100 protein-coding genes, 11 tRNA genes, 1 other RNA gene and 1 riboswitch (2 of these 113 running past the window's edge) are annotated in these 113,701 nt (G+C 70.3%); of the genes, 55 read left to right on the top strand and 57 right to left on the bottom strand.

Going from position 1 to position 113,701, the window contains the following annotated elements:
* Both ACWFRJ_RS36135 and ACWFRJ_RS36130 read right to left on the bottom strand, forming a co-directional pair.
* Positions 1-69: the start of a BTAD domain-containing putative transcriptional regulator gene (locus ACWFRJ_RS36135; RefSeq protein WP_453540869.1), read on the bottom strand. The gene continues 3,225 nt to the left of window position 1, outside the view; only the first 69 of its 3,294 coding nucleotides appear in the window; it begins with the start codon at positions 67-69; its stop codon lies off the left edge, out of view.
* Between the two features lie 79 nt (positions 70-148).
* Positions 149-2,245: an asparagine synthase-related protein gene (locus ACWFRJ_RS36130; RefSeq protein WP_453540866.1), complete on the bottom strand. Its 2,097-nt coding sequence runs from the start codon at positions 2,243-2,245 to the stop codon at positions 149-151.
* A gap of 700 nt (positions 2,246-2,945) precedes the next feature.
* On the opposite strand from ACWFRJ_RS36130, the gene ACWFRJ_RS36125 reads away from it, so the two are divergent.
* The 4 genes from ACWFRJ_RS36125 (at position 2,946) to ACWFRJ_RS36110 (ending at position 8,156) form a co-directional block, all read left to right on the top strand.
* The gene (locus ACWFRJ_RS36125) at positions 2,946-4,412 is read left to right on the top strand and encodes an MFS transporter (protein ID WP_453540863.1); all 1,467 of its coding nucleotides are present in this window, start codon (positions 2,946-2,948) and stop codon (positions 4,410-4,412) included.
* A gap of 174 nt (positions 4,413-4,586) precedes the next feature.
* Entirely contained in the window at positions 4,587-5,789 is a 1,203-nt protein-coding gene (lhgO, locus tag ACWFRJ_RS36120; protein WP_453540860.1) for an L-2-hydroxyglutarate oxidase, read from the top strand.
* A gap of 140 nt (positions 5,790-5,929) precedes the next feature.
* Complete coding sequence (gene trmB, locus ACWFRJ_RS36115; RefSeq protein WP_453540857.1) at positions 5,930-6,715, top strand: tRNA (guanosine(46)-N7)-methyltransferase TrmB; 786 nt, start codon at positions 5,930-5,932, stop codon at positions 6,713-6,715.
* 79 nt (positions 6,716-6,794) lie between these two features.
* The gene (locus tag ACWFRJ_RS36110; RefSeq protein WP_453540855.1) at positions 6,795-8,156 is read left to right on the top strand and encodes a PrsW family intramembrane metalloprotease; all 1,362 of its coding nucleotides are present in this window, start codon (positions 6,795-6,797) and stop codon (positions 8,154-8,156) included.
* On the opposite strand, the gene ACWFRJ_RS36105 is transcribed toward ACWFRJ_RS36110, so the two are convergent.
* The 8 genes from ACWFRJ_RS36105 to ACWFRJ_RS36070 all read right to left on the bottom strand — a co-directional run bounded on the left by ACWFRJ_RS36105 (position 8,153) and on the right by ACWFRJ_RS36070 (position 16,545).
* Positions 8,153-9,097 carry an aldo/keto reductase gene (locus tag ACWFRJ_RS36105; RefSeq protein WP_453540852.1) on the bottom strand — a complete coding sequence of 315 codons (945 nt, stop codon included), beginning with the start codon at positions 9,095-9,097 and terminating at the stop codon, positions 8,153-8,155. The two genes, ACWFRJ_RS36110 and ACWFRJ_RS36105, sit on opposite strands and share 4 nt — an antisense overlap.
* 159 nt (positions 9,098-9,256) lie before the next feature.
* A complete protein-coding gene (locus tag ACWFRJ_RS36100; protein ID WP_453540850.1) occupies positions 9,257-10,348 on the bottom strand; it encodes a M23 family metallopeptidase in 1,092 nt (363 codons plus the stop codon).
* An 11-nt stretch (positions 10,349-10,359) separates the two neighbouring features.
* Positions 10,360-10,506, bottom strand: a riboswitch (cyclic di-AMP (ydaO/yuaA leader).
* A gap of 221 nt (positions 10,507-10,727) precedes the next feature.
* Complete coding sequence (locus tag ACWFRJ_RS36095) at positions 10,728-12,035, bottom strand: PP2C family protein-serine/threonine phosphatase (RefSeq protein ID WP_453540847.1); 1,308 nt, start codon at positions 12,033-12,035, stop codon at positions 10,728-10,730.
* A 172-nt stretch (positions 12,036-12,207) separates the two neighbouring features.
* Positions 12,208-13,452, bottom strand: coding sequence for an MFS transporter (locus ACWFRJ_RS36090; protein WP_453540844.1), 1,245 nt, complete (start codon positions 13,450-13,452; stop codon positions 12,208-12,210).
* The gene (locus ACWFRJ_RS36085) at positions 13,449-14,612 is read right to left on the bottom strand and encodes a PLP-dependent cysteine synthase family protein (protein WP_453540841.1); all 1,164 of its coding nucleotides are present in this window, start codon (positions 14,610-14,612) and stop codon (positions 13,449-13,451) included. The genes ACWFRJ_RS36090 and ACWFRJ_RS36085 overlap by 4 nt, the downstream gene beginning before the upstream one ends.
* A 63-nt stretch (positions 14,613-14,675) precedes the next feature.
* A complete protein-coding gene (locus ACWFRJ_RS36080; RefSeq protein WP_453540838.1) occupies positions 14,676-15,044 on the bottom strand; it encodes a hypothetical protein in 369 nt (122 codons plus the stop codon).
* Positions 15,045-15,135: 91 nt separating this feature from the next.
* Positions 15,136-15,209, bottom strand: a tRNA-Met gene (locus ACWFRJ_RS36075).
* Positions 15,210-15,321: 112 nt separating this feature from the next.
* A complete protein-coding gene (locus tag ACWFRJ_RS36070) occupies positions 15,322-16,545 on the bottom strand; it encodes an alginate lyase family protein (protein ID WP_453540835.1) in 1,224 nt (407 codons plus the stop codon).
* A gap of 362 nt (positions 16,546-16,907) precedes the next feature.
* On the opposite strand from ACWFRJ_RS36070, the gene ACWFRJ_RS36065 reads away from it, so the two are divergent.
* Positions 16,908-17,582 (top strand): hypothetical protein, encoded by a 675-nt coding sequence (locus tag ACWFRJ_RS36065; protein ID WP_453540832.1) that lies wholly within the window; start codon positions 16,908-16,910, stop codon positions 17,580-17,582.
* Positions 17,583-17,672: 90 nt separating this feature from the next.
* Here ACWFRJ_RS36065 and ACWFRJ_RS36060 read toward each other — a convergent pair.
* The 5 genes from ACWFRJ_RS36060 to ACWFRJ_RS36040 form a co-directional block, all read right to left on the bottom strand.
* Positions 17,673-17,745 (bottom strand) — tRNA-Lys (locus tag ACWFRJ_RS36060).
* A 110-nt stretch (positions 17,746-17,855) separates the two neighbouring features.
* Entirely contained in the window at positions 17,856-19,418 is a 1,563-nt protein-coding gene (locus tag ACWFRJ_RS36055; RefSeq protein ID WP_453540829.1) for an amino acid permease, read from the bottom strand.
* Positions 19,419-19,533: 115 nt separating this feature from the next.
* Positions 19,534-21,891, bottom strand: coding sequence for a DEAD/DEAH box helicase (locus ACWFRJ_RS36050; protein ID WP_453540826.1), 2,358 nt, complete (start codon positions 21,889-21,891; stop codon positions 19,534-19,536).
* A 309-nt stretch (positions 21,892-22,200) separates the two neighbouring features.
* Positions 22,201-22,785, bottom strand: a complete 585-nt coding sequence (locus ACWFRJ_RS36045) for a hypothetical protein (RefSeq protein WP_453540823.1) — start codon at positions 22,783-22,785, stop codon at positions 22,201-22,203.
* 89 nt (positions 22,786-22,874) lie between these two features.
* Entirely contained in the window at positions 22,875-23,225 is a 351-nt protein-coding gene (locus ACWFRJ_RS36040) for a metallopeptidase family protein (RefSeq protein ID WP_361828642.1), read from the bottom strand.
* A gap of 59 nt (positions 23,226-23,284) precedes the next feature.
* Here ACWFRJ_RS36040 and ACWFRJ_RS36035 point away from each other — a divergent pair, with 59 nt between their 5' ends.
* The 4 genes from ACWFRJ_RS36035 (at position 23,285) to ACWFRJ_RS36020 (ending at position 25,197) form a co-directional block, all read left to right on the top strand.
* Complete coding sequence (locus ACWFRJ_RS36035) at positions 23,285-24,835, top strand: metallophosphoesterase family protein (protein WP_453540820.1); 1,551 nt, start codon at positions 23,285-23,287, stop codon at positions 24,833-24,835.
* Positions 24,836-24,914: 79 nt separating this feature from the next.
* Positions 24,915-24,987: transfer RNA gene (locus ACWFRJ_RS36030), tRNA-Glu, on the top strand.
* A 39-nt stretch (positions 24,988-25,026) separates the two neighbouring features.
* Positions 25,027-25,101: transfer RNA gene (locus ACWFRJ_RS36025), tRNA-Asp, on the top strand.
* A gap of 22 nt (positions 25,102-25,123) precedes the next feature.
* Positions 25,124-25,197 (top strand) — tRNA-Phe (locus ACWFRJ_RS36020).
* A 527-nt stretch (positions 25,198-25,724) separates the two neighbouring features.
* Here ACWFRJ_RS36020 and ACWFRJ_RS36015 read toward each other — a convergent pair.
* From ACWFRJ_RS36015 to ACWFRJ_RS36000, 4 genes are all read right to left on the bottom strand, one after another.
* Entirely contained in the window at positions 25,725-26,846 is a 1,122-nt protein-coding gene (locus tag ACWFRJ_RS36015) for an ABC transporter permease (RefSeq protein WP_453540817.1), read from the bottom strand.
* 79 nt (positions 26,847-26,925) lie between these two features.
* Complete coding sequence (locus tag ACWFRJ_RS36010) at positions 26,926-27,774, bottom strand: cytochrome c biogenesis CcdA family protein (protein WP_453540814.1); 849 nt, start codon at positions 27,772-27,774, stop codon at positions 26,926-26,928.
* Positions 27,771-28,556 carry a DsbA family protein gene (locus ACWFRJ_RS36005; protein ID WP_453540811.1) on the bottom strand — a complete coding sequence of 262 codons (786 nt, stop codon included), beginning with the start codon at positions 28,554-28,556 and terminating at the stop codon, positions 27,771-27,773. The genes ACWFRJ_RS36010 and ACWFRJ_RS36005 overlap by 4 nt, the downstream gene beginning before the upstream one ends.
* 62 nt (positions 28,557-28,618) lie before the next feature.
* Positions 28,619-28,993, bottom strand: a complete 375-nt coding sequence (locus tag ACWFRJ_RS36000; protein WP_453540808.1) for a hypothetical protein — start codon at positions 28,991-28,993, stop codon at positions 28,619-28,621.
* An 83-nt stretch (positions 28,994-29,076) separates the two neighbouring features.
* Between ACWFRJ_RS36000 and hrpA the strand changes: the two genes are divergently transcribed.
* From hrpA to ACWFRJ_RS35985, 3 genes are all read left to right on the top strand, one after another.
* Entirely contained in the window at positions 29,077-33,054 is a 3,978-nt protein-coding gene (gene hrpA / locus ACWFRJ_RS35995) for an ATP-dependent RNA helicase HrpA (protein ID WP_453540805.1), read from the top strand.
* A gap of 95 nt (positions 33,055-33,149) precedes the next feature.
* Positions 33,150-33,224, top strand: a tRNA-Asp gene (locus ACWFRJ_RS35990).
* Between the two features lie 300 nt (positions 33,225-33,524).
* Entirely contained in the window at positions 33,525-33,734 is a 210-nt protein-coding gene (locus tag ACWFRJ_RS35985) for a DUF6274 family protein (RefSeq protein WP_453540802.1), read from the top strand.
* Positions 33,735-34,292: 558 nt separating this feature from the next.
* Here ACWFRJ_RS35985 and bldC read toward each other — a convergent pair.
* Together bldC and ACWFRJ_RS35975 are read right to left on the bottom strand one after the other, a co-directional pair.
* Positions 34,293-34,499, bottom strand: a complete 207-nt coding sequence (gene bldC / locus ACWFRJ_RS35980; RefSeq protein WP_003949541.1) for a developmental transcriptional regulator BldC — start codon at positions 34,497-34,499, stop codon at positions 34,293-34,295.
* A 510-nt stretch (positions 34,500-35,009) separates the two neighbouring features.
* Entirely contained in the window at positions 35,010-35,888 is an 879-nt protein-coding gene (locus tag ACWFRJ_RS35975; protein WP_453540799.1) for a hypothetical protein, read from the bottom strand.
* Between the two features lie 208 nt (positions 35,889-36,096).
* Between ACWFRJ_RS35975 and ACWFRJ_RS35970 the strand changes: the two genes are divergently transcribed.
* Together ACWFRJ_RS35970 and ACWFRJ_RS35965 are read left to right on the top strand one after the other, a co-directional pair.
* Entirely contained in the window at positions 36,097-37,179 is a 1,083-nt protein-coding gene (locus tag ACWFRJ_RS35970; RefSeq protein ID WP_453540796.1) for a Leu/Phe/Val dehydrogenase, read from the top strand.
* Between the two features lie 290 nt (positions 37,180-37,469).
* Positions 37,470-37,730, top strand: coding sequence for a DUF3073 domain-containing protein (locus ACWFRJ_RS35965; protein WP_249589047.1), 261 nt, complete (start codon positions 37,470-37,472; stop codon positions 37,728-37,730).
* 111 nt (positions 37,731-37,841) lie between these two features.
* On the opposite strand, the gene purM is transcribed toward ACWFRJ_RS35965, so the two are convergent.
* Together purM and purF are read right to left on the bottom strand one after the other, a co-directional pair.
* Complete coding sequence (gene purM / locus ACWFRJ_RS35960; RefSeq protein ID WP_453540793.1) at positions 37,842-38,909, bottom strand: phosphoribosylformylglycinamidine cyclo-ligase; 1,068 nt, start codon at positions 38,907-38,909, stop codon at positions 37,842-37,844.
* 37 nt (positions 38,910-38,946) lie between these two features.
* Positions 38,947-40,473, bottom strand: coding sequence for an amidophosphoribosyltransferase (gene purF, locus ACWFRJ_RS35955; RefSeq protein WP_453540791.1), 1,527 nt, complete (start codon positions 40,471-40,473; stop codon positions 38,947-38,949).
* A gap of 163 nt (positions 40,474-40,636) precedes the next feature.
* On the opposite strand from purF, the gene ACWFRJ_RS35950 reads away from it, so the two are divergent.
* The 3 genes from ACWFRJ_RS35950 to ACWFRJ_RS35940 all read left to right on the top strand — a co-directional run bounded on the left by ACWFRJ_RS35950 (position 40,637) and on the right by ACWFRJ_RS35940 (position 43,712).
* Positions 40,637-40,738 (top strand): putative leader peptide, encoded by a 102-nt coding sequence (locus ACWFRJ_RS35950; protein ID WP_453540788.1) that lies wholly within the window; start codon positions 40,637-40,639, stop codon positions 40,736-40,738.
* Between the two features lie 78 nt (positions 40,739-40,816).
* On the top strand, positions 40,817-42,238 hold the full coding sequence (locus ACWFRJ_RS35945) for a sulfatase family protein (RefSeq protein WP_453540785.1): 1,422 nt from the start codon (positions 40,817-40,819) through the stop codon (positions 42,236-42,238).
* 145 nt (positions 42,239-42,383) lie between these two features.
* The gene (locus ACWFRJ_RS35940; protein ID WP_453540782.1) at positions 42,384-43,712 is read left to right on the top strand and encodes a hypothetical protein; all 1,329 of its coding nucleotides are present in this window, start codon (positions 42,384-42,386) and stop codon (positions 43,710-43,712) included.
* Here ACWFRJ_RS35940 and ACWFRJ_RS35935 read toward each other — a convergent pair.
* The 8 genes from ACWFRJ_RS35935 to purS form a co-directional block, all read right to left on the bottom strand.
* Positions 43,672-44,496 (bottom strand): META domain-containing protein, encoded by an 825-nt coding sequence (locus tag ACWFRJ_RS35935; protein ID WP_453540779.1) that lies wholly within the window; start codon positions 44,494-44,496, stop codon positions 43,672-43,674. The genes ACWFRJ_RS35940 and ACWFRJ_RS35935 overlap by 41 nt on opposite strands.
* A gap of 60 nt (positions 44,497-44,556) precedes the next feature.
* Entirely contained in the window at positions 44,557-45,351 is a 795-nt protein-coding gene (locus ACWFRJ_RS35930) for a sterol carrier family protein (RefSeq protein ID WP_453540776.1), read from the bottom strand.
* 9 nt (positions 45,352-45,360) lie between these two features.
* Complete coding sequence (locus tag ACWFRJ_RS35925; protein WP_453540773.1) at positions 45,361-45,999, bottom strand: TetR/AcrR family transcriptional regulator; 639 nt, start codon at positions 45,997-45,999, stop codon at positions 45,361-45,363.
* Positions 46,000-46,004: 5 nt separating this feature from the next.
* Entirely contained in the window at positions 46,005-46,841 is an 837-nt protein-coding gene (locus tag ACWFRJ_RS35920) for a M23 family metallopeptidase (RefSeq protein WP_453540770.1), read from the bottom strand.
* 43 nt (positions 46,842-46,884) lie between these two features.
* The gene (locus ACWFRJ_RS35915; RefSeq protein WP_453540767.1) at positions 46,885-47,388 is read right to left on the bottom strand and encodes an ArsR/SmtB family transcription factor; all 504 of its coding nucleotides are present in this window, start codon (positions 47,386-47,388) and stop codon (positions 46,885-46,887) included.
* A 104-nt stretch (positions 47,389-47,492) separates the two neighbouring features.
* Positions 47,493-49,742 (bottom strand): phosphoribosylformylglycinamidine synthase subunit PurL, encoded by a 2,250-nt coding sequence (gene purL, locus ACWFRJ_RS35910; protein WP_453540764.1) that lies wholly within the window; start codon positions 49,740-49,742, stop codon positions 47,493-47,495.
* Complete coding sequence (purQ, locus tag ACWFRJ_RS35905; RefSeq protein ID WP_453540761.1) at positions 49,742-50,422, bottom strand: phosphoribosylformylglycinamidine synthase subunit PurQ; 681 nt, start codon at positions 50,420-50,422, stop codon at positions 49,742-49,744. The genes purL and purQ overlap by 1 nt, the downstream gene beginning before the upstream one ends.
* A complete protein-coding gene (gene purS / locus ACWFRJ_RS35900; protein WP_135332092.1) occupies positions 50,419-50,670 on the bottom strand; it encodes a phosphoribosylformylglycinamidine synthase subunit PurS in 252 nt (83 codons plus the stop codon). Before purS ends, purQ begins: the two co-directional genes overlap by 4 nt.
* A gap of 345 nt (positions 50,671-51,015) precedes the next feature.
* On the opposite strand from purS, the gene ACWFRJ_RS35895 reads away from it, so the two are divergent.
* The 8 genes from ACWFRJ_RS35895 (at position 51,016) to ACWFRJ_RS35860 (ending at position 55,648) form a co-directional block, all read left to right on the top strand.
* Complete coding sequence (locus tag ACWFRJ_RS35895; protein WP_453540758.1) at positions 51,016-51,333, top strand: histone-like nucleoid-structuring protein Lsr2; 318 nt, start codon at positions 51,016-51,018, stop codon at positions 51,331-51,333.
* A 124-nt stretch (positions 51,334-51,457) separates the two neighbouring features.
* Positions 51,458-51,529, top strand: a tRNA-Gly gene (locus ACWFRJ_RS35890).
* A gap of 79 nt (positions 51,530-51,608) precedes the next feature.
* Positions 51,609-51,684: transfer RNA gene (locus ACWFRJ_RS35885), tRNA-Gly, on the top strand.
* A 139-nt stretch (positions 51,685-51,823) separates the two neighbouring features.
* The gene (locus ACWFRJ_RS35880) at positions 51,824-52,795 is read left to right on the top strand and encodes an ABC transporter ATP-binding protein (RefSeq protein WP_453540755.1); all 972 of its coding nucleotides are present in this window, start codon (positions 51,824-51,826) and stop codon (positions 52,793-52,795) included.
* Positions 52,792-53,586 (top strand): ABC transporter permease, encoded by a 795-nt coding sequence (locus ACWFRJ_RS35875; protein ID WP_453540752.1) that lies wholly within the window; start codon positions 52,792-52,794, stop codon positions 53,584-53,586. Before ACWFRJ_RS35880 ends, ACWFRJ_RS35875 begins: the two co-directional genes overlap by 4 nt.
* A 23-nt stretch (positions 53,587-53,609) precedes the next feature.
* Positions 53,610-54,944, top strand: a complete 1,335-nt coding sequence (locus tag ACWFRJ_RS35870) for a sensor histidine kinase (protein ID WP_453540749.1) — start codon at positions 53,610-53,612, stop codon at positions 54,942-54,944.
* The gene (locus ACWFRJ_RS35865; protein ID WP_249589031.1) at positions 54,941-55,549 is read left to right on the top strand and encodes a response regulator transcription factor; all 609 of its coding nucleotides are present in this window, start codon (positions 54,941-54,943) and stop codon (positions 55,547-55,549) included. The genes ACWFRJ_RS35870 and ACWFRJ_RS35865 overlap by 4 nt, the downstream gene beginning before the upstream one ends.
* Positions 55,550-55,572: 23 nt before the next feature.
* A tRNA-Gly gene (locus ACWFRJ_RS35860) sits at positions 55,573-55,648 on the top strand.
* Positions 55,649-55,719: 71 nt separating this feature from the next.
* Here ACWFRJ_RS35860 and ACWFRJ_RS35855 read toward each other — a convergent pair.
* The 6 genes from ACWFRJ_RS35855 to ffs all read right to left on the bottom strand — a co-directional run bounded on the left by ACWFRJ_RS35855 (position 55,720) and on the right by ffs (position 64,612).
* Positions 55,720-56,616 carry a phosphoribosylaminoimidazolesuccinocarboxamide synthase gene (locus ACWFRJ_RS35855; protein ID WP_453540746.1) on the bottom strand — a complete coding sequence of 299 codons (897 nt, stop codon included), beginning with the start codon at positions 56,614-56,616 and terminating at the stop codon, positions 55,720-55,722.
* Positions 56,617-56,734: 118 nt separating this feature from the next.
* On the bottom strand, positions 56,735-58,228 hold the full coding sequence (locus ACWFRJ_RS35850) for a N,N-dimethylformamidase beta subunit family domain-containing protein (RefSeq protein WP_453540743.1): 1,494 nt from the start codon (positions 58,226-58,228) through the stop codon (positions 56,735-56,737).
* Positions 58,229-58,523: 295 nt separating this feature from the next.
* Positions 58,524-60,446, bottom strand: coding sequence for a hypothetical protein (locus ACWFRJ_RS35845; RefSeq protein ID WP_453540740.1), 1,923 nt, complete (start codon positions 60,444-60,446; stop codon positions 58,524-58,526).
* A 371-nt stretch (positions 60,447-60,817) separates the two neighbouring features.
* Positions 60,818-62,071 (bottom strand): phosphoribosylamine--glycine ligase, encoded by a 1,254-nt coding sequence (gene purD / locus ACWFRJ_RS35840; protein WP_453540737.1) that lies wholly within the window; start codon positions 62,069-62,071, stop codon positions 60,818-60,820.
* 102 nt (positions 62,072-62,173) lie between these two features.
* Positions 62,174-64,471 (bottom strand): DNA polymerase III subunit gamma and tau, encoded by a 2,298-nt coding sequence (locus tag ACWFRJ_RS35835; RefSeq protein WP_453540734.1) that lies wholly within the window; start codon positions 64,469-64,471, stop codon positions 62,174-62,176.
* A 42-nt stretch (positions 64,472-64,513) separates the two neighbouring features.
* Positions 64,514-64,612, bottom strand: an RNA gene (gene ffs, locus ACWFRJ_RS35830) — signal recognition particle sRNA small type.
* 163 nt (positions 64,613-64,775) lie between these two features.
* Between ffs and ACWFRJ_RS35825 the strand changes: the two genes are divergently transcribed.
* Positions 64,776-64,863, top strand: a tRNA-Ser gene (locus tag ACWFRJ_RS35825).
* A 253-nt stretch (positions 64,864-65,116) separates the two neighbouring features.
* On the opposite strand, the gene ACWFRJ_RS35820 is transcribed toward ACWFRJ_RS35825, so the two are convergent.
* Complete coding sequence (locus ACWFRJ_RS35820; RefSeq protein WP_453540731.1) at positions 65,117-65,500, bottom strand: ATP-binding protein; 384 nt, start codon at positions 65,498-65,500, stop codon at positions 65,117-65,119.
* A gap of 671 nt (positions 65,501-66,171) precedes the next feature.
* Positions 66,172-68,277, bottom strand: coding sequence for an ATP-binding protein (locus ACWFRJ_RS35815; RefSeq protein ID WP_453540728.1), 2,106 nt, complete (start codon positions 68,275-68,277; stop codon positions 66,172-66,174).
* 860 nt (positions 68,278-69,137) lie between these two features.
* Here ACWFRJ_RS35815 and ACWFRJ_RS35810 point away from each other — a divergent pair.
* The 3 genes from ACWFRJ_RS35810 (at position 69,138) to ACWFRJ_RS35800 (ending at position 71,141) form a co-directional block, all read left to right on the top strand.
* A complete protein-coding gene (locus ACWFRJ_RS35810) occupies positions 69,138-69,353 on the top strand; it encodes a type II toxin-antitoxin system VapB family antitoxin (RefSeq protein WP_453540725.1) in 216 nt (71 codons plus the stop codon).
* Positions 69,350-69,772: a PIN domain-containing protein gene (locus ACWFRJ_RS35805; protein ID WP_453540722.1), complete on the top strand. Its 423-nt coding sequence runs from the start codon at positions 69,350-69,352 to the stop codon at positions 69,770-69,772. Before ACWFRJ_RS35810 ends, ACWFRJ_RS35805 begins: the two co-directional genes overlap by 4 nt.
* Positions 69,773-69,839: 67 nt before the next feature.
* Positions 69,840-71,141 (top strand): sensor histidine kinase, encoded by a 1,302-nt coding sequence (locus tag ACWFRJ_RS35800; RefSeq protein WP_453540719.1) that lies wholly within the window; start codon positions 69,840-69,842, stop codon positions 71,139-71,141.
* 19 nt (positions 71,142-71,160) lie between these two features.
* Here the strand turns inward: ACWFRJ_RS35800 and ACWFRJ_RS35795 are convergent, their stop codons facing one another.
* A complete protein-coding gene (locus tag ACWFRJ_RS35795; RefSeq protein ID WP_453540716.1) occupies positions 71,161-71,817 on the bottom strand; it encodes a response regulator in 657 nt (218 codons plus the stop codon).
* A gap of 271 nt (positions 71,818-72,088) precedes the next feature.
* Here ACWFRJ_RS35795 and ACWFRJ_RS35790 point away from each other — a divergent pair, with 271 nt between their 5' ends.
* Positions 72,089-72,847: a S1 family peptidase gene (locus tag ACWFRJ_RS35790; protein ID WP_453540713.1), complete on the top strand. Its 759-nt coding sequence runs from the start codon at positions 72,089-72,091 to the stop codon at positions 72,845-72,847.
* Positions 72,848-72,910: 63 nt separating this feature from the next.
* Here ACWFRJ_RS35790 and ACWFRJ_RS35785 read toward each other — a convergent pair whose 3' ends face one another.
* On the bottom strand, positions 72,911-74,137 hold the full coding sequence (locus tag ACWFRJ_RS35785; protein ID WP_453540710.1) for a PucR family transcriptional regulator: 1,227 nt from the start codon (positions 74,135-74,137) through the stop codon (positions 72,911-72,913).
* Positions 74,138-74,262: 125 nt separating this feature from the next.
* Here ACWFRJ_RS35785 and ACWFRJ_RS35780 point away from each other — a divergent pair, with 125 nt between their 5' ends.
* From ACWFRJ_RS35780 to ACWFRJ_RS35770, 3 genes are all read left to right on the top strand, one after another.
* Entirely contained in the window at positions 74,263-75,123 is an 861-nt protein-coding gene (locus tag ACWFRJ_RS35780; RefSeq protein WP_453540707.1) for an SGNH/GDSL hydrolase family protein, read from the top strand.
* 149 nt (positions 75,124-75,272) lie between these two features.
* Positions 75,273-76,220, top strand: a complete 948-nt coding sequence (locus ACWFRJ_RS35775) for an ATP-binding cassette domain-containing protein (RefSeq protein ID WP_453540704.1) — start codon at positions 75,273-75,275, stop codon at positions 76,218-76,220.
* Positions 76,221-76,340: 120 nt separating this feature from the next.
* Positions 76,341-77,126 (top strand): ABC transporter permease, encoded by a 786-nt coding sequence (locus ACWFRJ_RS35770; RefSeq protein WP_453540701.1) that lies wholly within the window; start codon positions 76,341-76,343, stop codon positions 77,124-77,126.
* A gap of 33 nt (positions 77,127-77,159) precedes the next feature.
* Here the strand turns inward: ACWFRJ_RS35770 and ACWFRJ_RS35765 are convergent, their stop codons facing one another.
* The gene (locus ACWFRJ_RS35765; protein ID WP_453540698.1) at positions 77,160-80,423 is read right to left on the bottom strand and encodes a BTAD domain-containing putative transcriptional regulator; all 3,264 of its coding nucleotides are present in this window, start codon (positions 80,421-80,423) and stop codon (positions 77,160-77,162) included.
* Positions 80,424-80,505: 82 nt separating this feature from the next.
* Here ACWFRJ_RS35765 and ACWFRJ_RS35760 point away from each other — a divergent pair, with 82 nt between their 5' ends.
* Positions 80,506-81,426, top strand: coding sequence for a LysR family transcriptional regulator (locus tag ACWFRJ_RS35760; RefSeq protein ID WP_453540695.1), 921 nt, complete (start codon positions 80,506-80,508; stop codon positions 81,424-81,426).
* Here ACWFRJ_RS35760 and ACWFRJ_RS35755 read toward each other — a convergent pair.
* Positions 81,393-81,935: a GNAT family N-acetyltransferase gene (locus ACWFRJ_RS35755; RefSeq protein WP_453540692.1), complete on the bottom strand. Its 543-nt coding sequence runs from the start codon at positions 81,933-81,935 to the stop codon at positions 81,393-81,395. The genes ACWFRJ_RS35760 and ACWFRJ_RS35755 overlap by 34 nt on opposite strands.
* A 157-nt stretch (positions 81,936-82,092) precedes the next feature.
* Between ACWFRJ_RS35755 and ACWFRJ_RS35750 the strand changes: the two genes are divergently transcribed.
* The 6 genes from ACWFRJ_RS35750 (at position 82,093) to ACWFRJ_RS35725 (ending at position 86,740) form a co-directional block, all read left to right on the top strand.
* Positions 82,093-82,356 (top strand): hypothetical protein, encoded by a 264-nt coding sequence (locus ACWFRJ_RS35750; protein WP_453540689.1) that lies wholly within the window; start codon positions 82,093-82,095, stop codon positions 82,354-82,356.
* Positions 82,357-82,367: 11 nt separating this feature from the next.
* Complete coding sequence (locus ACWFRJ_RS35745) at positions 82,368-83,588, top strand: flotillin family protein (protein WP_453540686.1); 1,221 nt, start codon at positions 82,368-82,370, stop codon at positions 83,586-83,588.
* A gap of 99 nt (positions 83,589-83,687) precedes the next feature.
* Positions 83,688-84,884: a cation:proton antiporter gene (locus ACWFRJ_RS35740; protein WP_453540683.1), complete on the top strand. Its 1,197-nt coding sequence runs from the start codon at positions 83,688-83,690 to the stop codon at positions 84,882-84,884.
* An 8-nt stretch (positions 84,885-84,892) separates the two neighbouring features.
* Positions 84,893-85,474, top strand: a complete 582-nt coding sequence (locus ACWFRJ_RS35735) for an HhH-GPD-type base excision DNA repair protein (RefSeq protein WP_453540680.1) — start codon at positions 84,893-84,895, stop codon at positions 85,472-85,474.
* Positions 85,475-86,179: 705 nt separating this feature from the next.
* Complete coding sequence (locus ACWFRJ_RS35730; protein WP_453540677.1) at positions 86,180-86,494, top strand: hypothetical protein; 315 nt, start codon at positions 86,180-86,182, stop codon at positions 86,492-86,494.
* A gap of 87 nt (positions 86,495-86,581) precedes the next feature.
* Positions 86,582-86,740 carry a hypothetical protein gene (locus ACWFRJ_RS35725; protein WP_453540674.1) on the top strand — a complete coding sequence of 53 codons (159 nt, stop codon included), beginning with the start codon at positions 86,582-86,584 and terminating at the stop codon, positions 86,738-86,740.
* A 66-nt stretch (positions 86,741-86,806) separates the two neighbouring features.
* Here ACWFRJ_RS35725 and ACWFRJ_RS35720 read toward each other — a convergent pair whose 3' ends face one another.
* Positions 86,807-88,330, bottom strand: a complete 1,524-nt coding sequence (locus ACWFRJ_RS35720) for a helicase HerA-like domain-containing protein (protein WP_453540672.1) — start codon at positions 88,328-88,330, stop codon at positions 86,807-86,809.
* A 345-nt stretch (positions 88,331-88,675) separates the two neighbouring features.
* Here ACWFRJ_RS35720 and ACWFRJ_RS35715 point away from each other — a divergent pair, with 345 nt between their 5' ends.
* Positions 88,676-88,972, top strand: coding sequence for a type II toxin-antitoxin system VapB family antitoxin (locus ACWFRJ_RS35715; protein WP_014155093.1), 297 nt, complete (start codon positions 88,676-88,678; stop codon positions 88,970-88,972).
* 162 nt (positions 88,973-89,134) lie between these two features.
* Positions 89,135-89,821, top strand: a complete 687-nt coding sequence (locus ACWFRJ_RS35710; RefSeq protein ID WP_453540668.1) for a LytR C-terminal domain-containing protein — start codon at positions 89,135-89,137, stop codon at positions 89,819-89,821.
* A gap of 36 nt (positions 89,822-89,857) precedes the next feature.
* Here ACWFRJ_RS35710 and upp read toward each other — a convergent pair whose 3' ends face one another.
* A complete protein-coding gene (upp, locus tag ACWFRJ_RS35705; protein WP_135331553.1) occupies positions 89,858-90,493 on the bottom strand; it encodes a uracil phosphoribosyltransferase in 636 nt (211 codons plus the stop codon).
* Between the two features lie 149 nt (positions 90,494-90,642).
* Between upp and ACWFRJ_RS35700 the strand changes: the two genes are divergently transcribed.
* From ACWFRJ_RS35700 to ACWFRJ_RS35660, 9 genes are all read left to right on the top strand, one after another.
* Complete coding sequence (locus tag ACWFRJ_RS35700; RefSeq protein ID WP_160505980.1) at positions 90,643-90,828, top strand: hypothetical protein; 186 nt, start codon at positions 90,643-90,645, stop codon at positions 90,826-90,828.
* Between the two features lie 217 nt (positions 90,829-91,045).
* A complete protein-coding gene (locus tag ACWFRJ_RS35695; protein ID WP_453540919.1) occupies positions 91,046-91,618 on the top strand; it encodes a tRNA adenosine deaminase-associated protein in 573 nt (190 codons plus the stop codon).
* A gap of 102 nt (positions 91,619-91,720) precedes the next feature.
* Positions 91,721-92,152: a tRNA adenosine(34) deaminase TadA gene (tadA, locus tag ACWFRJ_RS35690; protein ID WP_453540916.1), complete on the top strand. Its 432-nt coding sequence runs from the start codon at positions 91,721-91,723 to the stop codon at positions 92,150-92,152.
* Between the two features lie 80 nt (positions 92,153-92,232).
* Positions 92,233-92,317 (top strand) — tRNA-Ser (locus tag ACWFRJ_RS35685).
* Positions 92,318-92,770: 453 nt separating this feature from the next.
* Positions 92,771-92,950, top strand: a complete 180-nt coding sequence (locus tag ACWFRJ_RS35680; RefSeq protein WP_453540665.1) for a hypothetical protein — start codon at positions 92,771-92,773, stop codon at positions 92,948-92,950.
* A 67-nt stretch (positions 92,951-93,017) separates the two neighbouring features.
* The gene (locus ACWFRJ_RS35675; protein WP_393482300.1) at positions 93,018-93,311 is read left to right on the top strand and encodes a Dabb family protein; all 294 of its coding nucleotides are present in this window, start codon (positions 93,018-93,020) and stop codon (positions 93,309-93,311) included.
* A 232-nt stretch (positions 93,312-93,543) separates the two neighbouring features.
* Positions 93,544-94,515 carry an RNA polymerase sigma factor SigF gene (locus ACWFRJ_RS35670; RefSeq protein ID WP_453540662.1) on the top strand — a complete coding sequence of 324 codons (972 nt, stop codon included), beginning with the start codon at positions 93,544-93,546 and terminating at the stop codon, positions 94,513-94,515.
* Between the two features lie 243 nt (positions 94,516-94,758).
* Positions 94,759-95,619, top strand: coding sequence for an RNA polymerase sigma factor SigF (locus ACWFRJ_RS35665; RefSeq protein WP_383268388.1), 861 nt, complete (start codon positions 94,759-94,761; stop codon positions 95,617-95,619).
* Between the two features lie 90 nt (positions 95,620-95,709).
* Complete coding sequence (locus ACWFRJ_RS35660; RefSeq protein WP_453540658.1) at positions 95,710-96,471, top strand: hypothetical protein; 762 nt, start codon at positions 95,710-95,712, stop codon at positions 96,469-96,471.
* Between the two features lie 64 nt (positions 96,472-96,535).
* Here the strand turns inward: ACWFRJ_RS35660 and ACWFRJ_RS35655 are convergent, their stop codons facing one another.
* Positions 96,536-96,742, bottom strand: coding sequence for a hypothetical protein (locus ACWFRJ_RS35655; RefSeq protein ID WP_383268383.1), 207 nt, complete (start codon positions 96,740-96,742; stop codon positions 96,536-96,538).
* A 172-nt stretch (positions 96,743-96,914) separates the two neighbouring features.
* Between ACWFRJ_RS35655 and ACWFRJ_RS35650 the strand changes: the two genes are divergently transcribed.
* The 4 genes from ACWFRJ_RS35650 to ACWFRJ_RS35635 all read left to right on the top strand — a co-directional run bounded on the left by ACWFRJ_RS35650 (position 96,915) and on the right by ACWFRJ_RS35635 (position 101,489).
* Positions 96,915-97,394 carry a MarR family winged helix-turn-helix transcriptional regulator gene (locus ACWFRJ_RS35650; RefSeq protein ID WP_453540655.1) on the top strand — a complete coding sequence of 160 codons (480 nt, stop codon included), beginning with the start codon at positions 96,915-96,917 and terminating at the stop codon, positions 97,392-97,394.
* 19 nt (positions 97,395-97,413) lie between these two features.
* The gene (locus ACWFRJ_RS35645) at positions 97,414-99,951 is read left to right on the top strand and encodes an MFS transporter (protein WP_453540652.1); all 2,538 of its coding nucleotides are present in this window, start codon (positions 97,414-97,416) and stop codon (positions 99,949-99,951) included.
* 194 nt (positions 99,952-100,145) lie between these two features.
* Positions 100,146-100,964 (top strand): YceI family protein, encoded by an 819-nt coding sequence (locus ACWFRJ_RS35640; protein WP_453540650.1) that lies wholly within the window; start codon positions 100,146-100,148, stop codon positions 100,962-100,964.
* Positions 100,965-101,027: 63 nt separating this feature from the next.
* On the top strand, positions 101,028-101,489 hold the full coding sequence (locus ACWFRJ_RS35635; RefSeq protein WP_453540647.1) for a PPOX class F420-dependent oxidoreductase: 462 nt from the start codon (positions 101,028-101,030) through the stop codon (positions 101,487-101,489).
* A gap of 25 nt (positions 101,490-101,514) precedes the next feature.
* Here ACWFRJ_RS35635 and ACWFRJ_RS35630 read toward each other — a convergent pair whose 3' ends face one another.
* The 11 genes from ACWFRJ_RS35630 to ACWFRJ_RS35580 form a co-directional block, all read right to left on the bottom strand.
* Positions 101,515-102,297 carry a TetR/AcrR family transcriptional regulator gene (locus tag ACWFRJ_RS35630; RefSeq protein ID WP_453540644.1) on the bottom strand — a complete coding sequence of 261 codons (783 nt, stop codon included), beginning with the start codon at positions 102,295-102,297 and terminating at the stop codon, positions 101,515-101,517.
* 97 nt (positions 102,298-102,394) lie between these two features.
* Positions 102,395-103,912, bottom strand: coding sequence for an MFS transporter (locus tag ACWFRJ_RS35625; RefSeq protein WP_453540641.1), 1,518 nt, complete (start codon positions 103,910-103,912; stop codon positions 102,395-102,397).
* A 180-nt stretch (positions 103,913-104,092) separates the two neighbouring features.
* Entirely contained in the window at positions 104,093-106,276 is a 2,184-nt protein-coding gene (locus ACWFRJ_RS35620; protein ID WP_453540638.1) for an ArnT family glycosyltransferase, read from the bottom strand.
* On the bottom strand, positions 106,273-107,616 hold the full coding sequence (locus ACWFRJ_RS35615; protein ID WP_453540635.1) for a glycosyltransferase: 1,344 nt from the start codon (positions 107,614-107,616) through the stop codon (positions 106,273-106,275). Before ACWFRJ_RS35615 ends, ACWFRJ_RS35620 begins: the two co-directional genes overlap by 4 nt.
* A 26-nt stretch (positions 107,617-107,642) precedes the next feature.
* A complete protein-coding gene (locus ACWFRJ_RS35610; protein WP_453540632.1) occupies positions 107,643-109,235 on the bottom strand; it encodes a sensor histidine kinase in 1,593 nt (530 codons plus the stop codon).
* Entirely contained in the window at positions 109,232-109,993 is a 762-nt protein-coding gene (locus tag ACWFRJ_RS35605) for a response regulator transcription factor (RefSeq protein WP_453540629.1), read from the bottom strand. Before ACWFRJ_RS35605 ends, ACWFRJ_RS35610 begins: the two co-directional genes overlap by 4 nt.
* Before the next feature lie 79 nt (positions 109,994-110,072).
* Positions 110,073-110,993 carry an amidohydrolase family protein gene (locus ACWFRJ_RS35600; RefSeq protein WP_453540913.1) on the bottom strand — a complete coding sequence of 307 codons (921 nt, stop codon included), beginning with the start codon at positions 110,991-110,993 and terminating at the stop codon, positions 110,073-110,075.
* 38 nt (positions 110,994-111,031) lie between these two features.
* Positions 111,032-111,163 (bottom strand): hypothetical protein, encoded by a 132-nt coding sequence (locus tag ACWFRJ_RS35595; protein WP_453540626.1) that lies wholly within the window; start codon positions 111,161-111,163, stop codon positions 111,032-111,034.
* Between the two features lie 124 nt (positions 111,164-111,287).
* A complete protein-coding gene (locus ACWFRJ_RS35590; protein WP_453540624.1) occupies positions 111,288-112,166 on the bottom strand; it encodes a DUF2797 domain-containing protein in 879 nt (292 codons plus the stop codon).
* Positions 112,167-112,219: 53 nt separating this feature from the next.
* Entirely contained in the window at positions 112,220-112,798 is a 579-nt protein-coding gene (locus tag ACWFRJ_RS35585; RefSeq protein WP_453540621.1) for a hypothetical protein, read from the bottom strand.
* A gap of 86 nt (positions 112,799-112,884) precedes the next feature.
* On the bottom strand, positions 112,885-113,701 hold the 3' portion of the coding sequence (locus tag ACWFRJ_RS35580; RefSeq protein WP_453540618.1) for a DUF7224 domain-containing protein. It continues 494 nt past the right edge of the window; only the last 817 of its 1,311 coding nucleotides appear in the window; its start codon lies off the right edge, out of view; its stop codon occupies positions 112,885-112,887.

Below are 113,701 nucleotides of genomic sequence, written 5' to 3'. Positions count from 1 at the left end.
GCCGCCTATGGGCAGGGGTGCCCCGTGTTCGTCGTACGCCTCGGTGGCGCCCAGGATTCTGTACCGCACGGGTTCATTCTCGCCGGTCGAGTGAGCTGGGGCGCGAGGGTTTCTTCTCCTCGGGCGCGCCAGCCCTCCCCTGCGCCCGCTACCGCCCCGCCCCCAACGCGCCCCTCTCCGGCACCACACTCCCCGTAGGGACGGCCCGCTGCCGTGCGGGTGTGCCCGTCCAGCACGTTCCCCGGCGGGAGAGCAGGCGGCGCAGCCACAGCTCCGTGGAGACCAGGTCCGCCAGGCCGTCCAGGGGCAGTGGTTCGCCTTCCGCCGCCGCGCGCAGCGCCTTGCGGACCACGCGGGCCTCCACCAGGCCCGCCTGCGCGAGCAAGGGCGTGTCGAACAGGGAAAGGAGGTCGTCGAGCGCCACCCGCAGGCCCGTCCGCGCCGCAGCGGCGGACGACGCGTGGGACGGTGCGCCCCAGCCGGGCGGCAGTTCGGCCACTCCGGCGCCTTCCAGGACCGTACGCAGGATGGCCGCGCGCGCCCCTGGCTGGACGCGCAGGGCGACAGGGAGAGCGCGGCAGGCCCGGACCACCTGGTTGTCCAGGAACGGCGCGTGCAGGCGCTGGAAGCGGACCTCGGCCGCCTGTTCCAGGACGCGCAGGTCCGCCGCGTGCCGGGCGAGCGCCGCGCGTGCGCGGAATTCGCCGGGGCGCTGGCCGGGTCCCGCGCCGGGGCGCCCGGTCGTGTCCTGGAGACGAACCGATACTTCAGCGAGGGCCTCGCCCGTCAGCCAGCGCGCGGCGGGCCCCGGCCTTGCCCACGCGAGGGCGGCCATCGACGCCCCCACCGCGCCGCCCGGTTCGTCGAAGCGGCGCTGGAGAAGACGGTCGGCGAGCGACTCGACGCCCGCGCGGTACGGCATCCGGGAGAGCTTGCGCGCCGCGCCGTACACGCGCGCGGGGACCATGACGGAGCCCGGAGAGCCGTCCGCCTTCGCCAACGCCGCTACCGGGCGCACCAGATGGCGCCGCCTGCGGTCCATCAGGAGGTCGGCGAGGCGGGCCGGGTGGGCGTCGAGCACCTGCCGGGCGCCGTACCCCGTGAAGTGGTCCGCGCTGCCCGAGGTGAGCCGCGCGCGGTGGCGCTGGGCCGTGACGAGGGCGGAGCTCGGTTCGTCCGTCAGAGGCCCCTCCAAGTCCGCGTAGGGGAGAGCCTCTTCGCCCGCGGCCACCACTACGTGGTGCAGGCGCGGGTTGGCCGCGATGGCGCCCGCACGCTCCAGCTCGGCCTCGCGGCCGTTGCTCGCCAGGTCGTTGAAGGTGACGGCGAGGAGCCGCTCCCCCGCGCCCGTGCCATGGCCGAGGACGGTTCCCGGCATCCCGGGGAGGCCGGCGGCGAGCAGCGCGAGGGTGGCGGACGCGGGCCCTCCGGAGAGGTCGGCGCCGATGCCGGGCACCGGCATCCCGCGTGCGGCCCTGCGTTCGGCGGGCCCCATGCCGGGCACGGGACCTGGGTCGACCTCCGCTCCGGGGACGTGCCGCGGGGCGCCGAGCCGGGTGCGTACCGCCTCCACCAGGGCGTCGCGGACGCCGTCCACCGCGGCGGTCGCGTCGGCGGCGGGCGCGGCGACCGCGAGGGACGCCACGTGTTCGTACCCCGCGATCTCCCGTGCGCCCGCGCGCAGGATCAGGGCGTGCCCCGGTGGCACGCGCCGCACGCCCTGGTAGGGCGTCGAGTCGTGCAGCGCCTCCGGCACGTCGGGCGCGGCGAGCAGCGCGGCGAGGTGGCCGATGTCCAGGTGGGCCTCGATGAGGTCGGCAAGGGGCAGCGCGGCCGTCGCGAAGGCCGTGCCGGAGGCCCAGGGGGTGTAGAAGACGGGGCGCGCGCCCGCGAGGTCACCGGCGATCATGACGCGGCGCCCGACCTGCACGACCGCGGTGTAGCTGCCGGACCACGCGGTCAGATGCCGCAGGGCGCCGCCGCGGGCCGCGAACAGACCGACCCTGAGCTCCTCGTCGCTCGCACCGCAGGTGCCGAGGACCGCGATGCGGGTCTGCTCGTCGGCCTTGAACGTGCGCACCTCGTCGGAGCGCCAGTCACCCACCGCCCAGAGCGGATCCGGGTCGCCCCAAAGGAGTTGGGAGCCCACGGGATGAACGGTCTCGCCGTTCTCACCGGTGGCCCCGGCCGAGCCCACCACCGAAGGTTTCGCGGCAGTGCTGCTCCACCCCACCAACCACCGCATTGTTGCCTCCACAGGCTGTGGACAACCAGCGCATCGAAGAACTGGGGTCCCATGCTGCCACGAAGGAGGCGCGCGGGAGGGCCTATGGAGGTGCTCGCGCTCCCCTTAATCTGCCCCGGGGGAGCGGTACTTGAAGGGCGCGACCACGCCCTTTCACTTGTTCAGGGGTGCGATACCCCTGCCTCCGGAGAGGCGATTTTCAGCCAAATCATCGGATGGAGCTCACGTGACGGAACCGCAACTGGCAACACACAGTCCGGGAGGCGTTCGTTCGCCCCCCGGACTGGTCCGCCGCCCGCGGGGATGGAGGCGGCGGTGTCCCCCAGCCCGCTGACTCCAGCGCAGCGGGCCGACCCACGCACCATCAATGGAAGCGCTCCCCTTATGGCCGGAGAAGAGCGCACGCGTAGGCGCACGGCCACACACCCGGAGCACACCCCTGAACTCCCGTGCTTCGCTACCGGCAACAATCTCGCCATCCGGATCTGCGCCTCTTAACGCTTGGGATTCGGCGAACTACGCTGTGTGTGCTGATGTTTTCGCGGAGGCATATACCTGGGGGCTCGGCCAAATGCTCTTGCGGCCGATGTTCCCAGCCACGGCGGTCGTAGTCGCGGACGCCGCTGTCCCTGGGGGAACGCAGCACGAATGCCGCGCGGTCAAGCCACCGCACGGCAGCCGTCTGTGTCGAGGGGTGGCCATGTCCAGGGAGCAACGCGGGCCGAACGAAAAGCTCGGCACCGTTCTCGCCCTCGCGGGAATCAGCAATGCGGGACTCGCGCGCAGGGTCAACGACCTCGGCGCCCAACGCGGGTTGACGCTTCGTTACGACAAGACGTCGGTGGCCCGGTGGGTGTCCAAGGGCATGGTGCCGCAGGGCGCCGCCCCGCATCTCATCGCCGCGGCCATCGGGCAGAAGCTCGGCCGCCCCGTGCCGCTGCACGAGATCGGGCTCGCGGACGCCGATCCCGCGCCTGAGGTGGGCCTGGCCTTCCCGCGCGACGTGGGCGCCGCGGTCAAGTCGGCCACCGAGCTCTACCGCCTCGATCTGGCGGGCAGGCGCGCGGGCAGCGGCGGCATCTGGCAGTCCCTCGCGGGCTCCTTCGCGGTGAGCGCGTACGCGACGCCTGCCTCACGCTGGCTGATAACCCCGGCCGACAGCTCGGTCGCCCGTGACGCCACCCTGGACGAGCCCCACGACGCGGGCCTCACCGATGACGGCACGAGCAGCGCGAACAGCACACAGTCGATCAAGGTCGGCCACAGCGACGTACTGAAACTGCGGGAGGCCGCCGAGGACGCCCGTCGCTGGGACTCCAAGTACGGCGGCGGGGACTGGCGTTCGTCGATGGTCCCGGAGTGCCTGCGGGTCGAGGCGGCGCCCCTGCTGCTCGGTTCGTACTCGGACGAGGTGGGCCGCTCGCTCTTCGGGGCGTCGGCCGAGCTGACGCGCCTGGCCGGCTGGATGGCGTTCGACACCGGCCAGCAGGAAGCGGCCCAGCGCTACTACATCCAGGCCCTGCGCCTGGCCCGCGCCGCCGCCGACGTGCCCTTAGGCGGGTACGTCCTCGCCTCCATGTCCCTCCAGGCGACCTACCGCGGCTTCGGCGACGAGGGCGTCGACCTCGCGCAGGCGGCCCTGGAGCGCAACCGCGGTCTTGCCACCGCACGCACGATGAGCTTCTTCCGCCTCGTCGAGGCACGCGCGCACGCACGCGCCAATGACGCACAGGCCGCGGGGGCGGCGCTGCGGGCGGCCGAGGGATGGCTGGAGCGGGCCAGGGACGGTGACAACGACCCGTCGTGGCTCGGGTTCTACGGATACGACCGCTTCGCGGCGGACGCAGCCGAGTGCTACCGCGACCTGAAGGCCCCCCGCCAGGTGCGGCGCTTCACGGAGCAGGCGCTTTCGCGGCCGACGGAGGAGTTCGTGCGCTCGCACGGGCTGCGGCTCGTGGTCTCGGCGGTCGCCGAACTGGAGTCGGGGAATCTGGACGCGGCCTGCGAGCAGGGCACGCGCGCGCTTGAGGTCGCGGGGCGCATCTCGTCCGCGCGGACCACGGAGTACGTGAAGGACCTGCTGCACCGCCTGGAGCCGTACGGGGACGAGCCGAGGGTGGTGGAGCTGCGGGAGCGGGCTCGGCCGCTCCTCATGGCTCCCGCGTAGGAGTTCAGGTCATGATCGAGGGCCGCCCGAGATGTCCCGCATGCACCCACATAGACCGCCATGCGCCGCCGAAACGGCAACAGCATTTCCGCGCCCTGTAACCCTGCGGTCCTCGCCGGGTTTGGGGGCGTTGTCAGTGGCGCAGTGCACTATCGGGGTGGGAGGTGATGCGGGATGGTCCGGGCCGTGACGTACGACTGTGATGTGCTGGTGATCGGCGGCGGGATCGTCGGTCTGTCGACGGCGTATGCCATCACGCGCGCCGCGCCGGGGACACGGGTCACCGTCCTGGAGAAGGAGGCGGGCCCCGCCCGGCACCAGACGGGACGCAACAGCGGGGTGATCCACAGCGGGATCTATTACCGCCCCGGCTCCCTGAAGGCGCGGTACGCGGTGCGTGGCGCCGCCGAAATGGTCAAGTTCTGCGCGGAGTACGGCATCGCGCACGAGGTCACCGGCAAGCTGATCGTCGCCACGGAGCGCTCCGAGCTGCCCCGCCTGCACGGACTCGTCCAGCGCGGCAGGGAGAACGGCATTCCGGTGCGGGAGCTCGGCCCCGCGCAGATCTCGGAGTACGAACCCGAGGTGCGGGGGCTCGCCGCCATCCAGGTCGGTTCGACGGGGATCTGTGACTACGGCTCGGTGGCCCAGGTGCTCGCGGACGCCTCGGGGGCGGATGTCCGGTACGGGGCGGACGTCGTCCGCATCGACCGGCGCGAGACGCTCGGTGTCGCCGTTCGCACGGCCGACGGCTCGGTGGTGCGGGGGAAGGTCCTCGTCAACTGCGCTGGCCTGCACTGCGACCGCGTGGCGATGCTCGCCGGTGACGACCCCGGGATGCGGATCGTGCCCTTCCGGGGGGAGTACTTCGATCTGGCAAGGCCCGAGCTGGTGCGGGGCCTGGTGTATCCGGTGCCGGACCCGGCCTTCCCCTTCCTGGGGGTGCATCTGACGCGGGGCATCGGGGGCGGGGTCCACGTCGGGCCCAACGCGGTCCCGGCGCTGGCCCGCGAGGGGTACGACTGGGGTGTGGTGCGGCCTCTGGAGCTCGCGGGGACGCTGGGCTGGCCGGGGGCCTGGCGGATGGCCGGGCGGCACTGGCGGTACGGGGCGGGGGAGCTTCGGCGCTCCCTTTCCAAGGGGGCGTTCACCACCGCGGTGCGGAGGCTGCTGCCTGCGGTGACCTCTGACGATCTTGTGCCGGTGGCTGCGGGGGTGCGGGCGCAGGCCGTCCTGCGGGACGGGACGCTGGTCGACGACTTCCTCATCCGGGAGGGGGCGCGGGCTGTGCATGTGCTGAACGCGCCTTCGCCTGCGGCGACGGCTTCGCTGCCGATCGGGCGTGAGGTCGCCCGGCGGGTGCTGGCGTTGCTGTAGGGGCTCCCCTTTTAGCCCGTCCGGCGATTGAGGACGAACTCGGCGAAGCCGGTGATGACGGCACGTACAAGGCACATGGCCCCCGCGCCGAGCGGGTTCTCGGGAAGGGGTGGGGTTGGGGAAGATAAAATCCCCCCACTGTGTCTGAGTCGAACGCCACCCCCAAGCACCCCCACGCCCCCCGCCCGAAGGGCGAGCCCCGGTTCCCGCAGGGCCCCGCGCCCGACCCCGCCGGGTCCCACTTCGAGCGCCGGATCCGCAGCTTCCAGCCCCGCAGGAGCCGCGTCACCGCAGGCCAAGCGGACGCGCTACAGCGGCTGTGGCCCAAGTGGGGCCTGGACATCGACGGGCAGCGCACCCTCGACCTCGCCGAGCTGTTCGGCGGCGAGCGACCCGTCGTACTCGAGATCGGGTTCGGCATGGGTGAGGCCACCGCCCAGATGGCGGCCGACGATCCGGCCACCGGCATCCTCGCGGTCGACGTGCACACCCCGGGCCAGGGAAACCTCCTCGGCCTCGCCGAGCGGAACGGCCTGGACAACATCCGCGTCGCGAACGGCGACGCCGTCATCCTGCTCCGCGAAATGCTCCCGCCCGCCTCCCTCACCGGCCTCCGCGTCTACTTCCCCGACCCCTGGCCCAAGGCCCGCCACCACAAGCGCCGCATCATCCAGCCCGACTTCCTCGACCTCGCCGCGCCCCGCCTGAAGCCCGGCGCCGTGCTGCACTGCGCGACCGACTGGGAGCCGTACGCCGAGCGGATGCTTGAGGTGCTCACCGCGCACCCCGCCTTCGAGAACACCCAGGCCGACGGCGGCTACGCGCCACGCCCCTCCTTCCGCCCCCTCACCCGCTTCGAGGGCCAGGGCCTGGACAAGGGACATGTGGTCCACGACCTGCTGTTCCGCCGTGCATCCGGCCAGTAGGCCCGAGATACCGGAGATATCGGCCACGAGGCCTGAGACACCGTCGCGGCCCACCCCCGTCCCTCGTTAGGGTCAACGCGTGGCCACCAGTTCTCCGTACCCGCAGCCCCCGATGCCCCCCACGGGGCCCGCCGGGCTGCGGCACGCGCGCTGGTGGCAGCGGCGGGCGATACGCGCGGCCGCCCTGGTCACACTGCTCGCCCTGTCCGGCCTCGTGATCCTGGCCCTGGTCCGGGAACAGACCGGCACCCAGGGCTTCCTCGTCGGGCTCGGCCTCGCGACGCTGCCCGTGCCGCTCCTGGTGACCGCCTTCCGCTGGCTGCAACGGGTCCAGCCGGGACCCTGGCGGAACCTGATCTTCGCCTTCGCCTGGGGCGCCTGCGCCGCGGCCCTCATAGCGATCGTCGCCAACAGCTTCGCCACCCGCTGGATAGCCACCGCCACGGCCGACCCCACCGGCGCGGACAACCTCGGCGCGACGGTCATAGCGCCGATCGTCGAGGAGAGCGCGAAAGCCGCGGCCGTCCTGCTCGTCTTCCTCTTCCGCAGACGCGATTTCACCGGCATCGTCGACGGCGTGGTGATCGCCGGAGTGACCGCCACCGGCTTCGCGTTCACCGAGAACATCCTCTATCTCGGCAGCGCCTTCGGCACCGACCAGCTCAACGGCGGGACCGGGCTCGCGTCCGTGACGGCGGCGACCTTCTTCGTACGCGTCGTCATGTCGCCCTTCGCCCACCCGCTCTTCACCGTGCTCACCGGCATCGGCTTCGGCATCGCCGCGCTCAGCACCGACCGGCAGAACTGGCGCCGCGTCCTGCTCCCCGTCGGCGGACTGCTCCTGGCGATGAGCCTGCACGCCCTGTGGAACGGCTCGGCGAGCTTCGGGGACTACGGCTTCTTCGCCGTGTACGCGCTCTTCATGCTGCCGTCGTTCGGCCTGCTCACCTGGCTGGTGATCTGGACCAGGCAGCGCGGCCTGCGCATCGTGCGCGCGGAACTGCCCGCGTACGCGCTCGCGGGCTGGCTCACCGCGCCGGAGCCGTACGCCCTGGGCACGATGCGCGCCCGCACGCTCGCCCGCGACTACGCCTCGTACACGCAGGGCAAGGCCGCGGCGCGCACGGTCGCCCAGTACGAGACGTACGCGACCTCCCTCGCGCTCCTGCGGCACCGGGGGCGCAAGGGCCGCGCGGGCTCCGACTTCGTCGTACGGGAGCGGGAACTGCTGCACGCGCTGTGGGAGCGCCGCGAGGCGGCACGGCCCGCACTCGCCTACGCGGCGCGCGCGACAGCACCGGTACTCGTACCGATGCCGCCGCCGTACGGGTACCCGCAGCCCTACCAACAGCCCTATCCGCAGCAGCAGAACCCCTACGGATATCCGTACGCCGCCCGGCCCGCGATGCCCTACCCCGCGTACAACCCCTACCGGGGCTAGGCGGAAGCCGCCGTGAGCGTCGCCACCTCGGACTCCGTCAGTTCGAGCTCCCCCACCGCGAGCAGCGCGGGCAGCTGCTCGACCGTACGGGCCGACGCGATCGGCGCCGCCACCGTCGGCTGAGCCGCGAGCCACGCCAGGGCCACGGTCGCGATCTCGGCGCCGCGGGCCTGCGCGACCTCGTCGAGCGCGGCGAGCACCCGTCGGCCACGCTCGGTCTCCAGGTGCTTGCCCGCGCCCTCGGCCCGCGCGCTGTCGACCTGCGTGCCCGGGCGGTACTTGCCGGTCAGGAAGCCGGAGGCGAGCGCGTAGTACGGGACGGCGGCCAGGCCGGAGCGCGATGCGACCTGCTCGAGCGAGCCCTCGTACGTGTCGCGCGAGACGAGGTTGTAGTGCGGCTGCAGCGCCGAGTAGCGCGCGAGGCCCTCGCGGTCGGAGAAGTCGAGGAACTCCTGGAGCCGCTCGGCGGTCACGTTGGACGCGGCGATGGCGCGGACATTGCCGGACGTCACCAGGTCGTCGAGCGCGCCGATGATCTCCTCGACGGAGACGGTCGGGTCGTCGTAGTGCGTGTAGAAGAGGTCGATGTAGTCCGTGCGCAGGCGGCGCAGCGACTCCTCGGCACCGGACTTGATGGTGTTGGCGGAGAGACCCTTGTAATCGGGGTGGGCGCCGACCTTCGTGGCGAGGACGACGTCGGAACGGTTGCCGCGCGCGGCGAGCCAGTTGCCGATGACGTGCTCGGACTCGCCGCCCTTGTTGCCGGGCACCCAGGCCGAGTAGACGTCGGCGGTGTCGATGAAGTTGCCGCCGGCGGCGGTGTAGGCGTCGAGCACGGAGAAGGACTGCGCCTCGTCGGCCGTCCAGCCGAAGACGTTGCCGCCCAGGGCGAGCGGGAAGACGTCGAGGTCGGACGAGCCGAGCTTGCGGAGAGAAGTCATACGGAACTCAACGCCCATACGGACCGCAGCATTCCGCACAACTCATGCGCATAACTCGGAAAGTGGGCGTGCCGAACCGGCAGCCCTGACGTCGGGGGGTTGTCGCCAGGACCGCCGGAGTTCAGATGCTGCTTCAGAGAGGCTGCTGCAGAGCGGCGGTCAGAGCGACTGGCCCTTGCCGCGCAGCCAAGCCGCCGGGTCGACGCCGGTCGAGTCGCCGCCCGGGTGGACCTCCAGGTGGAGGTGGGCCCCCGTCACGTTGCCGGTCGCGCCGACACGGCCGATGACCTCGCCGGTGGTGACCTTCTGGCCGACGCTGACGCTCATCGACGACTGGTGGCAGAACCACAGCTCGGTGCCGTCGTCGAGCTCCAGGACCGTGCGGTAGCCGTACGCCCCCGCCCAGCCGGCCTCCTTGATGGTGCCGGAGTGGATGGCCTTGATCGGCGTACCCGTCGGAGCCGCGAAGTCCAGGCCCGTGTGGTACCCGGAGGACCACATGGAGCCGGGCTGACCGAAGGTGCCGGTGAGCGTGTACGAGCCGACGGGCAGTGTGTAGCTCTTCGCGAGCTTGGCAAGGCGCTCCGCCTCTGCCTTCTTCTTGGCCTCCGCCTCGGCCTTCTTCTTCGCGGCGGCCTTCTCGGCGGCGATCTTCTTCTCGGCCGCGGTCTGCTTGGCGGCGGCCTGTGCGGCTGCCTGCTTGACGGCGGCTTCTTCGGCCGCCTTCTGGACCGCGGCGTCCGCCTGGTCCTGCTGGTTCTCGGCCTGCTCCATGATGCGGGCCCGCAGCGCCTCGCCCGCGTCCGTGCTGCCCTGCTCGGCGTCGGCGGTGCTGAGACCGGCGGCGCTCAGCGGCGCGGCGGCCACCGCGACGCCGCTCTCCGCGGCGGCGGAGTCGGAGGAATCGGAGCCGTCGGATATCAAAGACCCCACGCCCGGGAGCGACTTGGCCTCCGGCAGCGAGTCCGTGACGGCCGAGAGGTCCGGCATCTCTATGGAGACCGGGGGCTTGCCGCCCTGCGCGGTGGCGATGCCGCCCGCGCCGACGGCGGCGATGACGCCTACACCGAGAACCGTGGAGCTGCGGGCGAGCCCGCCACCGCCCCGCTTGTGGACGCGGTGCCTGCCGCGGACCGGGCGGACGGACTCCTCGGTGGGATTCCATTCCTCCCAGGAATTGTCGTCGTACCCGCCGAAATCGTCGTCATTCGGTACATAAGTGCCTTGGGGGGCAGGGCGGTTGGACGCCACCGGGGCGCACTCCTTTCCTTCCTTCTCGCCTACCGGGTTAGCTGACGGGTTCGGAGCAGGAAGGTCTCCTACGAGCATCTGGCACGGATGCACAGATGACCGATTCACCCCAATTGGTGGTTCCCCGGCTCCCTTGCGGGATTAGGCGCGTGCGCGCGGAGCCGACTCGAGTGTCGGTTGGGACGACCGCGCTGCGTTATCGAACGTTAATAGACAGCAGGGTCGTATTCCAAGCTGTTCCAGTTGATCGTTAACGGATCTGGCCGGTACTTACCGGGACACGGAGGGCTGGAACGGGTCGAGTTGACCCCACTTCTTCACACACCGGAGCTTCACATCTCCTTGACAGTGCGTCAGTTGTTATGCGGAGTGGTGTCCTTCAGTCACGGCCCGTGACATCGATCTCCGTACGAGACGTGGCGTCACCCGTCACCAACGGCCGCCGCACCACGAGCAGCGCCATGTCGTCGGTCGTGCCGCCCCCGGTGTGCCGCCGCACTTCCTCGGTGAGCGTGGCGAGGAGCGCGTCCGGACCATTGGGTCCCGGGAAGATCCGGCCGCCGAGCCGGGCGGCGGGATCGTAGAACTCGCCCCGGCTGTCACGCGCCTCGGAGAGCCCGTCGGTGTGGAGCAGGAGCATCGCCCCCGGCGGGAACTCCGTCTCGTCCGCGCGATCCGGCCAGGCACCCAGTTCGCCCATCCCGAGCGGCAGCGCGGGCTCGGTCGCGGACAGGACGCACAGCCGCCCGTCGCCGCGCAGGAGCAGCGGTCCCGGGTGCCCACGATTGATGAGGCGTACGAGACCGTCGCTGTGCGGGATCTCCGCGAGGATGGCGGTGGTGAACCCCTCGAAGTCGTCGAGCCCGTCGCGCCGCGTGCCCTCACGCGCGAGGGCACGCTCGAGGCGCTGCGCCACCGCCTCCAGCGTGGCCTCCTGCTCGGCGGCCTCCCGGAACGCCCCGATGACGACGGCGACGGCCGCCACCGCTCCCATGCCCTTTCCTCGTACGTCGCCGACGATGACGCGTACGCCGTGCGGGGTGTCCTGAACGGCGTACAGATCACCCCCGATGAACGCGTCGGCCTCCGCTGCCTCGTACCGCGCCGCGACGTCGAGCCCGCCGATCCGGGGATCCGGCTGCGGCAGTACGGCGCGCTGGGCGGCCTCTGCGATGGAACGGGCGGAGGCGAGCTGTTCGTCGCCGCGGCGCACGACGCGGTTGATGAGGACGGCGAGCACGGCGACGGTCACCACGGTGAACACCTCGGTGATGGCGTCGACGTCGGTGCCGGTGTTGGTCTTGAAGTGCAGGCCGAGCACGGCGACGGAGGTACCGGCGCCGATGAGGGTGGTGCTGAGCAGCGAGTAGAAGGGGGCGGCGACGAGCGGGGCGGCCGCGAAGAGGGGCGCGGCGGTGAACTGGGGCGGGGTCGAGATGTCGTAGACGATGCCTACGACGATGAGCAGCAGCGGAAGCGCCCGTACGAACGCCCGCTCGTGCCTGACAGTGGGGCTCTTGCTGTGAGCCCCGCGCGGCCGCTTGCCGGGACCTCGACTGCCAAGGCGTCTGCTGCCAGGGCCTCGACTGCCGGGACCCCGGCTCGCGGACTTGCCGCCCGCACGCTTGCCGGCGCCCTCACGCTTGCCCGCGCCCTCGCCCGCACTCGCACCCTCTCCCTGCCCCATGCCCGTCACCCCCTCCCCCTGGCCGCCGCTTCCTCCTCGCTGCCCCACCGGTCTTCTCCTGCCGAATCCCGCGGCCAGGACCAGATCCATGACCGCGCTCGTCCAGGGTTCCCGGAGCGACGGCGCGGGGCGACCGGTGTGGGCCGACCGGGTTAGCGCCGGCCAGAGGCCCCTAGGGCGTACCGACCGGCTGCGGGGCGAGGCGCCCCGTCCGGGAGAGGCCGCGCAGGGCGAGCGCGCAGATGGCGCCCAGGGCCGCGAGGCCGAGCCACAGCACGGCGGGCGCGGACCGGGTGGCGCCCAGGAGGGCGCCGGTCGCGAGGTTCCCCGCGGTGATGCCGATGCCGCACACCGTGTTGTAGAGGCCGTAGTGCGTGGCCACCCACCGGTCGCCGGACAGCGCGACGACCGTCTCCATCTCGAACGGGTAGAGCACGGCCGTCGCCCCCGCGAGCCCCGCCGCGCACACAAGGAGCCCCGCGACCCCGACGTACCCCGATCCGCCGAGCGCGGGCGGCAGGAACGACGCCCCGAGCAGCCCGAGCCCGGCGACCAGACACTGCTCCCGCGTCCACGTGCGTCGGCACAGGTCCGTGATCCGCAGCTGTCCGACTAGGGCGACGAGCCCCGAGACCACGAACAGCGCACTCGTCGCGACGGTCCCCCCGGTGCCGTCCCCCACAAGGCGCTCCACCTCCAGGGGAAGCGCGAGATAGACCTGGAAGGACAGGACGTACGACCCGGTCATGGCGAGCGAGAAGAGCCAGAAGGACCGGTTGCCGAGCACCACCCGCCACTGCCCTCTCTCCTGCCCCTGCTGCTCCTCGGCGGCAGCCCGGTGCCGTACGGGAAGCCGCAGCACCTGCACCGCCGACAGCACGGCGAACAGCGCCGCCGCGACCGCGCACGTCACCCGGAAGTCGATCCCCGTGAGCGCGAGCCCGACGAGCGGGCCGAGCAGGATTCCGCCCTGGTAGAAGACGTTGAACAGGGCGAACGCCTCGATGCGCCGCTCCTCGTTCCCGGCATCGGCGGCGACGTACGCCCGTACCGCCGGATTGAAAAGCGCCCCCGCGAGGCCGGTCGCCACCGACGCGGCGATCAGGACGGGCAGCGTCTGTGCGAAGGCGAGCGCGCCGAAGCCGATGGTGCGCAGGGCGCAGCCCGCGACGATCAGGGGCTTGTAGCCGAAGCGGTCGGCCAGTGCGCCGCCGACCAGGAACATGCCCTGCTGGGAGAGGTTGCGTACGCCGAGCACCAGGCCGACGGCCCAGGCGGCGAGCCCGAGGCCGCCCGACAGATGCGCCGCCAGGTAGGGCATCAGCATGTAGAAGCCGAGGTTGATGGTGAACTGGTTGACGAAGAGGAGCTGTACGGCCGGATCGAACGCACGCGCCCGGCGCCAGACGTCACTCACTGGACGCCACCCGTCTCCATTTCGAGCCCGATTTCAGGTCCGATTTCAGGCCCGCTCACCGGCCCGCTCACCGGCCCGTTCACCGGCGCGCACCGGGACCGCCGCCGCGGACACCACCGCGACCATCCGGTCACCTGCTCCCCAGGACCCGCCACCTCCTGCGGGGCGGACGGCACCGCACCACCCCCCAACAGGCCGTGCCCCGCGCAGAACTCATCGCTGAACACCGTGTCGAAGTACCGCTGCGGCCCGTCGGGGAAGACCGCGGCGATCCGTGTCCCGCGCGGCCGGGTCCGGGCCAGCCAGCCGGCCACGAGCGCCACCGCCCCCACGCTCCAGCCCCCGGTGGCGAACTGCCGGGCCGCGAGCCGCCGGGCCGCGTGCACGGCTTCGGCAGGACCGACCCAGTGGACCTCGTCGAAGGCGTCGTGGTCGACGTTCCCCGGATGGATGGACGAGCCGAGCCCCCGCATGAGCCGGGGCCCCGCAGCGAGCCCGAAGATCGTGGAGGCGACGCTGTCCACGCCCACAAGATCGAGACCCGGCAGGGCCCCGCCCCGCAGGGCCCGCGCGATCCCGCCCGAGTGCCCGCCGGTCCCGACCGCGCAGACGAGCACGTCGAACTGGCCGAGCTGCTCGACGAGTTCAGCGGCGAGGCCGCCGTAAGCCGCCGGATTGTCCGGGTTGTTGTACTGATCCGGACACCACGCCCCACCGTCCCTCTCCGCGGCCCCCTCCCCCAGGACCGCCATCAGCTCGCCGACCCGGTCCACCCGCGCCTGCTGCCACCCGCCCTCGCCACAGGGTTCGCGTACGACATGCACCCGCGCCCCATGGGCGGCCAGCATCCGCTCCACGATGGGTTCGAGGCCCGGGTCGGTGACGACGTGCACGGGATGCCCCCAGCGCACCCCGGCGAGCGCGAGGCCGAGCCCGAGCGTGCCGGACGTCGACTCGACGATGGGCGCGCCGGGCCGCAGATCGCCGCGCGCCCGTGCCCGTTCGACCATGTGGAGGGCGGCGCGGTCCTTGATCCCGCCGAAGTTGAAGCCCTCCAGCTTGGCCCAGTAGCCGCGCCCGCCGTCGGGGGACGGCTCGTCGATCCAGAGCACGGGTGTGTTCCCCACGGCGGCCGCCGCGGGCTGAAGCTTGCTGATCATGTGCGTGATGCCCTTCGGGCTCTCGGGTACTCGGGACGGGGGGACGCGCACGCTCCGCACCCGTCAGTTCCGGTCCACCCCGATGGCGACGAGAAGCCGCTGCCCCGCGAGCGGCGGCCCGGCCCGCGTCCGCGCGCACCCCGCCCGCCCGCTTCCCCCGCCGCTCCCCCACCCGCTCCACCGCACGAACGGCCACGCCGACGCCCGTCCGCCGCCCCCGCGCTCGCCCCGCTTCCGCTCCGCCGACGCCCCCACGGCCTGCCGCCCGGCACCGGCGTGCTCCGCGTGACCCGCTCCCGGACAGACGTGGTGGGCCGGAGCGACCACGCTGGTTCCCGCGGGGGCGAGACCGTGGTGGCCGTGGCACGCGCCGACGAACAGCGCACAGGCGGCGAGCAGCACCACCGAAAGCACGGTTCGCAGACGACTCATAGTGACCATGAAACTACGCACCGCACGCACGCTTACGCAAAAAACACCGAAGGCCCGGATCCATTACTGGATCCGGGCCTTCGGTCTTTAGTAGCGGGGACAGGATTTGAACCTGCGACCTCTGGGTTATGAGCCCAGCGAGCTACCGAGCTGCTCCACCCCGCGCCGTTGAATGCAACTCTACGCCATCAGGGGGAGTGAAAGCGAACCGGCTGAGAAGCAGCCGGAAAGACGCCGGAAAGCGGCCGGGAACCCGCGGCGAACGAGGGCGACGCGCTCACGCGTTCTCGGCATGCGTCAGCGTCTCCCAGGCCACGAACAGATCGTCCGTCCCCTCCGGCCGCCCCTTCCGCGTGAGCTTCTCCGTCTCCGGCAGGTCGAGGTTCAGCCGATCCCGCAGGTGGTTGAGGCCGACCTCGGTGTCGGGCCCCATGTCGCGCTGCACCTTGCCGCCGCACAGCCACTGAGGCGCTTTGGCGCCCAGCTGGTACTTGGAGTGGAACTCGAGCGCGGCCCGCAGCCGCTCCTTGACCTCGCCGTACAGGTCCACGCCCTGATGCCAGGCGGTCTCGGCGATGTGCGCGGTGGCCGCGAGCGAGTAGCTGGCGTGCTTGAAGTTGCGGCAGGTCTCCTGGGAGAGCCCGTCGGCGAAGGTCTTCTGCCCGAACCAGTACTTCTGGAGCTTCTCCGGGGTGTTGATGTCGCTGCCCGCGGGCGAGACGGGCAGCGGGCCGTCCGACTTCATATAGAAGTAGGCGGGCACGCGGGTCCTGAAGTGCGTCACCGCCTTCTCGAAGGACTCGTGGTCGTCGAGGAATACGGCCATGCTGATGGTCGCGTCGGCCATCAGGAGATCCCAGTTGCCGTTGAAATCGGCAGAGCCGTCGCGCACTTGGGGCAGATAGGCGTTGCGCAACATCCGCTCGAAGCGCAGGAGTTCGCCGTCGCTCCAGCCGTCGTAGGTGTAGCGCACGGCTTCGGCGGCGCGTGCCCACGACGAGGCGGCCCAGGCCGTCTGGAGACCCGCGTTGGCCTCCGTGTGCCGGGTGATCACCTCCGACCAGGCGTCCATGATCTGCACGGCCTTCTTCGCGTGCGCGCGCTCGCCGGTGATGTTCCAGAGGAGGGCCTGGGTGTACGCGGCGATGGCGTCCTCGCGCTCCTCCACGCAGCCCTGTCCGGGGCGGGTGTCGGGCGGGCACTCGACGACGGCGTACGGCTTGGCCTTGTAGTCGGCGGCGCCGTACTTACTGTCCCGCATCCGCTCGAACGCCGTCAGCCAGGGCTGCTCGCGCGCCTCGACGTGGGCGCGCACGCGCTTCAGCTGCGCCTTGCTGACGAGCACGCCGGGGTGCTCGAAACCCTGCTCGGCGGGCCGCGCCCGCTCGGTCGCCCCGTCGCTGCCGCCCCCGGACCCTCCGCAGGCCGCCGAGACCCCGATCAGCAGCGGCACGAGCGCCATCACGAGAGCCCGTCGTACGGAACCCATTCGGGAACCCATGCTGTACCTCCGGATCGGCCACGTGGCAGGCCAAGCGTCACCCGGGGGGCGCGGGGGCGCAGGTGCGGCAGGGCCGTTCGGGCGAGGGGCGGCCCGGGGACGTCTCGGGTGGCGTCTCTGGTGACGTCTCTGGTGACGTCAGCGCACAGCGAGTGCCCTGCCGCCGCCGTACTGAGCGCCACCCGCCCCCAAGTACGCGACAGGCCCAGGTCAGAAGCTTCTGAACTGGGCCTGATTCGTAGACCGTTGCTGGGACAGAACGCGGACATTCTCAGGACCACTTGAGGATCAAGGCAGCCCTAATGTCGGAGGTGCCAGCAGGAGACACACACCACCACCACCGAAAGACCCTGGAGATCCTCATGCGCTCGCGTCGTGCCGCCCGGTCCACCCGCCTCGTCCTGGCCGCGGTCGCGGTGACGGCCCTCGCAGCCACCGCCACCGCGTGCGGCCCCGAGGACACCACGAGCGCCGACTCCTCCACGGCCCCCACCGCCGACAGCGGCAAGACCGAGAGCCCCTCCAAGGACAGCGCGTCCAGCGGCTCGAGCTCCGACTCCGGGTCCGGCTCCAGCGACTCCAAGGACAAGACCGGTTCCGGGACCGGCGACGACAAGAAGAGCGGCTACGGACAGGCCTGCGGCACCAACGACCTGACCTTCACGCTCACCGAGGAATCCCAGGCCGGCGGCTACTACCTCGTCGCCGCCAAGGCCAAGTCCGGCATCAGCTGCTACCTGAACGTCAACACCCCCAGCGTGTCCTTCGGCTCAGACGCCGACGGCGCCGCCTCCCCCGTCGGGCAGGGCGGCGAAGACCCCATCAAGCTCAGCGGGTCCGCCACCGCCTACACCGGCATCAGCCCCAAGACGACGAACAGTGACGGCGGCTTCCAGTTCGAGAGCGTCATAGTCTCCGTCACCGACGCGGACCCCAACCCGGCCGAGCTCAAGCTCCCCGAGACCGCCGAGGTCGAGAAGCCCATCGTCACCAACTGGTCCACCAACAGCGCCGAGACCGTCCCCGTCATCGCCTGACCCCGGAAACTGAGCAGCGCCCGAGCCGACCAAAGTCGACTCGGGCGCTGCTTAGCAGGTCAGAGGGGTTTTCCCTCTCCCCGCATGCGGTAGACCGTGTGGGACTCGAACCCACAACCAATGGATTAAAAGTCCACTGCTCTGCCAATTGAGCTAACGGTCCGTGCGGACGCACCCCCCGAGCATAGCCGGACAGGCCGCGCCGTCCGATCGGGTATCGCCTCCTTGGCCCGTCGCGGGTTCCGCGACGGGCCGCGGACGGCAATGGGACCGTCAAGGATCGGTCGGATCCGGGGCCCCTCGCCGGGCCGCCTCGCGGGCCGCCGTGCGCGCGTGGTCCGGGTTGAGGAACCAGTGCCTGGCCGACGCGAGCCACCAGGTCCAGGCGAAGCCGAGGACGGCCAGGACCGCGATCGGGGCGTAGTTGAAGGTCTCCCAGGTGACCGGCGAGACCTGCGGCAGCATGAAGAGGACCGTGATCACGCCGACCCAGGCCACCGCCACGATGCCGATCGGACGTGACCAGCGGCCCAAGTGCCAGGGCCCGCGCTCGAATTCCTCGCCCTTGCGGAGCCGGAGCAGGGTCGGGATGACGTAGGCGATGTAGAGGCCGATGACGGCGATGGACGTCACTGCCGCGTACGCCGTGACGTTGATCAAGTAGGGCAGGCCGAGGACGAGCGCGCCGATGGCCGCGAGCCAGACCGCCGCGACGGGTGTGCGCGTACGCGGGTTGACCGAGTGCCAGATGTGCGAGAACGGCAGCGCTCCGTCCCGCGAGAAGGCGTAGATCATCCGGGAGTTGGCGGTGACGGACGCCATGCCGCAGAACAGCTGTGCGCCGATGACGACGAGCAGGAGCAGCTTGCCCGTGGTCGCGCCGAGTGCGTCCAGGAGGATCTGGGCGGGCGGCGCCCCCGTCGCCGACTCGCGGGCGCCGTCGTACGACTGGATGGCGAAGGTGAAGCCCAGGAGCAGCACGAAGCCGGCGATCCAGGACGTCCAGATGGAGCGGACGATGCCCTTGGGTCCGGCCGTGGACGCGTCGTGCGTCTCCTCGGTCATGTGCGCGGAGGCGTCGTAGCCGGTGAAGGTGTACTGGGCCATCAGCAGCCCGATGAGGGCCACGTACAGCCCGCTGCCCCAGCCGGTGTTGTTCACGAACTCGGTGAAGACGAAGGACGCCGACTGGTGCGAGTCCGGCGAGAAGGCGAGCGCGCCGACGATGACGGCGACCCCGAAGACGTGCCACCAGACGCTGACGCTGTTGAGAAGACCGACGATGCGCACGCCGAAGGTGTTGAGCAGGCCGTGGAGCACGAGGATCGCGGCGAAGAGCAGGATCGTACGACCCTCGGTGACCTGGAAGTCGAACTGCAGATTCAGGTACGCGCCCAGGAACGAGGCCGCGCCGAAGTCGATGCCCGCGGTGACGGCGACCTGGCCGAGCACGTTGAACCAGCCCGTGAACCAGGCCCAGGCGGCAGCCGTGCGGGTGGGCGCGAGGCGGTGCGCCCAGAAGTAGAGCCCGGCCGATGTCGGGTAGGCGGAACAGATCTCCGCCATCGCGAGACCGACGAACAGCGTCATGAGGCCGACCCCGACCCAGCCCCAGGTGATCAGGGCGGGACCGCCGGTGTTCATGCCGAACAGGTACATGGTGAGGCAGCCGGACAGGACCGAAATGATCGTGAACGAGACCGCGTAGTTGGAGAACGCGGACATGCGGCGGGCCAGGACCTGGGTGTAGCCGAGCTGGGCGAGGCGTTCCTCGTCGGAGCCGGGCGATGAGGCAGGTGGCGGGCCGGTTGGTGGGCCGGGTGGTGGTGGGTTCATGCACGAGCGTTGCCCACGGCAGGGACATGACACACGTCACGTTTGGCATACGACAGCGGGCCCGCCCCCGAAGGGACGGGCCCGCTGCCTCAGTTCACTCGCTCAAGCGTCAGCGTCAGCTGTTGCGCTTCCAGCGCGGCTTGTCGTCGCGGCGGCCGAAGGAGCCGGTGCCGGTGCCGGAGCGGTCACGGTTGAACGCCGGGCGGTCGTGGCCGCCGGAGCGGGCGCCGCCCGCGGGGCGGTCGTCGCGACGGTCACGGTTGAACGGACGGTCGCTGCCGCGGTGGCCGCCGGAGGGGCGGTCGTCGCGACGGAAGCCGGAGCCGGAGCCCGAGCCACGGTTGTCGTCACGGCGGTCGCCGCCACGGAAGCCGCCCGAGGGACGGTCGTCACGGCGGAAGCCGGAGCCGGAGCCCGAGCCGCCACCACGGTTGTCGTCACGACGGTCACGGTTGAAGCCGCCGCCCGAGGGACGGTCGTCGCGACGGAAGCCGGAGCCACCGCCACGGTTGTCGTCACGGCGGTCGCGGTTGAAGCCGCCACCACCCTCACGGCGGTCGCCGCCACGGAAGCCGGAGCCACCGCCACGGTTGTCGTCACGACGCTCGAAGGAACGGCCACCACCACGGCTGTCGTTGCCGCGGTCGCGGTTGAAGCCGCCACCACCCTCGCGACGGTCGCCGCCACGGAAGCCGGAGCCACCGCCACGGTTGTCGTCACGACGCTCGAAGGAACGGCCACCGCGGTCGTCACGGCGCTCACGCTCGTAGTTGCCACGGTCGTCGCGCTGCGGACGACGCTCCTCGCGGGCGGCGACGGGCTGCTCCGGGACGGAGACAGCGGCCTCGACGACGGCCTCGGCGGCGGCGGTGGCCTCGGCGACCGCGGTCTCCGGGTCGTCGCCACGCTCGCGGGCGGCACGCGCGGTGAGGCGCGAGGCCTCCTCGCGCAGCTCCGTCGCGCGGCGGGTCGCGCGCTCCAGCTCCTTGGTGAGGTCCTTGACCTCACGCTCGGCCTGGGTCGCGGCGTTGCCCGCGGAGTCGGCCTGCACCTCGGTCATCGAACGGGCGCCGGTGATGTCGGCGACCTCCGGGTCGAAGGTGCCGCCGCCGTTGATGATGTGACGCGAGGCGTCGACGCCCGCGTCCTCCATCAGACGGAAGATCTGACGGCGCTGGTGCGGCAGGGACAGCGAGACGACCGTGCCGGAGCGGCCCGCGCGAGCGGTACGCCCTGAACGGTGCAGGTAGTCCTTGTGGTCGCCGGCCGGGTCCACGTTCAGGACCAGGTCGATGCCGTCGACGTGGATGCCTCGGGCGGCGACGTCGGTCGCGACGAGCGCGTTGACGTGGCCCTTCTTGAAGTCCTCAAGAACGCGCGTACGAGCACCCTGCGTCATGCCGCCGTGCAGCGCGTCGGCCTTCACACCGGACTCGCAGAGCTGCTCGGCGATGCGGTCGGCGCCCAGCTGGGTGCGGACGAAGATGATCGTGCGGCCCTTGCGCGCGGCGATGGCGGCCGTGACGGGCGCCTTGTCGCGGGGCTTCACGATCAGGATGTGGTGCGTCATGGTCGTGACGTTGCCCTGGGCGCTGTCGACCTCGTGCGTCACCGGGTTGGTCAGGTAGCGCTTGACCAGCGTGGAGATCTCGTTCTCCATCGTGGCCGAGAACAGCATGCGCTGGCCGCCGGACGGAACCTGGTCGAGCAGCTCGGTGACCTCGGGCAGGAAGCCCAGGTCGGACATCTGGTCGGCCTCGTCGAGCACCGCGATCTGGGTGTTCTCGAGGGAGCAGGCACCGCGGCTGATGATGTCGCGCAGACGGCCCGGGGTGGCGACGAGGATGTCGACGCCGCGCTCGAGGGCGTAGATCTGGTTGCCCATGGACGTACCGCCGCAGACGACCTTCATCTTCAGGCCGAGCACGTCGCCGTACGGCTGGAGCGCGTCCGCGACCTGCATCGCGAGCTCACGCGTCGGGGTCAGGATGACGCCGCGGGGCTTCTTCTTCTCGGTGCGGCCCTCGGACGCCAGGGTCGCCAGCATCGGGAGGCCGAAGGAGAGGGTCTTGCCGGAGCCGGTGCGGCCACGGCCGAGGATGTCCTTGCCGGCCAGGGCGTCCGGGATGGTCGCGGCCTGGATCGGGAAGGGGGCGGTCACGCCGTTCTGGGCGAGCTTGCGGACGATGCTCTCGGGCAGCCCGAGGTCGCCGAAGGTGGGACCGGTCTCGGTGTCTTCGTCGGCCGCTTCGGCCTTGTCGTCGGTCTTGTCGTCGGCCTCTTCGGCCTTGTCAGCCTTGTCTTCGGCCTTGTTGTCGGCCTTGACGGCCTCTGCAGCAGCCTCGGTCTCGACTACGACCTGCTCGGCGGCTTCCACGACGTCCGCGGCCTGGACGGCTTCGACGACCTCGACTGCTTCGACGGTCGTCTCGTTCTCGGGCAGGACGGCGTGGTCAGAATGAGAAATGGACATGCGAAATGCGAAACCTTCCGGAGTCTCGGCACGCGCCCGTCAACTCCGTGATTTCGCAATGGACCGCCTCTATGCGGTCAGCCACGGCAAGGGAGAGTACGCGCCACGCGGCGCTCTTCTTTTTCGGCGCCGGGCAAATGGGATCAAACGATCTACCACCATACGCACCCAACCCCCCGGAAGGCAAACCACACCCTCCAGGGCACCTTGGATTCCGCACCCCGCAGCTCGTCTCACCTGCGACGAAGCGGGTTTCGGACAGGGGCTCGATCGTTCTCTACAAGGGAGTATTCCCGGTCAAGGCGCTTCTTAAGCGGGCCCGGCCTGCGGTGAAGGCTCCCGCGCCCTGAGTTCGTGCGACCGCTCGCCCAGCTGCGCGCCCGGGTTCGGCTCCTCGTGCGCCGACGACGAGGGCTCCGGAGTGGGCTCAGGGGTCGGGGTCGGCTTCGGAGGATCGGGCGTCGGCGTGGGGCGCGGCGGATCGGGCTTGGTCCGCGTGGGCGAGGGCCGCCCGTCCTTCGTCGGCGGGGCGGGGTCGTCGCCGCCCCCGGACGCGGACGCCGAGGCCTGCGCGGCATCGGAACCGGACCCGCCCGACTTGTCCGACCCCTCCTTGTCTCCGCCGCCGTCCTTGCCTCTGCCCTTGCCCTTGCCCTTGGTCTTGCCGTGCTTGCCACCCTTGGCGTCACCGCGGTTGGCGTCGCCGCCGGCGGCCGATTCGCCGCCCGCGGTGCCACCGCCTCCATCCGGGGCGGCCGCCGCGCTGCGCCCGCCGGGGGAGTGCGCGGGGCCCGGCCCGCCGCCCCCGTCGTCACCGATGCTCATGCAGCCCGCGGTCGCCATGACGGCCACGGCCGCCGCGGTCCACCGGACAGGAACGTACAACTGGCGCACGGCCGAGCACCTCCGAGGCGCTGAGAAGCGGGGACGTACTACCCAACTCCCTTGCCGTGCAAGAGGACACGCACCGCGACGCCCGACCGTCAGCCGTATCCCAGGGCGTGCAGGCGCTCGTCGTCGATCCCGAAGTGATGTGCGACTTCGTGCACCACCGTGATCTCGGTCTCCGCGACGACCTCCTCGCGCGACGCGCACATGCGCAGCGTCGGCCCCCGGTAGATCGTGATCCGGTCGGGCAGCACGCCCGCGTACCACTCGCCCCGGTCCGTCAGCGGAGTCCCTTCATAGAGCCCGAGCAGCTCGGGATCCTCGGCGGGTGGTTCGTCCTCCACGAACACCGCCACGTTGTCCATCAACCGCGTCAACTCGGGAGGAATCCGGTCGAGCGCCTCGGCGACCAGTTCCTCGAACTCTTCCCGCGTCATCTCCAGCACACCCCCATTGTCAGCCACCGCCCCGCATAGCCGCCTCTCCCCCTGGGCATACCGGACCAATGGCCCGCGACTTCCGTGCGCTCGCCGCCCTCGTACGCCACTACCGGTCCCGCCACCCTCGCCCGGTCGGCGAGCTCGTCAGCCCTCCCCATCCGTACGGCCGCGCCGCGGGCCTGGTCGCGGTCGTCCTGTTCGGCGCCTGGCTCGGCCTGCTGATCGTGGGCAGCGTGCACGCGCCGGTCGGCCCGATGGACACGCGGATGACGCTGCGCCCCTCGCTCACCGGCGGCACGAAGATCAACGTCTCGCCGCTCGGCGACCTCGAACTGCGCTCGCACATCGCACCCATCCGCCTCGACGTGGACGTGAACCGCCTGGACCCGGTCCGCTCCCAGGCCCTGGTCGACCACCCCGAGCGGCTCTCCGGCCTCCAGGACGAGGTGACCAAGGACGTCGAACACGGCACGCTCGACCTGGCCGTACGCTCCTGCGCGGCCGTCGTCGCGGGCGCCACGGGCCTTGGCCTCGCGGTCTACCGCCGCCCGCGCAGGGCCCTGGCGGCAGGCGGCCTCGCCTTGGCCCTCCTCGCCGCGTCGGGCGCGGCGGCGTACGCGACGTGGAACCCGAAGTCGGTCCTGGAACCAAAATTCTCCGGCCTGCTCAGCAGCGCCCCGTCGGTGGTCGGCAACGCCCGCAACATCGTCAGCGAATTCGACATCTACCAGCAGGAACTGGCGCGCCTGGTCACCAATGTGACGAAGCTGTACGACGCGACGTCGACGCTTCCCGCGTACCAGCCGGACCCGTCCACGATCCGCGTCCTGCACGTCTCGGACATCCACCTCAATCCGGCGAGCTGGAAGATCATCGCCTCGCTCGTCGATCAGTACGACATCAACGCCATCGTCGATTCCGGCGACACGATGGACCACGGCAGCGCGGCCGAGAACGCGTTCCTCGACCCGATCGAGGACCTGGGCGCCCCGTACATCTGGGTCCGGGGCAACCACGACTCGGCCACCACCCAGCGCTATCTGCAACGGATGAAGAACGTCCACGTCCTGGACGAGGGCAGTGCGGTGTCGGTCGCGGGGCTGCGGTTCGCGGGGACGGGCGATCCGCAGTACACGCCGGACCGCTCGGTGCGGGCGGAGGGCGAGCCCGTCGAGAAGATGGCGGGCATCCGCCTCGCCTCCGCCCTGCGCGACCAGCAGGCGGCCGGTACGCCCGTCGACGTCGCCGTCGCGCACAACCCTGACGCGGCGCGGGAGACGGACGGCGAGGTGCCGCTGGTCCTCGCGGGGCATGTGCACCACCAGGAGATGGAGGTCTTGAAGCGGGGTACGCGGCTGCGCATCGAGGGGTCGACGGGCGGGAGCGGGTTGCGGGCCGTGGAGGGCAAGTACCCCGACCCGGTCGAGGCGTCCGTCCTCTACCTGGACCGGGACACCCGGCGCCTCCAGGCGTGGGACGAGATCAAACTGGGCGGCCTCGGCCTGACGAAGGCGGAGGTCAGCCGCCATCTGCCCAAGGAGAACCAGCCCGGGGCGACTCCGTCTCCGTCCCCTCCGAGCCGGTCGCCCGGGGGCGGTACCCCGGCCCCCCGATAACCGTTTTGGCGATAGCTCCCCGCATCCCATATGCTTCTCACGTCCCCGACGCGCTGCAAAGCGCCCAGGTGGGCCCTTAGCCCTCATCGTCTAGTGGCCCAGGACGCCGCCCTTTCAAGGCGGTAGCACGGGTTCGAATCCCGTTGGGGGCACGCAACACCTTGTGCGAGACTAGTGCTCGCACAATGCTTGGTCCTGTGGAGCAGTTTGGAGTGCTCGCCACCCTGTCAAGGTGGAGGCCGCGGGTTCAAATCCCGTCAGGACCGCTTGCGATTCCTTGAATCGCGTGGCTGGGTAGCTCAGTTGGTACGAGCGATCGCCTGAAAAGCGATAGGTCGCCGGTTCGATCCCGGCCCCAGCCACCTCTTCGAAGGCCCCGTCCAGTTACTGGACGGGGCCTTCGCCGTACCCCGGGGCGGGGGCGCCATCAATCCACCCCGCATCACCCCTGCACGAACGGACCTCTCCCACCCACCCGCCCGATCGCCCCGCATCCACTCCCGAACGAACAGGCTTTTCCCGCCCACCCATCCGATTGCCCCGCGATGCCAAAGGGTGGGGTGGGTGCGAGTGAGGTGGGGGTGGGTGGTCTGCATGCACCGGGGAGGGTGGGATCGGTCGGATGAGGCGGGGCGGGCGGGCGACCTGCACGCACCGCGAGGGTGGGGCAGTGGTCGGCGCAGCAGCGCGACGCACCCCAGCCATGAGGACCGGCCCCCACGCACCCGCAGTCGGCATCGAGACGCGAGGGGACGTGTCGGTATTTCCGCCCGGAGCACGGTAAGCAGCACTCCCCCGCCGAAGCAGACACACGCCCACCAGCGGATGGCGAGGACGGACATACCGGCGCGGCCCCGCCCCCACACACGGACCGGAACCGCCCCGCCGCTCACCCCGCCGCCGGAACCACCGCATGCGCCCCCGCCTTCTCCCTGCCCCCAGGATGCCGATGGCGCCACACCCAGAACACCGCGCTCGCAAGCACCGCCCACCCCGCGAGCACCAGGAACGGAAACGCGTGCTGGTGGCCGCCGAAGTACACCGCCGTGTGCTGCGCGTTCACCGATGCCCCGGGTGGCAACCAGCGGCCGATGTGGCCGAGTACCGAAGGAAGCAGCGGCCACGAGACCGCCCCGCCCGACGACGGGTTGCCGAGCAGCACCATCAGGCCCCACGTGGGAATCATCGCCCAGCGCCCGAACAACGTGTTGAACATCGAGAACACCATCCCCGACGTGAACATCGTCAGCGCCAGGATCAGCCACGACTCGACGAACGGCAGATCCACCGCCCCCAGCCACCAGTCCACCACCGCCGCGATCACGAACCCGCCGAGCAGCGCGTAGAGCATCGTGAAGCCGATCCGCTCCGCCGGGTTCAGACCCCGCGCGTGCACGCTCAGCTGGATCGCCCCGACGAAGCCGATGATCACCGCAGCCAGCGAGATGTAGAAGATCGCGAGCCCCCGCGGGTCACCCTCCTGGAGCGGCTTGATGTCCTTCACCGTCACCGGCACCCCGACCTGCTCGCCCACCTTCGGCGCGGTCTCCGCGAGCACCTGGGCGACCGACGCCCCGGAGGCCCCCGAGACGTCGAAGGTCACCTTGCTGCCGGACTCCCCGCCGCCCGGGGACACCGCGAGGATCGCGAAGACCTTCTGCTCCTCCACCGCGTCACGCGCCGCGGCGACGCTGTCGTACTCATGGATCTCCAGGGAAGCGTTCAGCGCCTTCTCCATGCCGCCGAGAAACGCCTTCCCCCGCGTCGCGTCCTGCGCCCCCACCACCGCCGTGGGAATGCGGTGCGGGGTCGGGTCCGCCATGGAGTACGTGTACGAACCCGCGAAGAGCCCCGCCGCCGCGGCCAGGATGAACACCAGCACGATCGCCGGCAGGAACGGCGACTGCTTGAACGCCTCCCACCGCTCACCCCGGGTGGGAGCCCGCCCGTGGGCGCCGTGCGGGTGCTCTTCACGCTCGGACCGGTCAGGGTCACGCTGAGGGTGAGACATATAAGTACGCTAAACCACCCAAAGCGGACTCACCCTCGCTCACCCTCGCTCACTCCTACTCACCCCTGCTCACCCCTGCTCACCCCTGCTCAGCCTCCACAGAGCTACGCCCCCTCCGCCGCCACCCCCGCACCGCAAGCCCCACACCCACCAGCGCCACCACTCCCACAAGCAGCACCGAGTCCGGCACGGCCCGGCCCACGCCCCCCGCCCACCGCTCCACGGCGAACGAGTCATCGACATCGAGCAGCCCCGGCAGCGCGGTGGTCCCGTCGTACGCGAGGAAGAGCGCACCGAGGGCCACGAAGAAGAGGCCCGACAGGAGCGAGGTCGTGTGCAGTTCGAAGCGGCCGATGCGGAAGGAACGCCCCCGCAGCCACCGCCGCCGCCCGAGATCGAAGCGCTCCCAGAGCAGCGCGAGCACGAACAGCGGCACCGCCATCCCCAGCGCGTAGACGGCGAGCAGCAGCCCCCCGTAGACAGGGCTGCCGCTCACCGCCGCCACGGTGAGCACGCTCCCGAGGATCGGCCCCGCGCAGAACCCCGCGAGCCCGTACACCGCCCCCAGCGCGTACACGGAGACCGCGGTCGTCGGCCGGATGCGCCCCGAGAGCTCGGCCATCTTCTTCGAGGCGAATCCCATGCCCACGACCTGCAGCACCCCGAGCGCGATGATCAGCCATCCGGCGACAAGGACCAGTTGGTCCCGGTGCCCGAAGAAGAACCGCCCGGCGACCGAACCCGCCGCGCCGAGCGGTACGAGGGTCGTCGCGAGACCGGCGTAGAAGATGCCGGTCCGGGCGAGCAGCCGCGAGGTCGAGTCGATCGAGTACGCGAAGAAGGCGGGAAGGAGCAGCGCGCTGCACGGGCTCACCAGGGCGAGAAGACCACCCAGGAACGCCGCGAAGTACCCCACATCGGCGGTCACTTCTCCCCCGCCCCGGACGGCTTCGCCGTCTTCGCCGCCTGCTCGATCGCCTGGTCGAAGACCTCGTCCGGCTGCGCACCGGAGATGGGCCGCCCGTTGACCAGGAAGGACGGGGTCGACGTGGCCCCCAGGCCGTACGCCTCCTCCTGGTCCTTCTTCACCGCGGCCTTGGCGCCCGCGCTTCCCGCGTCGTCCGAGAAGCGGCCGATGTCCTTGACCCCGGCCTCCTTCGCGAGCGCCTCGAGCCGGTCGCCCCCGAACCCCTTCTCCTTGGATCCCTCCGCGTACGCCGCCTCGTGGAACTGCCAGAAGCGCCCCTGCTGACCGGCGGCCCACGCGCCCCGCGCGGCCGACTCGGAGTCGGCGCCGAAGATCGGGAAGTTGCGCCACTCGATGCGCAGGGTGCCCTCGTCGACGTACTTCTTCACCAGGTCGGGCTCGGTGTCGCGGGCGAACTTGCCGCAGTAGCCGCACTTGAAGTCGGCGTACTCGATGAGCACGACCGGTGCGTCCTTGCGGCCCTGCGCGAGCGGGTCCTCGGCGTCGCGCCTGGCGAGCTTGGCCAGCTCCGGGTAGACCCCGGCCTGCGGATCGGCGGATACATCGGCGGGGGAGTCGGCGGGCTCCTCCTTGGCGGTGACCGAGGAGGGCTCGTCGGGCTTGGTGGCGCTGTAGGAAGCGGCGCCGAGCAGCAGGGCGACGACGGCTACCCCGGCCCCGATAGCGACGTTCTTCTTGCTGGACTTACTGGGCTTGCTGGGCTTGCTGGGCTTCTTGGACATGGCTGTGCGCTTCTCCTGTTACGTACGTCGATCAAAGGACCCCTGGCTGAGACAGGGGTCTCCTAGACGCGCAGAACGGAGAGTTCTATCGGCGATGGCGGCGCGAGCGCGGGCGGTGCGCGGCCCTGCGTGACGGCGAGCACGGCCTGGTCGGCGCCCCAGGTGCCGGTGGCCGCGTGCGCCTCGTACAGAGCGGGGAGCAGTTCATGTGCCGCACTGGGGCGCGGCGGCGCCACCGGACGGCCCCCGTCGTCCTGCTGCCCGCCCTTGCCGCAGCCGGGCACGCTGTCGGCCTCGTGAACGAACGACGTCGCCGCAGCTCGCGGCTGCTGCGCCGAAGCGGTGGACGCGACGGCGGCGGGCGCACAGAACGCCCCGAGCACGACGAGCAGCACCCCGAGCAAGGGGCACCACGACAGACGCGCACGCGACAACATGCCCGGAATCGTACGTCCCTGGGCGCCCCGCCGGATAAATCGGTTCGCCACCTCCGAGCGGCGGGTGAGATCCTGGACGCCGTATGTCTACGCAGCCTGCCCTCACCCTCGACGCCCTCGCCCCCCGTCTGTCCGAGCTGTCGCTGCGCGACGAGCACCGGATCGGCCGCCGGCTCGAGGGTGCGCGCCGCATCCGCAAGCCCGATGCCCGCGCCACCGTCCTCGCCGAAATCGCGGCGGACGTGGACAAGGCGGCGGCACGGATGGCCGAGCGGGGCAGCCGTCTGCCCAAGATCACGTATCCCGAACAGCTCCCGGTCAGCCAGAAGAAGGACGACATCGCCGAGGCGATCCGCGACCACCAGGTCGTGATCGTCGCGGGCGAGACGGGCTCCGGCAAGACGACGCAGATCCCCAAGATCTGTATGGAGCTCGGCCGCGGTCTGCGGGGCATGATCGGGCACACCCAGCCCCGCCGTATCGCGGCCCGCACGGTGGCCGAGCGCGTGGCCGACGAGCTGAACACCCCGCTCGGCGAGGCCGTCGGCTGGAAGGTCCGCTTCACCGACCAGGTGGGCGGCGACACGTACGTGAAGCTGATGACGGACGGCATCCTGCTGGCCGAGATCCAGACGGACCGCGAGCTGCGCGCGTACGACACGATCATCATCGACGAGGCCCACGAGCGGTCGCTGAACATCGACTTCCTGCTCGGGTATCTGGCCCAGCTGCTTCCCAAGCGCCCGGACCTGAAGGTCGTCATCACCTCGGCGACCATCGACCCGCAGCGGTTCTCCAGACACTTCGGGGACGCCCCGGTCGTCGAGGTCAGCGGCCGTACGTATCCCGTCGAGGTGCGTTATCGCCCGCTCCTCGAAGAGGACTCCGAAGACACGGACCGCGACCAGATCACCGCGATCACGGAGGCCGTCGAGGAGCTCCAGGGCGAGGGCAAGGGCGACATCCTCGTCTTCCTCTCCGGAGAGCGCGAGATCCGGGACACGGCGGACGCGCTGAACAAGAAGAACTACAAGTTCACGGAAGTCCTCCCCCTCTACGCCCGGCTCTCGCACGCCGAGCAGAACCGTGTCTTCCAGCAGCACACCGGAAGACGCGTCGTCCTCGCCACGAACGTCGCCGAGACCTCCCTGACCGTCCCGGGCATCAAGTACGTCATCGACCCGGGCACGGCCCGCATCTCCCGCTACAGCCACCGTACGAAGGTGCAGCGGCTGCCCATCGAGGCGATCAGCCAGGCCAGCGCCAACCAGCGCAAGGGCCGCTGCGGCCGTACGTCCGACGGCATCTGCATCCGCCTCTACTCGGAGGACGACTTCGTCGCACGCCCCGAGTTCACGGACGCGGAGATCCTGCGCACCAACCTCGCTTCGGTCATCCTCCAGATGACGGCGGCCGGGCTCGGCGACATCGAGAAGTTCCCCTTCATCGACCCGCCGGACCACCGCAACATCCGCGACGGCGTCCAACTCCTCCAGGAACTGGGCGCTCTCGACCCCACGCAGAAGGACCCGAAGAAGCGCCTCACCCCGGAGGGCCGCAAGCTGGCCCAGCTGCCGGTGGACCCGCGGCTCGCCCGCATGGTCCTCGAGGCCGACAAGAACGGCTGCGTGCGCGAGGTCATGGTGATCGCCGCCGCGCTCTCCATCCAGGACCCGCGCGAGCGCCCCGCCGAGAAGCAGACGCAGGCCGACCAGCAGCACGCGCGCTTCAAGGACGAGACCTCCGACTTCCTCGCCTTCCTCAACATGTGGCGGTACATCCGCGAGCAGCAGAAGGAGCGCGGCTCGTCCTCGTTCCGCCGGATGTGCAAGTCGGAGTACCTCAACTTCCTGCGGATCCGCGAGTGGCAGGACATCTACACGCAACTGCGTACGGTCGCCAAGCAGATGGGCATCAACCTCAACGAGGACGACGCCCCCGAGCAGCACGTCCACATCTCGCTCCTGTCCGGCCTGCTCTCCCACATCGGGATGAAGGACGTGAAGGAGTCGAAGGACAGCGATCCCAAGCAGCGCGGCGGGCGGGGCGAGTACCTGGGCGCCCGTAACGCCAAGTTCGCGGTCTTCCCCGGCTCGGCCCTCTTCAAGAAGCCCCCGCGCTTCATCATGTCCGCCGAGCTTGTGGAGACGTCCCGGCTGTGGGCCCGCGTCAACGCGCGGATCGAGCCCGAGTGGGTCGAACCGCTCGCCCAGCACCTCCTGAAGCGCACGTACAGCGAGCCCCACTGGGAGAAGGACCAGGCCGCGGTGATGGCGGTCGAGAAGGTGACGCTGTACGGCGTCCCGCTCGTCACCGACCGCAAGGTGAACTACGGCCGCATCGACCCCGAGGTCTCCCGCGACCTGTTCATCCGCAACGCGCTCGTCGAGGGCGACTGGCGCACGCACCACAAGTTCTTCGCCGCCAACCGCCGCCTCCTGACCGAGGTGGAGGAGCTCGAACACCGCGCGCGGCGCCGCGACATCCTCGTCGACGACGAGACGCTCTTCGACTTCTACGACCAGCGGGTGCCCGCCGACGTCGTCTCCGGCGCGCACTTCGACTCCTGGTGGAAGAAGAAGCAGCGCGATGAGCCCGAGCTGCTCGACTTCGAGCGCTCCATGCTCATCAACGAGCGCGCGGGCGACGTGTCGAAGGACGACTATCCCGATACGTGGCGGCAGGGGCCGCTCAAGTTCAAGGTGACGTACCAGTTCGAGCCGGGCGCGGACGCGGACGGCGTCACCGTCCACATCCCGCTCCAGGTCCTGAACCAGGTCACGCCGGACGGCTTCGACTGGCAGATCCCGGGGCTGCGCGAGGAGGTCGTGATCGAGCTGATCCGCTCCCTGCCCAAGCCGATCCGCCGCCACTACGTCCCCGCGCCCAACTACGCGAAGGCGTTCCTGGAGCGCGCGGTGCCTCTCCAAGAGCCGCTGCACGTGACGCTTGCGCGTGAGCTCCAGCGAATGGTCGGCGTACCCGTCTCGCCGGACGACTTCGACCTCACCCACGTACCGGACCACCTGAAGATCACGTTCCGGATCACCGACGAGCGGCGCAAGAACCTCTCCGAGGACAAGGACCTCGAGGCGCTCAAGCTCCAGCTCCGCCCGAAGGCCCGCAAGGCGCTCTCCCAGGCGGCTGCCGCGACGGCGGAGAAGACGGGCGGCTCAGCGATCGAGCGCTCCGGGCTCACGGACTGGTCCATCGGCTCCCTCAGCCGCGTCTTCGAGACGCGTCGCGCGGGCCAGCCGGTGAAGGCGTACCCCGCCCTCGTGGACGACGGCTCCGCGGCGAACACCGTCTCCGTACGCCTCTTCGACACGGAGGCCGAGCAGCAGCAGGCGATGTGGAAGGGCACGCGGCGCCTCATCCTGCGCAACATCCCCGTGAATCCGGCCAAGTTCGCATCGGACAAGCTGACCAACGCCCAGAAGATCGCCCTGTCCGCGAACCCGCACGGCTCCATCCAGGCGCTCTTCGCCGACTGCGCCATGGCGGCGGCGGACAAGCTCATCGGCGACTTCGGCGGTCCCGCCTGGGACGAGGAGTCGTACCGCAAGCTGTACGAGAAGGTGCGCGCGGAGATCGTCGACACCACGGTCCGCACGGTGAGCCAGGTCCAGCAGGTCCTCGCCGCCTGGCAGGCCTGCGAGCGCCGCCTGAAGTCGACGAGGAGCCCGACGCTCCTGGCCAACCTCACGGACGTACGGGCGCAGTTGGACGCCCTCGTCGGCCCCGGCTTCGTCACGGCCACGGGGATCCGCCGCCTGGCGGACCTGATGCGCTACATGGTGGCCGCCGACCGGCGCCTCCAGCAGATGCCGACGAACGTCCAGCGGGACACCTCGCGCATGGACAAGGTCCACGAGATGCAGGACGAGTACGCCTGGCTCCTGGAACAGCTCCCGCAGGGCCGTCCTGTCCCCCGGGAGGTCCTGGACATCCGCTGGATGCTGGAGGAGCTCCGCGTCAGCTACTTCGCCCACGCGCTCGGCACCGCGTACCCCGTCTCGGACAAGCGGATCGTGAAGGCGATCGACGCGGCCGCACCGTGATCACCCCGGCACCCTGGGTGAGTTCGACCGCCGGGCCTGCGCTGCTGTAGAGTCCTGTCTCGCAGCGCAACGCAGCAATCAGCGCCGCAAAGCAAGGTCCTGTGGAGCAGTTTGGAGTGCTCGCCACCCTGTCAAGGTGGAGGCCGCGGGTTCAAATCCCGTCAGGACCGCAGTAAGAAGAGGGCCCGCATCCGACAAGGATGCGGGCCCTCTTCGCGTGCGCCATCACGCCCCGCCTCGCACGCCACCCTGTCGAGGCGGAGGCCGCGCCCGCGGCGCAGCCGCAATCAGAGACAGCAAATCCCGTCAGGACCGCAGTAATAGAGGGGCCGCACTCATCGAGTGCGGCCCCTCTTGCATGCCCGCTGCACGCGGCCCGTTCCCGTGCCCGCACCTTGACTGCGTCACATTCCGCCGGTACCTAGACATCAGGGAGCGGGGCGGGACCGGTCCCCATCTGGAGGTGTCGCATGACGGCTTCGGCGGCGTCCGCACGGCACGAGACACGCGCTCTGTTGCGCGCCCACCTGTCCGCTGCGATGAGCTATCGCCACGCGACCCGGCACTGCCCGATCTGCCACCGGCTCGAACGCCTCGCCCTGGAGGCCCCTTCGGCCGCTCAAGGCGACTGCGAGGGCGTCCTGGAGCCGGGCGAGGACGAAAGTCCCCCCAACGCGTGACCAAAGCCGACCCGCGACCCACCCCGGTGGTGGGAAGGTGAGGGGGAGGACCTCGGGCGCGCGGAGCCAACTCCCCTGCGCGGGCCGGGATCTCCTCTAGCTCAGAGGTATCGCAGGCAACAAGGTTCCCGGCATGTGACGGGTGTCACCGAACTTGTTTTGGAAACCCTCGAACTTACACCCGTCTTACAACCAGTCAATTTAATATGTGCAATTGCACCGCCCCGCAGCCACCGCGAACAGCGTCCACCCGGGCGCCACAAGGCCGGCGGAAGTGCGGCGCCACAGCCTCCCCACAGCGCGGCCCCAGCACCCCTCAGAGACCAACAAGCCCGCTCACGGCGGTGCTCACCAGGACCTCTCGGGCGCACAAAAAAGATCGCGCTGGACCCGGCGGAGTCCAGCGCGATCTTTGACGACTCACCCATGAGGCTCAGGCGTGGGGCCCGTTGGGGCGGGACCCGCGTCGCGTGTAGCTAAAAGTCGGACGTTGCGGCTGGATTGGGGGACCCAGCAGCGGTCGTACTCTTCGTCCGGGTACTGCGGTTATGCGGCAAATCAGGCCTCGCTGCGCTGCTGCGGGATACCCGCGAGCAGCGCGCGAACCTCGGCCTCGCGGTAACGGCGATGGCCGCCGAGCGTGCGAATCGACGTGAGCTTGCCAGCCTTGGCCCAACGCGTCACCGTCTTGGGGTCGACGCGGAACATCGTGGCAACCTCAGCCGGGGTCAGCAGCGGCTCGGCATCAGGGGTGCGAGCGGTCATGAGCGGCCTCCTCGGAGAACCGAACCTTCTCGGTTCATTCCTCTAAATTCTGCACCTTGACCCGCGTTGCCCGAAATGGCGGACGCGGGTCGAGTCGGTTATAGGACGAACGGCTTGTCTTCGGCACTACAACTACACCATCCGTCCAGCCACGTCGGCCAAACCGATGGAATTGCCCTCCCAGGTGTCTATCAGCGACGGAAGCCGATGGACCATGCCATAGCGGACAGTCACGCCACAGTGACGATCAGTCACAGAGCGATCAGGAGACAACAGACTTCCCATAGCGTGCAATACCGAGTAATCCGCCCTTACATGGACGGAAGGAGCCCTCCCCGGACTCCTTGTCCTATTTTGGCACGAGGGGGGGTGATGGGCGCAAGGGGGCAGTAAGTGCGGTCCGTCACGCTTGAGACAAAAGCCCGGATCAGGACCTACGTCCCGTGTAGGCGCCGCGTAGGAACGCCCCGTAGGGATGACCTGGGAACGCCGCGCTGACGTCAGTTGACGTCAGTTCGAGAACTGGCGGTCCCGGACCGCCCTCCATCGCTCCATGAGCCTCGCATACGCCTCGCCGGCCCCCTCGCCGTCGCCGCTCCGCAGCGCCTCGATCCCCTCCGCCACATCCGCCGCCGAGTGGTCCTCGTCGAGCTGGTCCTCGGAGAGGGCGTGCACGAGCCCGCCGTAGTCGAGCTCGACCAGGGAGCGCGGATGGAACTCCTCGAGCCAGCGGCCCACGTCCATGAGCCCGTCGACGAGCGGCCCCTCCTCGATCGTGTCCCGCAGCGTCCGCAGGCCGCGGGCCACCCGGCGCCGCGCCTGCACCATCGGCGTCCGGTAACGCAGGACGGGCGCACAGGCCGCCGCCTCGCCCTCCTCGCGCCCCTCCTCGTATCCCTCGTAGCCCTTCTCGAACTGACGTTCCTCGTCCGAGACGAGTACGAACCAGTTCAGCGGCACCTGCCACGTGGACGTACGGATCCAGGGGCGCGCGTCGGGGTTGCGGGCAAGCCATTGTTCGTAGTCCGCGGCCGTCTGGCGGCGCACCACCGGCGGCAGGACCGCGTCCAGGACCGGCGGCGGCAGTTGCCCGGCCAGATCCCCCAGGGCCTGCCAGCCGCGCAGCCGGGTGCGCCAGGGGCAGACGCACACCACCCCGTCGGCCTCCACCACGAACGCGTCGCTGCTCTCGTGCACCGGCACGGGGACCGGCGGCGTGGGCAGCAAATCGGCCAGGGAGCGCCGGAGTTCGTCCTGGTACGAGGGGCGGTCGGCGCGGCGCGCGTAACGCGCCCAATGGCCGCGCTCGGGCTCCGGGAAGGCTGCGAGAGGCTCATAGACGCGCAAGTAGGACGCGTACGGGACGATCAACGAAGAGACCTTGGGCACGGCTGCTCCCTCCCCCGCGTACCGGCTGGAAAACACTGCAAATCGTGCCATGGCCGAACTCCGCCGTGCTTCCGGCGCGACAGGAGAGGGTGATCCTCGGCACTGCGCGGTCAGCGGGTTCTCACAGGCTCTAGTCTCATGCCCATCGGGCCCCGCCACCCGCACGGGTGCCCGCCCAACCGCCGCCACTTGACCGGGAGTCACCACAGTGACCGAAGAAGACAACGGCGTCCTGCACACCCTGTTCCACTCGGACCAGGGGGGCCATGAGCAAGTAGTGCTCTGCCAGGACCGTGCCAGCGGCCTCAAGGCCGTCATCGCCATCCACTCCACCGCCCTGGGCCCGGCCCTCGGCGGCACCCGCTTCTACCCGTACGCGAGCGAGGAAGCCGCCGTCGCGGACGCGCTGAACCTCGCGCGCGGCATGTCGTACAAGAACGCCATGGCCGGACTCGACCACGGCGGCGGCAAGGCCGTGATCATCGGCGACCCGGAGAAGATCAAGAGCGATGAGCTCCTGCTCGCCTACGGCCGCTTCGTGGCCTCGCTCGGCGGCCGCTACGTGACCGCGTGCGATGTCGGTACGTACGTCGCCGACATGGACGTCGTCGCACGCGAGTGCCGCTGGACGACGGGACGCTCCCCGGAGAACGGCGGCGCCGGCGACTCCTCCGTGCTCACCGCCTTCGGTGTCTTCCAGGGCATGCGCGCATCGGCCGACCACCTGTGGGGCGACCCGTCGCTGCGCGGCCGCAAGGTCGGCGTCGCGGGCGTCGGCAAGGTCGGCCACCACCTCGTGGAGCACCTCCTCGAGGACGGCGCCGAGGTGGTGATCACGGATGTACGGGAGGAGTCCGTGCGCCGCGTCATCCACAAGCACCCGTCCGTGACGGCCGTCGCCGACACCGACGCGCTGATCCGGGTCGAGGGCCTCGACGTGTACGCCCCCTGCGCGCTCGGCGGCGCCCTGAGCGACGAATCCGTGCCGGTGCTCACCGCGAAGGTGGTCTGCGGCGCGGCCAACAACCAGCTCGCGCACCCCGGCGTGGAGAAGGACCTGGCCGACCGCGGGATCCTCTACGCGCCCGACTACGTGGTGAACGCGGGCGGCGTGATCCAGGTCGCCGACGAGCTGCACGGCTTCGACTTCGACCGGTGCAAGGCGAAGGCGTCAAAGATCTTCGACACCACTCTTGCCATATTCGCTCGCGCAAAGGTGGACGGTATTCCTCCGGCCGCCGCGGCCGACAGGATCGCCGAGCAGCGGATGGCGGAGGCCCGCCGCCCCTGACCCCGGGAGCACCGTGAGAGGGCCCCGCCGACGTGCGCGAGAGACAAGACTCACCCCCGTCGGCGGGTCGCCCGACAAGAAGAGGTTAAAATCGCAGTTGACCAGCGAGGACGGGGCTCCTCGCGGGTTCTGCGCTGAGGCGCGTCCTGCGGGCGACGTACCGTATGGCCGCAGGAGCAGGTACCGTGGAAGCCCTACGGACCGGCCTCTCCACGGAGAGCCCGTTCCTGATCATGAACGCGTGTCAAGACTCTGGGGTCACCAAGCCCCATATCCGAGGGGGTCGAGCCATGGGGCGCGGCCGGGCAAAGGCCAAGCAGACGAAGGTCGCCCGCCAGCTGAAGTACAGCAGCGGCGGGACTGACCTCTCGCGTCTGGCCAATGAGCTGGGCGCTTCGACTTCGCAACAGCCGCCGAACAGCGAGCCGTTCGAAGACGACGACGAGGAAGAAGACGACCCGTACGCCCAGTACGCGGATCGCTATAACGACGACGAAGACGAGGACTCTTCCGACGAGTCCGGTTCTTCGCCGCAGCGCCGCGGCGCTTGACCTCGTTGCATTCGTAGCACTTGCAGTATTCGCAGTTCTCGTAGCAACTGCACTTCACCCGGTCCGGGGTGGTCGTCACACCGGACCGGGTTTTGTGCTGCCCTGGGGCGCCTACTTCGCGTAGTCACCGATGAGCTCAGCGCCGGTCGTGTGCTCGCCGCGCTCGGTGATCTCACCGGCGATCCAGGCGTCCACACCGCGGTCCGCGAGGGTCGCCAGGGCCGCGTCGGCGGACTCCTCGGGGACGATCGCCATCATGCCGACGCCCATGTTCAGCGTCTTCTCCAGCTCCAGGCGCTCGACCTGGCCCGCCTTGCCGACCACGTCGAAGACCGCGCCCGGCGTCCAGGTCTCGCGGTCGACGATCGCGTGCAGACCGTCCGGGATGACCCGGCCCAGGTTCGCCGCGAGGCCGCCGCCCGTGATGTGGCTGAAGGCGTGGACGTCCGTGGTGCGGGTGAGCGCCAGACAGTCCAGGGAGTAGATCTTGGTGGGCTCCAGGAGCTCCTCGCCGAGCGTGCGGCCGAACTCCTCGACCTTGCGGTCCAGGGTCCATCCCGCGCGGTCGAAGACCACGTGCCGGACGAGCGAGTACCCGTTCGAGTGAAGCCCGGAGGACGCCATGGCGATCACCGCGTCACCCTGCCGGATGCGATCGGGGCCGAGCACACGGTCGGCCTCCACCGCGCCCGTTCCGGCGCCCGCCACGTCGAAGTCGTCCGGACCCAGGAGACCCGGGTGCTCGGCCGTCTCGCCGCCGATGAGGGCGCAGCCCGCGAGCACACAGCCCTCGGCGATGCCCTTCACGATGGCGGCGACACGCTCGGGGTGAACCTTGCCGACGCAGATGTAGTCGGTCATGAAGAGCGGCTCCGCGCCGCACACCACGATGTCGTCCATGACCATCGCGACCAGGTCGTGCCCGATGGTGTCGTACACGCCGAGCTGGCGGGCGAGGTCCACCTTCGTGCCGACACCGTCGGTGGCGGAGGCGAGCAGGGGGCGCTCGAAGCGCTTGAGGGCGGAGGCGTCGAAGAGTCCGGCGAAGCCGCCGATGCCGCCGAGGACCTCGGGGCGCTTCGTCTTCTTCACCCACTCCTTCATCAGCTCGACGGCGCGGTCGCCCGCCTCGATGTCTACGCCTGCGGCTGCGTAGCTGGCACCAGTGGTCTCAGGCATGGGGGATGAGAGCTTTCGTGTCGTTACTACGGGTGGCTTACGGGCGACGGATCGCGTCGGCCGCAGCGGTGGACGCCGGACCGGCGGCCAGCTCCGTCTCCAGGAGCTGCTTGCCGAGCAGCTCGGGGTCGGGAAGGTCCATCGGGTACACGCCGTCGAAGCAGGCGCGGCAGAGGTTCGGCTTGTCGATGGTGGTGGCCTCGATCATGCCGTCGATGGAGATGTACGAGAGGGAGTCGGCGCCCATGGACTTGGCGATCTCGTCGATCGTCATGCCGTTGGCGATGAGCTCGGCGCGGGTCGCGAAGTCGATGCCGAAGAAGCAGGGCCACTTCACGGGCGGGGACGAGATCCGGATGTGGATCTCGGCGGCTCCGGCCTCGCGGAGCATCTTGACCAGGGCGCGCTGGGTGTTGCCGCGCACGATCGAGTCGTCGACGACGACAAGACGCTTGCCCTTGATGACTTCCTTGAGGGGGTTCAGCTTCAGACGGATGCCGAGCTGGCGGATCGTCTGCGAGGGCTGGATGAAGGTCCGGCCGACGTAGGCGTTCTTGACGAGGCCGACGCCGAAGGGGATGCCGGAGGCTTCCGCGTAACCGACCGCGGCGGGTGTTCCGGACTCCGGTGTCGCTATGACGAGGTCGGCCTCGGCCGGAGCTTCCTCGGCGAGTTTTCTACCCATCTCGACACGCGAGAGGTAGACGTTCCGGCCGGCGATGTCGGTGTCGGGGCGCGCCAGATAGACGTACTCGAAGACACAGCCCTTGGGCTTCGCTTCCGCGAATCGGGCCGTTCGCAGTCCGTTCTCGTCGACCGCGATGAACTCACCGGGCTCGACCTCGCGGACGTAGCTCGCGCCGCAGATGTCGAGCGCGGCGGACTCCGACGCGACGACCCAGCCGCGCTCCAGGCGGCCCAGGACCAGCGGGCGGATGCCCTGCGGGTCGCGTGCCGCGTACAGCGTGCCCTCGTCCATGAAGACGAGGGAGAAGGCGCCCTGAACGTCCGGGAGGACCTTCATGGCGGCGTCTTCGATGCTCAGCGGCTTGCCGTCGCCGTCCGTCTGGCCCGCGAGGAGAGCCGTCACCAGGTCGGTGTCGTTGGTCGCCGCGACCTGGGTCGCGCGGCCGTTCTCCTTGGGCAGTTCGGCGACGAGCTCGGCGAGCTGGGCCGTGTTGACGAGGTTGCCGTTGTGCCCGAGCGCGATGGAGCCGTGCGCGGTGGCACGGAACGTCGGCTGGGCGTTCTCCCATACGGAGGCCCCGGTGGTCGAGTAGCGGGCGTGACCGACCGCGATATGACCTCGGAGGGAGCTGAGAGAGGTTTCGTCAAAGACCTGGGAAACGAGCCCCATGTCCTTGAAGACAAGGATCTGGGAGCCGTTGCTGACCGCGATTCCCGCGGACTCCTGGCCTCGATGCTGGAGGGCGTACAGCCCGAAGTAAGTGAGCTTGGCGACCTCTTCACCCGGAGCCCAGACACCGAAGACGCCGCAAGCGTCCTGGGGGCCCTTCTCGCCGGGGAGCAGATCATGATTGAGTCGACCGTCACCACGTGGCACGACATCGAGTGTAGGCGAGATCGACCACTGGTCCGAATTGGGGATACAGACCCCGCACGGAGCGTGACGACACCGCCGGGGCGTGCGTGGAGTGCTACGCCCTTGTGAACAGGTGAGCGGAAGCGTTGACAGGGGCCGACGGGTCCCGTGAAGCTCCTGTTCCATGCCCCTGCAGACCCTCGGTGACCCCTCGGTCACCCTTGTGGAGCGCCGCCACGTCGACCTGGTCCGTGTCGCGAGCGCCATCTGTCGCAGCGCTGCCTGAACTCACTCTCTGTCCCACTTCTTCCCGACTCCGGGCACGTGTCACTGCCGTGCGCCGTGCCCGTTCAGGAGCGCCGCCATGTCCTCGTACGACCAGTCCGCCCTGTCCCGACGTGCCTTCGCCGGCGCCGTGGGAGCCGGTGCCGCGACCGCCGTGGGGCTGCCCGCCGCCGCCGAGGCGCAGGAGCGGCCCTTCCGTGCGGCCCCGCGCAGAAGCGGCCGGCGGCCGAACATCCTCTTCATCCTCGGCGACGACCTGGGCTGGGCCGACCTCTCCTCCTACGGGGCCCCGCACATCAAGACCCCGAACCTGGACCGCCTCGCGCGCCAGGGCGTGCGGTTCACCGACGCCTACTCCGGCTCGGCGACCTGCTCGCCGACGCGCTTCAGCCTCTACACGGGGCGCTTCCCAGGACGTACGAAGGGTGGGCTCGCGGAGCCGATCGCGGACAAGTCCGTGGGTCTTGAGCCGACGCATCCCACGCTGGCCTCGCTCCTGAAGGACGCCGGGTACGCGACCGCGCTCATCGGCAAGTGGCACTGCGGCTATCTGCCGGAGTACTCGCCCACCAAGTCGGGCTGGGACGAGTTCTTCGGGAACTTCGGCGGGGCCCTGGAGTACTACTCGAAGCTGGGTCTCGGCGGTGAGTACGACCTCTACGAGGGCGATGTCCAGGAGGGCGACGCCGAGTACAAGGACCTGCGCTACTACACGCGCATCCTGACCGAGCGGGCGAGCGAGTACGTGCGGCGGGACCGGGACCACGGGGACAAGCCCTGGCTGCTCAATCTGAACTTCACCACCCCGCACTGGCCGTGGATAGCGGACGGGGACACCGAGGAGAGCGCCGAGATCGTACGGAGGATCAAGGCGGGCGAGAAGGGCGCGCTCTGGCACCAGGACGGCGGCTCCGTGGAGAAGTACACGGAGATGGTGCAGGACCTGGACCGGTCGGTCGGTGAGGTGCTCAAGGCCCTGAAGAAGTCCGGGCAGGAGGAGGACACCCTGGTCTTCTTCGCCTCCGACAACGGCGGCGAGCGCTTCTCGTACAACTGGCCCCTGTCGGGCAACAAGTCCTCGCTCCAGGAGGGCGGCATCCGCGTGCCGACCATCGTGCGGTGGCCCGCGCGGCTCGACGGCGGGCAGGTCAGCCATGAGCCCGTGTTCACCCCGGACTGGACGGCGACGCTCCTGGAGATCGGCGGGGCGCGGCCGAACCCCGCGTACAAGCTCGACGGGACGAGCCTCGCGCCCTATCTCCTGAAGGGCGAGAAGCTCGCTGAGCGGGAGCTGTTCTGGCGGGTGCGCGGGGAGCGTGCGCTGCGGCGCGGGGAGTGGAAGTACTACCGGGGCAAGAGCGGCGACGACCAGCTCTTCAACCTCGCCGCGGATCAGCGGGAGCAGGCCGACCGGGCCGCGGACGAGCCGAAGCGGCTCGCGGAGCTGAAGGCGGCGTGGGAGAAGACCGACGCGGGGCTGCTGCCCTACCCCTCCGCCTGAACTGAGCCTTAAGCGCGGCCTAAGGAGCCTTCCGAGGGGTTCGCGCGGGCCGATGTGATCGCTAGCGTGCCTCGCGCGCGCCCAAGTTGATCTACAGGTCCGCTTGATCACAGGTCTGCGCGAACCCCCACTCGGAAGGTCCCCCATGAAGCCGTCCCCGCGCCTCTGCCTCATACCGGCCGCCGTGGCCGCAGCCCTCACCGCTGCGGCCGCCGCTCCCGCGCCCGCCGCCGACGAGCCGGAGCGGCGCGTCCAGGTCGCCATGGTCAACTTCACGGACAGCCGGATCCCTGACGCGGGCAAGCTCGAAACCGCCCTGAAGGACAACTACTTCGGCGCCGAAGGATCCCTCACCTCGTACTACAACGAGGTCACCGGCGGTGCGGCCACCTTCAAGGCCGCCGAGGGCGACGGGGTCGCCGGGCCCGTGGACATCGATCTCGCGGCCACCGGCTGCGACACCGGCAAGATCAACGACCTGACGCGCAAGGCGCTCGCCGCGAAGGGCGTCCCCGAGGACAGCTACGACCATCTCTCGCTCGTCTTCCCCTCGGAGAAGGCCGGTTGCGACTGGCTGGCGCTCGGTACCGTCGGCGGCGGCACCACCTGGATGCCCGTCGGCGCCGACGGCAAGATGTCGATGACGGCCCTTGTCCACGAGTTCGGCCACAACTTCGGCTACAGCCACCACATGCGCCTTCGCTGCCCCGACGGCGACCTCGGCGCGGGCTGCGAGGAGGACGGCACAAGCCACAAGACCCCGATGGGGGGCGGCGGCTGGGAGGCCGGGCTCACCTCGCCCGAGCTCCTGCACAACAAGTGGCTGACGGGCGGCGAGGTCGGAGAGGTCAGCAAGTCGGCGACGTACACGCTGCGTCCGCTGTACGGGAAGGGCAGCGGGGTCCGTGCGCTCGACATTCCGCTGGGCGACGACCGTCTCGTGGTGGAGCTGCGGCACGAGTCCGGCACCCTCGACAGCGAGATACAGGGCGTGCACGCCTACCGGGTGCCGGACGGGAAGTACGCCGAGTCGGCCCTCGTGGACCCGACCCCGGACGCCGACGAGACCACCGGCGGCGACGCACCGGCCGACGCGGACGCGCTCAAGGCGGGCGCGAAGCTGACGGACGAGGCCCGGAAGGTGGAGGTCGAGGTCGTGAAGGCGGGGGCGGATGCGGCCACCGTGAAGGTGAGCCTGGACGGGGTGGAGGCGCCCGCGGCCCCGGCAAAGGCTGCTGAGCCCGTAAAGGAAGAGCCCGTCAAGGACGAGCCCGCCGCGGCCCCCAACGACGCGCGCCCCGAGGGCGGCGCCACCGAACTCGCCGAGACCGGCGGAGACTCCGACACCACCCTCGCCTACTCCGTCGGCGGCGGTCTGATGCTCGCCTTCGGCGGCGCGTTCCTGCTGAAGTCCCGCTCGCGCAGGACCCCGGCTACTTCTGCTTCTCCTGCTTCAGGTCGGCATTCGCGCTGACGACCGTGCCGTCGGCGGCGGTGAGCGAGAGCCCGCTGTGGGTCAGCTTGTAGCTCACCTTGCCGTCGAAGAGCTTGAGGAGCTTCTTCTCGGTGTCGGCCGCGGCGCCCTGGCACATCATCCGGGTGCTCCGGGGAGCGCCCAGGGTGATGCTGTCGCCCTTCACCTCGGCCGTGGCGGTGACGTTGTTGCAGCCGAGCTTTCCGCGGACGGTGCCGTCCTTGCCGAAGGTCAGATGGGCCTTGCTGTCCACTTCCTTCGGCAGGGACGCCGAGGCCTTGCCGTCGCCGATGGCGTTCACGTTCCACTTGGTGCCCGTCAGCGGGACGTCCGGCTCCGAGGTGAGGGCCACGCGGTCTCCCTTGTCGGTGGTGAGCGTCAGCTTGTCACCGTCGACCGCGGCCTTCAGGTCGCCCTTCGCGAGAGCGGACTTGAAGGTCTCCTCGAAGTCCTGCTTGTCGCAGGCCCTCTTGGTGGAGATGGCGTTGGCGAAGCCGACGGTGTCGCCGTCCATCGACACGTCGGCGGAGAAGCCGTTGCAGCCGTAGTTGCCCTCGGCCTTGCCCTTGTCGTCGATCTTGACGTGGGCATCGCCCGGGGCCTGCTGCTTCTTGCCGTTCACGGTGAGGCTCTCGACGTTCCAGTGGACGCCGGTGATGGACGGTTCGGACCCGACGGACCCGCCGTCAGAGCCGCTGCCCGAGCCGGTTTGCGTACCGCACGCGGTGAGCAGTCCCGCGGCGGCCAGGGCCATGACGGTCGGAGTCAGTCGTTGATTTTGCATGCCGCTGTGACGGGACAGGTGGGTGATCTGGTTCCCCTCGCCCTGACCGGCCGCCCCCGGCTAGCTCATGACCGGAAGCAGCGCCGCCAGATCCGCCCGCTCCCCGCTCGCGCTGACCTTCGCCCCGTCAAGGGCCGTCTTCCAGTCGCTGCGCCCGGTCGCGAGGCGGATCCAGGTGAGCGGATCGGTCTCGACGACGTTCGGCGGGGTGCCGCGGGTGTGCCGGGGCCCTTCCACGCACTGGACCACGGCGAACGGCGGGATCCGCACCTCGACCGCGCCGCCGGGAGCCTTCACCGCGAGGGCGTCGGCGAGCAGCCGGGTGCAGGCGGCGAGGGCCTGTCGGTCGTACGGGACGTCCAGGCCCGGCACCGCGTCGTTCAAGTCGTCGGTGTGGACGATGAGTTCGACCGTGCGGGTGACCATGAAGTCGTCGAGGGTCATCGCGCCGAACCGGGTGGGCGTGAGCCGTCCGGCCGTGACATCGGGCAGCGCGGCCTCGAAATCGGCGAGGGTGCGCGCGTACAGCTCGTCGAGATCCTCCTGGACGGCGAACGCCCGCACCGCCTCGTCCACCTGCGACGCGGCCGACGCGGTCGCGAAAGGCCAGTCGAGCAGGGCCACTTCGCGTGCCGGGGGCTCCGGCATGGCGAGGAAGCGGGTGACGGCGCCGAGCGCCATCGTGAGGTGCGCGGCCAGCTCGCGTACGGTCCACCCGCCGAGCCGGGTCGGCAGGGCGAGCTGCTCGGGCTCCAGGGCGCCGACCGCTTCTCGTACGTTCCCGAACTGGGCGAACACCGCGGTGCGGATCTTGGCGGGGTCGTACGAACGGGTGCGCTTCTTGGCCGGTGGCATGGGGCGAGCCTAATTCTTCCCGGGGTACCCCTGGAGACCCTTTTCCACCTGGCCGAAGACACGTTCGGTGGCCAGCGCGCAGTCCTCGGCGATCTCGTCCATCGGGTCACCGTCGAGCGTGCGCCGGTGGTTCTCCATGATGAGCGCGTTGCGGGCGCCGATCAGCTGCGAGGCGGCGACGCGTGCGAGGAGCGTGTCGCCCGTCTCCTCGGCGAGCGCGTCCGTGAGGAGCTGGACGCTGCTCATGTGGAAGCCGACCATGCGGTGCGCGAGGGTCGGTGTATCGCTGATGAGCTGGCGCACCTTGAGGGCGCGCGGGTCGCCGCTGAGGCTGACCGCGGGGTCGCGCCCGGCGATCTGCGCCAGGAACTGCCCGCGCATGGCGTCGACCGCGGACTGCCCCGGCTGCCGCTCGCGCACCGCGCGGGCCGGGTCGCCGACGTGCTCCTCCAAAGGGCTGACGATGATGCCTTCCTTGGTGCCGAAGTAGTTGAAGACGGTCATCTTCGACACCTCGGCGGCCTCGGCGATCTCCGCCACGGAGACGTGGTCGAAGCCCCGCTCCGAGCAGAGATCCACCGCCGCCCGCCAGATACGTGAGGCCGTCTGCATCTTCTTGCGCGCACGCAGCCCCAGCTCGTCAGTCATGCAGGTCACGGTACCGGGACGGCCTCTTCCCCCACCGTGAACGTCTCGCCGCCCGCGGGCACCCCGACACCGCTCCAGCGGAACGGCACACCCCGCGCGGTGTCCAGGTCGGGACCGTCCATCAGCTGGAAGTGCACGTGGGGTTCGGTGGAGTTGCCGGAGTTGCCGCAGCGGGCCATGACCTGCCCTGCCTCGACCTTGTCCCCGGCGCGGACCGCGAGCGAACCCCGCTGGACGTGCGCGTACATGGCGTACGTTCCGTCGCCGAGGTCGAGCACGATGTGGTTGCCGACGATGCGGCGGGCGCCGCCCAGGCTCCGGACGATGGCCTCGACGATCATCAAGTAGGCGAGCGCGGCGAGGGAGTTGCGGCTGAGGTGGTCACGCTGGCCGTCCTCCGCGTGGACGACGGTGGCATCGGCGACGGCGAGCAGCGGGGCCCCGAAGGCGGGAAAGGCGTTGTTGCGCCGGACGATCGGCCACAGCCAGGCGAAGGCAGGGCGTGCCTCGCTGTCCGGCTCGGCCACGATGTCGATGGCGTAGGTCTGCCCGAAGGAGTGCGTGCCGTGGCTCGGCACCTTGTCGGCGGGGCTGTTCAGCGCGGACCAGCGGCCGGTGACGGGCGGGGCGATCTCCTCGGCGGCCCGGGGTACGGCCGCTATCCCCTTGCTGGCTGCCCTGCGCCGGGCGAGGGCGATCACGATCACTCCGGCGATCGGGATCCAGCCCGCCCAGTACGGGTACGGCAGGTCCACGAAGGAACCGGCGATCACCTGGACGACGACGTACAGCACCAGCAGATACTGGAGCCGTACCGCGAACTTGCGCTGACGTACGGACATGGCGGTTCCCCCAACGGTCGGCGGTCAGTGGTCAGTGGTCGGTTCAGGGCCGCGCGGCGGAAAGCACCACGAGCAGCGGGACGACGCGCCCCGCGGGAACCTCGTGGCGGCCACGCCCCGTGGTGTGCAGCCAGCCCGCGCCGGTCAGTTGGCGCAGGTGGTGGTAGATCTGGCCGGTCGTGCCGGTCTCGTCGAGTTCGGCGAGCTCGGCCGCGGTGCGCCGGCCGCCGATGATCTCCCGCAGGAGCCGCAGCCGCACGGGATGCCCGAGCGCGGCGAAGGACTCGGCGGCCTCTGACCAGTCGTCGCCGAGGAGCTGCTCGGTGGTGTGGCCGTACTGCCACTCGTACCGCTCGCCCATCGGCAGCCGGACCGCCCCGGTGAACACCACCGCGCCGTCCGGGACTTGGGACTGGGGCAGCCGGGCCTTCAGCGCCTCCAGGGCCCACAAGTCCCCTTCGCCGACAGCGGGTGCGGCGGCCTCCGACGCGCTCTCCAGCTCGGCCATGCGGCGCTCTAGCTCCGCGACGCGCTCTTCCAGATCCATGTATCGAGATTACGTAATTACGTAACAGCAAGCAAGCAGAGACGACGAAGCCCCCGCCGGGACCGACAGGCCCCGGCGGGGGCTTCGAGGAGGGAAAAGCAAGGTCAGGCGAAGAGCCCCGGAAGAGTCCCCTCGTGCGCCTCACGGATCTCGCCCAGCGTCAGCGTGAACTCGCCCTGCAGCTCGACGGCGTCGCCGTCGACCACACCGACGCGCGTCGCGGGAAGCCCGCGCGCCCCGCACATGTCGGTGAAGCGCAGCTCCTCGGAGCGCGGGACGGAGACGACCGCCCTCCCTGCCGACTCACTGAACAGCAGGGTGAACGCGTCAAGGCCGTCCGGGACGACGAGGCGCGCGCCCTTCCCGCCACGGAGGCAGGACTCGGCGACGGCCTGCGCGAGGCCACCGTCGGAGAGGTCGTGCGCCGCGTCGATCATGCCGTCGCGCGAGCCCGAGATGAGGATCTCGGCGAGCAGCCGCTCACGCTCCAGGTCGACCTTCGGGGGAAGCCCGCCGAGGTGGTCGTGGACGACCTGCGACCAGGCCGAGCCGCCGAACTCCTCGGTGGTGTCACCGAGGAGGTAGAGCAGCTGGCCCTCTTCGGCGAAACCGATCGGCGTGCGCCGTGCCACGTCGTCGATCACACCGAGGACGGAGACGACGGGCGTCGGGTGGATCGCCGCCTCACCGGTCTGGTTGTAGAGCGATACGTTGCCGCCGGTCACCGGGGTGCCCAGGATCTGGCAGGCGTCGGCGAGGCCACGGGTGGTCTCGGCGAACTGCCACATGACGTCCGGGTCCTCGGGCGAACCGAAGTTCAGGCAGTCCGAGACGGCGAGCGGGCGTGCGCCGGTCGCGGCGACGTTGCGGTACGCCTCCGAGAGAGCGAGCTGCGCACCCGCGTACGGGTCGAGCTTCGAGTAGCGGCCGTTGCCGTCGTTGGCGAGGGCGACACCGAGGCCGGTCTCCTCGTCGATGCGGACCATGCCGGAGTCCTCGGGCTGCGCGAGCACCGTGTTGCCCTGCACGAAACGGTCGTACTGGTCGGTGACCCACGCCTTCGAGGCCTGGTTCGGCGACGCGACGACCGCGAGGACCTGGTCGCGCAGCTCCTTCGAGTCCGCCGGGCGTGCCAGCTTGTTGGCGTCGTCCGCCTGGAGGGCGTCCTGCCACTTCGGCCGTGCGTAGGGGCGCTCGTAGACCGGGCCGTCGTGGGCGACGGTGCGCGGGTCGAGGTCGACGATCTTCTCGCCGTGCCAGAAGATCTCAAGCCGGTCGCCGTCCGTCACTTCACCGACGACGGTGGCGATGACGTCCCACTTCTCGCAGATCGCGAGGAAGCGCTCGACCTTCTCCGGCTCGACGACCGCGCACATGCGCTCCTGCGACTCGCTCATGAGGATTTCCTCGGGAGTGAGCGTGGAGTCGCGAAGCGGTACGTCGTCGAGCTCGACGCGCATGCCGCCGGAGCCGTTGGACGCGAGCTCCGAGGTCGCGCAGGAGAGTCCGGCGGCGCCCAGGTCCTGGATGCCGACGACGAGCTTCTCGGCGAAGGCCTCCAGGGTGCACTCGATGAGGAGCTTCTCCTGGAAGGGGTCGCCGACCTGCACGGCCGGACGCTTCGACGGCTTGGTGTCGTCGAAGGTCTCGGAGGCCAGGATCGAGGCGCCGCCGATGCCGTCGCCGCCCGTCCGGGCCCCGTAGAGGATGACCTTGTTGCCGGGGCCGCTCGCCTTGGCGAGGTGGATGTCCTCGTGCCGCATGACGCCGATGGCACCGGCGTTGACCAGCGGGTTGCCCTGGTAGCAGGCGTCGAAGACGAGCTCTCCGCCGATGTTCGGCAGGCCCAGGCAGTTGCCGTAGCCGCCGATGCCCGCGACGACACCCGGAAGGACACGCTTCGTGTCGGGGTGGTCGGCGGCGCCCATCCGCAGCGGGTCCACGACCGCGACCGGGCGCGCGCCCATCGCGATGATGTCGCGGACGATGCCGCCGACACCGGTGGCCGCGCCCTGGTAGGGCTCGACGTACGAGGGGTGGTTGTGCGACTCGACCTTGAAGGTGACCGCGTAACCGTTGCCGACGTCGACGACACCGGCGTTCTCGCCGATGCCGACGAGCATCGCGTCGTTCTCGGGGGCCTTCTCGCCGAACTGGCGCAGGTGGACCTTGCTGCTCTTGTACGAGCAGTGCTCTGACCACATGACGGAGTACATGGCGAGCTCGGCGCCGGTGGGACGGCGGCCCAGGATCTCGCGTACGCGGGCGTACTCGTCTTCCTTCAGGCCCAGTTCGGCCCAGGGCAGCTTGACCTCGGGGGTCTCGGCGGCGTGCTTGACGGTGTCCAGAGTCATCAGACGTTGACCAGCTTCTTCAGGATCGAGGTGAAGAATCCCAGACCGTCGGTGCCACCGGTCCCGATCAGCGGCTCGACGGCGTGCTCGGGGTGCGGCATGAGGCCCACGACGTTGCCCGCGGCGTTCGAGACACCGGCGATGTCGCGCAGCGAGCCATTGGGATTGACGTCGAGGTAGCGGAAGACGACCCGCCCCTCGGCCTCCAGCATGTCCAGGGTCCGCTCATCGGCGACGTAACGGCCGTCGATGTTCTTCAGCGGTACGGAGATCTCCTGGCCGACTTCGTAGTCAGCGGTCCAGGCGGTGTCGGCCGTCTCCACGCGCAGCTTCTGGTCGCGGCAGATGAAGTGCAGGTGGTTGTTCTTCAGCATCGCGCCGGGGAGCAGGTGGGACTCGGTGAGCACCTGGAAGCCGTTGCAGATACCGAGAACCGGCATCCCGGCCTTCGCCTGCTCGATGACCGACTCCATGACGGGCGAAAACCGTGAAATGGCTCCGGCCCGCAGATAGTCGCCGTACGAGAATCCGCCGGGAAGCACCACGGCGTCGACCTGCTTCAGGTCCTTGTCCCGGTGCCAGAGCGGCACGGCTTCGGCGCCGGCGACGCGGACGGCGCGCTGAGTGTCGCGGTCGTCGAGGGTTCCGGGGAAAGTGACGACTCCGATTCGAGCAGTCACTTCTCTTCCTCCACCTTTACGAAGAAGTCTTCGATCACGGTGTTGGCGAGGAAGGTTTCCGCCATCTCGTGGATACGGGCGAGGGCTGCGTCATCGACGGGCCCGTCCACCTCGAGTTCGAAGCGCTTTCCCTGACGTACGTCGGCGATCCCCTTGAAACCGAGGCGCGGAAGTGCACGCTGCACCGCCTGGCCCTGGGGGTCGAGGATCTCCGGCTTGAGCATGACGTCGACTACGACGCGTGCCACTGGCACTCCCGGTGTTGTGGTGCTGGCTGAGCGGTCCCTTCAGACTACCCGCACAAAAATTCTACTCGCGTAGATTCGTAGAAACCTACGTGAGGACGGTCACGTTCCTGCTCATACTCACGCATCGAACAGGGCACCTTCGCGAAAAATCCCGGAAAAGATCACGCATCACCATTGCGTCCGGACACGCGGACGGATTTAGTCGGGCTTCACAATGCATTGCCAGGCACTGTACAAAGGAAATGGCATTAGCCGATGCTTTGCACATAACAGTGCCCATAACAGCCGGACAGTCGGCATCCCCGCACGTCAACGCGGTGGAGCCGCACGAAGGGACCGATATTCGTGGCGCAGCGTGTCGTAGTCACTCTCTCTGACGACATCGACGGCGGGGATGCGGCCGAGACGATCGCCTTCGGTCTTGACGGCAAGTCGTACGAGATCGACCTCAATCAAACCAATGCCAAGAAACTGCGCAAGGCACTTGCCCCGTTCCTGGACGCGGCCCGCAAGCAGTCGAAGTCCGGCAAGGCCTACAAGCACACGACGGTGGCCGCGAACCCGGCGGCGGTGCGCGCCTGGGCCCGCTCGCACCAGATGGACGTGCCGCCGCGCGGCCGCATCCCGAAGAAGGTCTACGAGGCCTTCGAGGCAGCGAACTGACCTCGGCCGACGCCTGGCCAGGAGGGCCCCTCGGCAACCGACTTGACCTGCACCCCCGCTGGTCGGCTAGAGTTTGGAACACGCCGAGGGGCAAGGCCGAAAGGCCCGAACCTCACGGAGTCTTGCGGGTGTAGTTCAGTAGTAGAACATCCCCCTTCCAGGGGGAAGGCGCAGTGTGCAATTCCTGTCACCCGCTCTGCATCGCCGACCAGGCACTCTTTCGAGTGCGGTAGGCTGGTGCCCGCGCCGATCAGTGAGAGCTGGTCGGAGGCAATGCGAACGTAGCTCAGTTGGTAGAGCGCAACCTTGCCAAGGTTGAGGTCGCGAGTTCGAACCTCGTCGTTCGCTCCAGAGAAGAAGGCCCCGGTCATCGCGACCGGGGTCTTTTTCGTGTGTCTCCCCTTCCCGCTGATCGCCTTCTGACATTTGTCATGTGAGCCGGTGACAGCGCGCACTGCTCCGGCGTCCGTGGCCGGGGGACGCTCAAGTCATGACTGACCAAGTGATCGACGTGACCGATCTACGGCGCGTGTACGGGGGCGGTTTCGAGGCGGTCCGGGGAATCTCGTTCTCCGTCGGCCGGGGTGAGCTCTTCGCGCTGCTCGGGACGAACGGCGCGGGCAAGACCTCGACCCTCGAACTGCTCGAAGGCCTCGCCGCACCCGCCGGCGGGCAGGTGCGGGTGCTCGGACACGATCCGTACGCCGAACGCGGCGCCGTGCGCCACCGGATCGGCGTGATGCTCCAGGAGGGTGGTTTCCCCTCGGAGCTGACGGTGGCCGAGACCGTACAGATGTGGGCCGGGTGCACCAGCGGCGCCCGCCCCACCGGAGAAGCCCTGGAGATCGTGGGGCTCGGCAAGCGCTCCGGCGTCCGCGTGAAGATGCTGTCCGGGGGCGAGAAGCGGCGGCTCGATCTCGCGACGGCGCTCATCGGGCAGCCCGAAGTGCTCTTCCTCGACGAACCGACGACCGGGCTCGACGCCGAAGGGCGGCGCGAGACCTGGGAGTTGGTGCGGGCACTGCGCGACAGCGGCACGACCGTGCTGCTCACCACGCACTACCTCGAAGAGGCCGAGAACCTCGCCGACCGGCTCGCGATCATGCACGAGGGGCGGATCGCCACCGAAGGGCGGGTGGCCGACGTGGTGGCCGAGCAGCCGTCGCACGTCTCCTTCGAACTTCCCAGCGGCTACTTCGTAGGAGATCTGCCGCCGCTCGCCGAGCTCGGGGTGAGCGAGCACGAGGTGGTCGGCAGCCGGGTCCGGCTGCTGACGCACGAGTTGCAGCGGGCGGCCACGGGGCTGCTGCTGTGGGCGCGGGACGCCGATGTCTCACTCGGCAGGCTCGACGTGCGCGCGGCTTCGCTGGAGGAGGCGTTCCTGCGGATCGCGCGGGACGCCGAGGGTGCCGCGGATACCGCAGGTGCCGCAGGTGCGGCGCGGAAGGAGACGGTGGCATGAGTACGACGACCATGACCCCGGCAGCGACGACGACCCCCGCTGGGCGGATGTGGGCGCTCGCGCGGGCCGAGCTGACGTTGCTGGGGCGTACGAAGGGCACCTTGTTCGCGGCCCTCTTCGTGCCGCTCGCCATGCCGGTCAGCCTGCGCCAGATCGCGGGCGGCATGGATCTGAAGGCCAACGGCCTCTCGATCGGAGCCGTCGTGGTGCCGGGCGCCATCGGCATCTCCCTGCTCTTCGCCGTCTACTCGGCGCTGACCACCGTCTTCGCCGCCCGTCGCGAGGAACTGGTCCTCAAGCGGCTGCGCACCGGAGAGCTGCGGGACCCGGAGATCCTCGCCGGGGCCGCGCTGCCCTCGGTCGCCATCGGCCTGACGCAGTGCGTCGTCCTCGCGATCGGCTGTTCGGTGCTCCTCGACGCGGGGGCGCCCAGCGCACCCCATCTCGCAGTGATCGGGGTACTGCTCGGTCTGGTGATGTTCACCGCCCTCGCCGCGGTCACCGCCAGCTTCAGCAGGTCCGTGGAGTCCGCGCAGGTCATGGGCATGCCTCTGACGTTCGCGTCGATGTTCGGCTCGGGCCTCTTCATCCCCTTCGAGGTCATGCCCGACAAGGTCGCCTCGATCTGTGAGTTCCTTCCCCTCTCGCCGGTGATCGAGCTGGTGCGCGGCGGCTGGACCGGGGATCTCTCCGGGGCCGAGACCCTGGGCACCCTCGCCACCGCGGTGGCCTGGACCGTGGTCTCGGTGTTTGCTGTACGCCGGTGGTTCCGCTGGGAGCCGCGGCGTTGAGGAAGTTGAGGAAGGGGTCAGACGTGGTCGGCGGCCGGGTGCGGGGGTGGCAGCGGGAGGGTCAGCGGAGGTGGCGTGAGGGGAGCAAGATCGAGAAGGTCGAACTCCAGAGCATGGCCATGTGGCACGCCATGCCGTGGATCTTCTTCCTCAGCTGGGGTTCGCTGCCGCTGGGCCTCAACTTGCGGCACGAGTCCGTGTCGCTGTTCCTGGGCTGGACGCTGATCGCGGTGGCCGCCCTGCAGTCCGTGCACGTCAACCGCACGCTGCGGCGGTCGGTCGACCACTATCTGAAGCGCGCGGAGATGCCGCGCCGCGATCTGGCCGTGGCACGCGCCCTCATGGGCGCCGCGGTGGCTCTTGCCGTCACCCTGACGGCGATCGACGGCGTCAAGGACGGGGTGCTCAGCTTCGCGACGCTTTTCCTCGCCGTCCCTTACGGCCAGGCGCTCGCCTTCGCCGTGCCGGTCCGCTCCTTCCTCGTCCATTTCGCCGTCCTCGACGTCGTGGTCGTGGGGGCGTACGCCGCCGCCGGGATGCGCGGCGGGCAGCTCGTCGGGCTCGCCCTGATGATCGCCTTCGCCGGCCTCCTGACCCTGGGCTCCTCGCGCTGCGGCGCCTGGACGCTCTCCGTGATGTGGGAGTCCGTACGGGCCCGCGAGGTCGAGGCGCGGCTCGCGGTGGCCGAGGAGCGGCTGCGGTTCGGGCGTGACCTGCACGACGTGATGGGGCGCAATCTCGCGGTCATCGCGCTGAAGAGCGAGTTGGCGGTGCAGTTGGCAAGGCGGGGGCGGCCCGAGGCGGTCGACCAGATGGTCGAGGTGCAGCGGATCGCGCAGGAGTCGCAGCGGGAGGTGCGGGAAGTGGTCCGTGGGTATCGGGAGGCCGACCTCGCGGTCGAACTCGCCGGTGCGCAAGGGGTTCTTGAGGCGGCGGGGATCGACTGCCGGGTGTCCGGGTCGTCCGCGGGCCTTCCTGTCCCGGTGCAGTCGGCGCTGGGGTGGGTCGTACGGGAGGCGACCACCAATGTGCTGCGGCACGGGGACGCGCAGCGGTGCGACATCACCCTGACGATCGCTGATGAACGTACGTCCCTTGTCGTAGAGAACGACGGGGTGCCCGAGGTCGCCGCGCCTGAGGGCAGGAAGGGCTCCGGCCTCGCCGGGCTCCGTGAGCGGCTCGCGGCGGTGGGCGGGACGCTGGACTTCGCGTCCGGCGACGGTCGGTTCCGCCTTGCCGCGGAGGTGCCGCTGACCAGGCTGCGCGAAGACCGTCAACAGGACGGCCCCCACGGCCCCCAGCAGGGCAGCCATCAGGAAGCTGATGCTGACGCTGAAACTGAAAGGGTCACTCCATGAGCCTGCGCGTACTGCTCGCCGACGACGAGCACCTCATCCGCGGTGCTCTCGCCGCGCTCCTCGCGCTTGAGGACGATCTCGTCGTGGTCGCGGAGGCCGCGTCGGGGCCCGAGGCCCTTGCCATGGCGCGGGCGCACCGGCCCGATGTGGCCGTGCTCGATCTGGAGATGCCGGGCGCCGACGGTGTGACTGTGGCCACATCTCTCCGGGACGAACTGCCGCACTGCCGCACCATGATCGTGACGAGTCATGGCAGACCGGGGCATCTCAAACGGGCGCTCGCGGTGGGGGTTCGGGGCTTCGTGCCGAAGACCGTGAGCGCACAGCGCCTCGCCGAGATCATCCGTACCGTTCACGCAGGTAACCGCTATGTGGACCCGGAGTTGGCCGCCGACGCGATCTCCGCCGGGGACTCTCCGCTGACCGCTCGTGAGGCAGAAGTGCTCGAACTGGCCGCCGACGGTGCGCCCGTCGCGGAGATCGCCGAGCGGGCCGCGCTGTCCCAGGGGACCGTCCGCAATTACCTCTCGTCGGCCGTCACGAAGACCGGGGCGGAGAACCGTCATGCCGCGGTGCGTCTCGCACGCGAGCGAGGTTGGGTATAGTTGGGCTCGCGCTTCGGCGCAGCGCGGACGTAGCTCAGTTGGTAGAGCGCAACCTTGCCAAGGTTGAGGTCGCCAGTTCGAACCTGGTCGTCCGCTCCATAGCAACAAAGAAAGAACCCCCGGCTCCTCGGCGCCGGGGGTTCTTTCGTCTGTGTCTTTGTGTTGCGTCCCTACCAGGACAGACCCGTCAGGCGCTCGTACGCCTCGATGTACTTGGCGCGGGTGGCGTCCACCACGTCCTGCGGGAGCGGGGGCGGCGGCTGCTCGCTCTTGCGGTCCCAGCCGGAGGCCGGCGAGGTCAGCCAGTCGCGTACGAACTGCTTGTCGAACGACGGCTGGGCGTGGCCCGGTTCCCAGCTGTCCGCGGGCCAGAAGCGGGACGAGTCCGGGGTCAGGACCTCGTCGGCGATGACGAGGTCGTCCCCGTCGAAGCCGAACTCGAACTTCGTGTCGGCGAGGATCACGCCGCGTTCGCGGGCGATGTCACGGGCGCGGCTGTAGACCGCGAGGGTCGCCTGGCGCAGCTGGGCCGCCGTGTCCGCGCCGACCTGGCGGGCCACTTCCTCGTAGTTCACGTTCTCGTCGTGCTCGCCGACCTCCGCCTTCGTGGCGGGCGTGAAGATCGCCGCGGGCAGCTCGGAGCCGTCGCTCAGACCGTCGGGCAGGGCGAGGCCGCAGACGGTGCGCGACTCGTTGTACTCGGCCAGGCCGGAGCCCGTGAGATAGCCGCGGGCGACGCACTCGACCGGGACCATCCGCAGGGACGTGCAGACCGTGGTGCGGCCCTCCCAGTCGGCGGGGGCGCCGGGCGGCAGGTCGGTGGAGATGACGTGGTTGGGGACGAGGTCGGCGAGCTGGTCGAACCACCACAGGGAGAGCTGCGTGAGGACCCTGCCCTTGTCAGGGATCTCCGTGGGCAGCACCCAGTCGTAGGCGGACATGCGGTCGCTCGCGACCATCACGAGGTCGCCCGCCTCGTTCTGGTACAGGTCGCGCACCTTGCCGGTGTGCACATGCACCAGGCCCGGCACCTGAAGGGGCTCGGGCTTTTCTACGAATCCGGACACGGTTCCTCCCCGTGGTTCTGACTGAGTACTGCCGATTCTCCCGCATGGGGAGAGGGCTCGCGGCCAGGGGGGAGGTCGGTGGGCGCCTGTGGACAGTGTCGGTGGGCGTCCGGGGGCGTCAGTCCCGTTTGCAGATGCGGTCCAGGAGGTTGGCCGTGGCGCGTTGGACGCGGGTGTCCACGTGGCCGGGGCGGTCGAGCGCCGGGGACCAGGCGAAGGTGCCGGAGGCGAAGACCAGGGCGCCGGACGGGGCGCGGTAGAGGGACGACTCCTGGTGGCGTTTGACGCCCTCGGAGTCCTCGTACGGGGAGTGGGCGAGGAGCATGCGGTCCGTGTGCTCCGGAAGCGCGGTGCGCGGGAAGTAGCGGTCGGCCTCGCCCGCGACCAGGCCAGCCAGCTCGTCCCCGTCGTGTGCGCCGGTCGCCTCCCACAGCCAGTGGTCGGCGTTGCGCACGACGAGGGGGGCGGGCTCCGGGACCCGGCCCGCGTACTGAATGCCGAGGAGCTGCTGCTCGGCCTTGTCCTGCTCCCGCCAGAGGGCCGGTTTTCCGGGGCCGTGCCGCTTGCGGCAGGTGAGCAGGCGGTCCTCCACGCCGGACGGTGAAGGGCTCAACTCCACCTGCCAGTACATGGTGTTGGCGGAGAGGAAGACGAGCGATGTGCCGTACTCGCGGGCCTCCTCCGTGGTGCGGCGCATGTTCGACGACCAGTACTCGTCGTGGCCGGGGAAGACCAGGCCCCGGTAGCGGGTCGGGTCGATGCGTCCCGCGTGCAGGTCGCGGGTGTCGGCGTACGCGAGGTCGTAGCCGTACCGCTCGGCCCAGCGGATGAAGTCGTAGGCGTGGCCGACGTGCAGGGGCAGTCCCGCGCCCGCGTACGGACGGTCGAAGGAGACCGTGTGGGCGGCCTCGCTCTCGCCCAGGAGGCGGCCCTTCTCGTCCCACGCGTGGTAGAGGCTGGCGCCCGTGCGCCCGTCCTCGGGGTAGAGGTTGTAGGCCTGCCAGGTGATGTCCGGCAGGAGCAGGAGCAGATCGGCGCGGCTGTCGTCGCGGACCGTGAACGGGACGTGCGAGCGGTATCCGTCGACCGTCGTGAGGACCGCCACGTACGCCCCGACGCTCCAGAAACTCGGGATCTGCAGACGCCAGGAGAGCCACCAGTGGTGGCAGGAGACCGTGCGGTCGGCGGTGAGCGGGGGCGGCTGGACGATGCCGGAGAGACGGGGGCTCGTGCTGATCTTGCTGGCGCCGTCGCCGCCGTAGTGCCCGATGCGGTAGATGTCGACGCTGAACTGCTGGGGCGGGTCCACCGTCACGTGGAAGTCGATCGCCTCGCCGGGGGCGGCGGCACCGGTGGAGGCGAAGCCCTTGATCTGGCCGTGCACGTCGTCGGCAGTGCGGGGGCCGTTCGTACGGACGCGGTTGCGGGGCGCGGGGATGTTCTGCGCGCCGGGGGCCGGGGCGTGGTCTACGTACCAGGGGACGACCTGGCCCGTGTCGTCGAAGTAGTGCTCGGCGCCTCGGAGCCAGGGCAGCGGCCCCTGCCCGAAGGGGTCGGTCACGGCGTGCGCCAGGGCGCCCGATTCCCACCTGCGGATCTGCTCCGACCCCATGTGACACCCCTCCCTTGCCGCTCCCCCGAGATTGCTCTGCACCGTGCGGTGCGGGTTGCTCCGTTGTCCGTGTGATGGCCCTGATGGCATGTCCCGTACGGCGGTCGGTCCCAGCACATCACATTACGCACGCACTCCGTCACCGTTCGTCGCTAATCGACGAGAACGGAAGGAAGCGCTCCGGTAGTTGGGGGGCCGATGGGTGGGAGCGGATGGGTGGGGGCCGAGCGCAGGGTGGGGCTGGGGGGGCTGAGGGGGTCGCCCGGGGCGGGGCTGAGGGGTTCGACTTTTCGGCTCAGACCAGCCGGACCGGCTTTTCCGGGCGGACGCCGCGGCGGGCAAGCCAGCCGCGCAACGGGATGGGGTCGCCGTCCTCCACGAGGCTCAGGACGTGCGGCGTGAGGTCCTTCGCACGCTCGCCGTCGACCAGGAGGGAGGGACCGTCCAGCCAGTCGAGGCCGGGGGCCGCGCCCGCTGTGTCCACTGCCGCGCAGCAGACAAGGGCCGTGACGTGGTCGGCCAGCAGCTCCCGCCCCGTACGCGGCGGCTGGAGCGGGAACAGCGGCAGCATGCCGTCGTCCCAGAGCGCGTCGTCCGGGCCCTGTCCCGTGGGTGCGGGGCGGGGCGGGGCGGCGGCTTCCTCGCGGGCGAGCTCGGCGGTGAGGCCTGCGGCGAGGGGTCCGCCGGGGCCGTCGATGGGCTCTTCGGCCTCTTCGCCTACTCCTCCGGCTTCTCCGATTCCTCCGGCTTCTCCGCCAGCGAACTCGTCGCTGCCGTCGAGCGTGAGGTCGGGCTCGTGGGCCTGTGCGGGGATGCCGTCGGGTTCGGGTTCGGGTTCGAGGCCGAGGTCGCGTTCACGTTCAAGATCGAGTTCGAGTTCGGTGGGGTGTGTCCCGTCGAGGCCGGGGCCCTGTGCCGTCAGATGGTCCAGTACGCGGCCCAGCGTCGGCTCCTTGGAGTCGGGGGCCGTCGGGTCGGCGGAGTGGCTGACGCCCAGGGAGTCCAGGACGCGGTGGAGGCGGGCGGCGTCCATGCGCCACTTGCGGTCGACGACCTCGTCCGGATACTCGTGCCACGCCACCGGCGCCCAGTCCGGGCCCTGCTCGGCGGGGCCGCCGTGGAAGAGGCGGGCGGCGAGCAGTGAAGCCGCCTCGTCCATCGAACCCGGCTCCTCCAGGAGGTCACAGGCGGGGCGCTCCCCCAGGCGGGACGTGAAGCCCTCGGCCAGGCGGTCCCTGCGGGAGAGCTCGGTGAGGGCGGAGACGACACCCGCGTCGAGGCGCGAGGGCCAGCGCCCCATGCGCCACGCGGGCAGCGCGACCTTGGTCAGGAGCCGGTCCCACCCGGCATACGCCAGGCCCACCTGCTCCTGGGCGACGATCCGCACTCCGTAATCCACGGCCTGGGCGCGCTCGGCGGCGGCTGCCGCGACCCCGCGCTCCATCTCACCGGCGTGCCCCCGGCAACTGCGCAGGAGCAACCGTGTCACCCAGCCGGCGCCGCTCAGGGCCGCGCGCACGAGCGGACCGCGTCCCGGGGCGGACGTAACAGCCACGGCGGCGTCGAGCCCGCGGATGAAGCGCCGGGCCGCGGCTATGTCGGGATGCGCCGACGGGCCTGTGCCCGCCACGACAGGGGCGAGCACCGCGCGCAGCTCGCCGACCCGCATCCACCACAGGAACGGGGAGCCGATGACGAGCACCGGGGCCACGGGGGCCTGACGGCGCGGGGCGGGGCCACCGTCCCGTACGCCACTGTCCTTGGCCTCGGTCGATACCGGCGCGGAGGCGTCGGCGGGCGGGCCGTGCGCCGGATGTGTGCGGTCCTCGAGCCAACTGTCGCAGTCCGGGGTGAGCGCTATCGCCGACGGTGCCGGCACGTCGAGGCGGTCGGCGAGATCCCGCACCAGGCGGTACAGATCGGGGGCCGAGCTCTCGGCGATCGGGACGGTCGGGCTGACGGCGGGCCTGGACCGCGCGACGACGAGCGCGATGGCCGCGGCGGCGAGCAGCACGAGGACGGCGACGATGCTCACGACGCCGCGCACGACGTCCCAACTCCCGCCGGTCATATGACCCGTGGCCCCGCCCGCTATCAGCACGACGGCGACGGCCGCGGGCAGCAGTGCGACGGCAAGGGCCCTGCTGCGGATGCGCAGCACGGCGAGCGCCTGGGAACGTGCGGACTGCACGCCCACTTCCACACTCGTACCTGACACGACCGATGTCACCCCCTGCTGCCTGTGCCACCTGCTGTCCGGCCATGGGCCGGGACGGTGGGCGGACGGCAGCCGCCGATGGATTTGCTCACTCCCCCACTGTGGCACCCGCCACCGACATCGCAATGCCGGTGGTCTGTTTGGCTCTGGGTACCTGAACCGCTTGCGCCGCACCCTAGTTGGGGCGCAGGGCATCGTCAGCCGGATGGGCCAGCGGTCACTCGATCGAATGGCTTTGGGCAGAGGTGCAGGGCGGTTGTCAGACGGTTGTACGACGGTCAGGTCCCGGATCCGATGTCGGATCCGGGGCCTGTGAGCCGTTGGTGGGGGCGCGTAGATGACCTTGGTGACAGCCTTGGTCAGGACCTCGGCTACGCCTCCGATGCCGCCTTCGCCGCGATGTCCGTGCGGTGCTGGGAGCCGTCGAGGCGGATGCGGGAGAGCGCCGCGTACGCGCGCTCGCGCGCCGCGGTCAGATCCGTGCCGGTGGCCGTCACGGAGAGCACACGGCCGCCCGCGCTCACCACGGCGTCGCCGTCGCGCTTCGTCCCCGCGTGCAGGACGTACGCGTCCGGGGAATCCTGTGCCGCGACATCGCCGAGTCCCTCGATGGGGTCGCCGGTGCGCGGTGTCTCCGGATAGTTGTGCGAGGCGATGACCACGGTCACCGCGGCGTCGTCGCTCCAGCGCAGCGGCGGCAGGTCGACGAGGGTGCCGTTCGCGGCGGCCAGCAGGACTCCGGCGAGGGGGGTCTTCAGGCGGGCGAGGACGACCTGCGTCTCGGGGTCGCCGAAGCGGGCGTTGAACTCGATGACGCGTACGCCGCGGCTGGTGATCGCGAGGCCCGCGTAGAGCAGCCCCGCGAAGGGGGTGCCGCGCCGCCGCAGCTCGTCGACGGTCGGCTGGAGCACGCTCTGCATGACCTCGTCGACCAGCTTCGGGTCGGCCCAGGGGAGGGGCGAGTACGCACCCATGCCGCCCGTGTTCGGCCCTTCGTCGCCGTCGAGCGCGCGCTTGAAGTCCTGCGCGGGCTGGAGCGGGACGACGGTGACGCCGTCCGTGATGGCGAAGAGGGAGACCTCGGGGCCGTCGAGGAACTCCTCGATGACGACGCGGTCGCAGGCGAGGGCGTGGGCGCGGGCGGCCTCGATGTCGTCGGTCACGACGACGCCCTTACCGGCGGCGAGCCCGTCGTCCTTGACGACGTACGGCGCTCCGAAGGCGTCGAGGGCCTTGTCGATGTCCTCCGCGGTCGTGCAGACGTAGGACCGCGCGGTGGGCACCTGGGCGCCCGCCATCACGTCCTTGGCGAAGGCCTTGGAGCCCTCAAGCTGGGCGGCCTCCTCGGAGGGCCCGAAGCAGGGGATTCCGGCGCCGCGTACGGCATCGGCGACTCCGGCGACCAGGGGCGCCTCCGGGCCCACGATCACAAGATCGGCGCCGAGGGTGGTGGCGAGGGCGGCCACCGCGCTGCCGTCGAGGGCGTCGACCGGGTACAACTCGGCCACGTCCGCGATGCCGGCGTTGCCGGGGGCGCAGTACAGGGCGGAGACGTCGGGGTCGAGGGACAGAGAGCGGCACAGGGCGTGTTCGCGGGCACCACTGCCGATGACGAGGACCTTCACGGGCGTCAGCCTAGCTGGCGCGGGCAGGTGCGTTCGTACGGGAGCCCTAGGGGCGGGGCCCTGGGCGGTTGTGCGTTCCTCCAGACTCCCGGACCCAGTGGCTCAGGGCTCGTTGTTGTATTCCTCGACGATCGTCGCGCCCAGCTCGCGGACGATCAGGTCATGGCCGGACAGCGCGGACTCGACCAGATCGGGATCGTCGTCCGCCCAGGTGTCGTCCTCCGGAGAGACGTGATCCGGGACACGGCGTTCCGGTGCCGGGGCCGGAGCCGGTTCCGGAGCAGGAGTCGGGCTCGGCGGGGTCGGAGCGGCCGGAGCATGCTGCTGCGGAGGCGGAGCCTGACGTGACGGCGGAGGCGGCGCGCTGCCCCCGAAGTTGCCCGCCGCGGGCGGTGGCGCCGAACCCCCCGAGGGGTCGACGATCGCCTCGACCTTCCACTGCACCCCGAACTGCTCGGACAACGCCTGCCGCAGCACATCCTCACTGCCGCTGCTGGCGAAGTTGTCCCGCGCGCCCGCGTTGACGAAGCCGATCTGCAGTGTCGTCCCGTCGAAGCCCGCCACCTGGGCGTTCTGGCTCAGCAGGATCCAGGTGAAGCGGCGACGGCCCTTCACCGCGTCAAGGATGTTCGGCCACAGGGAACGCGGGTCGGGCCCGCCCACCGGAGCCGCCTGGGCCGGAGCCTGAGCCGGAGCAGGGGTGGCCGCCGAAGTGGGCGCCGCCTGCGCGGGCTGCTGCGGAGCCGGAGCACCGCCGCCGGCGTTCGCGGCAGTGGGCCAGCCACCAGGGCGGGGGGCCGCCGGAGGTACGGAAGCAGCGGCGGCAGGCTGCGCAGGGCCGCTGCCCGGCGCCGAAGCTGTGGGCCACCCGCCGGGCCGCCGCTCACCGGACGGCGCGGCAGCCTCCTGGGCCGGAGCGGGAGCCGGTGCCGGAGTGGGAGCGGGTGCTGGAGCGGGTGCTGGAGCCGCCTGCACCGGCGACGAAGCAACCGGAGTAGCCGGAGTAGCCGGAGCAACCGGAGCCTCAGACTCAGGAGCGGGAGAAGCAGGCGCCTGCCCCCCACCCCGCACAGCGGCCCGCGCCGCAGCAACCCCGCCCCCCGGCGGAACCTGCTGCTCAGCGGACCCAGGCTGCGGCCCCCCGGCATGAGCTTCGGGCCCAGGAACGTAAGCCATGGCGGGACCGGGCCCAGCCCCAGCCCCAGTCCCGGAACCACCACCCTGCGGCCCCGCCATAAAGTTGCCGCCGCGCTCGAGCCGGTCGAGGCGGGCCATGAGCGAACGCTCGTCGTCGTACGCGGCCGGAAGCAGTACGCGGGCGCAGATCAGTTCCAGCTGCAGCCGGGGCGAGGTCGCCCCCCGCATCTCCGTGAGGCCTTCGTTGACGAGGTCGGCCGCGCGGCTGAGCTCGGCGCCGCCGAAGACGCTCGCCTGCGCCTGCATCCGCTCCACGACGTCCGAGGGGGCGTCGATGAGCCCCTTCTCCGCCGCGTCAGGGACCGCCGCGAGGATCACCAGGTCCCGCAGCCGCTCCAGGAGGTCGGCGACGAAGCGCCGCGGGTCGTTGCCGCCCTCGATGACGGTGTCGACGATTTCGAAGGCCGCAGCCCCGTCCCCCGAGGCGAAGGCCTCCACCACGGAGTCGAGCAACGATCCGTCCGTGTATCCGAGAAGAGACGTGGCCATGGCATACGTGACACCGTCCTCCTTCGCGCTGGCGAGGAGCTGGTCCATGACGGACATCGAGTCACGCACGGACCCGGCACCGGCCCGCACCACCAGCGGAAAGACGCCGTCCTCGACGGCCATCTCCTCACGGCCGCACACCTCCGCCAGATACTCACGGAGCGTCCCCGGGGGCACAAGCCGGAACGGATAGTGGTGCGTACGCGAGCGGATCGTCCCGATGACCTTCTCGGGCTCCGTGGTCGCGAAGATGAACTTGAGGTGCTCCGGCGGCTCCTCGACCACCTTCAGGAGGGCGTTGAAGCCCGCCGAGGTGACCATGTGGGCCTCGTCGATGATGTAGATCTTGTACCGGCTGCTCGCCGGGCCGAAGAAGGCCTTCTCGCGCAGGTCACGCGCGTCATCCACGCCACCGTGCGAGGCGGCGTCGATCTCGATGACGTCGATCGACCCCGGGCCGTTCCTCGCCAGGTCCTGGCAGGACTGGCACTCGCCGCAGGGCGTCGGAGTGGGACCTTGCTCACAGTTGAGACAGCGGGCCAGGATGCGCGCGCTGGTCGTCTTGCCGCAGCCGCGCGGACCACTGAACAGGTAGGCGTGATTGACCCGGTTGTTGCGCAGCGCCTGCTGCAACGGGTCGGTTACATGCTCCTGCCCGATGACCTCGGCGAACGACTCCGGGCGATAGCGGCGGTACAACGCGAGAGACGACACACATACGAGGTTATAGGCGCCCACTGACAACACATACCGCGAACGCAAAGCGCCCCCCACGCACCCGCCAGAGCCAACCTACCCTTGCTGCCTTCCGGCCCTGGGGGAGTTCAGTCAGATAGCGCCACGTGAGGGGCTGACGCCCACCCTAGCGGATCCCCGGGCCCGGAAGCCACGTCGGCCCGGCCCCGGCACCCGCCTCGGAACGATCTCCGGACGAACTCGGCAGCGATCTCGGGTCCGGAGGCGTCCGGACCCGGATCATGTTCGCGAGCACTCCCCAACGTCTTGTATTGTTTGCGGCGGAGGATTCGCCTAGTGGCCTAGGGCGCACGCTTGGAAAGCGTGTTGGGGGCAACCCCTCACGAGTTCGAATCTCGTATCCTCCGCCAGTGCCTCACCGGGCACTAACGTTGCAGGGCCCCACTGTTCGCAGTGGGGCCCTTCGACGTTGTCCGTCTCAGTTCTCGTCCCAGTTGGGTGTCCCGTCGGCACCGTCGGCCTCGGGAGGCGCCCACAGCGCGTCTCCAACTTGCTGGGCGAGCGAGCTCCCGGAGCGTGGCACCCGTGAGGGGATCTACCGAGCGTGTGCCCTCGCCACAAGGACGCGCGAAAGCCGCACCGACAGATCGACTTAGATCGGCTTCAAGACTTCCAGGCGTCGTTCACCTGGAACGACACGACGGTGCCACCGAAGCGGCTAGGGCCGGCACTCCAGGAGTCCGACAGAGCGTCGACCAAGCACAAGCCCCGCCCGTGCACGTCGCTGGCGTCGGCGTAGCTCAGTCGCACATCCGCGGGAAATCCCGGGCTGTGCACATCGACCCTCAGCGCCTCGCCCAGTCGCCACCACTCGACCCGCACCCTCCAGGACTCTTCAGCCTCCCCGTAGAGGATGGCGTTCGTCACCAGCTCGGAGAGCATCAGTACGCAGTCGTCGATCGAGCACACCAGGTCGTAGGTGGCAGTGAACTTCCGAAACCAGCGCCGCGCCCGCGAGACGGACTCAGGCACCGGATAGAGGGTCATGCCTCCCATCGGAGGCGGCATCGCCGCACCAGGTCCACCCCCATGCACATCCGCCATGAACGCTCACTCCTACCGGTGCCGTCACAGTCGAGACAGCGCCACTTGGACATGGAGCAGGCGCGAGCATCCGTGACGGATGCCGCCAGGCGCGTGCTGGACTCCGCACGCTCCCGACTCGCGCCAAACCCCTTCCGATCAAGTGCCCAGCGGAGTGGGCTAGCTCCGAGTTGTGAGCAGATTTGTACCTGGGCAAAGTTCCCCGTTGCCATGCGGTACCTCAGGCGACGGCCTTACTCCTGACTACCTTCTCGCTACCCCGTTGCCCGACCTGTTCGAGGCCCGCGTGGTCCTGTCGATGAAGTACGGCCAACCACGTTGGGAACGTGACGCTGTTGCACGAGCTCCGTTGGGCCAAGTGCTGAACGTTCCGCTGCCACCGTTGCCCGAGCCGTATCACGGCGGCTCGTACCAGGTGAGTGTCGAACTGCGTGACAACCGCGACGCACGACCGCGAACAACCGTGGACGTCAGCGGACCATCAGGGCAGGTGACGGGCACACCAGCCCAAGTACAGCCGCGTGCCCAAATCGCTTCGGGATAAAGCGGTCGTGGGGCCCCGTCGTTTGAGGGCGACCGGGCTTCTGTCGTGCTTAGGGTGCCGGGCGACGGGTTCATTCCAGACGCAGGGCGTAGGTGACTCCGGCATCGATGCCGGTCTCCAACCCCTTGCGGTGGGCCGTCTCGTACGGCGCGTCGCCGAGGGTCTCGCGGAGTTGGTGTTCGCAGGCGTGACGGGCCGCGAGGAATGCCTCGATTCGGGCCCGGTCCCGGCCGATGGAGCGCCAGAGTTGGTCGGCCGTGCCGAGCAGCCGGGCGGCTCGCTCCGGGGCCGACGCGGCGACGGATATGGCCAGTGTGTCGAGATTGACTGCGGCCCCGAAGGTGTCGTGCAGCTGCCACTTGGCGGTCAGGGAGTCGCGGGCGTGCCGCGTGGCCGCTGCCGGATCACCGTTGGCCAACGCAGCCATGGCCAGGAAGTAGAGGGCATAGCCACGCACCCATAGGTCGTCGTGCCGCTCGCTCTCCTTGCGCTGGCTATCGGCAAGCGCAGTGGCCTGGGCGACCTCACCCAACTGGAGATGCGCGTACGACGCGACGCCGAGGGCCAAGAGCCAGATGGCGAGATGCCTGCCACGAGCTGGTGGACTGTGCAGTTCCTGGCCGCAGTCGGCGAGGGTCTGCGCCGGATGGCCGGTGATCGCCAGTCGTGTGCCCCGGACGTAGCGCACGGCGGCTGTCGCCGCCGGATCGGCGAGCCGATCCGCCAGGATTGACGCTCTGCCCTCCAGCTCGGCGGAGACCTCAAAGTCTCCCTGCAAGGTAGCCACGAACGCGCAGGCCCACAGCGCCCAGAACAGCTCCCGCCCAGCACACGCTGCGCGTCCCTCGGCGAGGGCCCGCTCAAGGTAGCTGCGCCCCTCACGCCACAAGCCGCACCCTGTCCAGAAGAACCACAGATCGCTCGCCATCTCCAGTGCGAGGCGCGGCTCCGGATCGGTCAGGCAGCCTTCGAGCGCCGCGCGCAGGTTGGCGTGCTCGGCGGTGAGGCGCTCGTACCAGGCGACCTGCCCGGGCCCGGCCCACTCACGGTCACCGACCTGGGCGAGCCAGCGGTAGTAGTCCCGGTGACGCTCGCGCAACTGTGGTTCCTCGCCGAGCCGGGCCAGCCAATGCTGACCGTATTCGCGGATCGTGTCCAGCATCGAATAGCGGGGCCCGCGGGGGGTGTCGGTGCACTGGAGAATGGATTGGTCCACGAGACGGTTGAGCAGGCTGGGTACCTGATGGCTGCTGAGGGGGCCTCCGGCGCAGACCCACTGCGCCGCTTCCTGCTCGAAGCCACCGACGAACACCGCAAGGCGTGTCCACAGGAGTCGCTCCAGCGGGGCGCACAGCTCATGGCTCCAGCCGATGGTGGTGCGCAGCGCCCGGTGCCGGGGCTCGCCCTCGCCCCCGGAAGCGCGCTGTGCAGTGAGCGTCTCGAAACGGGTGTGCAGGCGATGGCTGAGCTGGTCCAGGGACATCTCCAGCAGCCGGGCGGCGGCAAGCTCGATGGCGAGAGGGATGCCTTCCAGCCGGGCACAGACCTCGGCGATCGTCGCACCGTCCTCCTTCGAAAGGACCGTCCCGGGTGCGGCACTGCGGGCTCGTTCCAGGAACAGCAGGGCCGCCTCGCTGTCCGCGCGGCCGAGAAGACCGCAGGTTGCGGTGACCGGTAGTGGCGGGACCCGCAGCTGACGCTCGTCGCGGATGCCCAAGGGGCTCCGACCGGTGGCCAGGATGTGCACTCCGGGGGCCGCGGCCAGCAGCGACTTCACGACCTCGGCACACTCGGTGGCCAGGTGTTCGCAGCAGTCCAGGATCAGCAGCAGCTGTTTGTCGGCCAGCCATTCGGCCACCACCTCGATCGCGGGCCTGGTGGATTGATCGGCCAGCTGAAGGGCTTCGTAGATGCTGAGTGCGATGAGGTTCGGGTTCGGTTCGTTCAGCGGGGAGAGCTCGACCAGCCATACGCCGTCGGGGAAAGCAGCGCGTACCTCAGCTCCGGCACGCTGGGCCAGACGGGTCTTGCCGACCCCACCCACCCCGGTAAGTGTCACCAGCCGATCGCCGACCAGCAGGTCCGCCAGAGCGCTCACTTCCCTCCCGCGCCCGATGAAACTCGTCGCCTCGGACCGCAGATTGCCCGCCTTCAAGCCCTCACCGGACCTCCCCACGGCAATCCCTTCCCGGGTACTCCGAACCGCTGCCGTCCGCGCCGTCCGCCTCTGGCCGAGTCTTGCCCACCCGCATCGTCCACAGCTCTCGAATGCCACAAGGTGCCCTGTTCTTCCGGCGGCACGCTCAGTTGACCGCACGACTGCGGCATGACCGGTCAGCTTCCGTCTCGCTCCGATCGACTGTCGCTGCCCGCCGCCTTCACGGTCACGGCCGCGGTCGTCATGCCGGGAGTGTTCAACGTCGTGGCAGCGATCCACTTTCTCGTCGGCCAGGACCGTGCCAGACCCGTGCAGGCTGGGCGGGGGGCCACGGGGAACCTGGAAAGCGTGTTGGGAGGAACCCCTCAGGAGTTCGAATCTCGTGTCCTCCGCCAGTGCCTCACCGGGCACTAACGTTGAAGGCCCCACCGTCTGCGGTGGAGCCCTCCGACGTCTCAGTGTTCTTCCGTCTAGCGATCTAGGTGGAACGGGCGGCCTGGAGATGCTGGGGTCCAGCCCGTACGAAGGGCGAGTTCTATGGCCTCAGCGACGTCGGACGGCAGTACCGGCCTGGCTTCTCGTCTCAACCAGTTGCTCGAATGCGGCTGGTCGGTGGTGACCACGAGCGTCGTTCCCGGGGTGTCCGCGTGCTCGACCGCGAACGTGCACGGCGACCAGCCCAGGCCTTGGGCGTAGGTCGGCCTGCCTCGCAGGCGCCAACGGTAGGTCGTTCCTGCGACCACGATGCTCCGTGCGCCTTTGCGGACCAGCGCCATGGTTCCTCCTGGAGATTGATATGGGGGGATGCCGACGAGCTCCGCCTCAGCCACCTAGCGATATATACTCGATACCAGCCTTGATATACGCGGAGGTGCAAGATGAGTCGGACCGTGATCGATCTCGACGACGAGCTGCTGGCAGACGTGGCCCAAGCTCTGGGCACCGGCACCAAGAAGGAGACCGTCAACACCGCTCTGCGTGAGGTGCTGGAGAACCGGCGGCGGGCCCTCGCGCTCACGCGGCTGCGGGCCTCGGCAGGCGAGGGCGGCTTCGATCTCGATGTCTTCGAGGACAAGAAGGACTACCGGCGGTGAGCGCTGCGCAGTTCCTGATCGACACCAGTGCGCTCGCCCGTCTCCTCCGCGGCGACGCCGAACAGTACGGATGGGACCAGGCCGCCGCAGCCGGACTCCTCGCGACCTGCCCTGTCACCGAGCTGGAGTTCTTCTACAGCGCCCGTTCCGCCGCGGACCGGGCGCGCGGCATCGAGGACATGCGGTTGCTCTTCGGCTGGGTGCCCGTCGACGACCGTGCGTACGACCGCGCCTGGCAGGTGCAGGAGCTGCTGACCCAGCGCGGTCAGCACCGCAGTGCGGGAGCCGTGGATCTCGTCGTCGCCGCCACCGCTGAGCTCCAGGGCTTGACCCTCCTGCACCGTGACCACGACTTCGAGTGCATCGCCGCCGTCACCGGCCAGGCCATGCAGTGGTACGGCCCGGTCGCCGGTAAGTGAGCGCCCGAGCGGTTCCCGGGAGGCCTCCGCCCGATCTTGGTTCGGTGTCGCCTTCTATCCTCGCCAGGTGAGTACCGCCAGTCGCACCCGCCCCTTCCGGAACACGTTGCGCAGTTGGGCTCTCCTGCCCTCCGGAGGCGGTGGCGGAGGCGGAGACGGAGGGCAGAAGCTCGTCGCGCGGACCGTGCCGCGTTCGCCGTTTCTGTCCGCGCGCGCCGCCGATCTGGTGCTCACGGTCGGCGCCTTGCTGCTCGCGGTGTTGAACAGTTACCAGAACCCCTACATGGGGCCGGCCGCTCCCTGGGCGAATCTGCTGCTTGCCGTGGTGAGCGCGCTGCCGCTGCTCGTGCGGCGCCGGGCCCCCGAGCTGGTGCTCGCCGTCGCGCTGGTCGCCAAGGTCCTCCAGGTCTCGCCCTTCGTCACACCCCTCGCCTACTACGCGGAGGGCGCCTATCGCGGCCCGCACAGCCGCCGGACCGTCTGGGTCTCGGCCGGTGTCGGGCTCGTGGTCCTCATGCCCTGGGACGCGGCGGGGTGGTCCAGCCTCCGGACGGTGGCCCTCTGGTTCGCGGTCAACTTCGTCTTCTCCTGCCTGGTGCCCCTGCTCCTGGGGCTCTACGTGGGCCAGCGGCGCGCCGTCGTCGCCGGTCTCGTCGAGCGGGCGGAGCGCGCCGAGCGGGAGCAGCGGCTCGTCGCCGAGGCCGCGCGGGAAGAGGAGCGCAGGCGCATCGCCGGAGAGATGCACGACGTGGTCTCCCACCAGGTGAGCCTGATCGTCGTACACGCCAACGCGCTCAGCGCCGTCGCCCACGACCCGGAGGTGACGGGCGAGACCGCGGAGATCATCCAGACCGCCGGTCGGCGTGCGCTCACCGAGCTCCGCGAGATGCTGGGGCTGCTCAGGAACAGCCCGGAGGGTGAGGACCCTGGCGCTTCGGGCGAGCAGCGGCCCACCCCCGGCGCCGCCGTCGACAGGATCGCCGAGTTGGCCGACGGCTCCCGGGCCGCCGGGCTGCCCGTCACCGTGCACGTCGAGGGCGCGCCGCAGCCGCTGGAAGAGCCGGTCGAGCGTGCCGCACACCGGGTCGTGCAGGAGGCCCTGACCAACGTGCACAAGCACGCCCCTGGCGCCACGACCCAGATCCATCTCGCGTTCGAGCCCCGAAGCGTGCGGGTGGGCATCGTCAACGGGCCGCCCGACAGGCCCGCCGAGCCCGCTGCCGACGGTGCGCCTCTGCTGCCCAGCGGCGGACACGGCCTCATCGGTCTGACGGAGCGGGTCCGCCTTGCCGGAGGCTCCATCCAGTCCGGGCCCACCGGTGACGGTGGCTTTCGGATCGATGCCTCGCTGCCCGTGTCGGTGGCCTGAGTTCAGACGCGTCAGGTGTTCAGGTCAGTCCTGCGTCGTGGGTGATGAGCGCGACCTGGGTGCGGTTGGCCGCGTTCAGCTTGGTCATGATCCGGCTGATGTGGACCTTCACCGTGGAGTGGCTCACGAGCAGGTCGGTCGCGATCTCTGAGTTGCTGTGGCCCTGGGCGACCGCCACGGCCACCTCGCGCTCGCGGGCGGTCAGCTCCGTCATCCGCGCTCGCGCCTGCGAGGCGACGGAGCCAGTGGCGAAGGTCGTAGCGAAGGTCGCGAGGAGCTTCGTCGTGATGCGCGGTGAGAGCATCGCATCGCCGCGCGCCAAGACCCGTACCGCGTCGGTCAGTTCGCGCGGCGAGGTGTCCTTGAGCAGGAAGCCCGCCGCGCCGTGCTGGAGTGCGGCGTAGACGTACTCGTCGACGTCGAAGGTGGTGAGCACCGCTACGGCTGGAGGATCGGGCAGCGCGGCGAGCCGCCGGGCGACCTCCAGGCCGTCGACGCGGGGCATCTGGATGTCGGTGAGTACGACGTCCGGGCGGTGCTCGGCAACCAGGTCCACCGCCACCGAGCCGTCACCGCCCTCGGCGACCACCTCGATGTCCGGCTGGGCGTTGAGGATCATCCGGATGCCCTTGCGCACCAACTCCTCGTCGTCGAGGAGGATCACCTTGACGGTCACTCACGCCACCTCCCCGTACGCCGCTTCCCTCGTACGCCGCTTCCCTCGTACGCCGCTTCCTCGTACGCCGCTTCCGGGCGGCATCGCCCGCACACGGTATCCGCCGTCATCTCGCGGTCATCCCGCCGCATGATCCAGCCCGCGTGCCGTAGCACTTTCGGGCAAGTCCAGTTGGGCGGAGAGAGTGACGCGCCGCGAGTGCCGCCCGGGACAGGATCGACCGTGTCGGGTCCGGCCGGGCCCGACCTGGAAGTTCGGATCGGGAGGACAGATGGGTAGGCGCGGCAAGGCGGCACTGTGGGCGACAGCAGGGGCGATCACACTCAGCGTGGCGGTGACACCGTCGGCGTCGGCGATCATCGGGGGACACGACTCCACCTCGAAGTACCCGTTCATGGTGAGCCTGCAGAAGGACGGCAAGCACTACTGCGGCGCCTCCCTGATCAAGCCGGACTGGATCGTGACCGCCGGGCACTGCTCGGTGAACGTCAAGACCGAGCAGCTTTCCGTGCGGGTCGGCGACCAGGACCGTACAAAGGGCGCCAAGGCGAAGGTCACCAAGGTCGTCGCGCACCCGGACTTCTCCTACGAGCCGTTCCGCAACGACGTGGCCGTCATGAAGCTGGACCACCCCGTGAACGCGAAGCCCATCAAGCTGGCCGCCGAGTCGGGCCCCGCGGGCACGGACACGCGGATCCTCGGCTGGGGCATGACCTGCGAGGACGGCAGCGAGTGCCCGAAGCCGCCGATACGTCTGCAGGAGCTGGACACCAAGCTCGTCGCCGACCGCCGGTGCAGCGAGAACTACAACCGGGACAACGAGCTGTGCACCGACAGCCCGACCGAGAACGCGCAGGCGTGCATCCTCGACTCCGGCGGTCCTCAGATCAAGGGCCGCCCCGGGCACTGGGAGCTGATCGGCGCGACCAGCCGTGACGGCGACGCCGATCCGAAGTGCGCCAGCGGCCCCGGCATCTACACCGACCTGACCGCCCACCGCGACTGGATCGAGCGCGCCATCGCGAAGTGACCGGCGACGGCTCGACGGCTCGACGGCTCGACGGCTCGATGGCTGTGACTTCTCCGGCGGCCTTCACGCCCTCCCCACCGCGTCGTACGCCGTCAGCGCCGCCCGCAGCGTCAGCAGATCCGTGTGGGCGGCGAGGTCAAGGCCCGTCAGGGTGGCGATGCGGCGCAGGCGGTAGTCGACCGTGTTGGGGTGTACGTGCAGGCGGGTGGCCGTCTCTCGGCGGTCCAGGTTCGATGCGAAGTACGTCCGCAGCGTGGTGGGGAGGTCCGGGCCCTCCGTCAGGGGAGACAGGAGCGCCGCCAGGTGCGCGCGGGCCGGGCTTGCGCGGGTGAGTTGGTAGTCCAGTAGCAGCGCCGTCAGGGGGTAGACGCCCGGCGGTCGTCCCGTGCCCGTCGCCGTGTCGCGTAGTTCGGTGGCGAGGCGGACCGCCTGCGGGACCTCGGCCGGTGTGCTCGCGGCGACGCCCGCCGTCAGGGGCACTCCGCTGACGGTGATGAGGGATGCCGCCAGTCTTTCGAGGCGTGTGCGGTCGGTGGCGGATGCCTGGTCCGGGGCCGTGTCCGACGGGATGAGCGCCAGGCCTTCGTCGGCGGACAAGCGGCAGAGGACGGGGTGGCCGAGCGCGCGGTCCAGCTCCGTACGCAGGCGTCTGATCTTGCGGCGGGAGGCCACCGTGGCGTCGACGTCCGCGCGGTCCTCGTCGGGGTGGCGCCCGATGGTGAAGGCAAGGACCAGGTAGCAGGGCGGTAGGCGAATTCCCAGGTGGGCGGCGTCCAGCCGTGCGCCTCCGCCGTCGAGCAGCGCGGACAGGACGGTGTGCCGTGCCGCGTCGCGCTCCCCGATGAGGGACTGGCTCTCCTCCACGTATCCCGAGGTGACGGCGGCCGTGATCTCCCGCAGGCAGTCGAGCAGCAGCCGGTGGGCCTCGATCAGGTCGTACGGTTCGACCGTCGACGTCAGCTCCTCGACGCAGATGCGGGCCCCGTAGTGATAGGCGCTGACGACCGCGTCCACGGGGAGGCGTTCCTCCGCCCGCCTTGCCGCCGAGCGGCGCACCGTCTCCAGGAACTCCGGGGGCGGCATGCGTTCCGCGCGCAGCACCTCGGCGAAGGCGCGGATCGTCATGTCGACGATGGCCCGGACGTCCCCGTGCAGTTCCTCGGCGGGCAACCGCCGGTAGACGGGCAGGTCGTGCGCGATGCGCCGGGTGACCGTCGCGGCGAGCCGCGGCACGTCGGCGATCAGGAAGCGGTCCACGCTACCGCTGCCCTCGCTTTTGTCACCGGTCACAACTGACCCCTCGGAAAGTCTGGTTGCGCGCCTAGAACACCGAGGCCGCGATGGCCCGGATCATAAGGGCGTCCGTTACCCCCGGTACACCCCACGCATGCCACCCACCCCTCACAGGAGAGCCCGTGCGCCCCACACGCTCCCGTACCACCGCGGTCATGGCCGCCGCCCTGTCCGCCTGCGTCCTCGGAGCAGCGGTACCTGCCGCTGCGGTGTCCGCCGAGGCCGACGAACCGCTGGAGTACGTCGCCATCGGTGACTCGTTCGCCGCAGGACCCCTCATCCCCGACCAGAGCCAGCTGTCCTGTCTGCGCTCCGCCCGGAACTACCCCGCCGTCGCCGCCGAGGCACTCGGCGCCAGGCTCACCGACGTCAGCTGCTCGGGCGCGAAGGTGAGCGACTTCTCCGGCCGCCAGTTCGGCCTGCTGCCGCCCCAGTACGAGGCACTCAAGCCCAGCACCGACCTCGTGACCCTGACCATCGGCGGCAACGACGTCAGCCTCGTCGCCACGGCGCTCGGCTGCGTCAATCTCCTCCCCAAGCCCACCGGCATCTCCTGTGCCGACACCGCCGCGAGCAAGGGCGACCCCACCGCGAAGGCCATCGCCGCCTGGAGCGACACCTTCGGCAAGGCCCTTGACGAGGTGCACCGGCGCGCCCCCAACGCCCGGATCGTCGTGGCGGGTTACGCCACCTACATCCGTAAGGACGGCTGCTGGCCCACCCAGCCCATCTGGGACAAGGACGCCAACTACCTCCAGGCCCGCGTGAACCAGCTCAACGGCGTCCTCGCCGAACAGAGCCGCGCCCACCACGCCACTTACGTCGACACTGCCGCCGTGAGCGCCGGTCACGACACCTGCGCCGCGCCCTCCGAGCGCTACATCGAGGGCCTCGTACCCTCCAGCGTCGCGGCGCCGCTGCACCCCAACGCCCGGGGCATGGCCGCCTTCGGGACAGCCGTCGCCCGCGCCGCACAACAGTAGGTACTCACAGCTCCTGACAGCTCCTGACAGCCGCCGGCCGTCCCTGTCAGCGCGCGGGCCGCGCGCTGACAGCAGCGGTCGGCATCGTCTTGTCCATCGAGAACAGCGAGGGTCCGAACCGGCCTGAGCGATCTGCGGAGGAGGACAAGATGTCGTACGCCATCAAGGCCGAAGGACTGGTCAAGAAGTACGGGGACTTCGTCGCGCTGGACGGCGTCGATCTGGAGGTCCCGGCCGGCAAGGTCATCGGGGTGCTCGGGCCGAACGGCGCCGGGAAGACCACCACCGTACGGATCCTGTCGACGCTGCTCCGGCCCGACGCGGGGTACGCCACCGTCGGGGGCCACGACGTGGTCAAGGATCAGGTGCGGGTCCGCGGCCTCATCGGGCTCACCGGGCAGTACGCCTCCGTGGACGAGGAGCTGTCCGGCGCCGAGAACCTCGTACTACTCGGCCGTCTGCTCGATCTGTCGCGGCGGGACGCCAAGGCGCGGGCCGTCGAACTCCTCGAGCGGTTCGAGCTGACGGAGGCCGCCCAGCGGCCGATCAGCACCTTCTCCGGAGGGATGCGGCGCCGCCTGGACCTCGCGGCGAGCCTCGTCGGACGGCCGCAGGTCCTGTACCTGGACGAGCCGACCACCGGACTCGACCCGCACGCCCGCAAGGAGGTGTGGGCGGTCGTGCGGCGGCTCGTCGCCGACGGGGCCACCGTGCTGCTCACCACGCAGTATCTGGAGGAGGCCGATCAACTGGCCGACTCCATCACCGTGTTCAACCGTGGCCGCGTGGTCGCGGAGGGCCGTCCCGACGAGCTCAAGCGGCGGGTCGGCGGTCAGACGCTGCAGGTCCGGCCGACCGTGGCCCGCGATCTGGACACCGTGAGCGGCATCCTCGCCGAGCTCACCGGCGCCCCGCCCCAGCGTGACGCGGACAACGGTCTGCTCACCGTGCCGGTCGACGACCCGATGCTGATCTCCGCCCTCGTACGGCGCCTCGACGGGGCCGGCATCACCGCCGACGAGTTGGGCCTGCGCCTGCCAAGCCTGGACGAGGTCTTCCTGGCGCTCACCGGAAAGGCAGCCGAGAAGGCCGCGTGAGCGCTCCACCGGGCGTGCGGTGAGAGACCCGCTGGCCGGTGGGCGGCTGAGCGCGCAGTTCCCCGCGCCCCTACCGGGCGCCCCCCAACTCCCCCGACACCATTACCGAGAGGACCCGTCATGAGCACCCTCCACATCACCCCCGCCAAGGCCACCCGGCACAGCCTCGCCCTCGCCGGGCGTGGCATCACCAAGTTCGTCAAGTCGCCCGCACGGCTCGTCGACGTCGTCCTGACGCCGATCGTGTTCCTGCTGATGTTCGTCTACCTCTTCGGTGGCGCCATCGCGGGCGGCGACACCGACGCCTACCTACAGATGATCACGCCCGGCATCATGGTGATGACCGTCTTCCAGGCGAGTATCGGCATCGGCGTCTCGCTCAACGCCGATGCGAGCACCGGCATCTTCGACCGGTTCCGCAGCATGCCGATCGCCCGCTCGGCGCCGCTGATCGGCGCGGTGCTCGCCGACGTCATCCGGTACGTCGTCTGCCTCGCCACGCTGGTGGCCCTCGCCCTGGTCATGGGCTACCGGGTCGACACGAACCCGGCGGCGGCCCTCGCCGCGCTCGCGGTGCTCATCGCCTTCGCCGTCAGCTTCTCGTGGATGTCGGTCTACGTCGGCATGCTCGTCAAGACCCCCGGTTCGGTGCAGGGCCTGATGACCGTCCTGGTCCTGCCGCTCACCTTCGCCAGCAACGTGTTCGTCCCGGACCGCACCATGCCGGGCTGGCTGCGGGTCTGGTCGGACATCAACCCCGTGAGCCTGATGGCCGACACCATGCGCGGCCTGCTGAACGGCGGCGAGGTCGCGGGGCCGCTCCTCGGCAGCCTGGCCTGGATGGTGGGCGTGATCGCGGTCTTCGCCCCTCTCGCGATGCGCGCCTACCGCAAGCGCGCCGCATGAGTCCAGCAGCCTGAGCCCAGCAGTACGAGCCCGCTACGAAGTCACCACCGGCTGACCGGCTTCCTCGGTCAGCCGGTTCAGCGCGTCCGCCCTCGGCAGCCCGGCGCCCCTTCCGTACGCATCCGCGTACCCGGCGTCGCCGAGCAGCCCCACGAGCTCGGCGACCAGCTCCGCAAGCTGCGGATCCCCCTCGTCGAACACACCGCGGACGACCTGGCTCATCCCGAGCGCGGTGGCCGCCCCCGCCGCGTCGCCCTCCAACAGGAGCAGCCGGGCCAGGAGTTCGGCGGCCTGCGCGATGTCCGCGGCCTCGCCCCGGTCGAAAGCGCCGGCCACCGCCCTCGGCAGGAGCTCGCGTGCCCGCACCGCGTCGCCCCGCGCGACCCGGTTCGCCGTCCGGGCGCCCGCGATCAGGTCGCGGGCCATGTCCTCGGGGAGGGTGAGCCGGTCCGCGATGCCGTCAAGCCGGTCGAGGATCAGGTCGGCCTGCTCCAACTCCCCCTCCCTACGGTGCAGATCGGCGAGGCTGAACAGCATCTCGGCCTCCATTCGCCGATAGCCCAGTTCCTTGGCCTGCCGCCGCGCGGCGTGGATGTCCCGCAGGGCGCCCGCACGATCACCGCCTCGCAGGCGCTCCGCCGCGAGAGCGGCCCGGCTGTTGAACAGGTCGTCCTCGGCGCCGAGTTCGGTGCCGATGGCCACCGCCCTCTCGTACGCGGCGATCGCGTCGGCGTGCTCCCCGCGCAGGGAGTGATCCCGGCCCACAGCGAGCAGGGCGAGGCCCAGGCCCCAGCGGTCGCCCACCGCCTCGAAGCCGTTCAGGGCCGAGAGGCGCGCTTCGGCACCGGCAGGCTGCTCTCCCCGCCCGGTGAGCACGAAGTCCCGCGCCCAGTGCGCGCACGCCCGCACCCAGGGATCCGGCGACTCCGCCGCCCGCCGGAGACCGCTCTCCCCCAGGTCGGCGTTGCCGGTGAGGTACGCGAGCATCGGGATCCACAGCAGCAGCGCCGGGTGGAACTCCCCCGCGCCCGCCCGCTCGCAGTCCTCGACGAGCGTCCGCACGGGTATGTCGTCGGCGCCTGCGGCATCTGACGCACCTGCGGTATCTGCGGCCCCCGGAGTGCCCGCCATCAGCCGCACCACGCGGAACGCCGCCCGCGCCCGGCCGGGCAGGGCTTCGTCGAAGGTGAGGACCTCGGCAAGGAACGTCTCGAACTGGGTGCTCATCCCCCTGATCCCCCAGTACCAGAACAGCGCGCCCACGAACCGCGACACGAGGTCCGCGTCCCTGGCCTCTACGGCCGCCCGCAGCGCGGAGACGAGATTGTCGTGCTCGGCGTCGAAGAGCGCGAGCGAGCGGAGCTGGTCGCCGGTGCGCAGGGCGGGCTCGTGCTGCTCGGCGAGGGCGAGGTAGTAGGCGGAGAAGCGCGCCGCGGTCCGGGCGTCGCCATCGCCCCCGCCGCCATTACCCTCACCGGCCTCGGCCTCACTCAGGCGGTCGGCCGCGAAGGCGCGCACGGTCTCCGACATGCGGTAGCGCTGCTCGCCGCCGTCCGGCTCATCGGAGATGTCCATGTTCATGTCCATGCCCAGGAGGGACTTCTCCACCAGGGAGCCAAGGACGTACAGCACATCCTCGGCAGGCAGCGTCCCGTCCGAGCAGACCGCCTCCAGGGCGGCGACGGTCGCACCGCCCGGGAACATCGACAGCCTGCGGGTGAGGATCCGCTCGGGCTCGTCGAGGAGGTCCCAGCTCCACTCGACAAGGGCGAGCAGCGTGCGCTGGCGCGGTAGGGCGGTCCTGCTGCCCGAGGTCAGGAGGCGGAACCGGTCGTCGAGGCGGCGCGCGATCTGGCCGACACTCATCGAGCGCAGCTTGGCCGCGGCCAGTTCCAGGGCGAGCGGAAGGCCGTCGAGGCGCCGGCAGATCTCCACCACCGCGCCCGCGGTGGACTCGTCGAGCGCGAACCCGGGCCGTACTCCGGAAGCCCGGTCGGTGAAGAGACGTACCGCCGCCGAACCGGCCGCCTCCGCGAGCTCCGGAGTCCCCGCGGGCACGCCGAGCGGCCCGAGGTGGCACAGCGCCTCGCCGGTGATGGCGAGGGGTTCCCTGCTGGTGGCGAGAATCCGCAGGTGCGGCAGCCTGTCGAGGAGTTCGTGCGCGAGCTCTGCCGCCGCCTCGACAAGGTGCTCGCAGTTGTCCAGTACGAGGACGGCCTCACCGACATCGAGCACCTCGGTCACGTGGTCGGTCACACCGTCGCTGCTGAGACCCGTACTGAGCGCGGCGTGCACGGCGTCGGCCAGCTGGTCCGGGGTGCCCACACCGGCCAGCGGCACGAACCACACCCGGCCCCGCTGATACGCCCGGTGCCGGGTCACGGCTTCCAGCGACAGTCTGGTCTTGCCCGCGCCGCCGGGCCCGACGAGCGTGACGAGGCGGGACGCGGCCATCAGCGCGGCGAGCCGGTCCAGTTCGGCGTCTCGGCCGACGAAGCTGGTGAGCCGGGCGGGAAGCCGCTTGGGCGCGGGGGTGGTGTCGACGCGCGTGGCGTGCTGCTCCAACTCGCCCCTCAGCAGGGCGAGATGCACGCTCTTCAGCTCGGCCGAGGGGTCGACGCCGAGTTCGTCGTCGAGCCTGCCCCGCATCTCCTCGTACACGGCGAGGGCGTCGGCGTTGCGGCCCGCAGCCGCCAGGGCGCGCATCCGCAGCGTGGCGACGCGCTCGCTCAACGGGCTTTCCGCGCCCGCAGCTTCGAGGTCGGCGAGGACATCGGCGTACCGGCCGACGCGTATCTCGGCGTCGAAGCGGTCCTCCGTGGCGGTGGTACGCAGGTCGTCGAGGCGGGTGGCGGCGACGCGGGCGAAGGGTGCTTCGAGGACATCGGCGAGGGCGGCACCCCGCCACAGGGCGAGCGCGTCGCCGAGCGTCGTGGCGGCCTCCTCCGTGCGGCCCGCGGCCAGTTCGCGCCTGCCCTGCCCGGCCAGCGCCTCGAAGCGGTACGTGTCCACGTCGTCGGCGTTCACCGCGATCCGGTAGCCGCCCGCGACCGAGTCCACCGCCCCGGTCCCGCGCAGGACCTTGCGCAGCCGGGACACCAGCGCCTGGAGGGCGTTGGCCGCGTCCACCGGCGGCTGCTCGCCCCACAGACCGTCGACGAGTGCGTCGACGGAGACCGGCCGCCCCTCTTCGAGAGCGAGCCTGGCGAGCAGCATGCGCAGCCGTACGCCGCCCAGGCCGACCGGCGTCGCGTCGTCGGCGGTGGCTCCGACCGGTCCGAGCAGAGAGATTCTCACCGAGCTGACTTTATCCACCGCCCGTCCGCCCTCCCCGTTAGTTCTACGTAAGGGTTCGAGGGGCATGGTTAAGCTGGACTGCATGCTTGATACGCGGCGCATGCAGGTACTCCGGGCAGTGGTCACCAGCGGTTCCGTGACCGCCGCCGCACGGAATCTCGGGTACACGCCCTCCGCGGTGAGCCAGCAGATGGCGGCCCTGGAGAAGGAGGCGGGCATCGCCCTCCTGGAGCGCACCGGGCGCGGGGTGCGGCCGACGGACGCCGGGCGGCTGCTCACCGAGTACGCGGTCGCCATCGGCAAGCAGATCGCCGAGGCGGAGACCGCGCTCGCCGAGCTGCGGGCAGGGCGGACGGGCCGGGTCTCGATGCGGTACTTCACCACGGCGGGCTCGACACTCGTCGCCCCGGCACTCGCGGCGCTTCGGCGCGCACAGCCCGGCGTACAGGTCGAGTTGAAGCTGTCCGACCCCGACGATCCGATGCCGCAGGTACGGGACCGGCTCGCGGATCTCGCCCTTGTGGTCAGGCCGCCCGGTCAACTGGGCGTGGACGGCGTGCGGTTCGAGCACCTCCTCGACGACCGGTACCACGCGGTGCTGCCCGCGGGGCATCCGCTCGCCGCGAAGCAGCTGCTCGACATGGCGGACCTGGCCGACGAGCCGTGGGTGGCCAGCGAGACACCGGGTCCCTGCCTCGACGCCATCCTCGACGCGTGCGGCGCGGCCGGATTCAGCCCGGACTTCGTGGTGGAGAGCGGGGACTACGCCACGGCGCAGGGCTTCGTCGCCGCGGGCCTCGGCGTCAGCCTTGTCCCGCGACTCGGGCTCGACGCGCCCCACTCCGGCGTGGTCGTCCGCGAGGTCCACAACCCGGTGCCGGTGCGGTCCATCTACGCGGCCGTACGGGGCCCCGCGCCGGACCGTCCCGCGGTGCGGGGTCTTCTGGAGGCGCTGCGGGAGGCGGTGGCTCAGGTGGGCGTCTCTGCCTCCGGCCCGGCGTAACAGCGCACGGTGACCGTCTGCTGCGGGCTCCAGCGCTGCTCGCCCGTGCCGAGGAACCGCCAGCCCGTACGTTCGTAGAGGGCGGTCGCCGAAGTGTCGTACGCGACGACGTCCAGGACCGGCTGCAGCCCCAGCTCGGCGGCCTCCGCCACGACCCGCGCGAGGAGCAGCGCCCCGAGTCCGCGGCCACGGGCCCCCGGCGCGACGAACAGCCGGCTGACCACACCGATCTCGTCGACCGGCACTCCTTCGCGCCCGCTCCACAGGGCGGGCGCCACGTCGCCGACCGCACTCCGGCAGAGCACGACGTGCCCGGCGACCCGGCCGCCGAGCTCGGCGACCCAGGCCCCGACGGGCGAGCCCCCGGTCAGCCAGTCGGCGGGCCGCTCGGGCCAGTTGGTGGGGTAGCCGTCGGCCTCGTGCACCTGGGCCAGGGCTTCCACGCAGGCGGGGAGGTCGGGGGCGTGGCGGGGGCGGATGTAGGGGGCCGGAGTTCGGGCGGGGCTCATCGTCGTATGCAAGCACGGACGGAAACGGCGCCGCACCCGAGGCCGGGCCCTACTTCTTGACGTTCAGATGACTCTGCCGACCATGGGCGCCCCGCGCCCCCCGCGCTAAGGTCAGGATTCAGACAGAGCCTGCATGACATGGGGGAGGCGGCCGCCAATGGCGCCGGATGAGGCTGTGATCGGCTGTACCGGTGAACTCGTCATCGGTACACGCGGATCCGCGGGGCCCGGAGAGGTCCTGGTGCGGATCCGAGGAGGTTCCGAGACGTTTCTCGCCTGGTCCGACGAGCCACTGCCGCACGGCGCGTCCGTGCTCGTGATCGAGTCGCGGGGCAGCCGCCAGGTCGATGTCATCAAGTGGGCAGACCCGTTGGACCCGTTGGACGCGTTGACCGGCGACGGCGCCGGCGACGCCGGTTGAGGAGTCGATCCATGTTCGGTTACCGCGTACCCGCCCCCGATGAGGCGATGCTGATCTCCGGCGGCAGGCGAGGCCTCGGCGGCGCCCCGTTCCGGGTCGTGACGGGGCACGGCAAGTTCGTGCTGCCCGTCTTCCGCAAGACCCGCTTCCTCACCCTCTCCATGAACGAGGCGGAGGTCGTCGAGACCTGCGTGACCCGCCAGGGCATCGCCCTGAGCGTGCGCGCCGTGATCGCCTTCAAGGTCGGCAACGACACGGAGAGCATCGTCAACGCGGGCCAGCGCTTCCTCTCCGACCAGGACCAGATGTCCGTCCTCACCGGCCGCATCTTCGCCGGTCATCTGCGCTCCATCATCGGCTCGATGACGGTCGAGGAGATCGTCACCGAGCGCCAGAAGCTCGCCACCGAGGTCCTGGACACCTCGAAGGCCGAGATGGCGAAGATCGGCCTGCACGTGGACTCGCTGCAGATCCAGTCGATCGACGACGGCGAGACGGGCTACATCGACGCCATGTCCGCCCCGCACAAGGCCGCCATCCAGCGCCAGGCCCAGATCGCCCAGGCCAAGGCGACCCAGGCCGCGTCCGAGGCCGAGCAGGAGGCGGCACGGAACCAGGCCGAGTACGCGCGGCAGACCGCGATCGTGCAGGCCCAGTACTCCGCCGAGGTCGAGCAGGCCCAGGCCAAGGCCGCCCAGGCGGGTCCGCTCGCGGAGGCGCACGCGCAGCAGGAGGTCCTCGACGCGCGCACCGAACTGGCCGAGCGCGCCGCCCAGTTGCGCCAGCAGCAGCTGGTCGCCGAGGTGGTCAAGCCCGCGGAGGCGGACGCCGAGCGCATCCGGGTGCTCGCCCTGGCCGAGGCCGAGCGGATGAAGATCCAGGCCGAGGCGGCGGCGTCGTACGACCGTGTCGCGCTCGACCGGATGCTGATCGACCAGCTGCCGCTGATCGTGAAGGAGGCGGCGACCGGCCTCTCCGGGGCCAACGTCAACGTACTGAACGGCGCGGACGGACTCGGTGAGATCGCGGCCGGGCTCGTCGGGCAGGGCCTGACGATCCTGGACTCGGTACGGAACAACCTCGGTACGCCCGCGGCACAGGGGCAGGGACAGGGGCAGGGGCAGGGCGAGCGCGAACCGGTGGACATCAAGAGGTACTTGGGCGCGCCCGCGGGCCGTGGCCAGGGGGAGAACGGCGGCGGCAAGGGGGACGGCCCCATCGAGATCCAGTAGCCCTGGCCTCCTGGCTCGTCCTCCCGGCTCGCCCTCCCGGCTCGCCCTCCTGGCTCGGCAAGGTGTCCAAGTTGCCCGCCTTAGGGTTAAATGCCACCTATGTCGCAACCGGGGACGCTCATCCTGATCATGGCCATCGCCGTGCTCGCGCCCCTCCTCACCTACGGCTTCAGCCGCTGGATCCCCGTCCCCCTGGTCATCTTCGAGATCCTGCTCGGCATCGTCATCGGCCCCGACGTACTCGGCCTGGCCCACCACGACGCGGCCATCGACGCGCTCTCGGACCTCGGCCTCTCGATGCTGATCTTTCTCGCGGGGTACGAGATCCAGTTCGGCGCCGTCCGCGGGGACACCCTGCGCCGTTCGGTGTGGGCCTGGGTGATCTCGCTGGCGCTCGGCCTCGGCGTCGCGTTCGCGCTGACCGCGGGCGCGGCCACCAAGAGCTTCGTCATCGGCACGGCGCTGACCAGCACCGCGCTCGGCACGGTGCTTCCGATCCTGCGCGACTCGGGGGATCTGCGGGGCCGCTTCGGGACCGTGATGATGGCGTTCGGCGCGGTCGGGGAGTTCGGCCCGATCATCGCCATGGCGCTGCTCCTGAGCGGTCGCGCCCCCGGCATGTCGACCGTGCTGCTCGCCGCCTTCGCCGCCGTCACGGCCGCCGCGGTGTACTGGGCGCTGCGGCCGAGACCTCCCTGGTTCTCCCGGGTCATCGCCAAGACCCTGCACAGCAGCGGCCAGTTCGCGGTGCGCTTCGTGATGCTGCTGCTCGCCGCGATGCTGGGACTCTCGTACGCCTTCGGACTCGACTCGCTCCTGGGCGCGTTCGCTGCGGGCCTGCTCACCCGTCTCGTGCTGCAGGGTGCGGCGCCCGAGAGCAGTGAGGTGGTCCTCGGGAAGATCGAGGCGATGGGGTTCGGCTTCCTTGTGCCGGTGTTCTTCATCGTGACCGGCATCGACTTCGACCTGGACGCGCTCCTTCGCGGTGGCCGCGCTCTCGCCCTGCTGCCCGTCTTCCTCCTGCTCTTCCTCCTCGTACGGGGCCTGCCCGTGTACTTCCTCGCCCCACGTGACCTGGACGCCCGGGACCGGCGTGCCCTCACGCTCTACTCCTCCACGGCCCTGCCGCTCGTCGTCGCGATCACCACCATCGGCCTTGACGACAAGGCGCTGACGGCGGGCGAGGCGGCGGCGCTTGTCGGGGCGGGGATGGTGTCGGTCCTCGTCTTCCCGCTGGCGGCGCTGAGGCTGCGGGCGCGGTCGCCACGTGGCCTGAGCGCGGCACCCGGGAGATGATCGATTCCATGGACGTCACCCTGCACCTGGCCCAGGAGCCGGAAGCCGATGAGCTCCTCGGCCGCAGTCCGCTGGCCGCGCTCGTCGGGATGCTGCTCGATCAGCAGGTTCCGATGGAGTGGGCGTTCGCGGGCCCGCACACGATCGCCCGGCGCTTGAACGCGGACGATCTCGACGCGCACGAGATCGCGGCGTACGACCCTGACGAATTCGCGGCGCTGCTCTCCGCCAAACCGGCGGTGCACCGTTATCCGGGGTCGATGGCGAAGCGGATCCAGCAGCTGTGCGCGTACCTGGTGGAGCACTATGACGGTGACCCCACCGCCCTGTGGGAGGGCGCCGCGTCCGGCAAGGAGCTGCAGCAGCGCCTGAACGACCTCCCCGGATTCGGTAAGCAGAAGTCCCAGATCTTCCTGGCCCTGCTCGGCAAGCAGCTGGGCGTACGTCCCTCCGGCTGGCGGGAGGCGGCGGGGCCCTACGGAGAGCCGGACGCGTACCGCTCGGTGGCGGACATCACCGGCCCCGAGTCCCTGCAACGAGTCCGCGCCCACAAGCAGCAGCTCAAAGCCGCAAAGGCCTCCGGCAACTAACCGCGCCTACCCCCCGGCATCACCCCCACCGAACAGGCCTTCCCCACCCACCCACCCGTTCACCCCGCATCCACCCCTGACGAACAAGCTCTCCCACCCACCCGCCCGATTGCCCCGTGTTGCCAAGGGGTGGGCGGGTGGAGTCATTGGCGGAGCCGGGGTGGGGGGGTGCAGGAGCGCGTCAGCGGCAGTGGCGGGTGGGCGGGGAGGGAGGCCTCCACGGGCGGCGGCGAGATACGGCAGTGGGCTCGGCAGGCGGGTCGCGACGTACCCCAGCCGTGGGAAACCGGCCCCCACGCACCCGCAGTCGGCATCGAGACACGAGGGGACGTGCCGGGATTTCCGCCCGAAGCACGGTTCGCGGCACTCCCCAGCCGAAGCAACCGGCACCCACCAGTGGATGGCTCGGCAGGCAGGTCGCGACGTACCCCAGCCGGGGGAGACCGGCCCCCAAGCACCCGCAGTCGGCATCGAGACGTGAGGGGACGTGTCGGGATTTCCGCCCGGAGCACGGTTCGCGGCGCTCCCCCGCCGAAGCAGACACGCGCCCACCAGCGGATGGCGAGGACGGACATCCCGGCGCGGCCCCGCCCCACCACGAACGCCACCGCAACGCGTCAGCCGCGCGCCGCTCCCGTAGCCCATGAGGGCGGATCTCGGCGTCGGGGAACACCAACCGGGTCCAGTCGGGGGACATGACCCCTCATGAGCCGCGCCGCGTCACCCCGACCCGCGTGGCTCCGCGCTGCCCTCGTCCTGCTGGCGCTCCTCGGCGCCGTCCTCGTCCCCGTGGCCCCCACCGAAGCCGCCCCCGCCCCACCCGCGGCCGCCGTATCCATCGAGCCCACCGGCGAGGCCCACCAGGAAGCCACCGACAGCACACTCCGCGTACCCACCAGACGCCCCACCCCCGTCACCACCCCGGCCACCGCAGACCACCGCACCCCCGAACCACTCCCACCGCCCACACTCCCGCACCCTCACCTCCCCGCCCCACGCTCCGTCGTCCTCCGCTGCTGACAGTCCCCAGTCCCCAGTCCCCACACCGGACTGAACCGGACTGACCACACCCCCCCCATCAGCAGCAGCGAACCGAGGAAGACACCCATGCCCATCGACCCGTACGCAGCCCTGCACGCCCTTCTCCGCGCCGAAGCCGTACGCAACGCGCCAAGGCCCGAGGCTCCCGCCCCCGCCGCGGCCCCGTCACAGACCGAGGACGAGGACCCCGAGAAGAAGCACAGCCCCGAGCAGAACGGACGCTGACCCACCGGCGCAGACGCAGACGCAGATGCTCAAGGCGCCCCGCCAGCCTCAGCCTCAGCCTCAGCCTCAGCGTCTGCGCCGAGCCGTCCCGAACACCGACCGGGAGATCTCCCGCCCGATCTGCGTCCCCAACGACCGCGCCAACGACTTGAAGATCCCGCTCCCCACAACCTGGTCCACAACGGATCCGGAGCCAGAGCCGGAGCCAGAGCCAGAGCCAGAGCCAGCCCCCTGGGGCTCCACCTTCTTTTCCTCCGCGGCCACCGCAACAGCCGCAGTCAACTTCTCGTACGCCGACTCCCGGTCCACCGCCTCCGCGTACCGCCCGTACAGCAGCGACCCCTTCACCGCCCCGTCCAGCGCCCCCGCCTCCACCGGCCCCATCAGCGACTCCGGCGCCCGCAACCGCGTCACGGCCACCGGCGTGGGCGCGCCCTTCTCGCTCAGGACGGTGATCACCGCCTCGCCCGTGCCGATCGTGGTCAGCGTCTCCTCCAGGTCGTACGCCGAACGCGGGAACGTCCGGACCGTCGCCTTCAACGCCTTCTCGTCGTCCGGCGTGAAGGCCCGCAGCGCGTGCTGGACCCGGTTGCCCAGCTGGGCGAGGACATCGCCGGGCACGTCCTTCGGCGTCTGCGTCACGAAGAAGACGCCGACCCCCTTCGAGCGGATCAGACGCACGGTCTGCGTGATCGCTTCCAGGAACGCCTTCGACGCCCCGTTGAAGAGCAGATGCGCCTCGTCGAAGAAGAAGACGAGCTTCGGCTTCTCCACGTCGCCCACCTCGGGCAGGTCGTTGTAGAGATCGGCGAGGAGCCACATCAGGAACGTCGAGAACAGCTGCGGCTTGTCCTGCACGGCGGGCAGTTCGAGCACCGACACCAGGCCCCGTCCGTCCGGCGCCGCCCGCAGGAACTCGCTCGTGTCGAACTCCGGCTCCCCGAAGAAGTCGCTCATGCCCTGCGCCTCGAAGGCGGTCAGGGCTCGCAGGATGACGCCCGCGGTGACCGTGGAGAGACCGCCGATGCCCTTGAGCTCGGGCTTTCCCTCGTCCGACGTCAGGAACGTCACCACGGCCCGCAGATCCTTCAGGTCGACCAGTTCAAGCCCTTTTTGGTCCGCGTAGTGAAAGATCAGGCCGAGCGACTGCTCCTGGGTCTGGTTCAGCTGAAGCACCTTCGAAAGCAGCACGGGGCCGAAGCTCGTGATCGTGGCCCGCACCGGGATCCCGGTCCCGATCCCGCCCAGTGCGTAGAACTCGCTGGGGAAGCCCGTCGCCTCCCACGTCTGACCGACCTCCCGCGCGCGCTCGGCGACCTTCTCGCCGCTCTCCCCGGGGAGCGAGATCCCGGAGACGTCGCCCTTGACGTCGGCGAGGAACACCGGCACGCCCTGCGCGGCCAGCTGCTCGGCGATGAGCTGGAGCGTTTTCGTCTTTCCCGTGCCGGTCGCGCCCGCTACGAGCCCGTGCCGGTTGAGCATGGCCAGCGGAACGCGGACCTGGGCGTCGGGCAGACACCGCCCGTCCCACAGGAGCGCGCCGAGTTCCAGCGCGGGCCCCGTGAAGGCATACCCGGAGACAATCTCCATTGCCCCTTGAGGCAGAGCCGTACCCCCACCAGAGGCACCACCAGAAGCCCCGTCAGAAGCCCCGTCAGAAGCCCCGTCAGAAGCCCCACCAGAGGCCCCGTCAGGAGCCCCGTCAGGCGCCTCATCGGAACCCTCCCCTCCGCTCGTCACCCCCGCGACCGGCGAAGACTCGTTAGAGGGGTTCGCACTCCTCTTCATGGACGGCATCGGCTGGCTCTCGCTCACTTCTGCCCCTGTTCTCGGCTTGAGTGTTTCCGTTATGCCCCGATATCCGGCGTCATTTCCCAGCGTCGCACTCCGTCGCCATGGCTGCGCCCGGAGAGCCTTGCCCGGTAGGCTTTCCGTGTGATCTTCAAGCGCATCGGAAACGGCCGGCCGTACCCCGACCACGGCCGGGAAAGCACCCGGCAGTGGGCGGACGTCGCGCCGCGCCCGGTCCGCCTCGATCAGCTCGTGACGACCAAGGGCCAGCTGGACCTAGAGACGCTCCTCGCGGAGGACTCGACGTTCTACGGCGACCTCTTCGCGCACGTGGTGAAGTGGCAGGGCGACCTCTACCTGGAAGACGGACTGCACCGCGCGGTCCGCGCCGCGCTCCAGCAGCGCCAGGTACTGCACGCCCGCGTCCTCGAGATGGGCTGACCCGCAGTCGACAAGGCCCGACAGGGGTCCGACAGCGGTCGATGACGGACGGCAGCCGTACCGCCGGGCGCTCACGCCCTCATTGGCCCTTTTGGGTTGCACTGAGCCCGAGTCAATGATCATTTAGTAGGCATCACGGCGTCACCGCACTACGCTGCGCCCATGAGCATGCTCACTCCCCCCGGCATGGGCGGCAAGTACCGCATCACGGGGTCCAAATACCCGCGTATGCGCCGAAACCGTGGCCGTCGCAGGATCGTGCTCGCGGTGGTGGCGTCCGTCGTCGCGGTCGGACTGATCGGCTGGGGAACCCTGCAGCTCATCGACGTCTTCACGGGCGGCGACAAGGCCACTGCGGCGAGCTCGCGCGGCGACTGCGCGGCCAGGAAACCCGGCCCGTCGGGCGGCCCGTCCGACGGTCCGTCAGGCGGCCCCTCAGGCGAACCGTCCGGGCCCAAGGCGCTCCCGAAACCCGGCCAGATCAAGGTCAACGTCTTCAACGCCACGGCCCGCGGCGGCCTCGCCAAGGACGTCGCCACCGAGCTCAAGAAGCGCGGCTTCACCGTCGGCAAGGTGGACAACGCGACGAAGGCGTACGACAAGAAGGTCAAGGGCACCGGGATACTGCTCGGCGCCAAGTCCGCCACGGACAGCGCGCTGCCGGTGCTCGGTACGCAGCTCGCGGACGCCGAGAGCAGGACGGACGCCCGCAAGGGCGTCGAGGTGGACCTCATTCTGGGCGCGAAGTTCAAGGATCTGGCAAAGAAAAAGGACGCCGACAAGGCTCTGGCGGTACTCGCCAAACCCAAGCCGACGCCCTCACCGTCCAGCGGCAAGAAAGACTGCTGAGCGCTGTTCCGGGACTCCCGGAAGGACTGCTGAGCGCTACTCGGCAGTCCCGTACATCCGGTCCCCGGCGTCGCCGAGGCCCGGCACGATGTAGCCGTTCTCGTTGAGCCGCTCGTCGACCGATGCCGTCACGACCGTCACCGGCGTGCCCGCGAGCTCGCGCTCCATGACCTCGACGCCCTCGGGGGCGGCGAGCAGCACCACGGCGGTGACGTCGTCGGCGCCGCGCTTGATCAGTTCCTGGATGGCCGCGACGAGCGTGCCGCCGGTGGCCAGCATCGGGTCAAGGACGTACACCTGGCGCCCGGAGAGGTCCTCGGGCATCCGGGTCGCGTACGTCGACGCCTGCAGCGTCTCCTCGTCGCGGATCATCCCGAGGAAGCCCACCTCGGCGGTCGGCAGGAGGCGCACCATGCCGTCCAGCATGCCGAGCCCGGCGCGCAGGATCGGCACGACCAGGGGGCGCGGGTAGGACAGCTTGACGCCGGTCGTCGGGGTGACCGGGGTCTCGATGTCGACCTGCTCGGTGCGCACGTCCCGGGTGGCCTCGTACGCGAGCAGGGTGACCAGCTCGTCGGCGAGGCGCCGGAAGGTAGGAGAGTCGGTGCGCTTGTCGCGCAGCGTGGTGAGTTTGTGCGCCACCAGCGGGTGGTCGACGACGTGGATCCGCATGACATCAACAGTAACCGCGCCCCGGACCACCTGGACTCCCCCGCTGACGGCCGCTTCCGCCCCGCCCCGGGCCCCTGGAAACACCCCGCGCTGGCATCAAACCCGCCGAACGGGGGAAAGTGGACGTACGACCTGGGGTGGTGTTGCCCATGCCGGACCGAGAGCCGGGCGGCCGAGAGCCGGACCGCGAGACCGAAGCAGAGCGGCGTCGCCGCCGTGCCCAGTTCCTGCACGAACGGGCCGAGGCCATCGAGCTCCGCGACCGTGTGAAGCCGCGCCGCGCCCGGGCGGCACGGATGCGTCAGCAGATGCGTATGCGCACCTTCCGCTGGTAGCGGCGACCGCTCGCGCAGGGCTCGGGGGAGCCTTTCGCGCGACTCGACGCGGACACGACGCGAACACAGGGGGCGGAAGACCTCTCCTCAGGCCGTGGTTTCTGCCACGATTCCGAGTGGGCGGGGCTTGGAACAGCAACTCCCCCGCTCCCCGAACTCGCCGGGGGGACACCCGAACCGTCAACCGGCACTGTCTATGACCAGTGGGAGAGTCACGGTGTACTTCGCCGCACTGCTCGCGCGCACCGAAGACGGGTGGGAAGCGAGCGACACGGAGCTCGACGATGTGGAGAGCCTGTCGGATCTGACCGACCTGGCCCGTGAGGCCACGGCCGGCAGCGCAGAGGACGACACCGTCCTCGTCTTCATCGAACAGGAGGGCGCCTGGTTCGGCGTCGTCCGTGTGGACGGTGAGGAGGACCCTCGTATCTACGTCTCTGACGCGGCCGCGGCCGCCCGGAGTTCGTACGGCGAGATCCTGCTCACCGACGAGATGCTCGGCCGTGAGCCGGGCACCGACGATCCGGGCGCCGATCTGGACGCCCTCGACCTGGACGGCACGGAGGACGGCGAACCCGCCGACCCCGACGCCGCCCCCGATTCCGCCACCGACGACGACACGGGGGACGCCGCGGACGACGCGGTGCCCGCGGGACCCCTCGGCGACTCGGAGCTCCTGAGCGACCTCGGCGTGCCCGAGAAGGAGCTGCTCGGCCTGGAGCCCGGTGACGCGCTCAGCGACATCGCCGAGATCCTCGGGGCGGCGGAGGTGCTCGAGACCGTCCGCTAGGTTCCCGGTGTGACCGACCGGAACGCCCCCGTCCCCCCGCCCGAACCCGACCGAGAAACCGACGAAGAGACCGATCCCGTACGCGACCGCTGGCGGGAGCCCATGCGGCTCGCCCTGGCCGAGGCCGAACTGGCCGTCCAGGGCGGCGATGTGCCCGTCGGCGCCGTCGTACTGTCCCCGGACGGCACGACGGTGCTCGCCGCGGGCCACAACGAACGCGAGGCGACCGGCGACCCGACGGCGCATGCGGAGGTGCTCGCCGTCCGCCGGGCCGCCGCCGCACTCGGCGAGTGGCGCCTGACCGGCTGCACGCTGGTGGTGACCCTGGAGCCGTGCACGATGTGCGCGGGCGCGCTCGTCCAGTCCCGCGTCGACAGGGTCGTCTATGGAGCGCGCGACGAGAAGGCGGGCGCCGCGGGCTCCGTCTGGGACGTCGTACGCGACAGAAGGCTCAACCACCGTCCCGAGGTGATCCAGGGCGTCCTCGCGGACGAGGCCGCCGGGCTGCTCACCCGCTTCTTCCGGGGGCGCTGAGCGGCTTCGGTACGGGCCGCGGGCATCCGTCGGCCAAACGGATTTCGGACCACGGCCCACCTTGGGCTAGAGTTCCTCTCGGTAGCGTGTCCGAGCGGCCGAAGGAGCTCGCCTCGAAAGCGAGTGTGGGGAAACTCACCGTGGGTTCAAATCCCACCGCTACCGCTCTTGATACGAAGGCCCCGTCCGCGAGGACGGGGCCTTCGTCGTTTCCGCATGCGGAGAGTCCCGGTGCCGTGAAGACACCGGGACTCTCTGCGGACAGACAGGCAGACGGGCAGACAGACACACGAATAGGTGGATAGGTCGGGGGAAGCGGCATCGGGGGGACAAGCCGCTTCCCCCGATGAGGACTGGAACCCTCCAGCCAGCGCCGTCGTTCGGGGGAAGCAGACGGCGCGTGGCCCCGCAGTGGGGCCAGTCCCTTGCCCGCGGATTCCTGCCAGATCCGCTGGGGCACATCACCAATCCTGCGCCCCGCGCCATGGAGAACCGTCCGGCAAAGGGCCTCTGCTGCCGGGCCGTTGGTCCCTAAAGACCTTGTGAGCGAGGCCCGGGTTAGACTCACGCCCGTCACAGGGATCACAAGGCGCAGCACGTAAAGGGGAGGCCGAGAGCATGGCGGTGCAGTGGAAAAAAATCGGCCTCTTCGCGGTCGTCGTCTTCATTCTCTACGTGATCATCACTGATCCCGCCAAGGCCGCGGACTATGTACAGATAGCCTTCGAGGCGGTTTCGGACGCCGCCCGGAGCGTCGGCGACTTCATGACGTGGGTCGCCAACGGAGGCAAGGACTGAGCGGCTGGTCCGCCGTCCGCCGTTGCTCTCCCCCCACCCTCATCTCCCCGGCCTCCCAGGAGTGCGCATGATCCGCCATCTGGTCCTCTTCAAGCTCAACGACGGTGTCCGGCGCGACGAGCCGCGCGTCGTCGAGGGCGTCGAGGCCTTCCGCGCGCTCGGCGGGCAGATCCCGGAGCTCGCGTTCTGGGAGTGCGACTGGAACATCACCGACCGGCCCATCGCGTACGACTTCGCCATCAACTCGGCGGTCGAGGACACCGATGCCCTCAAGCGGTACATCGAGCACCCGGCCCACCAGGCGGGCGTCGCTCTGTGGCGTGAGTTCGCCACGTGGGTGATCGCGGACTACGAGTTCTGAGCGTCTGCGCCACCTGGCCCAACAGCCCCGCACCGAGCGGCCTCTCACCGGAACGGTGAGGGGCTTTTCTGCGTCTTACGGCCCAACTTGCCCCTCAACACGTAGTTATCGGGTGCTTGCACACAGTGCACATGTCTTGTGATGCTATGACCGCTTTTGACGGATGAGTTGACCAAGGTCGGCTGATCTTGACCGAGCTCGACAGGACTTGACTTGGCTTGACCGAGAAGGGGTGGCGTTGACCGTGCCGGCCAGTACTGCGCCCGAAGCACCGCCCGCACCGACCGCACCACCTGCGCCATCCGCACCACCCGTGACCCCGCAAGCGAACAGCGGCCCCGGCACCCAGAGCGCTCCGGGCCCACAGGACGTACAGCCTGCCCTGCGGGACGCACAGCCGGTCCTACAGGACGTACAGACGGCCCCCAGCACGCCCAGCAGCCGGGGTGCCGACACCCGGGCCCTGACGCAGGTGCTCTTCGGGCAGCTCAAGGATCTCGAGCCGGGCAGCCCCGAGCACGGCCGCGTCCGCGGTGCGCTCATCGAGGCCAATCTGCCGCTCGTGCGCTATGCCGCCGCCCGTTTCCGCAGCCGCAACGAGCCGATGGAGGACGTCGTCCAGGTCGGCACGATCGGTCTGATCAACGCCATCGACCGCTTCGACCCCGAGCGCGGCGTGCAGTTCCCGACCTTCGCGATGCCCACCGTGGTCGGCGAGATCAAGCGGTACTTCCGCGACAACGTACGAACCGTCCATGTGCCGCGCCGCCTTCACGAGCTGTGGGTGCAGGTGACCGGGGCGACCGAGGACCTCACCACGGCGTTCGGGCGCTCGCCCACGACCTCGGAGATCGCCGAGCGGCTGCGGATCACCGAGGAGGAGGTCCTGGCCTGTATCGAGGCCGGACGTTCGTACCACGCGACGTCGTTGGAGGCGGCCCAGGAGGGCGACGGCCTTCCCGGTCTGCTCGACCGGCTCGGCTATGAGGACCCGGCACTCGACGGCGTGGAGCACCGCGACCTCGTAAGGCATCTCCTCGTACAACTGCCCGAGCGCGAACAGCGGATCCTGCTTCTGCGCTACTACAGCAATCTGACGCAATCACAGATCAGCGCCGAATTGGGCGTTTCTCAGATGCATGTGTCAAGACTGCTGGCCAGAAGCTTTGCGCGACTTCGATCCGCAAACCGTATCGAGGCGTAACCGTATCGAGTGGACTGCTCTCTCGGCGGTCCCGACGATCTCGCGTGCAGAAAAGCCTCAGACCCCCTCTTTCCTGCATCGATGTCACCCTTTATTGTCGACATGTAACTACAGCGTGTTGCCGACATGTGACATTCTGCTGGAACCGCGTTTGCGACAGCCTCACGTCCGGTATTCAGGTGGAGGCTGCGTTCCTCCGACGGGAACGTCCGCCGTGACCGTCCGCGACCCAAAGGGGGTGGCATGTCCGCAGACCAGGGCAGCTCGAAGGTGCTCACGCTCACCAAGAGCGAATCAGCGCCCGACGCGCTTGCGAGCTCAAGTGTTTCCGGAGCTTCCGCAGCCATCGACACACGCACCCTGTCCCGCTCCCTGTTCCTGCGGCTCGCCGCACTCGACAAGGACAGCCCGGAACGTGTCTATGTGAGGGACACGCTGATCGAGCTCAATCTCCCGCTCGTTCGCTATGCGGCGGCGCGCTTCCGCAGCCGCAACGAACCGATGGAGGACATCGTCCAGGTCGGCACGATCGGCCTGATCAAGGCGATCGACCGCTTCGACTGCGAACGCGGCGTGGAATTCCCGACGTTCGCGATGCCGACCGTCGTCGGCGAGATCAAGCGCTTCTTCCGCGACACGAGTTGGTCGGTGCGCGTCCCGCGCCGCCTTCAGGAGCTGCGGCTCGCGCTGACGAAGACGAGTGACGAGCTGGCGCAGAAGCTGGACCGCTCACCGACCGTTCCCGAACTCGCCAAGGCGCTCGGGGTGTCCGAGGAGGACGTGGTCGACGGCCTTGCCGTCGGGAACGCGTACACCGCCTCCTCGCTGGACTCCCCGGCGGTCGAGGACGACGGCGGCGAGGGCTCCCTCGCGGACCGTCTGGGGTACGAGGACAGCGCGCTCGAAGGCGTCGAGTACCGCGAATCCCTCAAGCCCCTGCTCGCCAAGCTGCCGCCGCGTGAGCGCCGCATCATCATGCTGCGCTTCTTCGCGAACATGACGCAGTCGCAGATCGGCGAGGAGGTCGGCATCTCGCAGATGCACGTGTCACGCCTGCTCACGCGGACGCTTTCGCAGCTGCGGGAAGGCCTCATCGCGGACTGATCGCACTCCCCCTGTGGCTCAAAGTGCCGCAGGGGGACCGGAGTTGCTGACGGGGTTCCTAATTGACGACCCGTCAGACACACTGACGCCATGCGACGTGGCATACGGAACGTACTGGGTGCGTCTACGGCTGCCCTGTGCCTGGGCGGGCTCCTCGCGGCTTGCGGCGGCGGGGACGGCGACGGGTATGTGGCGACGGGTCCGGTCGGCGCGGGGCCTCACAAGACGCCGGGCAAGGGCGTTGCCCCTACCGGAGACGTGGAACTCGTACCGCTGGCGCCTCCCGGCGAGGGCGGCGGTGACGGCTCGAAGCCCCCGGAGCCGGGCCGCTCCAGCAGCTCGGACGACTCCGCCGACAAGTCCGCTAGCGGCAAGGCCGGTTCGGTCTCTCCGGCCACCCCGGACGGCGACGACTCCACGGCCGACGGCGCCAAGCCCGGTCGTACGACGGGGAATTCATCATCGGGAAGCCCGGAGGGCGGGACGAGCAGCACCCCCTCCACTCCCTCCGCGCCCGCCACCGGCACCGGCACCGGACCCAGCGGGCCCGCGAAGCTCAGCGTGGGTGATCCGGAGCGTAAGCCTGCGGCTGATCGCTGGTGCGAGAAAGTGACCGTCTCCTTTCGCAACACCGGCGGATCGCCGGTGCGGTCGGGCACGGTCACCTTCGGGACGCACATCATCGGTGCCCTTGGCGTCGACTGGGCCACGATCAAGTCGACCGTGAAGCTGCCTGCGCCCATCGGCGCGGGAGACCGGGTCAAGAAGACCTGGCCCGTGTGCGTCGAGGCCTGGCGGGTGCCGCTGGGCATGCATGTGGAGACGCAGGACGTCTCTGTTAAGTGGAAGTAGGGGACTTTTCGACTGCGGGTCGTTCGTGGCTGAGCGCGCAGTTCCCCGCGCCCCTAAAGGGGCCCTACTTCAACGCCAGCCAAGCCACCCCCGCCACCACCACGATCGCGAGTACGACGCCGATGATCAGGCCGATGCGCGGGCCCGCGGGCGCTGCCGCCGGCTGCTGTGCTCGGCCCTGCTGCGGGGACTCGTCGACGAAGGCGCGGAACATCTGCGTGCTGCCGGCGGGGTCGGGAGTGTTCTGGGGGCCCTGGGGGTTGTGTGCCATAGCACGGGACCCTAGCGAACCATCGGGTGTCGGCCCAACCCCCACTGACCACGGACTTTACGAGCGCGGTCCCAGACCTTTGCCGACTCTTTAGGGCGTTGGTCCAGTTTTAGTTTGCCTGCGGCAACCAACTGTCTCTATGGTTGCCCTAAGCAACAACATAGGAGGTGCCGTGGCCGCGCAGCGTCAGTACGAGGAGCTGGCCCGACAACTCAGCGCCATCGGTGCCGTGAAGCGTGGCCTCGGAAGAGGCTTGCCGCACGACTGCCCCGCAGGGTCCGCCGCCGTACTCATCCTGCTCGACCGGCACGGAGAGATGCGGATGAGCAGGCTCGCCGAGCTGCTCGCCGTGGACATGTCGGTGACCAGCCGCCACGTGGCCCATGTCGCCGAGAAGGAGTGGATCCTGCGGGATCCCGACCCCGCCGACAAGCGCTCCCGGATCCTGCGCCTGACCCCCGAGGGCAAGGCCAAGGTCGACGAGCTGTCCGACCTGTCCATCAGGACACTCACCCACTACTTGCATGACTGGTCGGACGAAGAAGTCGTCCAGCTCAGCACGCTGCTCGCGCGACTGCGCGACAGCTTCGGGGACTGCCGTGCGGCTTCGGCCCGGCTCCCCTTCGAAGAGACCACCCGTACACCCGCGTAACGAAGAGGAAGCCCAGCCCATGGCAACAACCACACCATCCGGTGTGCGGGGCAGCCACGCCAAGCACGGAGCCGCGCACGACGCGAGCGCTCCGATGACGCACCGCCAGATCATGGAGGCCCTCTCCGGCCTGCTGCTCGGCATGTTCGTCGCGATCCTGTCGTCGACGATCGTCTCCAACGCCCTGCCTGAAATCATCGGCGACCTGGGCGGCGGCCAGTCCGCCTACACCTGGGTCGTCACCGCCTCGCTCCTGGCGATGACGGCGACCACGCCCCTGTGGGGCAAGCTGTCGGACCTCTTCAGTAAGAAGGCCCTGGTCCAGATAGCCCTGGTCATCTACGTGCTCGGCTCGGTCGTCGCCGGCCTCTCGCAGAACGCCGGGATGCTGATCGCCTGCCGTGTCGTCCAGGGCATCGGCGTCGGCGGTCTCTCCGCCCTCGCGCAGATCGTGATGGCCGCGATGATCGCCCCGCGCGAGCGTGGCCGTTACTCCGGCTACCTCGGTGCGACCTTCGCCGTCGCCACCGTCGGCGGCCCGCTGCTCGGCGGTGTCATCACCGACACCTCGTGGCTCGGCTGGCGCTGGTGCTTCTACGTCGGCGTGCCCTTCGCGATCATCGCTCTGATCGTCCTGCAGAAGACCCTGAAGCTCCCCGTCGTGAAGCGGGACGTCAAGGTCGACTGGAGCGGTGCCTTCTTCATCTCGGCCTCCGTCTCCCTGCTCCTGGTCTGGGTGACCTTCGCGGGCGACAAGTACGACTGGATGTCCTGGCAGACCGGCGCGATGGTCGGCGGTTCGATCGTCCTCGGGCTGCTCTTCCTGCTCGTCGAGTCCAAGGCGCGCGAGCCGATCATCCCGCTGCGGCTCTTCCGCAACCGCACGATCACCCTCGCCTCCATCGCCTCGCTCTTCGTGGGCGTCGGGATGTTCGCGGGCACCGTGTTCTTCAGCCAGTACTTCCAGCTGGCGCGCGACAAGTCGCCGACGATGTCCGGCGTCATGACGATCCCGATGATCGCGGGTCTGTTCGTCTCATCGACGGTCTCGGGCCAGGTCATCACCAAGACCGGCAAGTGGAAGGCCTGGCTGGTCACCGGCGGTGCGCTCCTGACCGCGGGCCTCGGCCTTCTCGGCACGATGCGGTACGACACCGAGTACTGGCACATCGCGATCTTCATGGTGCTCATGGGTCTCGGCATCGGCATGATGATGCAGAACCTCGTGCTCGCCACGCAGAACCAGGTCGCTCCCGAGGACCTCGGCTCCGCGAGCTCGGTCGTCACCTTCTTCCGTTCCCTCGGTGGCGCCATGGGCGTCTCGGCGCTCGGCGCCGTGATGTCGACGCGCATCACCCACTACGTGAAGGACGGCCTGGAGGACCTCGGTCCCAAGGCCGCGGGCCTGGGCCACGGCGGCACGGGCGGCGGCGGCATCCCGGACCTGGACAAGCTCCCGGCTCCGTTCCGCACGGTCATGGAGAGCGCCTACGGGCACGGCATCGCCGATGTCTTCCTGATCGCCGCGCCGCTCGCCTTCATCGCGTTCCTGATCACGATCTTCATCAAGGAGGTTCCGCTGCGTACGTCAGGCGGACTCGCCCAGGCCGCCGAGGCCTCCGAGGTCCCCGCGGCCTCTCCCGCCGCCCCGGCGACGGCCGCCTCCGCGGTCACCGACGAGCAGCCGGTCCTGGCCTCCGTCGGCGCCCGCACCGAAACGGGCCCCGACGGCACGCAGAAGCTCGCAGCGGTGGCCTCGTCGGCCGCCGGTGAAGCCCCTGCGCAGACCATCGGCGGCGGAACTCCGGTCCACGGCTTCGTCCGCGGCGCGGAGAGCGCCCCGGTCCCGCGGGCCGCGGTCACGCTGATCTCCCTCGCGGGACGGCAGCTGGGCCGTGCGGTCGCGCAGGGCGACGGGTCCTACGCGGTGGACGCGCCGGGCGCCGGCTCGTACGTACTGATCGCCTCGGCCGACGGTTTCCAGCCGCAGGCCTCCACGATCGTCGTCTCCGACGAGGCACTCAACTACGACATCCTGCTGAGCGGCACGAGCGGCCTCAGCGGTGTCGTGCGGGCCTCCGACGGCAAGCTGCCGGTCGCGGGCGCCATGGTCATCGTGACCGACGTGCGCGGCGACGTCCTGGCCACCGGGCTCACCGGCGAACAGGGCGAGTTCACCTTCGCCGAGCTGGTGCCCGGCCAGGTCACCATCGCGGTGAACGCCGCAGGGCACCGCCCGATGGCGCTGCCCGTCGAGGTGGGCGCGGTCGGCGTCACCCGGGTCGAGGTCGAGCTGAAGTCCGGCTCGCGGGTGCTCGGCACCGTGCGCGCCAAGAGCGGCCCGCTGAACGACGCCCGGGTCACGCTCGTGGACGCGGCGGGCAACGTCGTCGCCTCCGCGACCACCGGCTCCGACGGCGCGTACGCCTTCACCGACCTGGACAGCGGCGACTACACGGTCATCGCGACCGGCTACCCGCCGGTCGCGACGGGCCTGACCGTCTCCGGTGAAGGTGTCGGCGACCACGACATCGAGCTCGCCCACCCCGGCGAGTAGTCGACCCCGGCCCGTGCGCGCGCTTCGAGCGGATGAGCGCGCACGGGCCGGTTGGGTAAGGGCCCCCGGGTCGGCGGTGACGCACACGGCAGGGGACGGCCGTGTCACCGCCGCCGGGGGCCGCACTCTTTTGAACTTCGGCTTTCTGAGCTTCGGCTCTTTGAGCTTTGGCAATGGGCAAGGAGAAAAACGGGATGGGACTCAGCGCTCGGATTCGGACGCGTGACGGGTGGGCGGTATCCCACGCCGTCGTCACCCTCACCGACATGACCGGCTCGCAGGTGCTGCGGGCCGCGGCGGACCAGGAAGGCGCCGTGCGCGACGCGACGGACCTCGCCCCGGGCCCGTACACCGTGATCGTCACCGCGGTCGGCTACGCGCCCGTGGCCTCGACCGCGCTCGTCACGGCGAGCGGCCGCGCCGAGGTCGGCAACGTCGTCCTGGCCCGGCAGGGCGGCACCGAGCTGCCGCCGCCGGGGCCGTGGACCATCGACCCGGCGCACTCGACGGTGGGCGCGGTCGCCCAGCACCTGGGGATCACCAGCGTGCACGGCCGGTTCACCGAGTTCGGCGGGCGCGTGGAGATCGCCGAGGACGTGGAGAAGTCGCGCGTCGAGGCGGTCATCAGGTCGGCGTCCATCGACACCGGCAACGGCATGCGGGACGGCCACCTGAAGTCGCCCGACTTCCTGGACGTCGAGCAGTACCCGGAGCTCGTCTTCCGGTCGACCGGCCTCACGCCGGCCGGTCCGGACCGCTGGACGGTCCAGGGCGAGCTCCAGATGCACGGTGTCGTACGCCCGGTCGACCTCGACCTGAGCTACCTCGGCACCGGCGCCGACCCCTGGGGCGGCACTCGCGCGGCCTTCAGGGCCACGGCGGAGCTGCGCCGGGAGGACTTCGCCATGAACTACAACCAGGTGGTGCAGGCGGGCATCTCGGCGATCGGCACGACCCTGCGGGTGGAGCTGGACATCCAGGCGGTCCAAGGGGAGTCCCTCCCCCAGGTCTAGCGGGCCCGGCGGTCCGGGCGGGCCTCGCAGGCCGGGCGGTCCTGGCGGGATTAGGGTGCGTTCATGGCACCCAACATTGCTACCAACACCACGGTCTCGGTCGATGAGTTGCTCGACTTCGTCCGCCCACGGCACCGCGCCATCCTGCTCACCGCCCGCGCGGACGGAACCCCGCAGGGATCCCCCCTGACCTGCGGGGTCGACGGCTCCGGACGGATCGTGGTCTCCACGTACCCGGAGCGGGCCAAGACACGGAACGCCAAGCGGAACCCCAAGGTCAGCATCATCGTCCTGAGCGACGAGTGGAACGGCCCCTGGGTGCAGATCGACGGGGCGGCCGAGGTCATCGACTCCCCGGATTCGGTGGAGCCGCTCGTCGAGTACTTCCGGAACATCTCCGGTGAGCACCCGGACTGGGACGAGTACCGCGAGGCGATGGTCAAGCAGGGCAAGTCCATCATCCGGATCACTCCGGAGCGGTGGGGCCCGGTGGCCACCGGGGGTTTCCCGGCAGCCAAGGCCTAGCCACAGCCAGCAGGTCGCGGGGAGCCTAGGGGCCCGGCTTGAGCGTCGCCTCGATGCCCGCGACCAGCAGGTCGAGCGCGACCTCGAAGTCCAGCTCCCACATCTCCTCGACCGTGGACCCGCCCCGCGCCTCCAGCATGTCGGAGGCGCTGTGCAAGGTCTCCTCCACGTCAGGGTGGTCGTGGACCGCGCCCATGGCCTCCTTGAAGTACTCAGCCGGGGTCAGCCCCGCCGCCGCGCACCGCGCGATGTAGTGGCCCTGCACGGTGCCGAATCCGTAGACGAACTGGAAGACCGCGGCGATGGCCCCGGCCTGTTTCTCCATCGGCAGGCCGGTCTCGCGCACCACTACCTGCACGGTCAGGGCGAACTTCAGCCAGTTCGGGCCGATGTTGAGGTAGTTGCCGATGAGCGGTGACACCCAGGCGTGCCGGACCAGCAACCTCCGGTACTCCTCGGCCAGTTCGCGCAGCGTCTCGCGCCACCGGTCGGGCGTGACCGAACCCTGGTCCGGCATGACCATCTCCCCAGCGGCCGCGTCCAGGGCCAGTTCGAGGAGGTCGTCCTTGGTGTCGACGTACCAGTACACGGACATCGCCGTGACGTTCAGGTCCGCCGCGAGGCGGCGCATGGAGAACTTGGCGAGGCCCTCCTCGTCCAGGAGGCGGACCGTGGCCTCGGTGATGCGTTCCCGGTCGAGGCCCGACGGCTGATCACTCCTGCGGCCCGCGCCGTTCCGGGGAGCTTTGCCCTCAAGCCAGACGCTGGTCCGCGCGAGGCGCTTCGCGCTGTCGGCTGCCTTCGCCATGGCGCACCTTCCTGGTCCTGAGCTCTTGTACTGGTACTGGTGGTCCCGAGGCGGGCGACAGACCGGAATCGGCCAGTCCGTCGCCCACCCGTCGATGCTATGCAGACTCCGTGGAAGGGTCCGCCTTGGCAGAGTCTGCCCTCTCCGCACGCTTCAGCAACGCGGCTGCCAGCATGCCGCCGAGGAGCACGGCGACCGCGCCCACCAGCTGGCTGGTCTCCAGGCCCGAGGAGAACGCGTCGGCGATCCTCTTACGTTCGCCGTCCGACTCCGCGGCAGCCAGTGCGGCGGGCAGCGAAACCGCGGAGACGGTGACGAGTGAGGCGAAGCGTGAGTTCAGGACAGCGCCGAGCACGGCCACGCCGAGACCGTTGCCGAACTCCGCGAGCGTGCCGTTGACGCCCGCGCCCACGCCCGCCTTCTCCGGCGGGATCGCGCTCATGATCGCGTTGGCCATGGCGGGCATGGCGAGTGCGATGCCCGCGCCCATCACGATGAGCCCTGTCAGCATCCCGGCGTAGTTGTCGCCGCCGAGCAGGGCGATCGCGGCGAGGCCCCCGGAGAGCAGGGTCATGCCGATGGCGATCGTGGCGGGAGTGCTCGTCCTCTTCAGGAGGCGTGCGCCGAGCCCGGTGAGGTTGAGCGCGACGACGGTGACCGCGAGCGGCGCCGTGCGCAGGCCCGCCTCCAACGGCTCGTACCCGAGGACGAACTGAAGGTGCTGGGTCAGCAGGAACAGCGAGCCGCCCATGCCGAAGGCGACCAGGATGGCGCCCGCGACGGCCCCGATGAACTTCTGGTTGCGGAAGAAGTGCATGTCCAGCATCGGGTACGGGATGCGCAGCTCCCAGAAGACGAAGACGCCGAGTACGACCACGCCCACCGCTGCCGCTGCGACCACCTGCGTCGACGTCCAGCCGTGCTCGGGGCCGGAGATGATCGCGTACACGACCGAGGCCATGCCGATGGTGGAGAGCAGCGCGCCGAGCAGGTCGGGGCGGTCGCCCTGCGGGTTCTTGGACTCGGGGACCAGCTTGATGACGGCGGCGAGCGCGAGGAGTACGACGGGGATGTTGATCAGGAAGATCGCGCCCCACCAGAAGTGGTTGAGCATGACCCCGCCCATCAGCGGGCCGAGCGCGAAGCCGAGGGAGTTGACGGTCGACCAGAGGCCGATCGCCTTCATCCGCTCCGTGTCGTCGAAGATCTGCACGACCACCGCGAGCGTGGTGGTGATCAGGAGCGCGCCGCCGATGCCCATTCCGGCCCGCGCGGCGATGAGCTGCGCGGAGGACTGGGCGAGGCCCGCGACCAGCGAACCGATGCCGAAGAGTGCGAGGCCCGCGGTGAGCATCTTCTTGCGGCCGTAGCGGTCGGACGCGCTGCCCGCGGTGAGCAGGAGTCCTGACTGGACGAGCGAGTAGGCGTTGATCATCCACTGGATGTCGGCCGTGGACGCGTCCAGCTCCTTGGTGAGGGAGGGGATGGCGACGTTCAGGACGGTGTTGTCCAGGAGGACGGTGAGCTGGGCGAGGCAGATGACGCCGAGGATCAGCCAGCGCTGGGGGTGCCCTTGTGAGGCTATGGGGGACTCGGCGGTCGTCGGTGCCGTCATGCCCTCTCCTTCTGCTTATACGGTGTATGGGTTGTCAGCGATGTACACCGTAAGGCATCTCTCGTACGCCGTACAAGAGAGATTTCAGGGGAGCATGGTTGCGGGGCCGACCGCGGGTGGCGGCCGACCCCGATACGTGCGAGCTGTCAGCTCTTCGGCTGGGTCAGGTTTTCGACTGGGTCAGCTCTTCGGCTGGGTCAGGTCGTAGAAGGTCGCGCTGCCGACCGTGACCTTCTTGTACGTGTCCTCCACCCACGAGGTGATCTTGGAGGAGGTGCCGCTGTCGCCGCCCATGCCGCCTCCCATGCCACCGCCCGAGATGAAGTAGTGGATCTTCCCGTCCTCGACGTACTGCTTGAACTGCGCGAGGGTCGGTGACGGGTCGCTGCCGTTGAAGCCGCCGATGGCCATCACCGGGTCGCCGGTGGAGAGCTGGTAGCTCGCCGCGTTCTGCGAACCGATGGCCGCCGCCGCCCAGGTGTAGTCCTCGGCGTTCGCCTCCAGGAGCTTCTTCGCCTTGGCGCTGACCTGGGCGCCGTCGAGAAGGCCGCCCATGCCGCCGCCTCCGCCCATGCCACCGCGCTCGCCGGTGCGGCCGCCCTGCTGCTGGCTCTGCTGGCCCTGCTGGCTCTGGGAGTTACCGCCCTGCTTGCCGTTCTGGCCGGGGGGCTGGCCCATGCCGCCGCCGTTCTGGCCGCCCGTCGGGGGCTGCATGGCGTTGTTGCCCTGCTTGCCGTTCTGGCCCTGCTGGCCGGGCGGCTGCATCCCGCCGCCACCGCCACCGCCAGGACCGCCGCCACCGGGACCGCCACCGCCGGGGCCGCCCATCCGCCCCGCCGAAGCGGGACCCGCGGTCACGATCGACCCGGTGTGCGCGCTGTTCACCGTAGAGAGGGTGTACGCGACCGGTCCCGCCACGGATGCGGCGAAGCTCAGCCCCACCGCCACCAGGGCGAGTTGACGCCCGAGCCGGGCCGCGAGCAGCAGGCCGAGCGCGCCCACGAGGCCGCCGACGAGCACCGCCCAGCGCAGCCAGGGCAGATAGTCCGGGGTCCGGCCGAGCAGGACGTACCCCCACCAGGCCGTGCCCGCGACACTCACGCCGAGCAGCGCGCCCGCCCACCACTTGGCGCGCTCCTCCCACAGGACCGTGGCGCCCATGCCGATCAGCGCCGCGATGTAGGGGGCGAGGGCGATCGTGTAGTACTGGTGGAAGATCCCCGCCATGAAGCTGAAGACGGCCGCCGTCATCAGGAGTGCGCTGCCCCACGCCACGAACGCCGAGCGCGCGGTGTCGGTCCTGCGGGCCTTCCAGGTGAGGATGATGCCGCCGACGAGCAGGATCAGGGCGGCGGGGATCAGCCAGGAGATCTGGCTGCCGACCTCGGAGTTGAACATCCGCCCGAGCCCGGTCTCACCCCACTGACTGCCGCCTCCGCCACCGCCGCCTCCTCCTCCGACGCTGCCGGTCTCGTCTCCGCTGATGCGGCCGAGGCCGTTGTAGCCGAAGGTCAGTTCAAGGAAGGAGTTGTTCTGCGATCCGCCGATGTACGGGCGCGAGGAAGCGGGCCACAGTTCGACGATGGCCACCCACCAGCCACCGGCCGCGATCATCGCGAGCCCGGAGAGGGCCAGCTGACCGAAGCGCTTGCGAAGGCGCACGGGTGCGCACACCGCGTACAGGACCGCGAGCGGCGGCAGGATCAGGAACGCCTGCAGCGTCTTGGCCAGGAAGGCGACGCCGACCGCTACACCCGCCCACACCAGCCACTTGGTGCGGCCGTTCTCCAGGGCGCGCAGGACGCAGTACACGGTGACGGTCATCAGGAGCGCGAGGATCGCGTCCGGGTTGTTGAACCGGAACATCAGCGCGGCGACGGGCGTGAGCGCGAGCACGGCGCCCGCGATGAGCCCGGCCGCCGGGCTGAAGCGGCGGCGCACGGCGGCGTACAGCACACCGACCGTCGCGACGCCCATCAGGACCTGCGGGGCGAGCACCGCCCAGGAGTTGAGCCCGAAGAGGCGCACGGAGAGCGCCATCGGCCAGAGCGCGGCCGGGGGCTTGTCGACGGTGATCGCGTTGCCCGCGTCCAGCGAGCCGAAGAACATCGCCTTCCAGCTCTGGCTGCCCGCCTGGACGGCGGCGGAGTAGAAGGAGTTGGCGTAGCCGGACGCGCTGAGGTTCCAGAAGTAGAGGACCGCGGTCGCGAGCAGCAGGCCCAGGAAGGCGGGGCGCGCCCAGCGCGGGTCTTCGGGGCGTCCGCGCCAGAGCCGCGCGGGCAGGGTGCGCGTGCCCCGGTGGGCCCTGCCCGCACCCGGCGCCGCGTGCGGCGGCGCGAGTGCGTCGTGGGAAGTCGTCGTCATCGTGCGTTCCTCGGGTCGTTTGCGTAGGTGAGCTCGTACGAGGGCGAGGCCTCGGGCGGTGCCGCGTCCGGCAGTACCGCGTCGGAGCCGCGGTCCGGGAACACCCAGGCCCGCAGGAGCAGGAACCGCAGCACCGTCGCCGCGAGGTTGGCGGCTATGAGCACCGCCAGTTCCGTGCCGTGGGACGCGTCGCCCGATGCCGCGCCGAGGGCGGCGAGCGAACCGCTGGTCAGGGCGAGGCCGATGGCGAAGACCACGAGGCCCTGTGCCTGGTGGCGCATCGCGCGGTCGCGGCCCCGCACCCCGAAGGTGAGGCGGCGGTTGGCGGCGGTGTTGGCGACCGCCGAAACGAGCAGGGCGAGCGCGTTGGCCACCTGCGAGCCCGAGAACGTACGGAAGCCGGAGTAGAGAAGCAGATAGAAGAGCGTGGAGAGCGCGCCGACCACGCAGAAGCCGACCAGCTGGCGGGCAAGGCCGCCCGGGACTCCGGCCAGCTGGCGGTCGCGCGGGTCGTCCCCGAAGGGGCGCGCGAGGCGGTCGAGCGGGAGCGCGCCGACCGTGAGGGCGCGCCCGACCCGCCACACCCCCTTGAGGTCGTCCGTGGCCGTCTTGACCAGGTGGACCGTGGAGTCCGGGTCGTCGACCCAGTCGACGGGCACCTCGTGGATGCGCAGGCCCGCACGCTCGGCGAGCACCAGCATCTCCGTGTCGAAGAACCACCCCGTGTCCTCGACGAGCGGGAGCAGCACCCCCGCCACGTCGCCCCTGATCGCCTTGAACCCGCACTGGGCGTCGGAGAAGCGCGCGTGCAGGGAGCTGCGCAGGATGAGGTTGTAGCTGCGCGAGATGAACTCCCGCTTGGGGCCGCGCACCACACGCGAGCTGCGCGCGAGCCGCGAGCCGATCGCCAGGTCCGAGTGCCCGGAGATCAGCGGCGCCACCAGCGGGAGCAGCGCGTTGAGGTCGGTGGACAGGTCCACGTCCATGTAGGCGAGGACGGGGGCGTCCGAGGCGGACCACACGGCCCGCAGGGCTCGCCCGCGCCCCTTCTGCTCAAGACGCGTGTACCGGACCTCTTCGCTCGACGCCGCGAGCTGTGCCGCCACCTCGGGGGTGCGGTCCGTGGACGCGTTGTCCGCGATGGTGATGCGGAAGGGATAGGGGAAGGTGTTTACGAGATGGTCGTGCAGGCGCCGCACACACGGCTGAAGGTCCTTCTCCTCGTTGTAGACGGGGATCACGATGTCCAGGACGGGCACATCGCGCCATCCGGCGGGGAGGTGGGCCCGCGCCGGCAGAGGGACCGAGCAAGCGCCGCCCGGGGAAGAGTCGGTTTGCATGAGACCGACTTTCGCCAAGTGGTCTGTCAGGCCTGTGTGGTGAGCCTGTGGCCCGCCTGTGAGTCCCGTCCGGGGCTGCTGACCTGCGTAGATACAGCAGGGAGCGTCACCGTGAACACCGTCAGGCCCGGCGCGCTCTCCACCGTCACGCCGCCTCCGTGCGCCGCGACGATGGCCTGTACGAGGGCGAGGCCGAGCCCCGTGGATCCGGCGTTGCGGGAGCGCGAGGCGTCGCCGCGGGCGAAGCGTTCGAAGACGTGGGGGAGGAGGGCGGGGGCGATGCCGGGACCGTTGTCCTCGACCTCCAGGCAGACTCCGGATTCGGCCCGCCGCACGCGTGCGGTGACCTTCGTGCCCGGTGGCGTGTGCGTACGCGCGTTGGCGAGGAGGTTGACGACGACCTGGTGGAGGCGGGCCGGGTCGGCGAGGACGAGCGCCGGCTCGTCCGGCAGCTCAAGGGCCCAGTAGTGCTCGGGGCCCGCGGCCCGCGCGTCGCTCACGGTGTCGACGACCAGCGGTGAGAGATCAGTGCTCTGATACGAGAGCGGCAGTCGGGCGCCGGGGCCGTTACTGCCTGCGCGTCCGCCGTCACGTCCGCCGTCACGCCCCTCGTCGAGGCGCGCGAGCAGCAGCAGGTCCTCCACGAGGCCCGTCATCCGCTGCGCCTCGGACTCGATCCGGCCGAGCGCGTGCCGCGTGTCGGGTCCGGTCGACTCCCGTCCCCTGCGCGTCAGTTCGGCATAGCCGCGGATAGAGGCCAGTGGCGTACGCAGCTCATGGCTGGCGTCCGCGACGAACTGGCGTACCCGCGTCTCGCTCTCCTGGCGCACGTGCAGCGCGGAGTGCACATGGTCGAGCATCCGGTTGAGCGCGGCGCCGACCTGTCCGACCTCCGTGTTCGGCTCCGTGTCGGGGACGCGCTCGTACAGCGTCACCTCGCCGCTGTGCAGCGGGAGTTCGGAGACCCGGGTCGCGGTCGCCGCGACCCGGCGAAGGGGGCGCAGGGCGACGCCGACCATGGCGGCGCCCGCGAGCGAGGCGGCGACCAGGCCCGCGGCGGTGACACTGACCTCGACGATGATCAGCGTTTCGAGGGTGTTCTGCACCTTGGCCGTGGGGATGCCGACGAGGAAGTCGCCGTTGGGGCCTGTCGCGTACTTCACGCGATACCCGCCCAGGCCGGGGATGTCGACGTTGTGCTCCTGCTCGTCGCGCGGCACGGAGGCCAGTGCGGCGGACTGCGCCGCGTCGAGGTGGTCGGTCTGCGGTTCGAAAGTTCCGCTGTCCGGCTCGTTGCTGACCAGTGCCTCGCCGACCGAGCCGTTGTCCTCGACGACGGCACCGATGGTGCCGACCTCCTGGGGCCCCTTGGAGACGAACCGCAGCGGATCGCCCTGATCCACGGAAGGCACGTCATGACCGTCGGCCCCTGGCTTCGGCATCGGCCCCGACGCACGCATCGCGACCGTGCCGAGCGAGGTGTCCAGCTGGTCGTACAGGTGTGAGCGCAGCGCGATGGTCGTCACCGTGCCGATCACCGCGCAGACGACGGCGATCAGCGCAACAGCCGAGACGACGAGCCGCGTCCGCAGCGACCGCGGCTGCCGTCTCGGCCTCATGAGGCGGCAGCCGCCTCGGTCGAGGGCGCGGGCTTGATCAGGTACCCGGCACCGCGACGGGTGTGGATCATCGGCTCACGCCCGGCGTCGAGCTTCCTGCGCAGATACGAGATGTAGAGCTCGACGACGTTGGCCTGGCCCCCGAAGTCGTAGTTCCACACACGGTCCAGGATCTGCGCCTTGCTGAGCACGCGCCGCGGATTGCGCATCAGGTAGCGAAGGAGCTCGAACTCGGTTGCGGTGAGATGGATGGAGTCCCCGCCGCGCGTGACCTCGTGGCTGTCCTCGTCGAGGGTGAGGTCACCGACGGCGAGCACCGATTCGCTGCGCCGGTCGGAGGCCCCGGCCCGGCGGATGAGCCCGCGAAGGCGCGCGACGACTTCCTCCAGGCTGAAGGGTTTGGTGACGTAGTCGTCGCCCCCGGCGGTGAGACCGGCGATGCGGTCCTCGACGGCGTCCTTGGCCGTCAGGAACAGCACCGGCACGTCGGGCAGCTCGCGCCGCAGCCGTCCGAGCACGGCGAGGCCGTCCATGTCGGGCAGCATCATGTCGAGCACCACGGCGTCGGGCCTGAAGGCACGTGCGGCGCGCACCGCACCGGCGCCGTCCCCCGCACTGCGGATCTGCCAGCCCTCGTACCGCAGGGCCATGGAGAGCAGCTCGGTCAGCGACACCTCGTCGTCGACGACGAGCACACGAACGGGGCTCCCGTCCGCCCTGAGCAGTTCGGTACGCCCCTGGGGCGAGGTCGTAGTCATGACACACAGACTGCGCGGCGGCCCTGAGAGAGCTCTTGCCGGAACCTGTGAATTCCCTGAGAAAGGATCCGGCGCGGCGCTAGGCCTTGCCGCCCGGCAGCCCGAAGAGCCGGGCCGCGTTCCCGTGGCAGACCGCGCGCAGCCAGTCGTCCCCCAGGCCGAGCCGCTCGAGGGCGTGCAGCTGATGGACGTACGCGTGCGGAATGTTGGGGAAGTCCGACCCGAGCAGAATCCGGTCCCCGAGGTCGGCGAGGCGCGGCAGCTCCGCGCGCGGGAACGGCGAGAACCTCTCGGAGAAGTCCGTGAACGTCAGGGTCGTGTCCAGCCTGACCTCGCCGTACCGCTCGGCGATGTCGAGGAAGTCCGCGTACTCCGGCATCCCCATGTGCGCCACGACGAGCCGCAGCCGGGGGTGGCGCGCGAGCAGCCGCCCGATCGGCTCGGGCCCGGTGTGCTTGCCCGGCGCGGGCCCCGACCCGCAGTGCGTGACGACCGGGATACCGGCGTCGGCGAGCAGTCCCCAGACGGGGTCGAGCTCGGCGTCGTTGGGGTCGTAGGCGCCCACCTGCACATGGGACTTGAAGACCCGGGCCCCGGCGTCGACGGCGTCCCGCACGTACGCCGCCGCTCCCGGCTCGGGAAAGAAGGTCGCGGTGTGCAGGCAGTCGGGCGTCCGGCGGGCGAAGTCGGCGGCCCAGCCGTTGAGCCACTCCGCCATGCCGGCCTTGTGCGGATAGATCATCGAGGTGAAGTAGCGCACCCCGAACTCCCGCAGGATTGCCAGCCGTTGCTCTTCCTCATGCCGGTAGGTGATGGGCCACTCCACGCCGGTCAGCGGCCCGGCGGAATCGAAGTAGTCCCACACCTTGGACAGGACGCGCTCGGGCATGAAGTGCGTGTGTACGTCGATGAGTCCGGGGAGGCCGAGCCGCTCCCAGAAACGCACCACGCCACTTGCCTCGTGGCTGTCCCCGCTTGCCTCTTGGCTGTCCCCGCTCACCTCGTGGCTGTCCCCGCTTGCCTCTTGGCTGTCCCCGCTCAAGACCGCGGCTCCGTTGCGTGGCCCCGCTCGAAGCTGTAGCTCCGCTCCACCGTGGCGACGTGGACGGCGTACTTCTCGTAGTAGGGCGGTCCGAAGGGTGGGACAGGTGTCACGGGCTGATCACTCATGGCCCAAGACTCGGCCGCACCCCACCTGCCTGTCCACCCTCTCGCCGCCTTCATTGCCGTACGGGCAGGCAGAATTGACCTGCCGGTCGGCTTCGGCGGCACCCCGCACCCCGCGGAACACGCCTCAGAAGAGCCCGCCCTGAACCACGGGCACCTCCCGTACGGGAACAGTCGTACGCGCCGCTCCCCGCGACCCCTCCCGCGCCCCCTCAAGCCGCCACCCCCGCAACAGCCGACTGTCGAGGACGACAAGCCGCCCACCGTCGTCGAGATACAGATCGGGCCCGGCCACGGCGACGAGCTCCCCCAGCACCACCCCGCCGTCGACGAGCTCGGTGACGGCGAACCCGCCGACGCCCTCGAGACGCTCCACCCCGAACACCGCGCCGTGGTCCACCACCCCGTGTTCCCCAAGGTCCACCCGCTCCAGCGACTCGGGCCACCCGTCGAGCGCGAGGGCGAAGCCATGCATACGCTCCAGCTCGCGCCGCCGCTCCTCAGCCCCCGGCAAGGTGGCCCTGACGGCCCGCTTCCTGGCGTACGAGATCCGGTCCGGCACCCCGAGAGCGACCCGAAGCAGCTCCTCGGCCCGCCGCGCGGCCATCAAAGGCCCGCGCCCGAGCCAGGCGAAGGCCACGGCCCCCTGTTCGAGCAGCCGCGCCGATCCCCGCTCCTCACGGGTGATCCCGACCTTCACCATCCCGACGCCGAACCACGCGAGATAGACGCGATAGGTCCGCGGATCGTCGGCGATGGTGTCGGCGGCCACCGAGTGCGCCCGGTCGAGCCGCGCACACTCGGCACACCGGGCCTGCGTTCCCCGCCCCGGCACGACAGCGGCGACGGGACAGGGATTTCCCCGCGCCCCCACGCACTCCCGCTGCCCGCTGGCCCCGAACCCCACCCGCCGCCCCACGACCAGCGGACTGACGTCCCCCCGCTCCCACACGAGCCCCGGCCGCTCCGGGTCCGCCCAGCTCAACCCCGCACTGCGCCACTCCATGGGGACAGTCTCGCGCAGCGCGCTCCCCTGCTGCTCTCCCCTGCTGCTCTCTTCTACTGCTCCGCCCGCTCCGTCTGCCGAGGCCTGCCCGTGGCGGCGGCGGTCGCGCCGGCCAGCCACAGCAGCACGGCCACGACAGCCGCCGACGTACTGGAAGACGCGTGCAGCGACCAGGCCCACGGCTCCGGCGTGTTGTCGCTGTCCACGCCGAGCAGCAGCGTGGGCCCGAACATGCCGAGAGGCAACAGCCAGGCGAGCCCACTGCCGAAGAGGCGGGCACTGATCATGCCGAGGCCGAGATAGCCGACGACATTGCGGGCCGCCGAGCCGAACACCTCCGCGGTCGCGCCGGTGAGCAGCGGCAGCGCGCTCAGGCCGAGAGCCAGGACGAGCAGCACCACCAGGTACCCGCCCCGCAGGCGGCTCATCGGCTGGGCCGCGGTCTGCTCCAGGTCCGCCATCGGCGAGAACAGCGTGGTGGCGAGGACCACCGCATGAGCGAGCGGCACGACCTCGGCCACCGGCACGCTGAAATCGACCAGGTAGCGGAACTCCGGCACCGCCACCCGCTGCCCCGCGAACGCGGTCGCCGCCAGGGCGATCAGCAGCGCGACGCCCGTGGCCCGCGGCAACCCACGACAGCGTACGAAGGCGATCGCGGCCCTCACCTGCGGACTCCGGGCCGCTTGCAGGCTCCGCTGAAGGCTCCGCACAGGGGTCACCGCGGCGGCTCCGGGAGCTTCGGAACGGGGCGGCAGGCTCGGATGTCGGCGGCCGCGGCCTCGATCCACGCGTCCTGCTCGGCGGCCGGGGCACCGGTGACCCGGGCGAGGGCGTGGCCGAACTTCTCGCCGTAGTACTCGCCGGCCGCTCCGGCGCGGGCGCGGATGACGGCTTCGAAGAGGAACGTGTCGGGGTAGCCGCCGGTCTCCTTGAGCAGGTGGGCTTCGCAGTCGGACGACTTGGGCTGCGGGAGTGCGGCGGCGAACAGGGCGTCGGTCAGGTCGGCCTCCGTCTCCGCGGGCGTCATCAGGGACAGCTCCGCACCGCGCCCCTCGGGCCGCTTCAGGCCGCTCGCGTAGAAGTCGCGGTTGAGCCCCTTCAAGGAGCCGAGCCGCGTGTCGACCGTCTTCACCGCGGCACGGGCCTTGGGCAGCAGATGGCGGTCCTCCGGCCACAGGCACACCTTCGTACGGCCGCTCTCGGCGCAGAGCTGCCGCGCCGGCTGGGCCTTGCGCACCGCCCAGTACGAGTCGGGCGTCGGCGTACGGAAGGCCACCAGCGCGCCGCCCGCCACGACGGCGGCCAGCACGAGCGCTCCGAGGGCGAGGGGCCGCGGGGTGAGCGACGCCCGGCGCCGCAGCGCGGGCAGGGCGGTCAGGAGCAGCCCGAGGGCCAGACACCAGGCGAAGGCGATCAGCATGCGCGCCGTGTTCGGCTCGAACTCCGAGCTCCAGAACTCGTCTATCGCCGGGAACAGTTTGTCCAGCGGGGTGTCAGGGACGAACGCGACGAAGACGAAGAGGCCGTACCAG

It is taken from the genome of Streptomyces sp. NPDC055239, from assembly GCF_053606205.1.
The sequence above is the reverse complement of the archived record's forward strand: the minus strand, read 5'-3'. Positions and strand labels throughout refer to the sequence as shown.

Excerpts from the sequence above, each read along its gene's own strand:
- bldC (WP_003949541.1), bottom strand. The coding sequence starts at position 34,499 with ATGACCGCTCGCACCCCTGATGCCGAGCCGCTGCTGACCCCGGCTGAG.
- ACWFRJ_RS36065 (WP_453540832.1), top strand. The coding sequence starts at position 16,908 with ATGCGCTCGCGTCGTGCCGCCCGGTCCACCCGCCTCGTCCTGGCCGCG.
- ACWFRJ_RS35810 (WP_453540725.1), top strand. The coding sequence starts at position 69,138 with ATGAGTCGGACCGTGATCGATCTCGACGACGAGCTGCTGGCAGACGTG.
- ACWFRJ_RS35775 (WP_453540704.1), top strand. The coding sequence starts at position 75,273 with ATGTCGTACGCCATCAAGGCCGAAGGACTGGTCAAGAAGTACGGGGAC.
- ACWFRJ_RS35865 (WP_249589031.1), top strand. The coding sequence starts at position 54,941 with ATGAGCCTGCGCGTACTGCTCGCCGACGACGAGCACCTCATCCGCGGT.
- tadA (WP_453540916.1), top strand. The coding sequence starts at position 91,721 with ATGCGGCTCGCCCTGGCCGAGGCCGAACTGGCCGTCCAGGGCGGCGAT.
- ACWFRJ_RS36035 (WP_453540820.1), top strand. The coding sequence starts at position 23,285 with ATGGCCCGCGACTTCCGTGCGCTCGCCGCCCTCGTACGCCACTACCGG.
- ACWFRJ_RS36105 (WP_453540852.1), bottom strand. The coding sequence starts at position 9,097 with ATGACTTCTCTCCGCAAGCTCGGCTCGTCCGACCTCGACGTCTTCCCG.
- ACWFRJ_RS35935 (WP_453540779.1), bottom strand. The coding sequence starts at position 44,496 with ATGCAAAATCAACGACTGACTCCGACCGTCATGGCCCTGGCCGCCGCG.
- ACWFRJ_RS35700 (WP_160505980.1), top strand. The coding sequence starts at position 90,643 with ATGCCGGACCGAGAGCCGGGCGGCCGAGAGCCGGACCGCGAGACCGAA.
- ACWFRJ_RS35640 (WP_453540650.1), top strand. The coding sequence starts at position 100,146 with ATGGGACTCAGCGCTCGGATTCGGACGCGTGACGGGTGGGCGGTATCC.
- ACWFRJ_RS36125 (WP_453540863.1), top strand. The coding sequence starts at position 2,946 with ATGTCCAGGGAGCAACGCGGGCCGAACGAAAAGCTCGGCACCGTTCTC.
- upp (WP_135331553.1), bottom strand. The coding sequence starts at position 90,493 with ATGCGGATCCACGTCGTCGACCACCCGCTGGTGGCGCACAAACTCACC.
- ACWFRJ_RS35710 (WP_453540668.1), top strand. The coding sequence starts at position 89,135 with ATGAGCATGCTCACTCCCCCCGGCATGGGCGGCAAGTACCGCATCACG.
- ACWFRJ_RS35915 (WP_453540767.1), bottom strand. The coding sequence starts at position 47,388 with ATGGATCTGGAAGAGCGCGTCGCGGAGCTAGAGCGCCGCATGGCCGAG.
- ACWFRJ_RS35750 (WP_453540689.1), top strand. The coding sequence starts at position 82,093 with ATGGCGCCGGATGAGGCTGTGATCGGCTGTACCGGTGAACTCGTCATC.
- ACWFRJ_RS35735 (WP_453540680.1), top strand. The coding sequence starts at position 84,893 with ATGGACGTCACCCTGCACCTGGCCCAGGAGCCGGAAGCCGATGAGCTC.
- ACWFRJ_RS36130 (WP_453540866.1), bottom strand. The coding sequence starts at position 2,245 with ATGCGGTGGTTGGTGGGGTGGAGCAGCACTGCCGCGAAACCTTCGGTG.
- ACWFRJ_RS36070 (WP_453540835.1), bottom strand. The coding sequence starts at position 16,545 with ATGGGTTCCCGAATGGGTTCCGTACGACGGGCTCTCGTGATGGCGCTC.
- ACWFRJ_RS35655 (WP_383268383.1), bottom strand. The coding sequence starts at position 96,742 with ATGGCACACAACCCCCAGGGCCCCCAGAACACTCCCGACCCCGCCGGC.
- ACWFRJ_RS35965 (WP_249589047.1), top strand. The coding sequence starts at position 37,470 with ATGGGGCGCGGCCGGGCAAAGGCCAAGCAGACGAAGGTCGCCCGCCAG.
- ACWFRJ_RS35940 (WP_453540782.1), top strand. The coding sequence starts at position 42,384 with ATGAAGCCGTCCCCGCGCCTCTGCCTCATACCGGCCGCCGTGGCCGCA.
- ACWFRJ_RS36080 (WP_453540838.1), bottom strand. The coding sequence starts at position 15,044 with ATGAGTCGTCTGCGAACCGTGCTTTCGGTGGTGCTGCTCGCCGCCTGT.
- ACWFRJ_RS36085 (WP_453540841.1), bottom strand. The coding sequence starts at position 14,612 with ATGATCAGCAAGCTTCAGCCCGCGGCGGCCGCCGTGGGGAACACACCC.
- ACWFRJ_RS35930 (WP_453540776.1), bottom strand. The coding sequence starts at position 45,351 with ATGCCACCGGCCAAGAAGCGCACCCGTTCGTACGACCCCGCCAAGATC.
- ACWFRJ_RS35625 (WP_453540641.1), bottom strand. The coding sequence starts at position 103,912 with ATGACGGCACCGACGACCGCCGAGTCCCCCATAGCCTCACAAGGGCAC.
- ACWFRJ_RS35820 (WP_453540731.1), bottom strand. The coding sequence starts at position 65,500 with ATGACCCTCTATCCGGTGCCTGAGTCCGTCTCGCGGGCGCGGCGCTGG.
- ACWFRJ_RS36005 (WP_453540811.1), bottom strand. The coding sequence starts at position 28,556 with ATGTCCAAGAAGCCCAGCAAGCCCAGCAAGCCCAGTAAGTCCAGCAAG.
- ACWFRJ_RS35590 (WP_453540624.1), bottom strand. The coding sequence starts at position 112,166 with ATGGAGTGGCGCAGTGCGGGGTTGAGCTGGGCGGACCCGGAGCGGCCG.
- ACWFRJ_RS35645 (WP_453540652.1), top strand. The coding sequence starts at position 97,414 with ATGGCAACAACCACACCATCCGGTGTGCGGGGCAGCCACGCCAAGCAC.
- ACWFRJ_RS35850 (WP_453540743.1), bottom strand. The coding sequence starts at position 58,228 with ATGGGGTCGGAGCAGATCCGCAGGTGGGAATCGGGCGCCCTGGCGCAC.
- ACWFRJ_RS35945 (WP_453540785.1), top strand. The coding sequence starts at position 40,817 with ATGTCCTCGTACGACCAGTCCGCCCTGTCCCGACGTGCCTTCGCCGGC.
- ACWFRJ_RS35635 (WP_453540647.1), top strand. The coding sequence starts at position 101,028 with ATGGCACCCAACATTGCTACCAACACCACGGTCTCGGTCGATGAGTTG.
- ACWFRJ_RS35620 (WP_453540638.1), bottom strand. The coding sequence starts at position 106,276 with ATGACGACGACTTCCCACGACGCACTCGCGCCGCCGCACGCGGCGCCG.
- ACWFRJ_RS35610 (WP_453540632.1), bottom strand. The coding sequence starts at position 109,235 with ATGAGGCCGAGACGGCAGCCGCGGTCGCTGCGGACGCGGCTCGTCGTC.
- ACWFRJ_RS36050 (WP_453540826.1), bottom strand. The coding sequence starts at position 21,891 with ATGTCCATTTCTCATTCTGACCACGCCGTCCTGCCCGAGAACGAGACG.
- ACWFRJ_RS35920 (WP_453540770.1), bottom strand. The coding sequence starts at position 46,841 with ATGTCCGTACGTCAGCGCAAGTTCGCGGTACGGCTCCAGTATCTGCTG.
- ACWFRJ_RS36000 (WP_453540808.1), bottom strand. The coding sequence starts at position 28,993 with ATGTTGTCGCGTGCGCGTCTGTCGTGGTGCCCCTTGCTCGGGGTGCTG.
- ACWFRJ_RS35665 (WP_383268388.1), top strand. The coding sequence starts at position 94,759 with ATGTCCGCAGACCAGGGCAGCTCGAAGGTGCTCACGCTCACCAAGAGC.
- ACWFRJ_RS35730 (WP_453540677.1), top strand. The coding sequence starts at position 86,180 with ATGAGCCGCGCCGCGTCACCCCGACCCGCGTGGCTCCGCGCTGCCCTC.
- ACWFRJ_RS35630 (WP_453540644.1), bottom strand. The coding sequence starts at position 102,297 with ATGGCGAAGGCAGCCGACAGCGCGAAGCGCCTCGCGCGGACCAGCGTC.
- ACWFRJ_RS35660 (WP_453540658.1), top strand. The coding sequence starts at position 95,710 with ATGCGACGTGGCATACGGAACGTACTGGGTGCGTCTACGGCTGCCCTG.
- ACWFRJ_RS35595 (WP_453540626.1), bottom strand. The coding sequence starts at position 111,163 with ATGAGTGATCAGCCCGTGACACCTGTCCCACCCTTCGGACCGCCCTAC.
- ACWFRJ_RS35950 (WP_453540788.1), top strand. The coding sequence starts at position 40,637 with ATGCCCCTGCAGACCCTCGGTGACCCCTCGGTCACCCTTGTGGAGCGC.
- ACWFRJ_RS36015 (WP_453540817.1), bottom strand. The coding sequence starts at position 26,846 with ATGTCTCACCCTCAGCGTGACCCTGACCGGTCCGAGCGTGAAGAGCAC.
- ACWFRJ_RS35790 (WP_453540713.1), top strand. The coding sequence starts at position 72,089 with ATGGGTAGGCGCGGCAAGGCGGCACTGTGGGCGACAGCAGGGGCGATC.
- ACWFRJ_RS35755 (WP_453540692.1), bottom strand. The coding sequence starts at position 81,935 with ATGAGCCCCGCCCGAACTCCGGCCCCCTACATCCGCCCCCGCCACGCC.
- ACWFRJ_RS35680 (WP_453540665.1), top strand. The coding sequence starts at position 92,771 with ATGGCGGTGCAGTGGAAAAAAATCGGCCTCTTCGCGGTCGTCGTCTTC.
- ACWFRJ_RS35725 (WP_453540674.1), top strand. The coding sequence starts at position 86,582 with ATGCCCATCGACCCGTACGCAGCCCTGCACGCCCTTCTCCGCGCCGAA.
- ACWFRJ_RS35745 (WP_453540686.1), top strand. The coding sequence starts at position 82,368 with ATGTTCGGTTACCGCGTACCCGCCCCCGATGAGGCGATGCTGATCTCC.
- ACWFRJ_RS35880 (WP_453540755.1), top strand. The coding sequence starts at position 51,824 with ATGACTGACCAAGTGATCGACGTGACCGATCTACGGCGCGTGTACGGG.
- ACWFRJ_RS35760 (WP_453540695.1), top strand. The coding sequence starts at position 80,506 with ATGCTTGATACGCGGCGCATGCAGGTACTCCGGGCAGTGGTCACCAGC.
- ACWFRJ_RS35605 (WP_453540629.1), bottom strand. The coding sequence starts at position 109,993 with ATGACTACGACCTCGCCCCAGGGGCGTACCGAACTGCTCAGGGCGGAC.
- lhgO (WP_453540860.1), top strand. The coding sequence starts at position 4,587 with ATGGTCCGGGCCGTGACGTACGACTGTGATGTGCTGGTGATCGGCGGC.
- purL (WP_453540764.1), bottom strand. The coding sequence starts at position 49,742 with ATGACTCTGGACACCGTCAAGCACGCCGCCGAGACCCCCGAGGTCAAG.
- purM (WP_453540793.1), bottom strand. The coding sequence starts at position 38,909 with ATGCCTGAGACCACTGGTGCCAGCTACGCAGCCGCAGGCGTAGACATC.
- ACWFRJ_RS35720 (WP_453540672.1), bottom strand. The coding sequence starts at position 88,330 with ATGGAGATTGTCTCCGGGTATGCCTTCACGGGGCCCGCGCTGGAACTC.
- ACWFRJ_RS35675 (WP_393482300.1), top strand. The coding sequence starts at position 93,018 with ATGATCCGCCATCTGGTCCTCTTCAAGCTCAACGACGGTGTCCGGCGC.
- ACWFRJ_RS35615 (WP_453540635.1), bottom strand. The coding sequence starts at position 107,616 with ATGCAAACCGACTCTTCCCCGGGCGGCGCTTGCTCGGTCCCTCTGCCG.
- ACWFRJ_RS35875 (WP_453540752.1), top strand. The coding sequence starts at position 52,792 with ATGAGTACGACGACCATGACCCCGGCAGCGACGACGACCCCCGCTGGG.
- hrpA (WP_453540805.1), top strand. The coding sequence starts at position 29,077 with ATGTCTACGCAGCCTGCCCTCACCCTCGACGCCCTCGCCCCCCGTCTG.
- ACWFRJ_RS35740 (WP_453540683.1), top strand. The coding sequence starts at position 83,688 with ATGTCGCAACCGGGGACGCTCATCCTGATCATGGCCATCGCCGTGCTC.
- ACWFRJ_RS35985 (WP_453540802.1), top strand. The coding sequence starts at position 33,525 with ATGACGGCTTCGGCGGCGTCCGCACGGCACGAGACACGCGCTCTGTTG.
- ACWFRJ_RS35770 (WP_453540701.1), top strand. The coding sequence starts at position 76,341 with ATGAGCACCCTCCACATCACCCCCGCCAAGGCCACCCGGCACAGCCTC.
- ACWFRJ_RS35925 (WP_453540773.1), bottom strand. The coding sequence starts at position 45,999 with ATGACTGACGAGCTGGGGCTGCGTGCGCGCAAGAAGATGCAGACGGCC.
- ACWFRJ_RS36095 (WP_453540847.1), bottom strand. The coding sequence starts at position 12,035 with ATGGGGCAGGGAGAGGGTGCGAGTGCGGGCGAGGGCGCGGGCAAGCGT.
- ACWFRJ_RS36055 (WP_453540829.1), bottom strand. The coding sequence starts at position 19,418 with ATGAACCCACCACCACCCGGCCCACCAACCGGCCCGCCACCTGCCTCA.